The sequence below is a fragment of the Enterobacter genomosp. O genome, from assembly GCF_001022965.1.
Taxonomy (GTDB): Bacteria; Pseudomonadota; Gammaproteobacteria; order Enterobacterales; family Enterobacteriaceae; genus Enterobacter; species Enterobacter cloacae_L.
On sequence record NZ_LECZ01000026.1, the window covers coordinates 455127 to 570469 of the forward strand.

The following is a 115343-nucleotide window of genomic DNA, read 5'->3' on the forward strand; positions in this document are numbered from 1 at the left end:
CTAAAGGGACGTATATTCGCACCATTATCGATGACCTTGGAGAAAAGCTGGGCTGCGGCGCGCATGTGATTTACCTGCGCCGACTGGCGGTGAGCAAATATCCGGTCGAGCGGATGGTGACCCTGGAACAGCTGCGCGAGCTGGTTGAACAGGCGGAATCTCAGGGGGTTGCATCGGCAGATTTGCTCGATCCCCTGCTGATGCCGATGGACAGTCCGGCAGCAGACTTCCCGGTCGTTAATCTTCCTTTAACATCGTCCGTTTACTTTAAGAACGGCAACCCGGTTCGTACGGCGGAAGCGCCGCTGGAAGGGCTGGTCCGCGTCACCGAGGGTGACGAAGGCAAGTTCATCGGGATGGGCGAAATGGATGGCGAAGGGCGTGTTGCGCCGCGTCGTCTGGTCGTCGAATATCCGGTCGAAGCGTGACGGCGATAACGGCTCACCTTGCGATAAGCAGGGGAGACGAGTAGAATATCGCCGCTTAACGCCTGGTAAATTGTTTAACAATCTGCGGGGCGTACATTGGATTGCTGAATTAGAGATCGGCATCCTTACATTCTTTATACTTTGGAGTTTGAAAATGTCTCTAAGCGTTGAAGCTAAAGCTAAAATCGTTTCTGAGTTTGGTCGTGGTACTAACGACAGCGGTTCTACCGAAGTTCAGGTTGCACTGCTGACTGCACAGATTAACCACCTGCAGGGTCACTTTGCAGAGCACAAAAAAGATCACCACAGCCGTCGTGGTCTGCTGCGTATGGTTTCTCAGCGTCGTAAACTGCTCGACTACCTGAAACGTAAAGATGTTGCACGCTACACCGCGCTGATCGAGCGTCTGGGTCTGCGTCGCTAAGTCTTGCGAGTTTCAGAAAAGGGGGCCTGATGGCCCCTTTTTTCAACCAGACGGCAGCAATTCACTGGAAACTATTGTATTGTTGCTATAAATGATCTTCATTGCAGAGGTTCGCGCGGCTAATGAGAGGCTTCACCCATGGGGGTGTTGGTTGTCATTAGTCGCGAGGATGCGAAGAAGGTCGGGTTAAATCGACAGCACACCGGTGGTGTGCTGTCAAACATTTAAGAAAGGACAGAACTTTGCTGAATCCGATCGTTCGTAAATTCCAGTATGGTCAACATACCGTCACGCTGGAAACCGGTATGATGGCACGTCAGGCTACTGCTGCCGTTATGGTAAGCATGGATGACACCGCGGTATTCGTTACCGTAGTTGGCCAGAAAAAAGCTAAACCAGGTCAGGACTTCTTCCCGCTGACCGTTAACTACCAGGAGCGTACCTACGCTGCCGGTAAAATCCCGGGTGGTTTCTTCCGTCGTGAAGGCCGTCCAAGCGAAGGCGAAACCCTGATTGCGCGTCTGATTGACCGCCCGGTTCGTCCGCTGTTCCCGGAAGGCTTCGTTAACGAAGTGCAGGTTATTGCGACCGTTGTTTCCGTTAACCCACAGGTTAACCCGGACATCGTGGCGATGATCGGTGCATCCGCTGCCCTGTCACTGTCTGGTATTCCATTCAATGGCCCAATCGGTGCAGCGCGCGTTGGCTACATCAATGACCAGTATGTGCTGAACCCAACCCAGGAAGAGCTGAAAGAAAGTAAGCTGGACCTGGTTGTTGCGGGTACTGAAGCCGCTGTGCTGATGGTTGAATCCGAAGCTGAACTCCTGAGCGAAGATCAGATGCTGGGCGCAGTGGTCTTCGGCCACGATCAGCAGCAGGTTGTTATCCAGAACATCAACGACCTGGTGAAAGAAGCCGGTAAACCACGTTGGGACTGGCAGCCAGAAGCGGTAAACGACGCGCTGAACGCACGCGTTGCTGCACTGGCAGAATCTCGCCTGAGCGATGCATACCGTATCACTGACAAACAGGAGCGTTATGCTCAGGTTGACGTGATCAAGTCTGAAACTATTGCGACGCTGGTTGCTGAAGACGAAGCGCTGGATGCTAACGAGCTGAGCGAAATTCTGCACGCAATCGAGAAAAACGTTGTTCGTAGCCGCGTTCTGGCAGGCGAGCCGCGTATCGATGGCCGTGAAAAAGACATGATCCGTGGTCTGGATGTGCGTACTGGCGTACTGCCACGTACTCACGGTTCTGCACTGTTCACCCGTGGCGAAACGCAGGCGCTGGTTACTGCAACGCTGGGTACCGCGCGTGATGCACAGAACATCGACGAACTGATGGGCGAGCGTACTGACAGCTTCCTGTTCCACTATAACTTCCCTCCGTACTCCGTAGGTGAAACCGGTATGGTGGGTTCGCCTAAGCGTCGTGAAATTGGTCACGGTCGTCTGGCGAAGCGCGGCGTGCTGGCAGTGATGCCAGAAGCGGATAAATTCCCGTACACCGTTCGTGTGGTTTCTGAAATCACCGAATCCAACGGTTCTTCTTCCATGGCTTCCGTGTGTGGCGCATCTCTGGCGCTGATGGATGCAGGCGTGCCGATCAAAGCCGCTGTTGCGGGTATCGCAATGGGCCTGGTGAAAGAAGGCGACAACTATGTTGTTCTGTCTGACATTCTGGGCGACGAAGATCACCTGGGCGATATGGACTTCAAAGTGGCGGGTTCCCGCGACGGTATCTCTGCTCTGCAGATGGATATCAAAATTGAAGGTATCACCAAAGAGATCATGCAGGCTGCTCTGAACCAGGCTAAAGGTGCGCGTCTGCACATCCTGGGCGTGATGGAACAGGCGATTAACGCGCCACGCGGCGACATTTCCCAGTTCGCACCGCGTATCCACACCATCAAGATCAATCCAGACAAGATCAAAGATGTTATCGGTAAGGGCGGTTCCGTAATCCGTGCACTGACCGAAGAGACTGGCACCACTATCGAAATCGAAGATGACGGTACTGTGAAAATTGCAGCAACCGACGGCGAGAAAGCGAAATTCGCCATTCGTCGCATCGAAGAAATCACGGCAGAAATTGAAGTGGGCCGCGTCTACGCAGGTAAAGTGACCCGTATCGTTGACTTTGGCGCGTTTGTTGCCATCGGTGGCGGTAAAGAAGGTCTGGTCCACATCTCTCAGATCGCTGATAAGCGTGTTGAGAAAGTGACCGATTACCTGCAGATGGGTCAGGAAGTACCGGTTAAAGTTCTGGAAGTTGATCGCCAGGGCCGCATCCGTCTGAGCATTAAAGAAGCAACTGAGCAGTCTCAGCCAGCTGCTGCGCCAGAAGCACAGGCAGCAGAACAGCAAGGCGAGTAAGTTGCAATTTGCCCTCCGCTTTGCGGAGGGCCTATTATCAGGCAGGACGCCTTGTTAAGCCGCCGGGGGACAGGACGTTCATCCAATTGTTGTCTTCGGGAGTGGGAAATGAAGCCTTTTTTGCGCTGGTGTTTCGTTGCGACAGCTTTAACGCTGGCAGGATGCAGCAACTCTGCCTGGCGTAAGAGCGAAGTCCTCGCAGTGCCATTGCAACCGACTTTGCAGCAGGAAGTGATCCTGGCACGCATGGAACAAATACTTGCCAGTCGGGCTTTAACCGATGACGAACGCGCACAGCTTTTATATGAGCGCGGAGTGTTGTATGATAGTCTCGGTCTGAGGGCATTAGCGCGAAATGATTTTTCACAAGCGCTGGCAATCCGACCTGATATGCCTGAAGTATTCAATTACTTAGGCATTTATTTAACGCAGGCAGGCAATTTTGATGCTGCCTATGAAGCGTTTGATTCTGTACTTGAGCTTGATCCAACTTACAACTACGCGCACTTGAATCGCGGTATCGCATTGTATTACGGCGGTCGTGATAAGTTAGCGCAAGATGATCTGCTGGCGTTTTATCAAGACGATCCTAATGATCCTTTCCGTAGCCTGTGGCTTTACATCGTTGAGCAGAAGCTCGATGAGAAGCAGGCAAAAGAGGCACTGAAACAGCGCTTCGATAAATCGGACAAGGAACAGTGGGGATGGAACATTGTCGAGTTCTACCTGGGCAACATTAGCGAAGCAACGCTGATGGAACGCCTCAAGGCGGACGCAACGGATAACACCTCGCTCGCTGAGCATCTCAGTGAAACCAACTTCTATTTAGGTAAGTACTACCTAAGTCTGGGGGATATGGACAGCGCTACGGCACTGTTCAAATTAGCGGTTGCTAACAACGTACACAACTTCGTTGAGCACCGTTATGCATTGTTGGAATTATCGCTCTTGGGCCAGGAGCAAGACGACCTGGCAGAATCGGACCAGCAATAGCTGACGACATAGACATCAGCCCGTAATCTTTTGATTGCCATCATCTTAACTGGTGAGGGCGTTGTTGTTCGTCAATACACCTACTTTGAGCCGGTTCACACTTTTCAATGAAAATTGCTAATCATTTTCACGATGAGCTAAGTAGACTGGCCGCCATTAATATCGAGGCACTTGTACTACATGGCTGAATTCGAAACCACTTTTGCAGATCTGGGCCTGAAGGCTCCTATCCTTGAAGCCCTTAACGATCTGGGTTACGAAAAACCATCTCCGATCCAGGCTGAGTGTATCCCACACCTGCTTTCTGGTCGTGACGTGCTGGGCATGGCCCAGACTGGTAGCGGTAAAACTGCAGCATTCTCGCTGCCGCTGCTGAACAACATTGATCCGGACCTGCGTGCACCGCAGATCCTCGTCCTGGCTCCAACCCGTGAACTGGCTGTTCAGGTTGCAGAAGCAATGACGGAATTCTCTAAACATATGCGCGGCGTAAACGTGGTAGCCCTGTACGGCGGCCAGCGTTATGACGTGCAGTTACGCGCCCTGCGCCAGGGTCCACAGATTGTTGTCGGTACGCCGGGCCGTCTGCTGGATCACCTGAAGCGCGGTACTCTGGACCTCTCTAAACTGAGCGGCCTGGTACTGGATGAAGCAGATGAAATGCTGCGTATGGGCTTCATCGAAGACGTCGAAACCATCATGGCGCAGATCCCGGAAGGTCATCAGACCGCGCTGTTCTCTGCCACCATGCCAGAAGCGATTCGTCGTATCACCAAACGCTTCATGAAAGATCCTCAGGAAGTGCGCATTCAGTCAAGCGTAACCACTCGCCCGGACATCAGCCAGAGCTACTGGTCTGTGTACGGCATGCGCAAAAACGAAGCGCTGGTACGTTTCCTTGAAGCGGAAGATTTTGATGCGGCGATTATCTTCGTTCGTACCAAAAACGCGACCCTGGAAGTGGCTGAAGCACTGGAGCGCAGCGGTTACAACAGCGCAGCGCTGAACGGCGACATGAACCAGGCCCTGCGTGAGCAGACTCTGGAGCGTCTGAAAGACGGTCGTCTGGATATCCTGATTGCAACCGACGTGGCAGCACGTGGTCTGGACGTTGAACGTATCAGCCTGGTTGTAAACTACGACATCCCAATGGATTCTGAGTCTTACGTTCACCGTATCGGTCGTACCGGTCGTGCGGGTCGTGCTGGTCGTGCGCTGCTGTTCGTTGAGAACCGCGAGCGTCGTCTGCTGCGTAACATTGAACGCACCATGAAGCTGACCATTCCAGAAGCTGACCTGCCAAACGCAGATCTGCTGGGCAAACGCCGTCTGGAAAAATTCGCCGCGAAAGTACAGCAGCAGCTGGAAAGCAGCGATCTGGATCAGTACCGTGCGCTGCTGTCGCAGATTCAGCCTACCGCTGAAGGCGAAGAGCTGGACATGGAAACCCTGGCTGCAGCACTGCTGAAAATGGCTCAGGGCGAACGTAGCCTGATCGTGCCACCAGATGCGCCGATGCGTCCTAAGCGTGAATTCCGTGACCGTGACGATCGTTTCGAACGTCGTGGCGACCGTAATGACCGCAATGACCGTGGCCCACGTGGTGACCGTCCAGAGCGTGGCGGTGAAGATCGTCCACGTCGTGAACGCCGTGACGCGGGTGACATGGAACTGTACCGCATTGAAGTGGGCCGTGATGATGGTGTTGAAGTTCGTCACATCGTTGGCGCGATCGCTAACGAAGGCGACATCAGCAGCCGTTACATTGGTAACATCAAGCTGTTCGCTTCCCACTCTACCATCGAACTGCCAAAAGGCATGCCGGGTGAAGTACTGCAGCACTTTACGCGTACCCGCATCCTGAACAAGCCGATGAACATGCAGCTGATGGGCGATGCACAGCCACGCCCTGACCGCGGTGGTGAACGTCGTGGCGGTGGTCGCAGCTTCGGTGGCGAACGTCGTGAAGGCGGTCGTAGCGAAGGTCGCGGTGGTGAAGGTCGTCGTTTCTCCGGCGAGCGCCGCGAAAACCGTGGACCACGTCGTGAAGAAGGCACCAGCCGTCGCCGTGACGCGTAAGCCTTACGCAACTGACGTAAAGTAAAATATACAGCCCCGATACACGCTATCGGGGCTTTTTTTATTCCTTTTGTACTCTTGTACTGGTACAGTGCGTCACATTAAAATGCAGAACCGCATTATTGACTGGAGAAAAGGCTGTATGGCGACACTAACCACCACCCAAACGTCACCTTCGCTGCTTGGCGGCGTGGTGATCATCGGCGGAACCATCATTGGTGCCGGGATGTTCTCCCTGCCCGTGGTTATGTCCGGTGCGTGGTTCTTCTGGTCGCTGGCCGCGCTGGTCTTTACCTGGTTCTGCATGCTCCATTCCGGGCTGATGATCCTTGAAGCGAACCTGAACTACCGCATTGGCTCCAGCTTCGACACCATCACCAAAGATCTGTTAGGCAAAGGCTGGAACCTGGTGAATGGACTGTCCATCGCGTTTGTGCTCTATATCCTGACCTATGCGTATATCTCGGCGAGCGGCTCGATTCTGCATCACACCTTCTCGGAGATGTCGCTGAACGTTCCGGCGCGTCTGGCAGGATTGTGCTTTGCGCTGGGCGTGGCGTTTATCGTCTGGATGAGTACCAAAGCGGTAAGCCGGATGACGGCGATCGTACTGGGTGCAAAGGTTATAACCTTCTTCCTGACGTTCGGCAGCCTGCTGGGGCACGTGACGCCGGCAACGCTGTTTAACGTCGCAGAAGTGAATACCTCCTACACGCCGTATCTGCTGATGACGCTGCCGTTCTGCCTGGCGTCGTTTGGCTACCATGGTAACGTGCCGAGCCTGATGAAATACTACGGCAAGGATCCGCGTACCATTGTGAAGTGCCTGGTCTACGGTACGCTGCTGGCGCTGGGGCTGTACGTCATCTGGCTGCTTGGGACAATGGGCAACATCCCGCGCCCGGAATTTATCGGCATTGCGCAGAAGGGCGGTAATATCGATGTGCTGGTGCAGGCGCTGAGCGGCGTGTTGAACAGCCGCAGTCTGGATCTGCTGCTGGTGGTGTTCTCCAACTTTGCGGTAGCGAGCTCTTTCCTCGGGGTGACGCTGGGCCTGTTTGACTACCTGGCGGATCTGTTTGGCTTTGATGATTCTGCGATGGGGCGCTTCAAAACCGCGCTGCTGACCTTCCTGCCACCGATTGTGGGTGGCCTGCTGTGGCCGAACGGTTTCCTGTATGCCATCGGCTATGCCGGCCTGGCGGCGACCATCTGGGCGGCAATTGTGCCGGCGCTGCTGGCGCGTAAATCACGTAAACGCTTTGGCAGCCCTAAATTCCGCGTCTGGGGCGGCAAGCCGATGATTGCACTGATACTGGTGTTTGGTGTTGGTAACGCGCTGGTCCACGTGCTGTCGAGCTTCAACCTGCTGCCTGTGTATCAGTAAGTTTTTGTGCCGGATGGCGGCTACGCCTTATCCGGCCTACGCGATCCCGTAGGCCCGGTAAGCGAAGCGCCACCGGGCAATAAGGCTACCCCACCAACTCCTCTTTCACCTGCATCGCCAGCTCAAACGAGTGCAAACGCGCCTGGTGATCGAAAATCTGGCCGTTAACCATAATCTCATCGGCCTGCGTCTCGCGCAGCACCGCTTCAAGCCCGTGACGCACCTTCGCCTTATCCCCCACCAGTGACATGCTCAGCGCCTGTTGAACGCCATACTGTTCGGAGGCTGACCACAGCTGGTGCATATTCTCCACCGGCGGCGGAAGCTGGCCCGTCTCACCGCGACGCAGCTTCACAAACGCCTGCTGCATGGAGGTAAACAGGAATTCCGCATCGCGATTGCTGTCGGCGGCAATGATGTTGATACAGACCATCGCGTACGGCTTCTCCAGCCGTTCGGAGGGTTTGAAGTTCGTGCGGTAGAGATGCAGCGCCTGATGCAGCATATCCGGTGCGAAGTGTGAGGCAAACGCAAACGGCAGCCCCAGCTGTGCGGCAAGCTGCGCGCTATAAAGACTTGAGCCTAACAGCCATACCGGGATCTTCTCACCGTAACCCGGCACCGGGCGCACGTGCGGGTTAGGATCGCGCGCGTCGAACCAGTCCACCAGTTCAGCCACATCACGCGGGAAGTTGTCGATATCGCCACTCATATGGCGGCGCAGGGCGCGCATGGTTGGCTGATCGCTGCCCGGCGCACGACCAAGCCCTAAATCTATACGGCCCGGATAGAGCGTATTCAGCGTGCCAAACTGCTCGGCAATCACCAGCGGGGCGTGGTTCGGCAGCATCACGCCGCCGGAGCCCAGATGCAGGGTAGTGGTATTTGCCGCCAGATAGCCGATCAGAACCGAGGTCGCGGCGCTGGCGATGCCCACCATGTTGTGGTGCTCGGCCAGCCAGTAGCGGTGATAGCCACGCTTTTCAGCCAGACGTGCGAGATCCAGAGAGTGGGAAAAGGCCTCTCTTGCCGAGGAGCCTTGTGGGATCGGCGCCAGATCCAGCACCGAAAACGGAATGGTTTTGTCGGTCATAACAGCTCACTTTGTCGACGGTGAATCTTTAATATTGCATTAAAAAATCATAACCGTTGTTAACAAAGTGAGCCTTTTTTACGCCTGCAGCTCCAGCCCGGCGAGACGTTTCCAGTAGCCGTTGCAGTCGCTGTTAGCCTGTAGCGGCAGCGGAGAGGCACCGTTTTCATTGGCGCGGAAGGCATCAAGCATCGCGAACACGCCGGTATCCAGCGGCGACAGCCGAACCATATCCACCAGCCCGTCCATCGATGCCAGCTCATTGCCCAGGTTATAGACATAGCCGCTCATGGTCTGAATGCCGTTCAGGACAAACACCTGTTGATTCTCCTGCGACAGCATGCTGCGGCCGTTCGGGTACTTAATGCAGCAGGTTTCACACTCGTCTTTCGGGCGGTCTTCCGAGCGTGCGGTAAAGCAGCGCGCAGAGTAAGCCAGCGGCAGATGACCGTAGCTTAGCACTTCCACTTCAAACTGATTGCGAATGCCCAGCTCTTCACACTGCGTGAGCAGGTTTGCCAGCCAGTCACGGGAAAGTTCCACCGGCATGCACCAGCGCGTCATTCCCTGCTTGAGCAGCAGGCGCAGGGTCACTGCGTTATAGCAGTTCAACGCGTGGCCCGCGACAAACGGCAGCTTGCGTTCGGCGCATATGTTCACCACGCCCAGATCGCTCGCTTCCAGCAGGAACTCGCCGTTCTCAACGTAGCGTTTTAGTTCGCCCAGTTCAGAAGAAGCCTGAACCAGCGCGAGCGTCGAAAGCACCACCTGTTTGCCGCTTCCGGCGAGGGTTTTCGCCATGTCCAGCCAGTCGCCCACTTTGGTCGCCCGGCGTTTGCTGCACACCGCTTCGCCGAGGTAAATCACATCGGCGCTGCTGGTCGCTGCCTGTTGGTAAAAATCTTCCAGCGTCTCTTTTGGCCAGTAGTAGAGCACTGGCCCTAATGAATATTTCATGATTATCTCACTGCCATTTACGGTGATACGCGCCCAGCGTGGTTTGCGTGCCTTCGGACATCGACCCAAGCGTCTCCATCCACGCCGGCTGCGGGGCGTAGTTCTGCGGATCCGCCATGCAGCGGTCAATGGCCTGACGCCAGACTTTCGCTACCTGGCTCACGTAGGCCGGGCTGCGCTGGCGACCTTCGATTTTCACCGAGGCAATATTGGCCGCCAGCAGTTCCGGCAGCAGCTCCAGCGTGTTGAGGCTGGTGGGCTCTTCCAGCGCGTGGTAGCGCTCGCCGTCGACCAGATAGCGGCCTTTACACAGGGTTGGATAACCGGCGTTTTCACCGTCCTGATAGCGGTCGATCAGCACCTCATTCAGGCGAGATTCCAGCCCCTGCGGCGTTTGCTGCCAGCGGACAAAGCGGGCAGGGGAGCAGGCTCCGACGGTATTAGGCGATTCCCCGGTTAAATAAGACGAGAGATAGCAACGGCCTTCGGCCATGATGCACAGGCTGCCGAAGGCGAAAACTTCCAGCGGCACTGGCGTGACGCGCGCGAGTTGCTTAACCTGATGAATGGAGAGCACGCGCGGCAGCACCACGCGGGCCACGTCAAAGTGTTGATGATAAAAACGTACGGCCTCTTCGTTGGTGGCTGATGCCTGAACAGAGACGTGGCGCTCAATATGGGGATAGCGTTCTGCCGCATACTCAAGCATGGCGAGATCGGCCAGGATCAGCGCATCGGCACCCAGCTGTGCTGCCATATCCACCGCACGCTGCCAGCGGGCGTAGCCGTCAGGATGGGCAAAGGTGTTGATGGCGATATGCAGTTTGCGGCGGTGCTGGTGAACGAAGTTAACGGCTTCCTGAAGCTTTTTCTCCGTAAAGTTGAGGCCAGCAAAATGGCGGGCGTTGGTATCATCCTTCAGCCCGATATAGACCGCATCGGCCCCATTTTCGATGGCCGCCTTAAGCGCCGGAAGGTTTCCGGCAGGGCAGAGCAGCTCCATAATTTATCCTGATGTAGTCGATCGCAAAATTGTTAACGAGCTGGGATTTTAATTAACCCATACGCGACAATTTTTGATTTAAGGCAGCTAATGGCGTATTGATGACACCAATAATGAAGTACGCCGGAGGACGGTTTGTTGATTTACGCCGCTATGTTGTCCTTCGGATATGGCAAAATAGCAGGACTATAGATATCAGGGAGTAAAGCTCGTGCTGGATAAACTGCGTTCACGTCTCGTACAATTTGGACCATCAATGCTGAGCGTGCCGGTAAAACTGGCGCCGTTCGCGCTTAAACGCCAGGTGCTGGAGCAGGTCCTGGGCTGGCAGTTTCGTCAGGCGCTGCAGGATGGCGAGCTGGAATTCCTGGAAGGCCGCTGGTTAAGCATTGAGGTACGCGACATCGGTCTGCGCTGGTTTACCTCTGTTGAGAATGACCAGCTGATCGTACGCGAATCCGCCGACGCGGATGTGAGCTTTAGCGCCAACGCCAGCGATCTGCTGATGATCGCCGCGCGTAAGCAAGACCCGGACACGCTCTTCTTCCAGCGCCGTCTGGTAATTGAGGGCGATACGGAGCTCGGCCTGTACGTTAAGAATTTAATGGATGCCATTGAGCTGGAGCAGATGCCGAAAGCGCTGCGCGTGATGTTAATGCAAATGGCAGATTTCGTTGAGGCCGGGCTGAAAACCCCGCCGGACGGTAAACACACTTCAGTAGGTGAGCCATGCTGATTCGAGTCGAAATTGGGATTGATGCGCCGGGGATCGATGCGTTGCTGCGCCGCTCCTTTGAGAGCGATGCCGAAGCCCAACTGGTCCACGATCTTCGCGAAGACGGCCTGATTACGCTGGGGCTGGTTGCCACCGATGACGAAGGTCAGGTGGTGGGCTATGTTGCCTTCAGTCCGGTAACCGTGCAGGGTGAAGAGCTCCAGTGGGTAGGAATGGCGCCGCTGGCGGTGGATGAAAGCTATCGCGGGCAGGGCCTGGCGCGCCAGCTGGTCTATGAAGGGCTGGATTCGCTCAATGAGTTCGGTTATGCGGCCGTTGTGACGCTGGGCGATCCGGCGTTCTATGGCCGTTTAGGCTTTGAGCAGGCCGCCCATTACGATCTCCGCTGCCGCTGGCCGGGGACGGAATCCGCCTTCCAGGTGCATCGTCTGGCGGACGACGCGCTCAACGGCGTGAATGGCCTGGTAGAGTACCACGACCATTTCAATCGCTTTTAATCAGGCTCTCGCGTAGCGCCTCAAATGAGCCGTCTCCGGTCACGAGGCGCTCTTTCTGGCGCTTAGTCAGCTGCTTAATTCGGTATTCCAGCCTGAGCGCCAGCGATCTGTCGCCCACGGCGGCTGAAAATGCCAGCTGCAATTCCCCTTTTCCCCGCAGCGCCTTCGCCCCTTTCCCCGTTTGATGCTGTAAAAAACGCCGCGCCACATCGGTGGTGATCCCGGTGTAGAGAGCGTTATCAGCGGTTCGGACAAGATAGAGAAACCAGCACACGGTAAACGGATTCAGTATGTTAAGGTGAACGCACCATAGCATGAGAGAGAACGAAAATGGAAACACTGGCCGCCATTAACCGCTGGCTGGCGAAGCAGCATGTCGTCACCTGGTGCGTGTACAGCGAGGGTGAGATGTGGTGTGCAAACGCGTTTTACTACTACGATCCCGAGCGCGTCGCGTTTTACGTCATGAGCGAAGACAAAACGCGTCATGCGCAGATGACCGGCCCGCAGGCAAAGGTGGCGGGCACGGTGAATGGCCAGCCTAAAACGGTGGCGCTGATCCGCGGCGTGCAGTTTAAAGGGGAGATCCGTCGTCTGGACGGAGAAGAGAGCGACGCGCGTCGTAAGCACTACACGCGCCGCTTTCCGGTTGCCGCTGCGCTAAAAGCCCCGGTGTGGGAAATCCGCCTTGATGAGCTGAAATTTACCGACAACACCCTGGGCTTTGGCAAGAAGCTGCACTGGTTACGCGCCGAGCAGGCGTAGCGCTTCGCGGTTAAACGCCGGGAGATCGTCCGGGGTCCGGCTGGTGATCAGCTGATCTTTGTCGTTGACCACTTCCTGATCGTAAAACTCGGCCCCCGCGTTTTTCAGATCGATAACGATCGGCTTCACGGCCGTGAGCTTACGCCCGCGGACAACCTCCGCGCTGATGAGCAACTGCGGGCCGTGACAGATGGCAAAGACCGGTTTGCCGGTCGAGACAAAGTCCCGGGTAAAGGTCACAAAACGCTCGTCCCCGCGCAGGGAATCCGGCGAATGTCCGCCCGGTAACAGCAGGGCGTCAAAATCGGAGGGGCTAACGTTATCGATGGTCTCGTCGATGGTCACGCTGGCCTCGCCCTTATGGCCCTTCACCGTTTTGCCCGCTTCTTTCTCAATGGTGATGACCTCATGTCCCGCCTTGCGGAACGCCTCTGCGGGAGAGGTGAATTCTGAATCTTCAAACTCGTCGGTAATCAAGACTGCGATTTTCTTGCCCATGCTTCCTCCGTTGTTTTGGCTTCAGACTGATTTTTCTCCGCTTGTGGTAAATACTTACCTGTAACAGACTTTTAAGTGTGGTCGACCACGGCGAGTTCGCAAACGGACAATTCTGTAAAGGGGATAAGATGAGTCAGGTACTGATAACAGGCGCAACCGGGCTGGTGGGCGGGCATTTGCTGCGCCTGCTGATTCAGGATCGTCACGTGAACTACATTGCTGCCCCGACGCGGCGCCCGCTCGCGGACGTTTCCGGCGTTTTTAACCCGCACGACCCGCAGCTGACTGACGCGCTGGCGCAGGTACAGGATCCGATTGATATCGCCTTTTGCTGTCTCGGCACGACCAGGCGCGAGGCGGGCAGTAAAGAGGCGTTTGTGCATGCCGACTACACGCTGGTGGTGGATACGGCACTCACGGCCAAAAGGCTGGGGGCCAAACATTTTCTGGTGGTCAGCTCGCTCGGCGCCAGTGCCGGTTCGCCCTTTTTCTACAACAAAGTGAAGGGCAAAATGGAAGAGGCGCTGATTGCCCAGAAGTGGGAGCACCTAACGATTGTTCGCCCCTCCATGCTGCTGGGACACCGCGACGAACGGCGTTTTAACGAGTCAATTTTCGCTCCGCTGTTCCGCATCCTTCCCGGAAACTGGAAATCCGTTGAGGCGCGGGACGTGGCGCGCGCGATGCTGAAAGAGGCGCTTTCCCCTTCGAAGGAAGGGGTGAACATAATACCTTCGGCAAAACTGCGTGAAATCGCACAGGGCGAGGCGTAAACTCCCCCGGCTAATTACCTAATACTCTCCGGGGAATGCTATGACTGGTCAGTCTTCATCTCAGGCGGCAACACCTGTTCAATGGTGGAAGCCCGCACTCTTCTTTCTCGTGGTCATTATTGGCCTCTGGTATGTGAAATGGCAGCCTTACTACGGTAAAGCCTTCACGGCTGCCGAAACGCACAGCATCGGAAAATCTATTCTTGCTCAGGCTGATGCCAGCCCGCTGCAGGCGGCGTGGGATTACGCCATGGTCTACTTCCTTGCCGTCTGGAAAGCCGCCGTTTTAGGCGTCATTCTGGGGTCGCTGATTCAGGTGCTTATTCCGCGTAACTGGCTGGTGAAAACCCTCGGGCAGCCGCGCTTTCAGGGCACGCTGCTGGGGACGATTTTCTCCCTGCCGGGCATGATGTGTTCCTGCTGTGCCGCGCCTGTGGCGGCAGGGATGCGCCGCCAGCGCGTGTCGATGGGCGGCGCGCTGGCGTTCTGGATGGGCAACCCGCTGCTCAACCCGGCGACGCTGGTGTTTATGGGCTTTGTGCTGGGCTGGCATTTCGCGTTCATCCGCCTGGTGGCCGGGCTGCTAACCGTGCTGGTGGTGGCGACGCTGGTGCAAAAATGGGTGAAGGATACTGCCGCAGAACCGGCGTCAGTTGAGCTGGACGTCAGCGAGCCGCAGGGCGGTTTCTTCGCACGCTGGGGTAAGGCGCTATGGCAGCTTTTCTGGAGCACCATCCCGGTCTATATCCTGGCGGTACTGGTGCTGGGGGCGGCGCGCGTCTGGCTGTTCCCGCATGCTGATGGCGCTATCGACAACACGCTGATGTGGGTGATTGCGATGGCCGTTGCAGGCTGCCTGTTCGTTATCCCGACGGCCGCTGAAATTCCGATTGTTCAGACCATGATGCTGGCCGGCATGGGTACCGCGCCTGCGCTGGCGCTGCTTATTACCCTGCCGGCGATCAGTCTGCCGTCGCTCATTATGCTGCGTAAGTCTTTCCCGGCGAAAGCGCTGTGGCTCACCGCAGGTCTGGTGGCGTTGAGCGGGGTGATTGTGGGGAGTATTGCGTTGCTGTAAAAAAAAAGCCCGGTAGCGCTGGCGCTTACCGGGCCTGTAGTCAGGTGTGGCTTACTTGATATAAGTAAACGCGGTGGTCACGTGCTTCACGCCGCTCACACGGCTGGCGATATCGGCCGCCGCTTTCCCTTCACGTTCGGTCACCAGACCCAGCAGGAACACTTCACCGTTTTCAGTCGTCACCTTCACGTTGGAGGATTTCACCTGGTCCGAGCCCAGCAGCTGGGAACGCACTTTGGTGGTGATCCAGGTATCGGATGAGGCATCACCTAAACCAATTGGTTTGCCCTGGCGCACTTCGTTAAACACCTCTGTGGTACCTTCTACGCCCATCGCAATTTGCTTCGCACGAGAGGCGAGTTCCATATTCGGCGCCTGGCCTGCCAGCAGCACTTTGCCCTGATAAGCCGTCACGTTGATACGCGCTTCTTTCTTGATTTGTTCGTCTTTCGACAGCGCACTGTTGACGCGCAGCTCCAGCGTACCGTCATCCACCTGTGTACCCACAGTGCGCGGATCGGTTGCCGCTTTGGTGCCTACCGCGGCGGTACCCACAACGGCCGCAGCGATACATCCCTGAAGCAGTAATGCAGACATAAGGACTGCGAGGGTCGATAAAGCCTTCATAAGAACTCCTTAATCATCCTGGTGAGGGAAAAGCGTGTTATCGATCAAATCACATAAGCAGTTCACCGTGAGCATATGCATCTCCTGAATACGAGCGCTCCGGTGAGACGGAATGCGGATTTCCACATCCTGCGGCCCAAGCAGACCCGCCAGCTCGCCACCGTCATAGCCGGTTAAGGCCACGATAGTCATGTCGCGGGTAACGGCGGCTTCAACGGCTTTGACAATATCCCGGCTGTTGCCGCGCGTGGAGATTGCCAGCAGCACATCTCCGGCATGACCCAGGGCTCGCACCTGCTTTGCGTAAATTTCGTCATGCAGACGATCGTTAGCAATCGCTGTTAAGACCACATTATCGGTATTAAGTGCAATGGCAGGTAAACTCGGGCGTTCTGTTTCAAAACGATTAATCATGCTGGCAGCAAAATGCTGTGCGTTGGCGGCTGACGTGCCGTTGCCACAACAGAGGATTTTGTTGCCGTTAAGCAGGGATTGCACCAGCGTCATCGCGGCACGAGAGATAGCATCCGGAAGGGCTTCCGCCGCGGCAATCTGAGTCTGGATGCTTTCTGTGAAGCACACTTTAATTCTTTCGAGCACGTTATCCCTTTTAAATCTTAATTATGCGTCTTCGCCAAAAGCGTTTTTAAGCCATTCGATCTCATTTCCGGTGAAGGCTATCACATCGAACCGGCAATCCACAGTATCAAAACTCCCATTATGGCGGGCAAGCCACAAGTGGGCAGTCTGTAATAATTTATGTTGTTTGGCGAGCGTCACGCTGGCGGCAGCACCGCCAAAACGGGAGGACTGTCGAAAGCGGACTTCTACAAACACAATGACCTGACCGTCTTTCATGATCAGGTCAATTTCGCCGCCGCGCCCGCGGACGTTAGCGGCGATAAAGCGCAGTCCATTGCCTTCAAGCCAGCGACGCGCTTTTAACTCCCACGCGTCGCCGGTCTCTTTACGGCTTAACTGGCCGGGACGATCTGCCCCTGCTGGTATTTGAGCCATGATAACTTCCTGTTGATCACGCAGTCCTGAGTTGCGGTCAGATCGCCGGTGTTGCCGTTAAGCTCAAAGCCCGGCACCTGGCGCATCTGGGTAAAGTGGTTCGCCAGCGCCCACGCATCGACACCCATCGCATACAGACGCGCCAGAGAGTAATCGTTACGTACCGTGCTGAGCGCCTGCTGCATCAGCGCCGGATTGCTGCCCGCCAGCATAGGGATTTCACTGTACTGCAGGCCGTCCATTTCCAGACGGAAATCAGGACCCGCGGTGCCCTGCGCGCTGCGCGAGCTGGCGTAGAGCGTTGCGCCGCTCTGGCTGCCGTTACGCATCGCAATCATCGGTTTGATAAAGGCAATCTCCTGCGGTGTGGCAACGATATAGGCCGCATCCACTTTACCGCCACCGCTAATCTGCGCGTCGGTAGGTGGGGCAGGGATCGTCAGGCCGCCAATCGTCACGCCCTGCTGCTGCGGCAGGCTCGCGGTCACCGGGCTACCGTTAAGCGAGATACCCGCTCCGCCGTTTACGCCCGCGCGCAGTTCAGAGACGGAACCGAATTTCTGCTGCAGCACCACGCCGCCGCCCAGCTTCTGCCACTCATCGGCAAAGGCATTGGCCACGCGATCGCCCAGCGTGCTGCGTGGGATGAGCAGCAGCGGAGCCTGCTTACCCTGCTCGTGAATATGGCGCGCCGCATCGCGGGCCTCATCTTCAGGAGAAAGCGCGAAATAGCAAATATTGGCCCGGTTCTGAACCTGCTCAGGCTGGTTGAGCGCCAGCACGTTCAGCGTGGTGTTGCTCTTCATCAGCTCTTCCACGTTATTTTTCAGCAGCGGGCCGACAACGATGCTCGCTCCGTCCTGTTGAACCTGCGCCAGAACCTGGTCAAGCGGCTGCGAGCTGGTGTCATAGATTTTCAACTCAGCGCCCGGGTTGGCGCTGGTGGCTGCTACGGCCTGCGGCTGCGCGGCAGGTTGAGCAGGCTGCTGCTGAGTCTCCTGGGCCTGTGCGGCTGCGGCGTCAGGAGCAGGCGCTGCCTGTGTCTCAGCCGGAGCCTGCGTTGCAGGTGCTGCAGTAGCTGCAGGCGTCGTCGGGGCCGTCACCGGGTTTTGCATCGTGCCCTGCGCCGGGGTTTGCGCGGTGGTCAGGTCGCTGGTCTCCGCGGCGGAAGGGCTAACAACGTCATTCACGTTGGCCGCCTGGGCCGCCTGGGCGGGAACCGCGCTGCCCGTTACCGAGGTGGTGCCGTTTTTCGCCGCTTCAAAGCCCTGCTGAATGGTACGGCCAAACACTGCCGCCTGGCCGTTGAGCGGCAGAAGCAGGGCGATTTTGCTGGTGGACGCAGGCTTAAAGTTCTGCACGTTCACCAGCTGGGTTGGCAGCATTTTCGCGCCCGGGTTTTGCGGGTAGCGCGTCTGCCAGTCCGTAATACCGGCTTTCAACATCTTTGGATCGCTGCGGTTGTTAAACCACATCTGCTGCAGATCCAGCCAGCCCTGAAGAACGTTTTCATCCGCGTTAATGACCAGCGCCTGCGCCTGTTCCTGGGTCATAGAGGCAAGCGCTTGCCAGGTGGCATCAATATTTTTCTGCTTATCCGCGCCGCCGAGCAGTGGCTCTTGTGCGATGAGCGCCCGGAGCAGCGTCAGCGAAGGGCGCCCCTGTTCAGCGGTAATGCCCGCCTGCCAGAAGCGGGCCTGCTGATTTTTATCCAGCGCGCTCACGTCAATGTCACCGAGGGTCTTCTTCGCGGCGGCGTAATCTTTCAGTGCGACTTTCAGTTCGGCAGAGAGCAGGCTCTGTTCACGACGCTGGGTGTCGTTAAGATCTTTCGGCAACTGGTTAAACAGCTCGGCAGCCTGCTGGGTTTTACCCTCTTTCAGCAGTGCACGAATGGCGAGTAATTGCCAGTTGATCCTGGTATCATTTGAACTCTGCGACATTTGTTGCAGATAAAAGCCAGAATCAGCCTGAGCGGAACCCTGAAGATGGGCCGTGCTCTGGTCAGGTGCCTGGGTGCCACAGCCTGCAAAGATCAGGGCTGCCAGCAGAAGCGGCACGCTGCGCGTGGCTTTTTTTCGAAGAAACGTTAACGGTACCATACTGTATCCAGTGATTTTTTTTACGCAATGCTCAATATTAAATCGGCAATACGGACGAAACAATGAAACAACACGAAACGGCAGATAATTCTCAAGGCCAGCTTTATATTGTACCTACTCCTATCGGGAATTTATCTGATATTACCCAACGTGCGCTCACCGTATTGCAAGCTGTTGATTTAATTGCCGCCGAAGATACCCGACACACCGGATTACTGCTGCAGCATTTCGCGATTAACGCCCGTTTGTTCGCCCTGCACGATCACAATGAGCAACAAAAAGCCGAAACGCTGGTGGCGAAGCTGAAGGAGGGGCAGAACATTGCGCTGGTCTCCGATGCCGGTACGCCGCTGATTAACGATCCTGGCTACCATCTGGTGCGTACTTGTCGCGAAGCCGGTATCCGCGTTGTGCCGCTGCCGGGGCCGTGCGCCGCCATTGCCGCGCTGAGCGCCGCGGGTCTGCCGTCCGACCGATTCTGCTATGAAGGCTTCCTCCCGGCCAAATCCAAAGGCCGCCGCGACGTGTTAAAGGATCTGGAAGCGGAGCCGCGCACCCTGATTTTCTACGAATCCACGCATCGCCTGCTCGAGAGCCTGGAAGACATGGTCACCGTCTGGGGAGAAGGCCGCTATGTGGTGCTGGCGCGCGAGCTGACCAAAACCTGGGAGACCATTCACGGCGCACCGGTGGGCGAACTGCTGGCGTGGGTGAAGGAAGACGAAAATCGCCGCAAGGGTGAAATGGTGCTGATCGTCGAAGGGCATAAAGCGCAAGAAGACGCGCTCCCTGCCGACGCGCTGCGCACGCTGGCGCTGCTGCAGGCAGAGCTGCCGCTTAAGAAAGCGGCTGCACTGGCGGCAGAGATCCACGGTGTGAAAAAGAATGCGCTCTATAAGTATGCGCTGGAGCAGCAGGGGGAGTAATCCCCTGCGTGTTTTTTTGCCGGGTGACGGCTGCGCCTTACCCGGCCTACGGTTAGTTAACAGGCATCGCCTCAAACACCAGCGTTTCCAGCGGTTTCAGGGTAATCACCACCGCGTTTGTATACTCCTCCGGTACGCTATCGTTATTGCCGTACACCGCTTTCAAACCAAATTGCGTCGTGCCGTCTGTCGGGATCTCAAAGTCTCTTGCCAGATCCAGATAGTAGCTTTGTGGCTTATCCGACGGGTTACGCAAGCCGATAATCGCTTTGTCCTTGCTCCAGGATGCCCAGCCGTAAACCTGCAATGCCGTCGGGTCACCGCCAATCCAGTGGGTATCCACCAGCACGCTGGCGTTATCACGGGACCACTTCGCGGCCTGCGCCAGGACATCCCACTTCGCCTTGTTGAGCATTGAAGGGGTGATATACAGCTCCTGCAACTGGGTGCCGATGGCGAAGTAGCTCCAGACCTGGTCGGCAAAATCGCTGTCCGTTTGCACCTTCTCCAGACCGTAATACGCGTTCTCCGCGCTGACGATCCCGTGATACATCAGCGAGTTCAGCGGGAAAAGCGGACCTTTACGCACAATGGAGCGATACGTTTCCGCATCGCGGTAGGTCATCCACTGCTGCACCGGCGTGCCGGGGCCGTACAGGTTGATATCATCTCCCTGACGCCAAATGGAATCGGCGTAGAACAGCCAGGATGGGCTGGCGTTAGTACCGGTCGTCAGGTTAATAAACAGATTCGGATTGGCGCTGCGCATGTTATGCAGCAGAGCAATAGAGGCGTCAAAATCCGAGGCGAACGGGCTGCCCTTAATATGCGAATTGGCATTGCCCATCCCGTCGAGCTTGAACGAGGTAATGTGCTCGTTTTTGATAAGCTTAACGATCTGCTCATTAAAGTTTTTAAAGTAGTTTGGGCCTGACAGCGCCAGCTTCCCGTCTACCGTTTCGAAACCGTACTCTTTTGCATGCGAGACGCGCGTATCGCGCGGTTTGTTATATCCGCCCCACGGCGAGAGCCAGAGGCCGACGGAGCTGTGCAGGCTGTCAGCTTTCTCCCGTACCTTGCCAAAACCCTTGCTGAAAGCCGGACCAAACAGCCAGCGCCCGGTGAGGTCATCCCAGCCATCGTCAAGCAGGAACGCATCCAGCGCCACGCCGCGCCCGGTGATAAATTCCTTGTTCCATTCATCCATCCGCCCCAGCACGTCCTGCTCGGAGTACGGGGTAAAGAAGCCGATATCCATCCAGCTGTTGTAGTGTAAATAAGGCTTATACGGACGCGGACGGACGGCATCAATAAACTGGTTTACGCTACGACGCAGCTGGCTGGTCTCCGGGAAGGTACCAAAGTACGTGGTGTAGCTGACCGGGGTTGCGGGCTGAATAGGGGTTTTCAGCTCCACGTTGAGGTTGGTCGTCGCTTCATAGGCGTAAGTGTTAACGATGGGCTTATCCGGCAGAATAAAAAACGAGTCTGCGACGATCGGCGAGCTGTTAATTGCCCCGTCTACGTAAGGTGCCTGAGCCTGCTTTTTGGTCGGGAAGAAGGTGATTTTCGCCACGTCCCGGGGCTGACCAACGGCGGCTATGGTGTAGTCGATGCTGGCGTATTTGCCCTTCACCAGGTTCAGCTTCACCGTCACGTTAAATTCCGGATGGGTGAAATCAACGACAATCCCGCTGTCCTGCTTTTCGACATGCTTGATTTTAAAATCTGCGGTGTGGATTTTAGTCTCGTCCGGCAGCGTCAGAAAGAACAGCTCCTGCGGCGTGAGCGGATGGTTAGCTTTGCTGTCCTTAACGACAACCGTTGAGTTTGCATCATCAAATGACAGCGCAATATTGTCGTTATTGAGCGTGTAGTTCGCGGCCACCGCGCTATGGGAAACGCACAGGGCCAGCACAGAGAGTGCGAGGATTTTTTTCATCAGCGTAAGCTCCTTTTTAATCAGGCTTCTGCCGGAAGCAGCAATCGGTTTGCCGAGCCGCAAACGGAAATTTTGCTTCTGACCACCTCTTTCATGGCGTCCATACCGACCCGCATATAGAAGCGCGGATCGTTACCCTGTGGGTTTTCAGCAAACCAGGCTTTCACCGCGTCAGAGAAGGCGATTTTCAGCTCGGTAGCCACGTTGACTTTGCACACGCCCAGCGCGATGGTGCGGCGAACATCTTCATCCGGCACATCGCTCGCGCCATGCAGCACCAGCGGCACGGTGACCACGTCGCGGATCTCGGCCAGCCGCTGGAAGTCGATTTTCGGGCGTTTGGTATACAGGCCGTGTGCGGTACCGATGGCTACGGCGAGGCTATCGACGCCGGTCAGTTCGACAAAGCGTTTCGCTTCCTGCGGGTCGGTGAGAAACGCGCTTTCGGCGTCGACGCTCATGTCATCTTCCACGCCGCCCAGTCGGCCCAGCTCGGCCTCGACGCTACAGTCGTTGAGGTGGCAAAAATCGACCACCGACTTCACCAGCTTCACGTTTTGCTCGAACGGATAGTGGCTGCCGTCGATCATCGCGCTACGCACGCCAGCGTTGACCTTGCGACGAATATCGTCGAGGGATTCGTGGTGATCGAGATGCAGCGCCAGCGGCATGTCGTAGGTTAGCGAGTAGGCGCTGCACAGGGCGTAGATCTCTTCCAGCGCAATGTGCTTAAACGTGCCCGGCGTGCCTGCGAGGATCACCGGCGATCGCATTTCGCTACACACTTCGAGGATCGCCTGGATCGTCTCAGCGTTGTGGATGTTGAACGCCGGCACCGCGTAGCCTTTTGCCTGCGCGTCCTGCAGAAGATATTTCGTTGAGATAATGCTCATAGTGAGATCCTCTTAAGCCTGCCACGGATGAATAACAACGCCCTGCACCACGCGGTTGACCGTGCCGCTGGCAGATGGCGTATCGGGCGTATTGCCCACGCTGAGGGACTGGGACAGCGCAAAGACCTGGGCGTACATCAGGAAGCAGAACGCCTGTTCCATATCGATAAACGGGCGGGAAGGCGGCAGCAGGATGTGCGGACCCGCTTCAATAACCGGATCGTTTTCAGCGGCGATGGCGACGACGCGCAGAGCCTGGCGTTCGCGGCGCAGTTCGGCCAGCAGATCGAGATCGTACTGACGCGTATACGGATGGCTGGAGACAAACACCACTACCAGCGTTTCACTATCAACCAGTGATTTAGGCCCGTGACGAAAGCCCGTAGGGGACTCGTAGAACGCCGCCAGCTTGCCCGCCGTCAGCTCCAGCACCTTCAGCGCCGATTCACGCGCCGCGCCCTGCAGGCCACCGCTTCCCAGGTAGACGATCCTTTTCCACGGTTCGTTGCCAAAGACCCCGTGGCGGAAATCGCCGAGTGAGGTAAGGATCGCCTGGCAGCGATCGGCCACGTCGCGGAAGGTGCGGCTGCCGATCGTTTCCGGGGCGAATACCGCCAGGCAGCTCGCCATCATGGTGGTAATACTGCTGGTCATCGCGAAGCCGCGATCGTGCGTTTCGGCAGGCATCAGCAGGGCATAGGCGTTATCGCTGTCGACGGCGTTCTGATACAGGCTGCCCGCCTCGTTACAGGTGATCGACAGGTGGTAGCACTCCGGCACGAACTGATTGGCCAGCTCTACCGCAGCCACGCTTTCCGGGCTGTTACCGGAGCGGGCAAACGAAACCAGCAGCAGCGGATGTGCCGGGCTGAAGTAATCCATCGGGTTCGTGACCAGATCGGTGGTCGGTACGGCGGAGATGTTTTTCCCGGTGTGGCTCGCAAGCCATGGCGCAATGATATCGCCAATAAACGCGGACGTGCCCGCGCCGGTCAGGACGATCCGCAGATCGCGCTTGCGCAGCAGCGGCGTCAGGAAACCGTCAATCGAGGAACGCAGATTATCGATGTTGTTGAGCGAGCGGATCCAGCTGGCAGGCTGCTGGCGGATCTCTTCTTCGGTCCAGGTGCCGGTTGTGGCGGCGGGGGTGATTTGTGGCATAACTCAGTCCTTAGTCGTGTGAATTCCACATCAGACGCTGGCAAACGTGTCGCTATCTTTCGTTTCGTTTCACTTGTTAACTTAAGCAGTTAAATAAAATCTATAGAAAAGAAATCGAAAGTTCAATGAAAGAAAAGAAATAAAACGAAAAGTGTGATCGTGAAAGAAAAGGGCAAATTTAAGGAAAGGAAAAGAAAGGCCTTACGGTTTCAGGCCGTAAAGCCAAAACGAGACACAATGAAAGGGCTAAAGGGGGAGAGCCTGGCCCTGAATCCAGATCTGCTGAAGGTGTAAACCACCGTCCAGCGCAATCATATTGGCGCGTTTTCCCGGCGTTAAGGATCCGAGCTGACGATCGATGCCCAGCAGGCGGGCAGGGTGCAGCGAGGCCATATGAATAGCGTCTTCAGCGGCGACGCCCGCGTGCTCCACTATATTCCTGACTGCGGCATCCAGCGACAGCGTGCTGCCCGCCAGTCCGCCGGAGGCGGTTTTCACCACGCCGTGGTGCATCGTGACCTCTTCGCCGCAGAGCGTATAGCGCCCATCCGGCATACCTGCCGCCTGCATGGCATCGGTAATCAGCACCACCCTCTCTTTCGCACAGCAGCTGCATAAGCGCAGGGCTCCCGGGTGAACATGGTGGCCGTCGGCGATAAGCTCCAGCCACGCTCGCTTGTCCGTCAGCCCCGCGCCGACCATGCCGGGCCCTCTGTGATGCAGCCCCGTCATGCCGTTGTAGCAGTGCACCAGCCCGTCCGCGCCGGCGTCAAAGGCGGCGAGGGTTTGCTCGTAGGTGGCGGCACTGTGCCCCAGCATCACGCGTAAACCCCGCTGCTTCAGATGGCGGATCGCTCGTAACGCACCGGGTTTTTCCGGTGCCAGCGCCACCACCTTCAGCGTGTTGTGCGAAAGCGTAATTAGCTCGTCCAGCTCGGCGATATCCAGCTCCCGAAACAGCGCCGGCGGGTGCGCCCCTTTGTTCTGCGGGGTAAAGTACGGCCCTTCCAGATAGCTGCCCAGAATCTGCGCGCCGGGGCCGCCCGACCGACAGCGTCGGGCGATTCGCGTGAGGGCGCCGTGAATGAGCTCCAGCGGTGCGGTGACGGTAGTGGGCAAAAATGCCCCCACTCCTTCACGCGCTTTATGGATGGCTAAAGCGTCCAGCGCATCGGGTGCGTCATCCATCACGTCCACACCCATGCCACCATGCACGTGAATATCTATGTATGCCGGGCAGAGCTTATCGGCATCGCGGGCGTGAACGCCCGTGGGGATGGGCTCAATCGCCGCGATAACGCCGTTCTCGATACGAAGCTGGTGGTCATCCAGCCAGCCCTGTTCGGTGAGCACCCGTCGCGCGCGCAGCAGCTGGCTCATATCCCTTCCTCAGCGGGCGCTTCCTCGCGGCAGCGCCCAAGCTCGTCCACCAGGCTCGTCAGGCCGCGGTGTCCGCACTCCAGCGCCTGCAGACGAAACGCTTCGCTGGTTAATCCGTCGCGCTCCAGCACCATCTCCAGCAGGAGCTGCAGGTTGGTGCCGGTGATGACTTCGCTGCCCGGTCTTTGCATCGCGAGCGTTGAGGCCACGCGAAACGGCGTGCCGCCCAGCAAATCAGTGAGAAACACAATATCGTGCCGGGCGTCGAGTTCGCTCACCGCCTGCTCAAGCTGAGCGGTCAGCCGCGCCGTGGTGGATGTTTCTGGAAAATCGATGGCGATAAACTGCGGCTGCTCGCCGAGGATCTGCTTCATCGCCTGCTCAAGCCCGCTGGCAAAACCGCCGTGACCCGTCAAAATAATGCCTAACATCGCTACCTCTTTGCTTTTACAGGAAGTGACAGAATTTACCGACAACGCCCAGCACCACGGTGATACCAATCAGCCGCAGCGGGCTCCAGCCATGGCGCACCAGCCAGAACATGGTCAGGGTGTAGACCAGCGGCAGAAACGCGGGCATCAGCTTGTCTATAACGTCGGCCTGAAGCTTGACGACCGCATCCCCGGCTTTGATTTCGAGCGTGGTGTTGAGGCGGACATAGGTTGCCACCAGCGCGCCGATCACCGTCATCCCGACGATGGAGGCCGCATGGCCGACCTTTTTGGTGTTGGCCTTGATCAGCGGAATGGCCGCAACGCCCATCCGGTAAGCGTAGTGCGCCAGACCAAAACGCAGGCCGAGGTGCACAACGTTAAACAGTACGATAAAGACCACTGCGCCCAGAATCGATCCCTGCAGTGCCAGGCTGGCACCAATGCCGCCGCAGATGGGCAGAAGGGTAAGCCAGAACATGGCGTCACCAATGCCGCCGAGCGGTGCACCGACGGCAATTTTGGTGCTCTGGATGCTGTTCACATCCTGTTTGGAGCGCTCCATCGCCAGAATAATGCCGATAACAAAGGTCACGAGAAACGGGTGGGTATTAAAGAAACCCATATGGCCTTTCATGGCCCGCGCCAGGTCCCGCTTGTTGGTGTGGATCTTTTTCAGCGCAGGCAGCAACCCGTACAGCCAGCCGGAGGCCTGCATACGTTCATAGTTGAACGAGGCCTGCAGCAGCATTGAACGCCAGGCGACGCGGTTAATATCCTTTTTCGTCAGTTCGGCACCGATGCTTTGGTCTTCGTAGACGTTTTCGTTGACGCCGGTCAGCAGGGTCTCTTCAGTTTCAGACACGCCCGGTAACGTTGTTTGATTAGATGCCATCTTCGAATTCCTCTTTCTGGGCCGCTGGAGCCGCCGGTTCAGGTGATTTACGCATCAGGTCGATCAGCGCCATGGCCAGCGCGGCGGCCGCAATCGCCAGGACCGGAAGCTTGAGCCAGGCCGCGGCGACAAAGCCGATAATGAAGTAGGGGATGTAGACGTTTTTCATCATGATCTTCAGCAGTACGGCGAAGCCGATAGCTGGCATGATGCCGCCTGCGACGCCGAGGCCGTCAATCAGACGAGCCGGCAGAACGTCAATGGCGGTTTTCGCATGTTCCGCACCGAAATAGATGGGCAGAAACGCGCACAAGAAATAGAAGATGCCGAGCGCCAGCAGGGCCAGATAGTTAACCCGTTCAATGCCGTTGGTATCAGCATTGGCCGCCATGCGATCGCAGCGGGACATCACGCCGGACATCACCGAGAAGAGGAACGTAATCCCCATCTGTACCGCAACAGCAAACGGCACGGCGACGCCAACGGCAACTTCCGGCTTCACGCCTGTGCTAATAGCAAATGCGGTACCCACAATCGTGCCGATAATGACGTTTGGCGGTTGTGCGCCCGCGAGCGGCGCCAGGCCCATCCAGACCAGCTCTAACGTCCCGCCGGTCAAAATCCCGGTGTGCAGATCGCCAAGGATCAGGCCAACCAGCGGCCCGAGAACGACCGGGCGGTGCATGTGCGTTAACCCGTTAAACATATCCAGACCCGCGATAAAGGCGAGAAGCCCCAGCGCGAATGCCTGCAACAGACTGATTTCCATTGTGAATCCCTCAGAGCAGTTTAAAGAGATCCAAAGCAGTTTCTGTCGGAACGCCCTGAACAAAGCATTCCACCCCGGCCGTTTTCAGGCCGTTGAACGCGGCGATATCGTTCGCGTCGACGGAGACCGTTTTGGCAATTTGTTGTTTGCCACTGGCGTAGTGCATGTTTCCTACGTTGATACGGGTGATGGGCACGCCGCCCTCAACCAGCTTCAGAAAATCGGCAGGAGATTTACAGACCAGCAGGATTTTCTGACGGTCAGCGGCGCGATGAATGTTGTCGATCACTTTTTGTAATGACCAGAACCGCACGGCGATCCCTTCCGCGAGCACCATTTCCATCAGGTTCTGTTGAACAGGATCCTCAGCCACCTCATCGTTGGCGACCAGAACCAGGTTTGCCCCCGCAAACCCTACCCACTGCACGCCCACCTGACCGTGGATCAGGCGTTCATCAATGCGGCATAAGACAATGTTTGGCATAGTGCTTTCCTCTTTTTATTATGCGTTTTGCGTCGTTACGCCTTCGCAGGCGGCGTGGTATTGCTGGAGTATGTCCTGAATGTGGTCGAGGATGAGTTCCCGAGGCGTCGACTTGAGAGCGCCCTCGCGAACTTTGCTGTACTGCAGCGGCAGGTACTGGCTGATCAGCGGCAATGGAATGGGGTCGTTTGCCAGGTTGCGCACCAGCCGCGCGAAGGCTTCGTCGATCTGGCTGTCTGGCCAGTAATAACGCACGCGGTCAGAGTAGCTGTAGCCGCGCGCCAGGCGACGCGCGTTGCCGTCACCGTGGTAATGGCTTTGCCAGTACTCCGGTCGGTCGAGCATCACGTTTTCCAGCACGTGGCGCAGGCCAGAACTGGCCTTCGCTGGCAGCAGCTCCTCTTCAATGGCGGCCAGTGAGAAGAGGGCTTCGCGCAGGGCAAAGGTCAGGGCCGGACCGACTTTTAAGATGGCGAAGTGATCTTTTACCAGCTGGCGCAGCGCCTGCGGCGTCTGGTAGTCAGTGGAGTGCGCTTCAAAAACCAGCGTATCGTAGGCTTCCACCATTTCGCTCAGAGCGATGGCTTTTTCCGGCCGGTAGTCGCAGACGTGTGCGTGGTCGAACTCCACGCCGGGCTGTACCACCAGGCCGATAATGCGCGACCAGATGTCGCTTAATCCTTCCTTTTCGAACGCGTGACGATGCGCTTCAAGCGTCGCGCGCGCCGCGTCTGGTGTGGTGACCTCAAGCTCGGTGAGCGTGTCGTGCGCGCCACCGGGCACCGGAACTTCCGTGCCGATAACGTAGACCAGATCGGATTCACCAAACTGTTCCCGGCAGGTCGCTTCGGCAATTTTCGCCAGACGCGCGGCGCGTTCGGCGACGATCTCGTCGGTCAGGGGAACCGGATCGTCCTCGCAGGACATGCTGCAGTCGAGGTGGATCTTTTTGAACCCGGCCGCGACATAGCTTTTAATGAGATCGTCGGCATTGGCCATAGCTTCCCGCGAGGGCAGGTGTTGCCAGCGGTTTGGCCCTAAGTGATCGCCGCCGAGGATCAGCCGTGACGCCGGGAATCCAAGAGAGTCTGCCAGCCTGCAGACGAACCCGTAAAAGTCGGCGGGCGTCATGCCGGTGTAGCCGCCAAACTGATCGACCTGGTTAGAGGTTGCCTCAATCAGCAGCGGCGTCTGCTGCGAATGGGCGTAACGAATTGCGGCTTCAAGTACCAGCGGATGTGCGGAGCAGACGGCATAAATTCCGTTTGTCTTCCCCCGTTTATGCTGCTCCACCATTTCTGTCAGATGTTTCACTTTCCTCTCCATGTCGGATGGTAATGATACTTATCTTTCGTTTTGTTTCATTTAATCCTGCATCATGGTGATATAAAAATAAAACGAAAGATAATAGTTTTCCGATCTGTTTCACAAAAGAAACATAATGAAAGGTTTCAGCGCAGGTTAAGCGAATGTCAGGCGGGGTTTCAGGGCTTGCATTCCCCCAAAAGAAAGGCGTTAATAGGCAAAACGAAATAAAACGAAAGTGTTTTTACTAAGGAGCTCGCATGGGCAGCACCGATCCATCCGCAGAAAAGCGCATCACCGGCACCAGCGAAAGGCGAGAGCAGATCATTCAGCGGCTGCGGGCGCAGGGAAGCGTACAGGTTAACGATCTTTCTCATTTATATGGCGTATCAACGGTAACGATCCGCAACGATCTGGCATTCCTGGAAAAACAGGGCATCGCCGTGCGCGCTTACGGTGGTGCGCTCATCTGTGAGGGCAATACGCCGGGCGCTGAGCCTTCAGTGGAAGACAAAAGCTCGCTCAACACGGCGGTGAAGCGCAGCATCGCGCAGGCCGCTGCCGCGCTGGTGAAGCCCGGACACCGCATTATTCTGGACTCCGGTACCACGACGTTTGAAATTGCCCGCATGCTGCGTCAGCACACGGATGTCATTGCCATGACCAATGGGATGAACGTGGCGAATGCGCTGCTGGAGGCGGAAGGCGTTGAGCTGCTGATGACAGGCGGGCACTTGCGTCGCCAGTCGCAATCCTTCTACGGCGACCAGGCGGAGCAGTCCTTACAGAATTATCACTTCGATCTGCTGTTCCTGGGCGTTGACGCCATCGATCTCGATCGCGGCGTGAGCACGCATAACGAAGACGAGGCCCGCCTGAACCGCCGGATGTGTGAGGTTGCTGAGCGTATTATCGTCGTGACCGACTCCAGCAAGTTTGACCGCTCAAGCCTGCATAAAATCATTGATATGCAGCGGATTGACATGATTATCGTCGACGAGGGGATCCCGGCGGAGAGTCTGGACGGGTTGCGTAAAAGCGGGATCGAAGTGGTGTTGGTGAAGGGGTAGTTTCTCTCCTCACCCTAACCCTCTCCCCTATGGGGAGAGGGCAGGGTGAGGGGCAATTACGTCACCGGCGCCGGATTAAACACCGCCAGCTGGTTATGCAGCCCCCATTGATCAGAGAAGGTTTTCTTCCGCCCGCTCGCCACGTCCAGAATGAAGTGGAACAGCTTCCAGCCTACCTCTTCAATACTCTCTTCCCCGGTGGCGATGGTGCCCGCGTTGATATCCATTAAGTCATACCAGCGGTTTGCCAGCTCGGTGCGCGTCGCCATTTTAATTACCGGCACCGCCATCAGGCCGTACGGCGTACCGCGCCCGGTGGTGAAGATCTGCACCGTAATGCCGGATGCGACCTGCTGCGTGCCGCAGACGAAATCGCTGGCCGGCGTTGCCGCGTAGATCAGGCCGCGCTTCGTCGGGCGCTGGCCCGGAGAGAGCACTTCAGCAATAGCGCTCTGGCCGGATTTGGCAATAGATCCGAGAGCTTTTTCCACCACGTTTGCCAGTCCTCCCTTTTTATTCCCCGGAGAGGGGTTGGCGCTGCGGTCGGTTTTGCCCATGTCGAGATAGTTGTCGTACCAGGCCATCTCCTCAAGCAGGCGCTTGCCGACCTCTTCGTTGACGGCGCGCGGCGTAAGCAAATGGATGGCGTCACGAACTTCGGTCACTTCGGAGAACATTACCGTGGCGCCGCAGCGAACAAGCAGATCGGACGCATAGCCCACCGCCGGGTTGGCCGTCACGCCGGAGAATGCATCGCTGCCGCCGCACTGGGTGCCCACCACCAGTTCCGAGGCCGGACACGTTTCGCGCTGGCGGCGGTTGAGTTTATCCAGATGGCGCTCCGCGACCTGCAGAATATCGTCGACCATTGAACGAAAACCGACGTGGCGTTCGTCCTGCAGGCGCACAATGCTGGCCTCGTCTGCCGGGATGGCTTTGACATCTTCCGTGCCCTGCAGCAGACGCTCGGGCTGGAGCTTTTCGCAACCCAGACCGATCACCATCACCTCGCCGCCGAAGTTCGGGTTGAGGGCGATGTTGTGGATGGTCCGGATGGGCACGACCGCTGCCGGCGCGTTAATCGCCACGCCGCAGCCGTAAAGGTGGTTAAGACCGACCACGCCGTCCACGTTCGGGTATTTTGGCAGCAGATCGCGCTCGATGATTTTCACCACGTAATCCACTACGCCCGCCACGCAGTGCACGCTGGTGGTAATGCCGAGCAGGTTTTTAGTGCCGACGCTGCCATCCGCATTGCGATAGCCTTCAAAGGTATAGCCTTCCAGCGGAGGAAGCGGTTCCGGCACGCGGGTTGCCAGGGGCAGCGTATTGAGCGGCGGTGCTTTTGGCAGCTCAACCAGCGACTCCTCAATCCAGCTACCCTGCGGAATGAAGCGGACGGCATAGCCGATGACTTCGCCGTAGCGCACGATTTCGCTTTGAGCAGGAATGTCCACCAGGGCGACTTTATGTCCCTGCGGAATATGCTCAGTCAGCTCCAGCCCGTCCGGGAAGCGGGTGCCTGCTTTTAAGCCATTGTCGTTGACAATAATCGCCACGTTATCGGTGTCATGCACTTTTATATAGAACGCCGTCGGCGATGCGTGTCGAATTTCAATGTCGGCCATTGTTCACTATTCTCCAGCAAAGTGTCTGATAATAAATTCAGCCAATTTTCTAATGGTAGAAATAAATATGCGGCTTTCAGAAATAAAGCATGTCAGCAGATGGGATATGAAAATGTGATCCCGATCGCTCCCGAACCAGTAATGCCTGATTCTGTGCATTAGCGCCCAGTGCTTTGTGCATATGCTCAAAATATTATCAAAATGCACCGGAATGCTTGAGCATTAAAACAATGTGCAGTGGTGGATAGCGTCTTATACTGAATGACGATTTTATAACGCCAAACCAGCTCAGAATAATAAATATAACCCTGTCGCTGCGTCTGAATAAATAAAATGATATTGAACAAGGCTGCGGAATTAAAAAGGTAAACGCGATGAATAACGATATCTTCCCGAATAAGTTTAAAGCGGCCCTCGCGGCGCACCAGATTCAGATTGGCTGCTGGTCCGCGCTGGCCAACCCCATTAGCACGGAAGTGCTGGGTCTGGCCGGTTTCGACTGGCTGGTGCTGGACGGCGAACATGCCCCGAATGATATCAGCACCTTTATTCCGCAGCTGATGGCGCTGAAAGGCAGCCGCAGCGCACCGGTGGTCCGCGTTCCCACAAACGAGCCGGTGATCGTTAAGCGCTTGTTGGATATCGGTTTCTACAATTTCCTGATCCCGTTTGTGGAAACGGCAGAGCAGGCAGCGCTGGCCGTGGCCTCCACGCGCTATCCGCCGGAAGGGATCCGCGGCGTCTCCGTTTCACACCGCGCCAACATGTTTGGCACCGTACCGGACTACTTCGCCCAGTCCAACAGCAACATCACCATCCTGGTCCAGATCGAGAGCCAGCAGGGCGTCGATAACGTCGATGCGATTGCCGGCACCGAGGGCGTGGATGGCATCTTCGTTGGCCCAAGCGATCTGGCTGCCGCGTTCGGACACCTGGGGAATGCCGGTCATCCGGACGTACAGCGTGCCATTCAGCACATCTTTGCCCGCGCCAAAGCGCACGGTAAACCGTGCGGCATTCTGGCACCGGTTGAGGCGGATGCCCGCCGCTATCTGGAGTGGGGAGCCACGTTTGTTGCCGTCGGCAGCGATCTCGGCGTATTTCGCTCGGCCACGCAGAAATTAGCGGACGCTTTTAAAAAATAACCATCATTGAGGAAAAAACTATGACGCTGAAAGTGGGTTTTATTGGCCTGGGGATCATGGGTAAACCAATGAGTAAGAACCTCATCAAAGCAGGTTACTCACTGGTGGTATCCGATCATAATCCGCAGGCCGTGGCTGAGGTGATGGCGGCTGGCGCAGAAACGGCCACCACCGCGAAAGCCATTGCTGAGCAGTGCGATGTCATCATCACCATGCTGCCAAACTCACCGCATGTTAAAGAGGTTGCGCTGGGTGAGAACGGCATTATCGACGGTGCGAAGCCTGGCCTGGTGCTGATCGATATGAGCTCTATCGCGCCGCTCGCAAGCCGTGAAATCAGCGAGGCGTTAAAAGCGAAGGGCGTCGATATGCTGGATGCGCCGGTCAGCGGCGGTGAGCCGAAAGCGATCGACGGCACGCTGTCGGTCATGGTCGGCGGCGACAAGGCCATTTTCGACAAATACTACGATCTGATGAAAGCGATGGCGGGCTCGGTGGTGCATACCGGGGACATCGGTGCCGGTAACGTCACCAAGCTGGCAAACCAGGTGATTGTGGCGCTAAACATTGCCGCCATGTCGGAAGCGCTGACGCTGGCTACCAAAGCGGGCGTCAACCCGGACCTGGTCTATCAGGCGATTCGCGGTGGTCTGGCGGGCAGCACCGTGCTGGATGCCAAAGCGCCGATGGTCATGGACAGAAATTTCAAACCCGGCTTTCGCATCGACCTGCATATTAAAGACCTGGTCAACGCGCTGGATACCTCTCACGGCGTGGGAGCACAGCTGCCGCTAACCGCAGCGGTTATGGAGATGATGCAGGCGCTGCGCGCGGATGGCCTGGGCACGGCCGACCACAGCGCGATTGCATGCTACTACGAAAAGCTGGCGAAGGTGGAAGTCGCGCGTTAATCGCGTCTTGCCTCACGCCTGAGGGTGACAGCGGCGCGCAAACCCTCTATACTTCGCGCCGAAGCTGACCAGACAGTCGCCGCTTCGTCGTCGTCCCCTTCGGGGGAGACGGGCGGAGGGGAGGAAAGTCCGGGCTCCATAGGGCAGGGTGCCAGGTAACGCCTGGGGGGGAAACCCACGACCAGTGCAACAGAGAGCAAACCGCCGATGGCCCGCGCAAGCGGGATCAGGTAAGGGTGAAAGGGTGCGGTAAGAGCGCACCGCGCGGCTGGTAACAGTCCGTGGCACGGTAAACTCCACCCGGAGCAAGGCCAAATAGGGGTTCACAAGGTACGGCCCGTACTGAACCCGGGTAGGCTGCTTGAGCCAGTGAGCGATTGCTGGCCTAGATGAATGACTGTCCACGACAGAACCCGGCTTATCGGTCAGCTTCAACTTCTTAAAAAACCCCGCTTCGGCGGGGTTTTTGCGTTCAGGGGCTTGCAGGCCGGGTAAGCGCAGCGTCACCCGGCAATCGCCTGAGCGACATCAATTCTCATATTTGCGACATTAAGCACATTTCACTGCTTTTGTCCCTTCATCGTCTATACAGCATCTGCGTACGATCGACATCACAAAATTTCACGCTAAAAAATCATCAATCTTTAGTGTTGATAGTTTGTTATGTTCGTTACCTTAATGATCGCGAATCTTTTCTCGTTTGATATGTACATATTGAATTTAAAAACATTCGCCCTGTGAATGTGTGACGTATTCCTCTCTTTATCGGTAACCTGCCAAATTACGTCTGCAAATTTTGATAAATTAAAAGAATGTTTTAAATGAAGAGTGGCTATTTATTGCCCTTTAATTGTCTGAAATATCGTCTTTATTGATTTTTTATGAACGGTAAAATTTACCCGGGTTATCGCCATAAAATAAATTTATTACCGTGGGTTTTATTGATCAATATCAGCGTAATGACGTATTTCAATTTACTTATTTTATTGATATTAAAGGTTTTTTGTCGACTTCTGCAGTGGCTTAATTGGATGCGAAAAGGCAAATTGTGAGTAACAGCACATACCCCTTTAAACATTATTGAGTAGAATTCACCCCGTCATAGGGAAATAAGCGCAGAATATTATGAACACTATTATTCTACCGAAAACACAGCACCTCGTGGTATTTCAGGAAGTCATTAAAAGTGGCTCCATAGGTTCTGCGGCAAGACAGCTGGGCCTGACGCAGCCCGCCGTCAGCAAAATCATCAGCGATATCGAATCCTACTTTGGCGTGGAAGTGATGGTGCGCAAAAACACCGGCGTAAAACTCACTGCCGCGGGCCAGGTTCTGCTCTCATACTCCGAGTCGATCACCCGTGAGATGAAAAACATGGTGAGCGAAATCAACAGCCTGAGCTTCAGCACCGTCATGGACGTCTCCTTTGGCTATCCGTCGCTGATCGGCTTTACCTTCCTGTCCGAGATGATCAAAAAATTTAAGGAAGTGTTCCCGAAAGCACGCGTCTCGATGTATGAAGCGCAGCTGTCGTCTTTCCTGCCGGCCATTCGCGACGGTCGGCTGGATTTTGCCATCGGTACGCTGAGCGATGAAATGCTGCTGCAGGATCTGCACGTCGAGCCGCTGTTTGAGTCCGAGTTTGTGCTGGTCGCCAGCAAGTCACGAACGTGCACCGGCCCGACGACACTGGCATCGCTCACGCACGAGCAGTGGGTGATGCCGCAAACCGATATGGGCTACTACAAAGAACTTCTGACTACTCTGCAAGACAACCACATCAGCATTGAAAACATCGTCCAGACCGATTCCGTCGTCACCATTTATAACCTTGTGCTGAATGCCGATTATCTGACGGTCATTCCCCGCGACATGATTGCCCCGTTCGGTTCAGACCAGTTTATTGTCCTGCCGGTAGAAGATGAATTACCCGTGGCGCGTTATGCTGCCGTGTGGTCGAAAAATTACAGAATTAAAAAATCGGCGTCAGTATTAGTTGAGCTGGCAAAACAATATGCCTCACTCACCAGCGAAAGACGACGATGATGTATTAATCCCCTGAGAAGTATTAAACCTTTATAAAAACACCCAGAGTTTATTTTAACAATGCTCTGATACCCTGACTTTGCCCGAAAAGAATGAATTATTATAACGAGGATATTATGCACATTACCTACGATCTCCCGGTAACGATTGAAGATATTCAGGATGCCAGAAAACGGCTGGCAGGAAAGGTATATAAAACGGGTATGCCGCGCTCGAATTATCTCAGCGAACGCTGTAAGGGCGAAATATTCCTGAAATTTGAAAACATGCAGCGTACCGGTTCGTTTAAGATCCGCGGTGCGTTTAACAAATTAAGCTCGCTGACCGATGCTGAAAAACGCAAAGGCGTGGTCGCCTGCTCCGCGGGAAACCACGCGCAGGGGGTGTCTCTCTCCTGCGCCATGCTGGGCATTGACGGCAAAGTGGTGATGCCAATGGGCGCGCCGAAGTCCAAAGTGGCCGCGACCCGCGACTACTCTGCGGAGGTGGTGCTGCACGGCGAGAACTTTAACGACACCATCGCCAAAGTCAGCGAAATCGTCGAGCTGGAAGGGCGTATTTTTATTCCACCTTACGATGACGCCAAAGTGATCGCCGGGCAGGGCACCATCGGTCTGGAAATTCTTGAAGATCTATACGATGTGGATAACGTCATTGTGCCAATCGGCGGCGGCGGCTTAATTGCCGGGATCGCGACGGCGATTAAATCCATCAACCCCACCATTAATATTATCGGCGTGCAGTCAGAAAATGTTCACGGCATGGCGGCATCGTATCAGGCGGGAGAAATTATAAACCATCGCGTCACCGGTACATTAGCCGACGGTTGCGATGTCTCTCGTCCGGGTAAATTAACCTTCGAAATTGTTCGTGAATTAGTCGATGACATTGTGCTGGTCAGCGAAAACAACATTCGCGACAGCATGATTGCGCTTATTCAGCGAAATAAAGTGGTGACGGAAGGTGCCGGTGCGCTGGCCTGTGCCGCGTTATTAAGCGGCAAGCTTGACCACTATATTCAGGGTCGTAAAACCGTCTGCATTATTTCCGGCGGTAATATCGATCTCTCTCGTGTTTCCCAAATTACCGGCTTCGTTGACGCATAAAGGTGACCTATGAGCAACACAGAAAGCATTATCGTTGGCCAGACGAAAACGTCCTCCTGGCGTAAGTCTGATACCACCTGGACGCTTGGCCTGTTCGGAACCGCCATTGGCGCAGGCGTGCTGTTCTTTCCCATTCGCGCGGGCTTTGGCGGCCTGATCCCTATCCTGCTGATGCTGGTTCTCGCGTTCCCGATTGCGTTCTACTGCCACCGCGCGCTGGCGCGCCTGTGCCTGTCCGGCAGCAACGTCTCTGGCAACATTACCGAAACGGTGGAAGAGCACTTTGGCAAGACCGGTGGGGTGGTCATCACGTTCCTCTACTTCTTCGCCATTTGCCCGCTGCTGTGGATTTACGGCGTCACCATTACCAACACCTTTATGACCTTCTGGGAAAACCAGCTCCAGCTGCCCGCGCTGAACCGCGGCGTGGTGGCGCTGTTCCTGCTGCTGCTGATGGCCTTTGTTATCTGGTTTGGTAAAGACCTGATGGTGAAGGTAATGAGCTTCCTGGTGTTTCCGTTTATTGCCAGCCTGGTGCTGATTTCCCTGTCGCTGATCCCTTACTGGAACTCGGCGGTCATCGACCAGGTGAACCTGAGCGATATCGCCTTCACCGGTCATGACGGCATCCTGATCACGGTGTGGCTGGGGATCTCCATCATGGTCTTCTCCTTTAACTTCTCGCCCATCGTCTCCTCGTTTGTGGTCTCCAAGCGCGAAGAGTACGAGCCACAGTTCGGTAAAGAATTTACCGAGCAGAAATGTTCCAGAATCATCGGTCGCGCCAGCCTGCTGATGGTCGCCGTGGTGATGTTCTTCGCCTTTAGCTGCCTGTTTACGCTCTCCCCGCAGAACATGGCGGAAGCCAAAGCGCAGAATATTCCGGTGCTCTCATACCTGGCGAACCACTTTGCGTCGATGTCGGGAACCAAATCGACGTTCGCGACGGTACTGGAATACGGTGCCTCCATCATCGCGCTGGTCGCTATCTTCAAATCCTTCTTCGGTCACTATCTGGGGACGCTGGAAGGGCTGAACGGTCTAATCCTCAAGTTCGGCTATAAGGGCGATAAGAAGAAAGTGTCCGTGGGCAAACTGAACACCATCAGCATGGTGTTCATCATGGGCTCCACCTGGGTCGTTGCGTACGCCAACCCGAACATTCTTGACCTTATCGAAGCAATGGGTGCGCCGATCATCGCCTCTCTGCTGTGCCTGCTGCCGATGTATGCCATCCGCAAAGCGCCGGCCATGGCGAAATACAAAGGCAGACCGGAGAACATCTTCGTCACGATTGTGGGTCTGCTGACCATTCTGAATATCGTTTACAAACTGTTCTAACCAAAGCTCAGGAAGAGCGGAGTCACATGATGAATGAGTTTCCGGTTGTACTGGTTATTAACTGCGGTTCGTCCTCCGTTAAGTTTTCGGTGCTTGATGCCGGCAGCTGTGACGCCCTGCTGACGGGCATTGCGGACGGTATCAACACTGAAAAGGCCTTTATTTCCGTGAACGGGGGTGAGCCGGCCAGGCTGGCTCACCATGACTACGAAGGGGCGCTGGCAGCCATCGCCCTGGAGCTGGAGAAGCGTAACCTGATGAGCAGCGTGGCCTTAATTGGCCACCGCATTGCTCACGGCGGCGACCTCTTCAGCGAGTCGACCCTGATTACGGAAGAGGTCATTGAGCAGATCCGCCAGGTTTCGCCGCTGGCGCCGCTGCATAACTACGCCAACCTGAGCGGCGTGGAAGCCGCAGAGCGCCTGTTCCCGGGCGTGCAGCAGGTTGCGGTGTTCGATACCAGCTTCCACCAGACGCTGCCGCCGCAGGCGTATCTGTACGGATTGCCATACCGCTATTTTGAAGAGCTGGGCGTGCGTCGTTACGGCTTTCACGGTACCTCTCACCGCTACGTGGCCGGGCAGGCGCAGGCGCTTCTCGGGCTGTCCCCCGATGACAGCGGCCTGGTGATTGCCCATCTCGGCAACGGGGCTTCCATCTGCGCGGTGCGCAATGGCGAAAGCGTGGATACCTCCATGGGGATGACGCCCCTGGAAGGGCTGGTGATGGGCACGCGCTGCGGCGACGTGGATTTTGGCGCAATGGCGTGGATTGCCCAGCAAACCGGCCAGTCGTTTGAGGATCTGGAGCGGGTGGTCAACAAAGAGTCGGGGCTGCTTGGCATCTCCGGCATCTCTTCAGACCTGCGGGCGCTTGAGAAAGCCTGGCACGCGGGCAATGAACGGGCCCAGCTGGCGATCCAGACCTTTGTGCACCGTATTGCACGTCACATTGCCGGTCACGCGGCGTCGCTGCACCGCCTGGATGGAGTGATCTTTACCGGCGGCATCGGCGAGAACTCAACGCTTGTCCGCGCCCTGGTGGCGGAACGCCTGAAGGTGTTTGGCATTGTCCTCGACGACGCCAAAAATGCCCTGCCGGGCAGCGCGGGTGAGCGCGTCATCAGCACCGAGTCGTCCCGCGTGGCCTGCGCGGTTGTCCCTACCAACGAAGAAAAAATGATCGCGCTGGACGCCCTCCGTCTTGGGAAGGTTACCCCGGCTGCGGCTTACGCCTGATAAAGCGAGAATAAGATGAAAGTAACAATCGATACGGGCGTCGCGCCCTACAGCGACGCATGGGCCGGGTTTCGCGGTGAAGAATGGAAAGACACCGTCAACGTGCGCGATTTTATTCAGCATAACTACACCCCTTATGACGGCGACGAAGCTTTCCTCGCGCAGGCGACGCCAGCAACGACGGCGCTGTGGCAGAAGGTAATGGTCGGCATTCGCCAGGAGAATGCCACCCACGCCCCGGTGGATTTTGACACCAACATCGCCACCACCATTACTGCGCACGGGCCAGGCTATATCGACCAGGATCTGGAGACGATTGTTGGCCTGCAAACCGATAAACCGCTGAAGCGCGCCCTGCACCCGTACGGTGGGATCAACATGATCCGCAGCTCGTTCGAAGCCTACGGCCGCGAGATGGATCCGCAGTTCGAATATCTGTTTACCGATCTGCGCAAAACCCACAACCAGGGCGTTTTTGACGTGTATTCGCCGGAGATGATGCGCTGCCGTAAATCCGGCGTGCTGACCGGTTTGCCGGACGGCTACGGGCGCGGGCGCATCATCGGCGACTATCGCCGCGTGGCGCTGTACGGGATCGCTTATCTGGTGCGCGAGCGTGAACTGCAGTTTGCCGATCTGCAGGGCAGGCTGGAGCGCGGGGAAGATCTCGAGGCGACGATCCGCCTGCGTGAGGAGCTGGCGGAGCACAAACGCGCGCTGCTGCAGATCCAGCAGATGGCGGCGAACTACGGCTTTGATATCTCACGTCCGGCGATGAACGCTCAGGAAGCGGTGCAGTGGGTCTATTTTGCCTACCTTGCGGCCGTGAAATCCCAGAACGGCGGGGCGATGTCGCTGGGGCGCACGGCCTCGTTCCTCGATATCTACATTGAACGCGACATGCAGGCCGGGCGTCTGAATGAAGTTCAGGCGCAGGAGCTGATCGACCACTTCATTATGAAGATCCGCATGGTGCGCTTCCTGCGCACGCCGGAGTTCGACACGCTCTTCTCCGGCGATCCGATCTGGGCGACGGAAGTGATCGGCGGCATGGGGCTGGACGGCCGCACGCTGGTGACCAAAAACAGCTTCCGCTATCTGCACACGCTGCACACCATGGGGCCTGCGCCGGAACCGAACCTGACGATCCTCTGGTCAGAACAGCTGCCGATCGCGTTCAAGAAATACGCCGCGCAGGTATCCATCGTCACCTCGTCGCTGCAGTATGAGAATGACGACCTGATGCGTGCCGACTTCAACAGCGACGATTACGCCATTGCCTGCTGCGTCAGCCCGATGGTGATCGGCAAGCAGATGCAGTTCTTTGGCGCCCGCGCCAACCTCGCTAAAACGCTGCTGTACGCGATCAACGGCGGGGTGGACGAGAAGCTGAAGATTCAGGTCGGTCCGAAAACCGAACCGCTGCTGGATGACGTGCTGGACTACGACACCGTGATGGCGAGCCTCGATCACTTTATGGACTGGCTGGCGGTGCAGTACATCAGCGCGCTGAATCTCATTCACTACATGCACGACAAGTACAGTTATGAAGCCTCGCTGATGGCGCTGCACGACCGGGACGTCTATCGCACCATGGCCTGCGGCATTGCTGGCCTGTCGGTGGCGGCGGATTCCCTGTCCGCCATTAAATACGCCACGGTAAAACCGGTGCGCGACCACACCGGTCTGGCGGTCGACTTTGTGATAGAAGGGGACTACCCGCAGTACGGCAACAACGACGACCGCGTGGACAGCATCGCCTGCGACCTGGTGGAGCGCTTTATGAAGAAAATTCAGGCGCTGCCCACCTACCGCAACGCGGTGCCGACCCAGTCGATCCTGACCATTACCTCCAACGTGGTTTACGGCCAGAAGACCGGCAACACGCCGGATGGACGTCGCGGCGGCACGCCGTTTGCGCCAGGCGCAAACCCGATGCACGGCCGCGACAGAAAAGGGGCGGTGGCCTCGTTAACGTCGGTTGCCAAGCTGCCGTTCACGTATGCAAAAGATGGGATCTCGTACACCTTCTCCATCGTGCCGCAGGCGCTGGGCAAGGACGAGCTGGTGCGCAAAACCAACCTGGTGGGGCTGCTGGACGGGTATTTCCATCACGAAGCGGCCATCGAGGGGGGGCAGCATCTTAACGTCAACGTCATGAACCGGGAAATGCTGCTGGATGCCATTGCGCATCCCGAGAATTACCCGAACCTGACGATCCGCGTGTCAGGCTATGCGGTGCGGTTTAACGCCCTGACGCGCGAGCAGCAGCAGGATGTGATTTCAAGGACGTTTACGCATTCCATCTGATGCTAATGATGCCTCATGCCCCCTCAGCGCAGGGGGCATTTTTTTGCCCGCTAAACATACAAAATTGTTTATATAATTACTCACACATATTCATCCGCTCTTGAAAAACAATACGCCTGCTTTCCCCTATAACAGAATGTAAGGACAGTAAGATGATGAAAATGACCCGTATTGCGTTGGCCGCCGCCGCGCTGGCCCTGTGCAGTTTTACGGCGCAGGCCGCGAACGTTGAGGCTGCTCCTTCTCCATCGCAGGATCCGCTGGTTCAGCACCTGAAGCTCAGCAATGAGCAGGTGAAGAAGATTGAAGATCTGCATAAGCAGCTGGAACAAAATGTCAGCAAAATTCCGATGACGGGCGTGAAGGACGGGGCGCTTATCGACATGTTCCAGGCGGGTAAATGGGACGAAAGTACGGTGAAAAGCCAGCTTACCGCATTCAGCAAAATTGAAGAGCAGACCCGTTATTACCGCGTGAAGTATTACTTCGACGTCAGCCAGGTATTGACGCCGGAGCAGCGCAAGCAGATCAGAACCGATATGGCTAACGCGCTGGCAGAGTGATTTCGTCGTCGCGTACGGCGCTGGATGATTCTGCCGTAGCTCGATCGGTCCCCTCTCCCACAGGGAGAGGGTTAGGGTGAGGGCGTTCTCTAAACCGGTAAATCAATCAGCAGCGCGCGCAGCGGCGTATCCGCCACCAGCGTGATATTCGCTTCATCACGAATAAACGCCCCGTCGCCGCAGGTGAGCGCTTCTTTCTCTTCCGCGTGCGTCACCGCATGCACCGTGCCGTGAATCGACTGCAGGTAGGCGCGCGGCCCGTGAAGCTGGAAGCTCGCCTGTTCACCTTTCTTCAGCTCGATATGGTGCAGCCACACCTGCTGGCGCAGCTGCAGACTACCTTTGCTGCCGTCCGGGGACGCGATCAGCTGCTGCTTATCGCCCGTTAAATCTAACTTCTGTGCCAGCGGATTTTCCCGCTCGGGGCAGGCATCAAGCCACAGCTGCATACGGGTCAGCGTTTTGTCTTTGCTGAGGTTATGCTCGCTGTAGCTTATGCCAGGTTGCGTGGAAATTAACAACGCTTCGCCAGCCTTTGCCTGGACATGATTGCCCTCGCTATCGCGGTATTCTGCCTCGCCTTCCAGGATCAGGTTCAGGATATCGACTTTCGGGTACGTGCGCGGCTGGAAGGAGGCACCCGGGGCGAGCACTTCCTGATTCAGCACGCGTAGTGATGCGTAACCGAGGAGTTTAGGGTCAAAGTAGTGTCCAAAGGAAAAGGTGTAGCGGGCCTGCAGCCAACCGAAATCGGCTTGTCCGCACTGTTTAGCTGTTCTTGTCGTAATCATAAACTTGACCTCTCTTTACACTAAAACAATGGTAAAGGTATGGACGCTGCATTGTTAGCCAGATATTCTGCCCGGTATGTTCAAATTTCCTGAATGAGAACGAGATGGCTAAAGAGAGAGCATTGACGCTTGAGGCGCTTCGCGTCATGGACGCGATTGACCGGCGCGGCAGTTTTGCGGCGGCAGCTGATGAACTGGGGCGCGTTCCGTCTGCGCTGAGCTACACCATGCAAAAGCTGGAGGAAGAGCTGGACGTGGTGCTGTTTGACCGCTCCGGTCATCGAACAAAATTCACCAACGTCGGGCGGATGCTGCTGGAGCGCGGTCGCGTGCTGCTGGAAGCGGCGGATAAGCTCACGACGGACGCCGAAGCGCTGGCGCGCGGCTGGGAAACCCACCTGACGCTGGTAACTGAAGCGCTGGTGCCGACAGAAGCGCTGTTCCCGCTGGTGGACCGCCTGGCAGCCAAAGCCAACACGCAGCTGTCAATTATCACCGAGGTGCTGGCAGGCGCGTGGGAGCGTCTGGAGACGGGAAGGGCGGACATCGTCATTGCGCCGGACATGCACTTCCGTTCCTCATCGGAAATCAACTCGCGCAAGCTTTACAGCGTGATGAACGTCTACGTTGCCGCACCCAATCATCCGATTCACCAGGAGCCGGAGCCGCTCTCTGAAGTCACGCGCGTGAAGTATCGCGGCGTGGCGGTCGCGGATACCGCGCGCGAGCGTCCGGTGCTGACGGTGCAACTGCTGGATAAACAGCCTCGTCTGACAGTGACCTCACTGGAAGACAAACGGCAGGCGCTGCTGGCCGGTCTCGGCGTGGCGACGATGCCTTATCCATTTGTGGAAAAAGATATTGCGGAAGGACGGCTGCGCGTTGTCAGCCCGGAATATAGCCACGAGGTGGATATCATTATGGCGTGGCGTCGCGACAGCATGGGCGAAGCCAAATCGTGGTGCCTGCGCGAAATACCCAAACTCTTCGCCCACCACAATAAGTAGATCCGTAGGCCCGGTAAGCGCAAGCGCCACCGGGCAACGAATCAGGCGTTGAGTTTAGGATCCGGACCAAAGCGGTTTTCACCTGGAGTGCCGCTCTGACAGTTGAAGATCAGAATCACGATCCAGCCGACAATTGGGATCAACAGCAGCAGTAACCACCACGCCGAACGATCGGTATCGTGCAGCCGACGGAACAGTACCGCCCATGATGGCAGCAGGACTAACAGGCCATAGATGGTAGTCAGCACGCCTTCTCCGCCAGCCCGCTCCCAGCCAAGAATTTTATCGATAATACCCAGCACCATGATGAGGACGAAGTTCACCAGAACAAACATCCAGTACTCTTTACGGCGGGCGCGGCCACCAAATCCAATATAGTTACGCAGTACTTTTAAATACCAGTCCATTTTCCTTGCCTCATTAGTCAGTCAATCACTTGTTTTCTAAGCGATCGAGGTAAGGATAGATGGAGATTGTGAATTAAAAAAGGGCATCTATTGATGCCCTTAATATTTATCCAAATCGAACGTCGCGCCCGTGCGGTTCATCCAGATCCTGCCACGGGCCAATGGAGATAATGCCCGTTGGGTTAATGGTCTTGTGGCTGCGGAAATAGTGGGTGCGGATATGGTCGAAGTCGACCGTATCGGCAATACCCGGCATCTGGTAGATGTCACGCAGGAAGCCATACAGGTTCAGGTAGTCGCTGATGCGGTGTTTATCGCATTTAAAGTGGGTAACGTACACCGGATCAAAGCGAACCAGCGTGGTCCACAGGCGAATGTCCGCTTCCGTCAGGCGGTCACCCGTCAGGTAGCGGTGCTGGCCGAGGATCTGTTCCAGACGCGCCAGCGATTCAAACACCTTCTCGACCGCTTCGTCATACGCTTCCTGGCTGGTGGCGAAACCGGCCTTGTAGACGCCGTTGTTGACGTTGTCGTAAATCCAGCTATTCAGCTCATCAATCTTTTCGCGCAGTTCCACCGGGTAGTAATCCCCGGCGCGGGCGCCGTGCACGTCAAACGCCGTGTTGAACATGCGGATGATTTCCGCAGACTCATTGCTGACAATCGTCTGGTTTTTCTTGTCCCACAGCACCGGCACGGTAACGCGCCCGGTGTAGTGCGGATCGGCGCGCAGATAGAGCTGGTAAAGGAAATCGTGGTGGTAAAGTTCGTCGCCGGTCGCAGCAGGGAAATCACTGTCAAACGTCCAGCCGTTTTCCAGCATCAGCGGGTTTACCACCGAAACCGGAATTAAAGTTTCGAGACCTTTGAGCTTGCGAACAATCAGCGTGCGGTGTGCCCACGGGCAGGCAAGGGAAACATAAAGATGATAACGGTCTTTCTCTGCCGCGAAGCCGCCTTCGCCGCTCGGGCCAGGCGCACCGTCAGCGGTGAGCCAGTTACGGAAGGCCGAAGCTGAGCGCTTGAAGCGACCACCGGTGGATTTGGTGTCATACCAGACATCCTGCCAGACGCCGTCTACGAGTTGTCCCATTTTTTCTCCTCCTTCAGATAGCAAAAGCGAGGAGATGTCTCCTCGCTTTGTGTTCATTCAGTATAGCGTGCTTACCATTTCTTATTCAGAACGCGGTCGATGCTGTATGCGCCCGGGCCAGTGATGGCCAGCAGCAGGAAGCCACCCGCGATGGTCAGGTTTTTCATGAACATCAGAGAGTTCACGCCTTCCGCAAAGTTGCTGTGGAAGAGGAACGCTGTCAGCAGGGTGAAGCCTGCGGTGAACAGCGCGGTGGTGCGGGTCAGGAAGCCGAACAGAACCGCCAGGCCGCCGCCGAACTCAAGAAGAATGGTCAGTGGCAACAGGAACCCCGGAACGCCCATGGCTTCCATGTATTGCTGGGTACCCGCATAGCCGGTGATTTTTCCCCAACCTGCGACGATGAACAGAATTGGCATCAGAATACGCGCTACCAGTACACCAACATCTTCTAATTTTTTCATTTTACTCTCCAGGAAACCACATCAGCGGCTGAACTTTATTTGTCTGCAATTCCGGGTAGATACCGCGTCATTGCTGTCGATGGAGAGCATCATAAACGTGACGGTTGGCGATTGTTAGCAAGGAAAACTGTCAATCTAATTCAAAGATATTGAGTAAGGGGCGCGTGCGGATGCCCTCACCCCAACCCTCTCCCACTGGAGAGGGCGCAAAAACAAAAAACGGTAACCAGAGTTACCGTTTTGCTTTTATCACCGCAGCTGCTGTTGACGAATCGTGGCTTTCACCAGACGCCAGGCGCTCCAGGCACCGAAGCCACGACGCGCCCAGCGGATCAGCATATTCGGATGACGAACCGTCCAGATAGCCATCACGCTGCTGCCGACCAATGCCCAGGAACGCAGGCTCAGGACGGTATTCCAGCCACGGTCAAAGCGTCGCGTCGCATCAATCCAGTCGCGACGGCTGGCAGACAGGTCCAGCCGTTGCTGCTGGATCTCACTTAACAGATACGCTTTTCGCTTCTGACGTTCGGCTTTACCGCTCACGGCTTGTCATCCTCCAGCAGGGCGCGATCGTTAGCCAGCTCCTGGCGCGTATGGCGCAGGAACGTGGATTTACGCGCTTTGCGCAGCGTCCAGATACCGCCAATCAGCGCCGCGACCAGCAGAACGACGGTGGTGGCGATCATCGCGTTAAGACGATACTGCGGGTCGATGGCCCAGATGATTAACACCATCAGGCTCATCAAACCAAACGCGGCGAAGAGCATGGTCAGCCCGAGCATCAGCAGCATCTGGAAGAGGTTTGCTTTCTCCTCTTCCAGCTCGACCACTGCCAGCCGGACGCGCGTTTCGGCAATCCCAACCAGCGTCGTTAAAATACGCTGGCCGATGCCGAGGACGTTGTTAGCAGGCCCTTGTGCGTGACGAGGATCTTCCATATCAACGACGCGTCAGAAGGACACCCAGTACCACACCGACTGCGGCACCAATTCCTACGCCCGTCCATGGGTTATCACGCACGTATTCGTCCGCACGGGCAGCCGCTTCGCGGGTCTGTTTCGCCAGCGCATCGCCGGTTTCACCCAGACGATAGCGGCTCTCCTTAAGCGCCTGCTCCGCTTTGCTGCGCAGTTTGCTGACCTCTTCTTTCGACTTGTCAGCAGAGGAGTTCAGCACCTCTTCAAGGGTATCGGCCAGGGATTTCAGTTCAGCGCGCAGATGTTCAGACGTCGTATCTTTTGACATGATTCTCTCCTGTTGAGATTTCCGTTAACTCAATAATCGCGAGCTTCCAGCGCTTTCAGGTCGTCCTGCGCTTCTTTCAACTTCTTCTCGCGCTTGGCAATTTTTTCCGCATCCCCTTTCTCTTTCGCTTCCTGCAGGTCGCGACGGCGCTCGGCTATCTCGTCCTTCTGTTCAGCGATTTTTTTCTGGTGATCGGCACGAAGCTTGCTGTCTGAACAGTTCGCTTTCACTTCGCTCAGCGCTTTTTTAAGACCATCAACACGGTGCTGATTGTTATGCTTTTCGGCATAACCGATCTCACGCTGAATATCCTGTTCTTTCTCCTGACAGAGAGAGGTTGCGAAGGATGCTGTGCTTAAAGAAAAAAGGGCCAGAGCCAGAGTAATGCGGAATTTCATTATCGAAACCTTCCATTGTGTTACGGCGTAAGCCGTTATCCAAAATTATGCGGAGTACATTCGAGGGATGCTCCGCGTACTTAAGCATAGTAAGTAAACGGGGGATTCACCAAAGTGAGTGAAAAGATTCGGAATCGTGGTAATTATCCAAACCGATGCGACGTATCGCGAATCAATGACAGCCAGGCTGCAGGTTGGCTGACTTCTTCCTGCTGAGCAATGATATACCCGCGCGGCAGCGTACGGTCGAGCACCACTTTCGCAGCGGCACTTTGCGCACGGGAATCAAACTTGATCAGTAAAACATCGTCCTGCGGGGTGATGCTCTTAAAGCGGATCCCGTTCGCATCCAGATGATGCCAGACAGAAAAACCGTCAGGCACGCTGGCACCCTGGTTTACCGGGCGGATGGCCAGCGTCGATTCCTGATGCGAAAGCGCGCTCCAGGCCAGCAGCATGGCGCTGAGTACCACCAGTGCAACCACGGCAAAGGCGAAACGGCGCAGGGCGAGCGGTGAGATAGCCATCGTTAACCTCTGGCTCCGTATTTCTTTTTCCACAGGACAACCAGGGAGCCAATCAGGCCAAAGACCAGCAGCACAACGGGCAGCAGCATCAGGCAGGACATCAGCTGGTCCTCATATTTCATGAAGACCGGGGTTTTACCCAGCGCATAGCCCAGCGTCGTCAGAATAAGCACCCATAGCAGGCCGCTCATCCAATTGAAGAACTGGAAGCGCGCGCTGCTCAGACCGGACAGGCCGGCAATCGTAGGCAGCAGGGTACGAACAAAAGCGATAAAGCGGCCAATCAGCAGCGCGGAAAGCCCGTGCTTATGGAACAGGTGGTGCGCCCGCTGGTGATAATGCGCCGGAAGATGAGAAAGCCAGTTCTGGACGATCCGGGTATTGCCCAGCCATCGCCCCTGGATGTAGCTCACCCAGCAGCCGAGGCTTGCGGCGACGGTCAGTAACAAAATGGTATGTGGAAACGCCATCGCCCCTTTGGCACACAGCACGCCAACGAGCACCAGCAAGCTGTCACCGGGCAGGAAGGCAGCAGGCAGCAAACCGTTCTCGAGGAACAGGATCATAAACAAGACGAAATAGAGCATGCCAATCATGGAGGGGTTGGCCAGCGTTTCAAAATCCTGCGCCCAGAGGGCATGCAGTAGTTGGGTCAAAAGTTCCATTCAGTGTTCCTGGAAATCGGTTAACGTCACGCCTGTTATCCGGGACAAACAGCACGGCGACATTGTTGTGATTTCATTATGGTCGCTCGCGGACACATTGCGGTGTGGCCAACACTGTTCCCTGTTAATTGGCTGGTTAGCAAGCACTAACTTACAAAATAACGAATTGAATCCAATTGTAACAAAGCCCAACGTTCTGCGTCACAGAATTTGCAGGGGTGAGTTGATTTTGGCGTAAGCCATGGAGGGGAGCGAGGGGATTTACAAAGGCTGACACTATATATGTTTTGCTTACCCACTCAAGCCGGAGGGCGCAGCGAAGCGCCTGCCGGCAGAAAGGTCATCTATTTTGCGGCACTGGACGCCGTATCGAGATGAACAACGGGATTATCGGCAAAAAGATAGCGGTCAGCGTTAAATTCGAAGTCATCGCTGGTTTCATTGAACAGCATCTGCTTGGTGTTTTCCAGGTGCTGCCACATCGCCAGCTTAGCGGCATGCGGGTCTTTACGAATCAGCGCCTTGAGGATTTGATCGTGGTCGTCACACCAGTTGTCGACGGTACGAGAATCGATATGGTCGTGCAGTTTTTTCCAGTACGGGTTGTGAACGCGCTGAGTCCACATTTTCTCAACAATTGCCGCCAGCGCCGTGTTTTGGGTTGCCAGGGCGACCTGAACGTGGAACTGCAGATCCCACTCTGAATCGCGGAAACATTTTTCCTTGCGGGCATTCTCCTGGATTTCCATCAGCTTCATGATGTCCTGCTTGGTCACCTGCGTCGCGGCAAATTCGGCAATATTGCTTTCGATCAGCTGGCGAGCCTGGAGCAGCTCAAACGGACCATAGCTGGCGAATTCCAGACTTTCATCCGCGACGGGAGAGTGTTTCGGCAGATTAGAAATCACGTGAATGCCGGAGCCTTTGCGTACCTCAACGTAGCCTTCCACTTCCAGCATGATAATCGCTTCGCGCACGACGGTGCGGCTCACGCTTTTTTCATCCGCGATAAAGCGCTCGGCGGGAAGTTTATCACCGACAAGATAGACCCCTTGCTCGATGCGATCTTTCAGCTCGGCAGCAAGTTGTTGATATAAACGACGTGGTTCGGTGATTTCCATATGCGCTCCAGGCAGGGTACGGCAGATGATTTGTTATACCACTTTTGCGTGCCACTCTCCAGATTATGCCATTAAAAAAGCCGCCCGGAGGCGGCTTCGGTGAAACACATTTTCGCTAACTCTGCGTTGCTGGTTTTCCGAGGGACTCTTTCGCCAGCTCCTCTGCCGATTTGCTTCTTAGCACCGTCCAGATAACCACTGCCCCCAGCAGGTCGAAAATAGCCAGCACCGCGAACAGCGGGCTGAAGCCGATGGTATCCGCCAGCGCGCCGACCACCAGAGCAAACATCGTACTTGCGGTCCAGGCGGCCATCCCGGTCAGGCCGTTGGCGGTTGCCACTTCGTTACGGCCGAAGACGTCAGAGGAGAGCGTAATCAGCGCGCCGGACAGGGACTGGTGCGCAAAACCACCGATGCACAGCAGAGCGATAGCCACGTACGGGCTGGTGAACAGGCCGATCATGCCCGGGCCAATCATCAGCAGCGCACCCATAGTCACCACCATCTTACGGGAAACGATCAGGTTCACCCCAAACCAGCGCTGGAACAGCGGTGGCAGGTAGCCGCCAACGATACAGCCCAGGTCAGCAAACAGCATTGGCATCCAGGCGAACATCGCGATCTCTTTCAGGTTAAAGCCGTAGACTTTAAACATGAACAGAGGGATCCACGCGTTGAAGGTACCCCAGGCCGGTTCAGCCAGGAAACGCGGCAGGGCGATACCCCAGAACTGACGGGTACCCAGGATCTGCCAGACGGTCATTTTTTTGCCGTTGTTGGTCTGATGCTGCGCTTCCTGACCCCCAATGATGTACTCGCGTTCTTCTTCAGACAGTTTTTTCTGATCGCGCGGGTGTTTATAGAAAATCAGCCACGCCATGGCCCACGCAAAGCTCAGCACGCCAGAGATGATGAACGCCATCTGCCAGCTGTGCATCACGATAGCCCACACCACCAGCGGCGGCGCAATCATCGCCCCGATGGACGAGCCGACGTTGAAGTAACCGACCGCAATGGAACGCTCTTTTGCCGGGAACCACTCGGAGCTGGCCTTCAGGCCTGCGGGGATCATGGCGGCTTCAGCTGCACCTACCGCGCCGCGCGCCAGCGCCAGACCACCCCAGCTGCCGGCCAGCGCGGTTGCCCCGCAGAACACCGCCCAGGCGATGGCGAAGAAGGCATAACCGATTTTGGTACCGAGAATGTCCAGCACATAGCCTGCGACCGGCTGCATGATGGTATACGCCGCGGAATAGGCGGCAATGATGTAGGAGTATTGCTGCGTGGAGATATGCAGCTCTTCCATCAACGTTGGCGCTGCTGCTGCCACGGTGTTACGCGTCAGGTAGCCCAGCACGGTGCCTAACGTCACCAGCGCGATCATATACCAACGTAACCCTTTAATTTTACGCATCTAAAACCTCATCGTTATGTTATTTCCGCGCCAGAACGCGGCAACCTCTCAACCGTTTCCGGGAGCAGTTGTGTAACGGGAGGGGCGTAGCCGGGAGCATGTCCCGGAACGGCCCGAACCTTGCCATAAGTAAGCGTGCATAAGTCGGTATCCGTACCGTTAAACCCGATGTCTCTCACACCGGTAATGCATTCCGTCGGCTGAGTGTTTGCGACGGCGAAAAGATAACTTGTCATACAACTTTAAAAGGTGAGTGACATCACAAATGTATGATTCTTTGTGGGGACATTCATCGTCGCGGACAAAGCCAGTATTGGCGCGGGTTGCAGAAGGGTTTACTCCATTGAGGGTAATTTATTTGTTGACGTTTATTGATCTCACTCACGAAAAAAGCTTCGGTGGGTGGAAATTGGTGTGATAACTTTGCAGCATATGAACATACGCTTTCTGACGCTCCCGTAATGAGGAAGACGATAATGACGCCGTTTATGACCGACGATTTTCTGTTAGATACCGAATTTGCTCGCCGCCTGTACCACGACTACGCAAAAGATCAGCCGATTTTCGACTACCACTGCCATCTGCCGCCGCAGCAGGTTGCCGAAAATTACCGTTTCAAAAACCTGTATGACATCTGGCTGAAGGGTGACCACTATAAATGGCGCGCCATGCGCACCAACGGCGTCGCTGAGCGCCTTTGTACCGGCGACGCCAGCGACCGCGAAAAGTTTGACGCCTGGGCTTCCACCGTTCCGCACACCATCGGCAACCCGCTCTACCACTGGACGCACCTTGAGCTTCGCCGCCCGTTTGGTATTACCGGAACGCTGCTCTCCCCAACGACCGCCGATGAAATCTGGGAGCGCTGCAATGCGCTGCTGGCGCAGGATAACTTCTCCGCGCGCGGCATCATGAAGCAGATGAACGTGAAAATGGTGGGCACCACCGACGATCCGATTGACTCGCTGGAACACCATGCGGCGATCGCCAAAGACGGCGCGTTTGATATCAAAGTGCTGCCAAGCTGGCGTCCGGATAAAGCTTTTAATATCGAACAGGCTACGTTCAGCGATTACATGGCGAAGCTGGCGGAAGTCTCTGATACCGACATTCGTCGTTTCGCAGATCTGCAAGCCGCGCTGACCAAACGTCTGGATCACTTCGCGGCGCACGGCTGTAAAGTTTCTGACCACGCGCTGGACGTGGTGCTGTTTGCGGAATCAAACGAGGCCGAGCTGGACAGCATTCTGGCGCGTCGTCTCTCCGGCGAAAGCCTGAGTGCGCACGAAGTGGCGCAATTCAAAACGGCGGTGCTGGTGTTCCTCGGCGCGGAATATGCCCGTCGCGGATGGGTACAGCAGTACCATATCGGCGCGCTGCGCAATAACAACCAGCGCCAGTTTAAGCTGCTGGGCGCGGATGTCGGCTTCGACTCCATCAACGACCGTCCGCTGGCCGAAGAGCTGTCTAAGCTGCTGAGTAAACAGAACGAACAAAACCTGTTGCCAAAAACTATTCTCTACTGCCTGAACCCGCGCGATAACGAAGTGCTGGGCACCATGGTCGGCAACTTCCAGGGCGAAGGGATGCCGGGCAAGATGCAGTTCGGCTCCGGCTGGTGGTTCAACGATCAGAAAGACGGCATGGAACGTCAGATGACGCAGCTGGCGCAGCTTGGCCTGCTGAGCCGCTTTGTCGGCATGCTGACCGACAGCCGCAGCTTCCTGTCCTATACACGTCATGAATATTTCCGCCGCATTCTGTGCCAGATGATTGGCCGCTGGGTGCACGCAGGCGAAGCGCCAGCGGATATCCAGCTGCTGGGCGAAATGGTGAAAAACATCTGCTTTAACAATGCGCGTGACTACTTCGCCATTGAACTGAACTAGGGCCGTTTGAGGTTGATATGCAATACATCAAAATCCATTCGCTGGATAACGTGGCCGTCGCGCTGACGGATCTCTGTGAAGGCGACGTGGTGACCGTCGATAACCAGAGCGTCACCCTGCGTCAGGCGATCGTTCGCGGGCATAAGTTTGCCGTGAAGCCTCTCGCCAAAGGGGACAACGTCGTGAAGTACGGCCTGCCGATTGGGCATGCGTTAGCGGATATCGCGCCGGGTGAACATATTCATTCCCACAATACCCGCACCAATCTCAGCGATCTGGACGAGTATAGCTATCAACCTGAATCACCAGTGGAAGCGATGCAGGCGGCGGATCGTGAGGTGCAGATCTACCGTCGCGCCAGCGGCGACGTGGGGATCCGCAACGAGCTGTGGATCCTCCCGACCGTCGGCTGCGTAAACGGGATTGCGCGTCAGATCCAGACGCGCTTTCTGAAAGAGACCAACAATGCCGAAGGCACTGACGGGGTACATCTGTTCAGCCACACCTATGGCTGCTCCCAGCTCGGTGACGACCACATCAATACCCGTACTATGCTGCAAAATATGGTGCGTCACCCGAACGCGGGCGCGGTGCTGGTGATCGGCCTGGGCTGCGAGAACAATCAGGTGGACGCCTTCCGCGAGACGCTGGGCGAGTTTGACCCTGAGCGCGTGCATTTTATGGTGTGTCAGCATCAGGACGATGAGGTGGAAGCGGGCATAGAGCAACTGCATCAGCTTTATGAGGTGATGCGTCACGACAGGCGCGAGCCGGGCAAGCTGAGCGAGCTGAAGTTTGGTCTGGAATGCGGCGGGTCTGATGGCCTGTCCGGTATCACCGCCAACCCTATGCTGGGCCGCTTCTCGGACTACGTGATCGCCAACGGCGGCACGACGGTGCTGACCGAAGTGCCAGAAATGTTCGGCGCGGAGCGTATTCTGATGAGCCACTGCCGCGACGAAGAGACGTTTGAGAAGACCGTCACCATGGTGAACGACTTCAAGCAGTACTTCATCGCCCATAACCAGCCGATTTATGAGAACCCGTCTCCGGGTAACAAGGCGGGCGGCATCACCACGCTTGAGGAGAAGTCCCTCGGCTGCACCCAGAAAGCGGGCGCGAGCCAGGTGGTCGATGTTCTGCGCTACGGCGAGCGCCTGAAAACGCACGGTCTGAACCTGCTGAGCGCGCCCGGGAACGATGCGGTTGCTACCAGCGCGCTGGCCGGTGCGGGCTGCCACATGGTGCTGTTCAGCACCGGGCGCGGCACGCCGTACGGCGGTTTTGTACCGACGGTGAAAATCGCCACCAACAGCGAGCTGGCGGCGAAGAAAAAACACTGGATCGACTTTGATGCGGGCCAGCTAATACACGGCAAAGCGATGCCTGAATTGCTGACGGAGTTTGTGGACAGCATTGTGGAATTTGCTAACGGCAAGCAGACCTGCAACGAGAAGAACGACTTCCGCGAGCTGGCGATTTTTAAGAGTGGTGTGACGCTGTAATCGGTGCGGCCTGATGCCCTCACCCTGACCCTCTCCCACGGGGAGAGGGTACAAACACTAAAAACGGCAACCTCAGGGTTGCCGTTTTGCTGTTAACCTCGCAGGGCGTTCTTTGCCAGGCGCGCGTCTTCCGCCTGGCATACGGCGGCGGTGAACATCACGTCGGTGGAGGAGTTAATCGCCGTCTCGCAGGAGTCCTGCAATACGCCGATGATAAAGCCTACCGCAACCACCTGCATGGCGATCTCGTTCGGGATGCCGAACATATTACACGCCAGCGGGATCAGTAACAGAGAACCGCCCGCCACGCCGGATGCGCCACAGGCACAGAGCGCGGCAACTACGCTGAGCAGCAGCGCCGTTGGCAGGTCCACAGGAATACCCAGCGTATTGACCGCAGCCAGCGTCAGTACCGTGATGGTAATTGCCGCCCCCGCCATATTGACGGTCGCCCCCAGCGGGATAGAGACGGAATAGGTATCCCGGTCCAGATTCAGCTTTTCGCACAGCGACATATTAACCGGAATGTTCGCCGCCGAGCTGCGGGTGAAGAAGGCAGTCACACCGCTTTCGCGCAGGCACATCAGCACCAGCGGGTACGGGTTACGGCGGGTCTGCAGAAATACCAGCAGCGGGTTAATCACCAGTGCCACAACGGCCATGCAGCCAATCAGTACCAGCAGCAGTTGGGCATAGCCCCACAATGCGCCAAAACCGGTCGTTGCCAGCGTTGAGGCGACAAGGCCAAAAATACCAATCGGTGCGAAGCGGATCACCACCGTCACGATAAAGGTCACGGCGTTAGAAACGTCGGTAATCAGGTTTTTGGTGGTGTCATTGCTATGGCGCAGGGCAAAGCCCAAACCGACTGCCCATACCAGGATCCCGATGTAGTTCGCGTTAATAAGCGCGTGGATCGGGTTGGCAACAATGCTCATCAGCAGGCCGTGCATGACTTCAACGATACCCGCCGGCGGCGTAATGTCGGTTGCGCCGGTGGTCAGCTGCAGCGTGGACGGGAAGATAAAGCTCACCACCACGGCCGTCAGGGCCGCAGAGAAGGTGCCCAGCAGGTACATCCACAGAATGGGGCGGATATTGGTTTTTTGCCCTTGCTGGTGATTGGCGATAGAGGCCATCACCAGGGTCAGAACCAGCACCGGTGCGACCGCTTTCAGTGCGCCGACGAAGAGGGTACCGAGAAGGCCAGTTGCCTCTGCGGCAGGTTTTGAGATCAGTGCCAGCGCGACGCCGAGCACCAGGCCAACCAGTATTTGCTTAACGAGGCTGCCGCGCGAGAGGCGCGCAAGCATACCCGACGAGGATGTAGTCATAGGTGTTCCTTAAGTGAAATTGCGTTCCATCCCGGATGTGCTCTAAGTCACATTTATGTCCGGATGTAAGTAAATGTTTGCCTGGTCGAGTATAGGGAATGCGCGAAAGGAGGGAAGCGTAAAATGCTGGGTTTTACGTGTTGCATCATATTTTTTAACTACTGCGTTACAAAAGTGTGTTCACCCTCTCCCTGTGGGAGAGGGCCGGGGTGAGGGCATCAGCCCGCACCGAACGTTTTACTAAACCTGCTGCTTTTTATCGTGCTGGCGGTTAACCCAAGTATTGATAATCAGCGTCACGATCAGAATGCCAAACACCACGCCGAGCGAAATGGCGATCGGTATGTGGTAGAAATCGACGATCAGCATCTTGATACCGATAAACACCAGAATCACCGACAGGCCGTACTTCAGCATTGAGAAGCGCTCAGCCGCGCCTGCCAGCAGGAAATACATGGCACGCAGGCCGAGAATTGCGAACAGGTTTGAGGTCAGAACGATGAACGGGTCGGTGGTTACCGCGAAAATAGCCGGGATGCTGTCGACGGCGAAAATCACGTCGCTAAGCTCAACCAGAATCAGCACCAGCAGCAGCGGGGTGGCAAACAGCAGACCGTTTTTGCGCACGAAGAAGTGCTCGCTCTCGATCTTGTCGGTCATGCGCAGGTGTCCACGGATCCACTTAACCAGCGGACGATCGCCAATCGCGGAGCCGTCCTCTTTCGCCAGCGCCATTTTGACCCCGGTGAACAGAAGGAACGCGCCGAAGACGTACAGCAGCCACTCGAACTGGGTAATCAGCCAGCTGCCGGCGAAGATCATAATGGTACGCAGAACAATCGCGCCCAGTACGCCGTAAACCAGCACGCGGCGCTGCAGGGCAGCAGGTACGGCGAAGTAGCTGAACAGCATCAGCCAGACGAAGACGTTATCAACCGCCAGGGCTTTTTCAATCAGATAGCCGGTGAGGAAGGCGAGCGCCTGAGGATCGGCCACCGCGCGGCCTTCGGTCGAAGCCAGATACCACCAGAAGGCAGCACAGAACAGCAGGGAAAGGGTAACCCACACCAGAGACCAGGCCGCGGCCTGCTTCATGGTCATGCCGTGCGCGCCGCGGCGTCCCTGCAAAAAGAGGTCGATCGCCAGCATGATGAGCACGACAACCGCGAATCCGCCCCACAACATTGGAGTGCCGACAGAATGCATACTATTTTCCTTACACATAAAAAACAAAAACGGCCATGGTCAGAAGACGATAGCCGTTAGCTTTTTATGCATAGACCTCGCCTTCCGGCAAGGTCTCACTTACAACCACGAGGGTTGCCCGGCGACCGGATGCGGTATTGCACGCATCGTAATGACGATCCACCGGCGAAGAAGTTACTCCCCTTTGCAGGTAACAAAATATGTCAGACCATTGGTTTCGTCAATGGTCTGCGCCGTTTCATTACACAGCTTTACGCGATAGCTTCCGCGCTCACGCCGTCTGCCGGGAACACCACGCCCGTCTGACGGCGGATCTCCGTTTGCAGCTTCGCCGTGGTGCGGCTCACCGCGAGACCCGGGTGATTCACTTCGTTGTCTTCCACCAGACGGGCGAAGACCTCTACCTCATAGAGCATAGTGTTGATATGCTGAGGCTGCGTCAGCTCCTGCGCTTTACCGCCGCGCGGCACAAAGCTCACCTTCTGGCACTCGGAGATCTTCTCGATCACCAGCGACCCGGCTTCGCCCTGAATTTCGCTCGGCAGCACGGAATCGCTGACTTTGGAGTGCTGCAGCGTGACGCTGAAATCACCGTAATCCAGCACCACGAGCCCGTGCGCATCCACGCCGCTCTCCAGCAGGCTGGCGGTGGCCGTCACGCCATGCGGCTCGCCCCACAGCGCCACGGCGGAGGCCAGGCAGTAGAAACCGATATCCATAATCGAGCCGTTAGAGAAGGCCGGGTTAAAGGTATTTGGGTTCTCGCCGTCGAGATAGCGCTGATAGCGCGACGAGTACTGGCAGTAGTTGATAAAGGCTTTACGCACTTTGCCAATTTTCGGCAGCGACTGCAGCAGCAGCAGGAAATTCGGCAGGCTGGCCGTTTTGAACGCTTCGAACAGCACCACCTGGTTTTCGCGGGCAAGCGCAATGGCCGCTTCCACTTCCTCGATATTCGACGCCAGCGGCTTCTCGCAGATCACATGCTTTTTATGGCTGAGGAACAGCTTCGTTTGCGGGAAGTGCAGGGAGTTCGGGCTGGCGATGTACACCGCGTCAATGGCATCGCTTTGCGCCATTTCATCGAGCGAGGTGAACAGATGTTCAACCAGATAGTCGTTCGCGAAGCTCTGCGCCTGCTCAAGGCTGCGGGAATAGACTGCGGTAAGTTTAAGTTTGCCGGTTTCATGGGCGGCGTCGACGAACTGGCGTGTGATCCAGTTCGTACCAATGACTGCGAAACGTATCATAAACGTTTACGTACTCCGTAGCGGGGAACCTTTAGCCACTGTAGCACGTCATCATGACAATTCGCGTGCGCTATTCCGCATTACTATTTAACGATAAATGCGTAAGCCATAGCCGGGTATCAAACTCCAGCTGGTGGTACTGCGGCTCCATATGGCAGCACAGGGAGTAGAACGCTTTGTCGTGCTCTTTCTCTTTCAGGTGCGCCAGCTCATGCACCACGATCATCCGCAGAAACGCTTCCGGCGCGTTACGGAAAACCGTCGCGACGCGGATCTCGGCTTTGGCTTTCAGCTTGCCGCCCTGCACGCGGGAGATGGCGGTGTGCAGGCCGAGCGCGTTTTTCAGCACGTGGATCTTGTTGTCATACATCACCTTGTTGATCGGCGGCGCGCTCTTCAGATAACGGCTTTTCAGATCCTGCGTATACTGCCAGAGGGCCTTATCGGTCGCGAAATCGTGCGTGCCGGGATAGCGTTTTTCCAGCACCGCGCCGAGCTTCTGCTCGGCAATCAGGCTGCGAACCTGAGTAAGTAAATGCTCCGGGTAGCCCTGGAGATAAGTAAGTTGGTTCATCAAGGCCCCAAATCGACAATAAAACGGGTATACCCTTCATCCTTCACGTTGTCTCTGCGTTGGCTGCGTCTGCTCACCCCAGTCACTTACTTGTGTAAGCTCCCGGGGATTCTCAGACTTGCCGCCTTGATACAACTTGAATGATTTTGGGTATATACTCACGCACCCTTTTCAGGGATACGCCAAATTTTACCATTCAGGAGGGCCGATGAGCCACTTAGACAACGGTTTCCGTTCACTCAACCTTAAACGTTTCCCGGAAACGGACGACGTTAACCCGCTTATGGCGTGGGAAGCGGCGGATGAATATCTGCTGCAGCAGTTGGATGAGACTGAAATCCGCGGCCCGGTTTTGATCCTGAATGACGCGTTTGGCGCGCTGGGCTGCGCCCTGGCGGAGCACACGCCATACAGCATCGGCGATTCCTATCTGAGCGAGCTGGCGACGCGTGAAAATCTGCGTCACAACGACATCGAAGAGTCCAGCGTCAAGTTCCTCGACAGCACCGCGGACTACCCGCAGGCGCCGGGCGTGGTATTGATTAAGGTGCCAAAAACCATGGCGCTGCTAGAGCAGCAGCTGCGCGCGCTGCGTAAGGTTGTGACGCCTGAAACCCGCATTATCGCGGGCGCCAAAGCGCGTGATATTCACACCTCGACGCTGGAGCTGTTCGAGAAAGTCCTCGGCCCGACCACCACGACGCTGGCCTGGAAAAAAGCGCGCCTGATCAACTGTACGTTCAGCGCACCAGAGCTGGCCGACGCGCCAGAGACCCTGAGCTGGAAACTGGAAGGCACCGACTGGACCATCCACAACCACGCAAACGTCTTCTCCCGCACCGGTCTGGATATCGGCGCGCGTTTCTTCATGGAACACCTGCCGGAAAATCTGGAAGGTGAGATTGTCGATCTGGGCTGCGGTAACGGCGTGATTGGCCTGACGCTGCTGGCGAAGAACCCGGACGCCAGCGTGGTGTTCAGCGACGAGTCGCCAATGGCGGTGGCCTCCAGCCGTCTGAACGTGGAAACCAACCTGCCGGAAGCGCTGGACCGCTGCGAGTTTATGATTAACAACGCGCTGTCGGGCGTCGAGCCGTTCCGCTTCAACGCCGTGTTCTGTAACCCGCCGTTCCACCAGAAGCACGCCCTGACGGATAACGTCGCGTGGGAGATGTTCCACCACGCCCGCCGCTGCCTGAAGATCAACGGCGAGCTGTACATCGTGGCAAACCGCCACCTGGACTACTTCCACAAGCTGAAGAAGATTTTCGGTAACTGCGTCACCATTGCGACCAACAACAAGTTTGTGGTGCTGAAAGCGGTGAAGCTGGGACGTCGTCGGTAAGATTGAGTGCGGTGCGGCCTGATGCCCTCACCCCAACCCTCTCCCACAGGGAGAGGGAGCAAACCCGGCAATGCCCTAGATCGCCAGAGCTAATTTCGTCCCCTGCGCAATTGCCCGCCGCGCATCCAGCTCCATCGCCACGTCGCACCCGCCGATCAAATGCAGCGTTTTCCCCGCCTCGCGCAGCGGATCCGCCAGATCCCGCTTCGGCTCCTGCCCGGCACATAAAATGACATGATCCACGCGCAGCAGCTGCGGTTCGCCGCCGATGGTGACGTGCAGCCCCTCGTCGTCGATTTTCTGATAGCTGACCGCCGGGATCATCTTCACCCCGCGTGAGAGCAGGGTGGCGCGGTGGATCCAGCCCGTGGTTTTACCCAGCCCTTCGCCCGGCTTGCTGGCTTTACGCTGGAGCATCACGATCTGGCGCGGGCTTTTCGGCAGCTGCGGCCCTTCCGGGCGTAGCCCGCCGGACTGGTTCAGGCTGGTGTCGATCCCCCATTCCACGCAAAACTCGGCAATGTTCTGGCTGGTGGCCTCACCCGGCTGGCTTAAATACATGGCGGTATCAAAGCCGATCCCGCCGCAGCCGATAATCGCCACCTTCTCGCCAACCGGCGCTTTGTCACGCAGCACGTCGAGATAGCTCAGGACCTTTGGATGATCGATACCCTCGATCGCAGGCAGGCGCGGGGCGATCCCGCTTGCCAGAATCACCTCGTCGAACGCCAGCAGATCGTCTGCCTTCACCCGCTGGTTAAGCCGCAGATCCACGCCCGTCAGCTCGATCATCCGACGGTAGTAGCGCAGGGTTTCATAGAACTCCTCTTTGCCGGGGATCTGTTTGGCGATATTAAATTGCCCGCCGATCTCGGCGGCGGCATCAAACAGCGTCACGCTGTGCCCGCGCGAGGCGGCATTGACCGCAAACGCCAGGCCCGCCGGCCCTGCCCCCACCACCGCCAGGCGCTTTTTGTTTTGCGCCGGAACGATCGGCATTTTGGTTTCGTGGCAGGCGCGCGGGTTGACGAGACAGGAGGTGACCTTGCCGACGAAAATCTGATCCAGACAAGCCTGGTTACAGCCGATGCAGGTGTTGATCTCATCCGCGCGCCCGCTTTGCGCTTTCGACAGCAGTTCGGCATCGGCGAGGAACGGCCGCGCCATGGACACCATATCGGCATCGCCGCGCGATATCACATCGTCCGCCACCTGCGGGTCGTTAATACGGTTGGTGGTGACCAGCGGAATAGACACTTTCCCCTTCAGCCTGCGCGTCACCCAGCTGAACGCCGCGCGCGGCACCGGCGTGGCGATGGTCGGAATGCGCGCCTCGTGCCAGCCGATGCCGGTGTTGATAATGGTGGCCCCGGCGGCTTCAATCGCCTGCGCCAGCTGCACGGTTTCGTCGAACGTTCCGCCGCCTTCCACCAGGTCGAGCATCGACAGGCGGAAGACGATTATAAAGTCCGCGCCCGCACGTTCGCGCACCGCGCGCACCACCTCCACGGCAAAGCGCATGCGGCGGGCATAGTCGCCGCCCCATTCGTCGTCGCGCTGGTTGGTGCGCGCGGCGAGGAATTCGTTAATCAAATAGCCTTCGGAACCCATTATCTCGACGCCGTCATAGCCCGCCTCACGCGCCAGCGCGGCGCAGCGGGCGAAGTCGTCAATCAGTCCCAGGATCTCGTCGTGGCTGAGAGCATGCGGCTTGAAGCGGTTGATCGGTGCCTGGATGGCCGAGGGGGCAACCAGATTCGGCTGGTAGCTGTAGCGCCCGGTGTGCAGGATTTGCAGGGCGATTTTCCCGCCCTCGCGGTGGACCGCGTCGGTCACCATGCGGTGGTGCGGCAGCTGTGACGCATCGTTCAATACCGCACCGCCCTCCATGCCGACGCCGGAAGGGGCAGGGGCCACGCCGCCGGTGACTATCAGCGCCACGCCGTGGCGCGCGCGCTCGGCGTAGAAGGCCGCCAGACGCTCTGCCCCGTCCGGATGCTCCTCCAGCCCGGTGTGCATCGAGCCCATCAACACGCGGTTTTTGAGTGTGGTGAACCCCAGATCGAGGGGGGCGAATAACGACGGGTAGCGGCTCATAGTCTCTTCCAGTGTAAAATTATTGTTATGTGGTCGGATGAGTTACTAATTTAGCCAGCGGGGAGTAAAAGGGAAAAGGGGAATGCAGTGATTGTGATGGGATTCAAATAATGCCCTCACCCTAACCCTCTCCCACAGGGAGAGGGGACTTAATCTCCCTCTCCCTTAGGGAGAGGGGCGGGGTGAGGGGGATGCCCGCACTAGCCCCGGCGCCTGCCACATCGACGTCGTCAGTCCGCTGTCCACCAGCCCAAGCTGGTCGGCGTACACCGCCTGCCACTTCCGCATCATGCCGTCGTACAGCTCGCGGTGCTGCGGGTTGGGCGTGAACTCGCGGCTCCACTTCACCAGCCGCTCGCCCGTCGAGGCCATATCCGCAAACAGCCCGGCCCCGGTTCCGGCCGCGATCGCGCAGCCCAGCGCCGTTGCCTCCTTCACTTCCGGCACGCGCACCGGCAGCCCGGTGACGTCGCTTAAAATCTGGCTCCACAGGGCCCCTTTTGACCCGCCGCCCGCGAAGACCAGGCTCTCAAACGTCACGCCGGAAAAGCGCGAGATCTGCGCCAGGTTGCAGGCCGAGACGATCGCCGCATTCTCCTCCAGAGCGCGGAAAAGCGTCGCTTTGTTGCACTTCTCCGGGTCGATGGAGAGGTTAATAAACGACGGTGCGGCGTGGTACCACTGCTTAAAATGCATCGCGTCGGAGAAGATCGGCATCACCCCGTGGGAGCCTGCCGGCACGCGGCTGGCCATCTCTTCCATAAGGGAATAAGTGTCCATGCCCATGCGCTCGGCAATCAGCTTTTCCTCGGCGCAGAATGCGTCGCGGAACCAGCGCATGGTCAGCCCGGTAAAGAAGCTGATCGACTCCGCCTGCGCCATGCCGGGGATAACGTGCGGGTTCACGCGGATGTTCATGTCGGGGTCGGTGCGCACCTGCGGCAGGTTCACCACCTGCTGCCAGAAGGTGCCGCCCAGCACCGCCGTCTGCCCGGCGCGGACCACGCCCAGCCCCAGACAGCCAAGCTGCACGTCGCCGCCGCCCATCACCACCGGCGTGCCCTCGCGCAGGCCGCTCTGCTGTGCGGCTTCATGGGTAACGGCGCCCAGCACGGTGCCGGTCTCTTTCACCGGGGAGAGGATATCGGCCCGCAGCCCGGCCATGTCGAGCAGCGCCGGACGCCAGTCGCGGGAGAAGAGATCGAGCATGCCGGTGGTGCCCGCGTTGGACGGGTCGACCGCCAGCTCGCCCGAGAGCTTCGCCGCCAGCCAGTCGCTGATCATGGTGATGGTGGCGGCCTTGCGGTAAATATCCGGGCGATGGTGTGCCAGCCACAGCAGGCGCGGCATGGCGCTCAGCGCCAGCGTCTGGCCGGAAACGTCATACACTTCGGATTCAAAACGGTCGTCGTGGATCTCTTTGAGTTCGGCCACCTCGCGGCTGGCGCGGGCGTCGACGTTGGCGCAGGCCCAGATGGCCTCGCCGTTGCGGTCATACAGCACGATCCCTTCGCGCATGGAGCAGCAGGCGACGGACTGAATATCAGCCGCGCTCAGGTGCGCACGTTCCAGCGCCTGATGAATACACTGGCAGGCCAGCCGCCAGTTGGTCTCCAGGTCGAACTCCATCGACCCCGGCACGTTCTCCACGCTCAGGTGCTTCCACTCGGCCTGACCGACGGCAATCTGGTTGCCCTGTAAATCGAAAATCACGGCGCGAATGCTGCCTGTCCCTGCATCTAACGCTAAAAGGTAACTCATGAGCTTGCCTCGTGTCAGGCGCAGGGCTGCTCTTATCCGGCCAGAGCCAGCACCGCGCGGGCTGTCGTCTCTTCCGTCACCAGGCCATTGATACGGCGACCTTTCAGTGCGGCATAAATCGCATCGGCTTTCTCTTCTCCTCCGGCCACGCCAACGATGGTGGGCAGCTGCGCCAGTTCATCGAGCGTGACGCCCAGCAGTTCTTTGTGGATCTCCAGCTCCTCGACGCATTCGCCTTCTGCATTAAGGAAGTAGCCGAGAATGTCGCCGACCGCCCCTTTGCGGGCGTACATCAGCTGTTCACCTTCGCTGATATAGCCGGAGCGCAGTATCGTTGCGTCACGGCGCTGGTTCACCGAACCAATGCCGACCACAGCCACGTCGGCAGCGGTGGCGGCGAGGATCACGTCCCGCACGCTGGTTTCGCGTTTTAAGATCCCGGCCACCTCGGCGGATGACACGCGAAGCGGGGCGGGGATCATGCTCACGCTGCAGGCCGCATCCAGCTGGCCGATACCGGTCATGTAAGGCCCCACGCCGCCGGAGAGCGTTACCAGGCGGATCTGCTGCGAGCTGATAAAGCCGCTCAGGTGCTGCAGGCTGCTCATGGTGGTTTCACCAAACCCCACCGCCAACAGCTGGCCGGGCTCCAGCACGCCCATCAGCGACTGCGCGGCGCCTATGCCTAACCGCACGTTCATCGGCGGGGTATTCAGCGCCGGCATCACGCGCACCAGCTTCAGGCCAAAGCGCTGCTGGAGCTCGGTTTCCAGCGCCAGACAGCCCTCGTAGCGGGAGTTGATCTGCACCCGGATCACTCCGGACTGACGGCCCTTTTCCAGCAGGCGTGAAATCTTCAGGCGCGGCAGCCCGAGCCGCTCGCCGATTTCGTTCTGGGTTAATCCGTCGTGGTAGTAGCACCAGGCCACGCGGGCCACCAGCTCCTCTTCCGCCAGCGCCAGCCCGGCAAACCGTCCTTCTTCCGCAGTGCGTTTATCGCTCATAATTGAACTCTTATAAAAATTTAGATCATATGTTCGTGATGGCGCGGAGGGAAAGTGTGAGCCACGCGACAAAACGGATCTTTTAGATTGTTTGAAGCCTGTCTGGATCTTAATCGATAAAACTGTGATCCCTGCACGGTTGTAAATATAGTTCACCGTCTACGCTTTTGAACATTATTAAATCTAAAAATCATTTGTTCAATAGCGGAGCGATGATGACCTCACTTCTTGAAGCGCGCGATATCAGCAAGCAGTTCTCCGGCGTGCCGGTTCTAAAAGGCATTGATTTCACGCTGCTTGCGGGCCAGGTGCACGCGCTGATGGGCGGTAACGGTGCGGGAAAATCGACGCTAATGAAGATTATCGCCGGGGTGGAAACGCCGGGCAGCGGTGAACTTTCCGTCGAGGGACAGTCATATGCGCGGCTCACGCCTGCGCAGGCGCACAGGTTAGGCATTTACCTGGTGCCGCAGGAGCCGCTGCTGTTCCCCAACCTGACGGTCAGGGAAAACATTCTTTTCCGCCTGCCGCGCGAACGCGATCTGGAAAAGCGGCTGGCGGAGAAACTCCAGCAGCTGCAGTGCCCGCTTAACCTCGACGCCGCGGCCAGCACCCTGGAAGTGGCGGATCAGCAGATGGTGGAGATCCTGCGCGGATTAATGCGCAACGCCAGGATCCTGATCCTCGACGAACCCACGGCGTCGCTCACGCCGGGCGAAACCGAGCGGCTGTTCCGGCAGATCCGCGCGCTGCAGGATCTCGGCGTTGGGATTGTCTTTATCTCCCACAAGCTGCCGGAAATTCGCATGCTTTCGAGCCACGTCTCGGTGATGCGCGACGGCGCGGTGGTGCTGAGCGGCGAAACCGCGCAGTTTGACGATAGCGCCCTGATCGCCGCCATGACGCCGGTCAGTCGCGATAAAACCCTCAGCGATACGCAAAAGCTGTGGCTGGCGCTGCCGGGCAACCGCCGCACCCAGCCGCAGGATTTCCCGGTACTGCGCGTGGACGATCTCACCGGGGAGGGGTTTATCGATCTAAGCCTTGAGATCTACGCCGGGGAGATCGTCGGCCTGGCCGGGCTGGTGGGATCCGGGCGCACCGAGTTTGCCGAAACCCTTTACGGCCTGCGTCCGGCGCGCGGCGGGCGGATCTGGCTGGAAAACCAGGAGATCACCGCAGATCCGGTCAGTTCACGCCTGGACAAAGGGCTGGTCTACCTGCCGGAAGACAGACAGGTGTCCGGCCTGTTCCTCGACGCGCCGATCCGCTGGAACACCGTGGCGCTAAACGAGCCGTCTCTCTGGCAGCAGCGCAAGAGAGAGTCTGCGGTGGTGGAACGCTATCACCGGGCGCTCGGGATCAAGCTCAACCATGCGGATCAACCCGTGCGCACGCTCTCGGGTGGTAACCAGCAGAAGGTGCTGCTGGCGCGCTGTCTGGAAGCCAATCCGCTGCTGCTGATCGTCGATGAACCCACGCGCGGCGTGGACGTGGCGGCGCGCGCCGATATCTATCAGCTGCTCAAAAGCGTGGCGGCGCAGAACGTGGCGGTGCTGATGATCTCAAGCGATCTCGATGAGTTTCCGGGCCTCGCGGACCGCGTGCTGGTGATGCATCAGGGCGTACTCAGCGGTGAACTGCCGCGCCGCGCCGTCAGCCTCGACCGGATGATGGCGCTGGCGTTCGGAGGACAATCATGAAGATCTTACTCAAAAACCGCGAGCTGAGCGCCTTTCTCGCCATTCTGGCGCTGTTCGCCGTGCTGGTGGCGCTGAATCCGTCCTATCTGAGCCTGCAGACGTTGGGGATGATCTTCGCCAGCTCGCAGATCCTGATCCTGCTGGCGCTCGGCGCCGCGCTGGTAATGCTGACCCGCAATATTGACGTGTCCGTGGGCTCTACCGTCGGGCTGTCGGCGATCGCCGTCGGCGTGGCGCTGAACAGCGGCTACAGCCTGCCCGTTTCCATTCTCTTCGCGCTGTCTATTGGCGCAATGGCGGGGGCGTTCAACGGTTTTCTGGTGGTGGGGCTGCGCATTCCGGCGATTGTCGCCACCCTCGGCACGCTGGGCCTGTACCGCGGGGCGATGCTGCTCTGGACGGGCGGGAAGTGGATTGAAGGGCTGCCGCCGGGGCTAAAATCCCTCTCAGAACCGGTTGCCATCGGCATTTCGCCGCTCGGTATGGTGGTGCTGTTTTTAGCGGCCGTGGGCGCGTGGACGCTGTCGCGCACCGCGTTTGGCCGTGATTTCTATGCCGTAGGCGATAACCTCGCCGCCGCGCGCCAGCTGGGCGTAGCCGTGAACCGCACCCGCATGCTCGCCTTTACCCTCAACGGCATGCTGGCGGCCTGCGCCGGGATCGTTTTTGCCTCACAGATTGGCTTCGTGCCGAACCAGACCGGCAGCGGGCTGGAGATGAAGGCCATCGCCGCCTGCGTGCTCGGCGGCATTTCACTGCTGGGCGGTACGGGCACGCTGATCGGTGCTCTGCTGGGGGCATTCTTCCTCACCCAAATCGATACCGTGCTGGTGCTGTTCCGGCTCCCGGCCTGGTGGAACGACTTTATCGCCGGGCTGGTGCTGCTGGGCGTGCTGGTGCTTGACGGACGCCTGCGTCAGGCGCTGGCGCGTCATCAGCGGGCGCTGAAGTACGGCCGCTTCCAGCTGGGCAACAGAGGGGGAAAGCACGTCACCCCCTTTCCCAAACGTAAAAAAGAGGTGGCGTAAATGAGGCTTAACTGGGAAAGCGCGCTGCTGATTTTGCTGGTGCTGGAGATCCTGCTCTTTGGCGCCATCAACCCGCGCATGCTCGACGTCAACATGCTGCTGTTCAGCACCAGCGATTTTATCTGCATCGGCATTGTAGCGCTGCCGCTCACGCTGGTGATTATCAGCGGCGGGATCGATATTTCGCTGGGGTCGACCATCGGCCTGTGCGCTATCGCGCTGGGAGTGATGATGCAGGCGGGGTGGCCGATGGCGGTTGCCATCCCTCTGACGCTGCTGCTGGGACTGCTGTGCGGATTATTTAATGCCGCGCTTATTCACTACACCGGCATTAGCCCTCTGGTGATTACCCTCGGCACGCTCTACCTCTACGGCGGCGGCGCGCTGCTGCTCTCCGGCATGGCGGGGGCGACGGGCTACGAGGGCATCGGCGGCTTCCCGGACAGCTTCACGGCGTTCGCTAACCTCACGGTGCTGGGCATGCCGATCCCGCTGGTGCTGTTCGCGGTCATTACCCTCTTCTTCTGGCTGATTACCCATCGCGGGCGCTTTGGCCGTCATCTGTTTTTGATTGGGCAGAATCCTCGCGCGGCGCGCTATGCGGCGCTGTCGGTGAACGGTATGCCCTACGCGCTGTACGGGCTGGTGGGCGTGGCCTCGGCCATAGCCGCGCTGGTGATGGTCTCCTATTTCGGCTCCGCGCGTTCGGATCTGGGGCGCGATTTACTGATGCCAGCGCTCACTGCCGCCGTGCTCGGCGGGGCCAATATCTACGGCGGGTCAGGTTCGGTTGTTGGTACGGCGCTGGCGGCGCTGCTGGTGGGCTACCTGCAGCAGGGTTTACAGATGGTCGGCATCGCTAACCAGGTGTCGAGCGCGCTGTCAGGGGCGCTGCTGGTTGTGGTGGTGATGGGGCGTTCGCTGAGTCTGCACCGTGAGTGGGTGCGATCTCTCTTTAGAAAACTATCCGGAGCGTAAGATGAAAACAAAACTGTTCGTCCTGGCAATGGCCCTCAGCTTCGCCTCGGCGCAGGCGGCGGACCGCATTGCTTTTATCCCGAAGCTGGTCGGGGTCGGCTTTTTCACCAGCGGCGGCAACGGCGCGAAAGAGGCGGGGAAAGATCTTGGCGTGGACGTCACCTACGACGGCCCAACCGAGCCGAGCGTCTCCGGCCAGGTGCAGCTCATCAATAACTTCGTCAACCAGGGCTATAACGCCATCATCGTCTCCGCCGTGTCGCCGGACGGCCTCTGCCCGGCGCTGAAGCGCGCGATGCAGCGCGGCGTCAAAGTGCTGACCTGGGATTCCGACACCAAGCCGGAGTGCCGCAGCATCTACATCAACCAGGGGACACCGGAACAGCTGGGTGGCCTGCTGGTGGAGATGGCGGGCAAGCAGGTCACCAAACCGAATGCCAAAGTGGCGTTCTTCTACTCCAGCCCCACCGTCACCGACCAGAACCAGTGGGTGAAAGAGGCGAAGGCCAAAATCGAGAAAGACCATCCGCAGTGGCAGGTCGTCACCACGCAGTTTGGCTATAACGACGCCACCAAATCCCTGCAAACCGCCGAGGGGATCTTAAAAGCGTATCCGGATCTGGATGCCATCATCGCCCCGGACGCCAACGCGCTTCCAGCCGCCGCACAGGCGGCAGAAAACCTGAAGCGGGAAGGGGTAGCGATTGTCGGCTTCAGCACGCCGAACGTGATGCGCCCGTACGTGGAGCGCGGCACGGTAAAAGCCTTCGGCCTGTGGGATGTCGTACAGCAGGGCAAAATTGCGGTCAATGTCGCCGATCGTTTGCTGAAAAAAGGCGATCTTAACGTCGGTGACAGCGTGGACGTAAAAGACATCGGGGCGCTGAAGGTCGAGCCGAACAGCGTGCAGGGCTACCAGTATGAGGCGAAGGGCAACGGCATCGTGCTGCTGCCGGAGCGCGTGGTGTTCACCAAAGAGAACATCAACAAATACGATTTCTGACGGGGGAGCAAATGGCTGATTTAGACGACATCAAAGACGGCAAGGATTTTGGCATCGGTACGCCGCAGCAGAATGTGCCGTTCACTTTGAAGGGCTGCGGCTCGCTGGATTGGGGCATGCAGTCCAGGCTGGCGCGCATCTTCAACCCGCAAAGCAACCGCACGGTGATGCTGGCCTTTGACCACGGCTACTTCCAGGGGCCAACCACCGGGCTTGAGCGTATCGATCTCTCCATCGCGCCGCTGTTCGGCGAAACCGACGTGCTGATGTGTACGCGCGGTATTTTGCGCAGTCAGGTGCCAGCCGCCACCAATAAGCCGGTGGTGCTGCGCGCCTCCGGCGGTAACTCGATTCTGGGTGAACTCTCCAACGAGTGCGTGGCGGTGGCGATGGAGGACGCGCTGCGCCTGAACGTCTGCGCGGTCGCGGCGCAGGTCTATATCGGCAGCGAGTTTGAGCATCAGTCGATCAACAACATCATCAAGCTGGTGGACGCGGGCGCGCGCTACGGCATGCCGACGCTGGCGGTGACGGGCGTGGGGAAAGAGATGGCGCGCGACGCGCGCTATTTCTCGCTCGCCAGCCGCATCGCCGCCGAAATGGGGGCGCAATTCGTCAAAACCTACTACGTGGACGAGGGCTTTGAAAAAGTGACCGCCAGCTGCCCGGTGCCGATCGTCATCGCCGGCGGCAAAAAGCTGCCGGAGCACGAGGCCCTGGAGATGTGCTGGCGCGCAATCGACCAGGGCGCCTCCGGCGTGGACATGGGGCGCAATATCTTCCAGTCCAGCGCGCCGCTCGCCATGCTGAAGGCGGTGAAAAAAGTGGTACACGAGAACATGAGCGCCCGGGAGGCGTTCCAGTTCTGGCAGGAAGAGAAACAGGGAGAAGCACAATGAACGTGACGCTGGTTGAAATCAACATTAAGCCCGAGCGGGTGGACGAGTTTCTGGAGGTGTTTCGCGCCAACCACGAGGGGGCGATTCAGGAGCCGGGAAACCTGCGCTTTGACGTATTGCAGGACCCGCGCGTGAAAACCCGGTTCTTTATCTACGAGGCCTATAAAGACGAAGAGGCGGTGCTGGCGCACAAGAAAACCCCGCACTATCTGGCGTGCGTGGATAAGCTTGAAGAATTAATGTCGGAGCCGCGCAAAAAGCGCAGCTTTGTGGGGTTGTTGCCGGAGTAACGGCCATGCCCGGTGGCGCTGCGCTTACCGGGCCTACGGGATGTGGAATAGTGCAGTAGGCCGGGTAAGCGTTAGCGCCACCCGGCGTTGTTCAGGACAGCTCCAACAGCTGAACCTGAGCAGTGGCTCCCGGCATCAGCCGCTGCAGGTTATCCACCAACTCCGCACCCGCTTCTTCCAGCGCCGCAAGCGGCATCGACGGCAGGCTTTCAAGAATAAACCACATGTTTTGCGCCTGGCTGTCCAGACGCGTCCGTATCCCCTGGCGCCAGTTCCAGCGGCGGCAGGTGACGCCGAGATCGTCGCGCCAGATAACCTCGCCCGGTTCCGGATGTTCCACCACCGGCTGTCCCTCTTTGAAGGTATCAAACGGCTCGCTGCCGTCGGCCAGCGTCAGACGCGGCGCGCCTGAATAAGCCGCGAGATTTTCTCCGCCAACCGGAATGGCGTAGCGAATGCTCGCCGCGTTATAAATATCCACTACCGGGTCCAGCGGCGGCAGCGATCCGTCTTTCAGCACCCGCTTACGCAGGGCCGATGCCGAGCAGGGCGTGCGTTTCGGTTTCGCCCCGAAGGCTTTAAACACCTCATCCCAGCCTGAAAGGTGTGCATCAGCCCAGGGAACATCATCATTAAGCATCTGCTGGCAGGCCTGCGCCAGCGCGGCAGCCGCCACCTCCGGGTGGGTAATCGGCGCAGCTTCAACCAGAATGCTCAGCGCCCGAAAGCCAGGAGCAATCCCGGCAAGACGCGAGTCTATTGACGGCGTAACGAGAGACATAAATAATCCTGTATTGACTGTTTTATACCATGGTAGTGACCAATGACTGATAAAGTCAATATAATGACTACGCAGGGCGCCGACGTTGCCCAGGTAAGCCTGGCCGTGGCGAACCGCATCCGCAACTGGCGGAAAGAGAAAAAACTGTCGCTGGATGAGCTGTCCCGCCGCGCCAGCGTCAGCAAAGGCATGCTGGTGGAGATCGAAAAGGGCGCAGCCAACCCCAGTATCGCCATTTTGTGTAAGCTGGCCGCCGCGCTCGGTATCTCAGTGGCGGATATCGTTAACGTCTCCAGCGAGCCGCAGGTGCACGTTATCGAAGAAGCCGCGATTCCGGTGCTGTGGCAGGGCGCACGGGGCGGTTACGCCAGGCTTCTGGCGGGCACCGCGGGTCCGGATATGATTGAGCTATGGCAGTGGGAGATGCGGCCGGGAGAGCGCTTTGCCTCTTCGGGGCATCCGGCGGGAACCTTTGAGCTGCTGCACGTGAACGAAGGTATGTTAACCCTGACGGTGGACGAGACGGTAACGCAGGTGGCTGCCGGGGCGTCGGCGGTGGCGAAAACGGAAGCCGCGCACGGCTATGCCAATGAAGGCGATACTGTACTTCGCTTCACCATGACGGTGGCGGAGTTCCACCGATAAAAAGCAGCCCGGTGGCGCTACGCTTACCGGGCCTGCATATGCAGTATTTGGTTGGTCGGGTAAGCGTAGCGCCACCCGGCGTTGATTACGCCTCTTCCACGCTCACGCGCAGCGCCGCCAGCGCTTTGCGCGCCGCTTTCAGCACCTGCTCACACTGTTCAATGGTCAGCGTCAGCGGCGGTTCAATGCGGATGGTTTTCGAGTTGTTCAGCGTGCCGGCGACCAGCACCCGCTGGCGAAACATCTCGCTCGCGAAGCTGTAGCCGATTTCGTTATCAACAAACTCAATGGCCATCAGCATCCCTTTGCCGCGCGCCTCCTGAACCAGATCCGGATATTCACGCCCCAGCTGGCGGAAGCCATCCAGCAGCATGTCGCCTTTCTGCTCGGCCTGCGCAGGCAGGTTTTGCTCCAGCAGCACGTTGATGGTCGCCAGCGCCGCCGCACAGGCCAGCGGGTTGCCGCCAAAGGTGGTGGTATGCAGGAACGGGTTGTCGAACAGCACCGAGAAGACCTCTTCTGTCGCAACCGTCGCACCAATCGGCATAACGCCGCCGCCCAGCGCTTTCGCCAGGCATAAAATGTCCGGCTGAACGTTCTCGTGCTCGCAGGCAAACATCTTGCCGGTGCGCCCCATCCCGGTCTGGACTTCGTCGAGGATCAGCAGCGCGCCAAACTCATCGCACAATTGACGCACGGCAGGCAGATAGCCCTGCGGGGGGAGGATCACGCCGCCTTCTCCCTGGATAGGCTCCAGGATCACCGCGGCCACGTCATCGCCGGTTTTACGGCATTCAGTCAGCACGGTGCGCATGGCGTTAATGTCGCCGAACGGCACGTGGCGGAAGCCCGGCAGCAGCGGCATAAACGGTTTGCGGAAGGTGGATTTGGCGGTAGCGGACAGTGCGCCCAGGGACTTACCGTGGAACGCGCCGCTGGTGGCGATAAAGGTGAATTTCCCGCGCGGCGACTGGTACGCTTTGGCGAGCTTAATCGCCGCTTCGACCGATTCCGTGCCGCTGTTGCTAAAGAAGCTGTATTTCAGCTTGCCGGGCGTTAAGGCCGCCAGCGTTTTCGCGAGCATGGCGCGAAGCGGGTCGAGCAGCTCCTGGCTATGGAGAGGTTGTTTCGCAAGTTGATTCTGTACGGCGGAAACCACAACTGGATTACGGTGCCCCACGTTGAAAATGCCAAAACCACCCAGGCAATCGATAAACTCCTGTCCCTGGGTGTCGACAAGCGTGTTAAGACTCCCCGCTTGCCACTCTACGGCTCCGTAATCCCCGCCGGCGGTAACAGATTTGCGATACTCCAGAAAACCAGGATTTACATGCTCTTTAAAGTAATCGATGACCTCTCGGTTAAGTTGTTTCATCTCCTCATGATCGAGCGTTCGCTTCTCAATGAGATTCAGTGCGTGCGCGGTACAGGCAAGAGCCGAGGCGCTGGAAGGTAACCTGTTCAAAATGTGCTCCCGGGGATCGCGTATCACATGATACTGAGTTAAGTATTGCAGGGATTACGCCACTTCAGATGCCTTAACGAAAATCGGGATAAACGCCAGGTTAAAATAATGTTGCGCAATATTTAATCATGCCGATACAACCGAAACGGGATTTAGCGGGACACGGCAGAGCGCATCAAGAAGGGATGAAAGGGGCGGCTGCACTAAAGCAGTGCGCGTGCTGCGACTTTAGCGAGCATTAACTAATCCTACTTTGTGGGTAATTTCTTACCGAAAGTATTTGAAATCAATGAATTATAAAATCGTACAAAAAGTATGGTTTAAGTCAAATCTGCGATCTTCATCATGTTTAACAACTAAAGATAAATTGTTTACCGCCGAAATAACAATGACCCACAAAATTAACATTCAAATAACCTGCAAGGGATGCCCACGATGTCCTCTCCAACCTATGTCACCCAGAATGAATATCCTCTGGACGATGACACCACCTTAATGTCTACCACAGACGTCCACAGCTACATTACCCACGCCAACGACACTTTTGTACAGGTGAGCGGCTACCAGCTCGATGAGCTGACGGGCCAGCCGCACAATATGGTGCGCCACCCTGATATGCCAAAAGCCGCGTTTGCCGATATGTGGTACACGCTGCAGCAGGGCGAGCCCTGGAGCGGGATCGTCAAAAACCGGCGTAAAAACGGTGACCACTACTGGGTGCGTGCTAACGCGGTGCCGATGGTGCGCCGCGGGCAGGTGACGGGCTATATGTCGATCCGCACGAAGGCCACAGCGGAAGAGATTGCCGCCGTGGAGCCGCTCTACCGGGCGCTGAATGACGGGCGCTGTAAAAAACGTATTCATAAAGGGCTGGTGGTGGGAAAGGGCTGGCTGGGTAAACTGCCGGCCATGCCGCTGCGCTGGCGCGTGCGCGGCGTGATGGCAGCGCTCTTTGCCCTGCTCGCCGCCTCGCTGGTCGCGACCAACGCTGGCTGGACGCCGCTCGCCGCTGCCGCGGTGGTGATGCTGCTGGGGACGCTGCTGTTTGAGCAACAGATTGTCCGACCTGTAGAGAATGTGGCGCGACAGGCGCTGAAGGTCGCAACCGGCGAGCGCAACAGCGTGCAGCATCTGAACCGCAGCGACGAACTGGGGCTGACGCTGCGCGCGGTAGGGCAGCTGGGCCTGATGTGCCGCTGGTTGATCAATGACGTGTCGAGCCAGGTGGTGAGCGTCCGCGACGGCAGCGACAGGCTGGCGCAGGGCAATGAAGATCTCAACGATCGTACGCGTCAAACCGTGGCCAACGTGCAGCAGACCGTCGCGACAATGAACCAGATGGCCGCTTCCGTTCAGAGTAACTCTGAAACCGCCGCCGAGGTGGATAAACTCTCGGTCGCCGCCAGCGGCGCGGCGACGAAAGGGGGCAACGCGATGCAGACCGTCGTCAAGACCATGGATGACATCGCCGACAGCACGCAGCGAATTGGCTCGATTACGTCCCTGATCAACGATATCGCTTTCCAGACCAATATTCTGGCGCTGAATGCGGCAGTTGAGGCGGCAAGGGCAGGCGAGCAGGGGAAAGGCTTTGCCGTGGTCGCGGGCGAAGTTCGCCACCTCGCCAGCCGCAGCGCCAGCGCAGCGAATGATATTCGTAAATTGATTGATGCCAGCGCCAGCAAGGTGCAGTCCGGCTCTGAGCAGGTGCACGCCGCAGGCCGAACGATGGATGATATTGTCGAGCAGGTGAAAAACGTGACGCAGCTGATCGCCCAGATCAGCCACGCGACGTCCGAGCAGGCAACCGGGCTGTCAGAGTTAACCCGCGCGGTGGCCGAGCTCGACAGCATCACGCAGAAAAACGCCGACCTGGTCGAGGAGAGCGCGCACATTTCTGCCATGGTGAAACACCGCGCCGGACGTCTCAAGGATGCTGTAACCGTGCTCCATTAAGCCGCGATGTTCCAGAAAAGCCGTTTATACCGTAAGGCATAATCGGCTTTTCTACTCTATAGATGTGACTATTAATGTGGTTTGTTGTTAACTTAATATTAAATAACTAAAAAAAGTACCTCAGTTATTTATTCCCGCCTAAGTCAATTCTTCAGAATGCTATTTCGAAAATGCCCCGTCAGGTGGTCTGGTAACGATCGATGGAGCAATATTAATAGTCTCTACCTATCCATTGTGAGGGTTATGAAATAAAAAAACGATCAAAGTCATAAAGTTAGCGAATTCGTTACCGATAACAGCGATCGTCTGAGAAATAATCACATCGATGGAGAAAATATGTTCCTACATGACGTAAAGATCGGCACGAAATTATTTCTGGCGTTTGGGTTCTTTATTGTCCTGATGGCGATCAGCGCAAGCTTGTCTTTGCTGAGTCTGAACCGGGCAAATAATGGGATGCAGTCCATTATTACCAGTGACTATCCAACCACGGTAAAAGCGAACCAGTTAATCGATAACTTCCAGGAATTTATTAGCACTCAACAGCTGATGCTGCTGGACGAACAGGGCACTTACACCGGGCAATCTCAACAGCACCTGAAAGAGATCAGCGAGCACATCACGGTGATCCTGGGCGAGCTGAACAACGTGCTGAGGGATCAACAATCTCAGCAGGTGCTGGCGGAAATCCGCAGCGTGCGCCAGCAGTATCTGGACTCACGCTACCGCATTTTGCAGGCGGTGCAGAACAACAATCGTGCGGGCGCCATTCAGGAGATGATGACCACGACCCTCGCCGTGCAGCAGGCTTACAAAGCGAAGGTGAAGGAGCTGATCGCCATTCAAAACAGCGAGATGCAGAGCGCAGGCGCGCAGGTGGAAGGGGATTTCAGGTCTAACCGCCTGCTGCTGATCCTGGTCACCCTCTTTAGCGTCGCGGTCGGCAGCCTGATTGGCTGGTTCATCGTGCGTTCTATCACCCGCCCGCTCGGCGAGGCGGTGCATTTTGCAAAAGCGATTTCAGAGGGCGACCTGACCGGCAGCATCACGCCGCACGGCAAAGACGAAACGGGTCTGCTGCTGCATGCGCTGATGGAGATGAAGACGCGTCTGCTGGACATTGTGCAGCAGGTGCAAACCGGCTCGGAGAATATCTCCAGTGCAGCCGCGCAGATTGTCGCCGGGAACCAGGATCTGGCCGCGCGCACGGAAGAGCAGGCAAGCTCCGTTGAACAGACCGCCGCCTCAATGGAGCAGATCACCGCGACGGTGAAAAACACGGCCTCGCACACCGGGGAAGCGACCAACCTCTCGGCAGATGCCGCCACGGTGGTCAAAAACAACGGCGAGATGATGAAGCAGGTGACCAGCAAAATGCGCCTGATTAACGAGACTTCGAACCGAATGTCCGACATTATCGACCTGATCGACGCCATTGCTTTCCAGACCAACATTCTGGCGCTGAACGCGGCGGTGGAAGCGGCGCGCGCCGGGGAGCACGGTCGCGGCTTTGCGGTGGTAGCCGGTGAGGTGCGTCAGCTTGCCCAGAAGAGCGCGTCGTCGGCCAGCGAAATCCGCGAGCTGATTGAAAGCTCAACCAGCCAGACCCAGGACGGGATGAACCTGGTCGAGAAAGCGAGCGCGCTGATCAACGGGATGGTGGGCAACGTGGAGGAGATGGATGTGATCCTGCGAGAGATCCGCCAGGCCAGCCACGAGCAGACGGAGGGGATCTCCCAGATCAACAGCGCGATTGGCCTGATTGATGCCACCACCCAGCAAAACTCCGCGCTGGTGGAAGAGTCCGTGGCGGCGGCGGCCTCGCTTAACGAACAGGCGATGCACCTGAAAGAGCTGGTACGCGTCTTCCGCGTGAGCGAGCACGCGCCGGCTTAATCCAGTTGGGAGATCTCCAGCGCCGCGCGGTCAATCACCCCGACGATTTGCCTGAGCTGCGCGTCGCTGAGCTCTCCCTGATTCACCTTCAGGTCTAACACCGCTTTGAAGTTATCCAGCGCCCGCTTCATCTGCGGGTTTTTGCGCAGCTGAAAGCCGACGGAACGCGCTTTGATACGCGCCCGTATGTGCTCAAGCTGCTCCTGGTTTTCATCCAGCCACTGCTGGCCCGCAGCGGTAATCGTAATTCGCTTACGCCCGCTATCTTCTTCCGTAATAGCGATAAACGACTGATCCTGAAGATAATCCAGGGTCGGATAGATCACCCCAGGACTGGGGGTGTAATTCCCCTGCGTCAGGTTCTCTATCTCTTTGATCAGCTCATAGCCGTGGCTCGCGCTGCGGGTCAGGATGTCGAGAATCACCAGCCGCAGGTCGCCGTGGCCAAAAAAGCGCGGTCGGCGCCCGCCGCCGTCGTGTTCGTGTCGCATAATATGCCCTTCAATTTGATATATCTAAACTATATCTAAGATATATTCAGATGCAATCTAAAAGATCTTGCATTTTTTCTTATTAGTAATCATTATCATTTGAAAATTGATTTAGATATATCGTATTCACCAGAGAAGGGGCTAAAAATGGCATCTACCCGTTACCCACAGCGCGTTCGTAATGACCTGCGTTTTCGCGAGCTGACGGTGCTTCGCGTTGAGCGCGCCAGCGCGGGTTTCCAGCGCATTGTTTTAGGCGGCGAGGCGCTGGAGGGCTTTAGCTCCCGCGGTTTCGACGACCATACCAAAGTCTTTTTCCCGGCGCCCGGGGCAACGTTTTTGCCGCCGGTGGTTACCGATGAAGGCATCGACTGGGGCGACGGCGTGCGTCCGCAGGCGCGCGACTATACGCCGCTGTACGATGAGGCCCGTCATGAGCTGGTGCTCGATTTCTTCGTTCATGACGGCGGCATTGCCAGCCGCTGGGCGGTTGAGGCGAAAGTGGGCGACAGGCTGACCATCGGCGGCCCGCGCGGTTCGCTGGTTGTGCCGGAAGATTACGCCTGGCAGCTGTACGTGTGCGATGAATCCGGCATGCCCGCGCTGCGCCGACGCTTAGAGGGCATTGCTAAACTGCCGGTTCGCCCGGAGGTTCATGCGGTAGTGACGGTTGGAGACGAAGCTTATAAAGAGTATCTGGCGCACCTGAGCGCGTTCGACATCACCTGGGTGGTGGGCCACAGCGAGCAGGTGGTTGCAGACCATCTGGCGGCGCTGAGCGTTCCGGCGGAGGACTATTTCATCTGGCTGACCGGCGAAGGGAAGGTGGTGAAAACGCTGAGCCGTCAGTTTGAAACCGACGCGATTGACCCCCAGCTGGTGCGTGCTAGCGCATACTGGCACGCCAAGTAGTCACGCGGCGGAATCCAGCTGCGCTTCGTTCACCTGATGTTCGAGCGAGGCGCGGACCTCGTGCAGCGCTTTCTCCTGCTGAGCGAAGTACGCTTCCATATTGCTCAGCGACGAAACCAGAAGCCACGATTCCTCTTTCTCCAGCTCCGCCAGCTCGTTCACTAAAATGTCGATCTGCTCGCGCACCTGCGCCATTTTTTTGCGGATACGTTCCAGATCGTTCAGCCTGTCGCTGGCCATCAGCGGCTCGAAGCCCTGCTGCAGTCGGGCAACCAGAGAGCGAATGGATTTAACGTCGCCGCGCTGCTTCGCCTGGTTGAGCTGCACCATCATCGCGTTGGCTTCTTCTTTCAGGTCGTCCGCCACCAGGTCAGGGTGGCAGAGCTTGCTCGCCTGCCGCCAGAGACGCTTCAGCTCGTTCCGATCTTCTTCCGAGAGATCTTTGCCCTTGCGCAGCCGCACTTCGGCATCGTGATGCTGCTCGCGATACTTCTCGTACTCTTCGTTGGCCTCGTCGCGCGCCTGGCGCGCGGGCTCCTCTTCGCGCGTTAAGCCGCTCTCCAGCTCCAGCGCCTCGGCCAGCAGGTTGGCAATCAGATCGCTTTGCTGCGCCAGATGCTTGCGCGCTTCGGCGGCCTGTATGGAATCCGCAGGCAGATCGCGCCAGCGCTGGGTGAGCGTCGCCAGCACCTCAACCGCCTGCGCCATGTAGCGTTGGCAGCGGCGATAATCTTCCTCGCGACGACGCGCCTCCGCCTGCTGACGCCGCAGGTTCAGCTCCGCCAGGGTTTTACGCAGGGCGAGGATCTGCTGCATCAGGGGACCCAGGCGGGAGAAATAGAGATCGTTGAACTCGTCAAGCTGCTGCACCCGCGCGTTGCGGCGGTCTATCAGATCGCGCAGGCGCTCTTCCAGCGCCTTCAGCTCCAGCTTGCTGGCAGCCACCTGCGGGTCGCGCCACGGGGTAACCGCGCGCTGGCCCTGCAGCCAGGCAACGATGGCCGCCATCGCCGCGGTGTAGTTCTTCTCCTCAAGCGCCACGACGATTGCCTGTAGCTCATCGTCAAACGCTTCATTTTTCAGGCGTGTCAGCTGGCTGTGGATGATGTCGTCATCTTCCAGCTCAATGGCATTTTTAATGATTTCTAGCCGTTTGATCGGTGTGCTCATGATGCCTTTCGCTTTGGCGCTTAAGTATTTGAGTTAAGGATAGTTGTGGTCAACGCTACAGGAAATAATACACACGGATGATGATCGGCGCGATGGGGGATTTCTTTAATATTGCTTCAGATTTATCCCTGCAAAATTCTGAAAATGCGCCAGAAATATCCTTATTTTCTTTATTGATATTTACACTATTTACTTTTTGAAATAAGTTGCTCGTTTTTTAACAGTCAAGTTTGAAAGCGGACTTTGAGCGGAGAGTAAATAGTGTTAGGGAAAACATCAGCACGCACGCTGCTGACAGCCATCGTGTTACTGGTGCCAGGCATCGTACTCGCCGCCCCGTTGTCGCCGGCCGACCGCAATACCATTCAGCAGCAACAGCAGCAGCTGCTGGATGAAAACCAGCGCCAGCGTGAAGAGCTGGAGCGCAGCGTGGTGTTACCGCGTCCCGTTCAGCCCGACAGTACCGCGACGCCACAAGGCCCCTGTTTTGCTATCTCGCGCATCGAACTGACGGGGGCCAGCCTTCTGTCTCCGTCAGCTAAAGAACGGCTGGTTGCGCCGTGGCTGAATCAGTGCCTTGATATTGCCCGTTTAAATACCCTTACTAACGCCGTGTCTGACTGGTACATCAGCCGGGGCTATATCACCAGCCGTGCGTTTTTGACCGAACAGGATCTCTCCGGTGGTGTTCTCCAGCTCGCGGTTCTGGAAGGTAAGCTCCAGCAAATACGACTTGAAGGCGTTCCGGCGCGTACCCTGAACATGACCTTCCCCGGGCTCGAAGGAAAAATTCTGAACCTGCGCGATATCGAACAGGGGATGGAGCAGCTCAATCGCGTGCGCCAGACGCCGGTTGAAATAGAAATCTTGCCCGGCGACAGGCAGGGCTACTCGATCGTTAATCTGACGGCTACGCCAGAATTCCCGCTCGGCGGAACAGTGAGTTTCGATAACAGCGGACAAAAGAGCACCGGAACCGGACAGCTCAATGGCGCTGTGTACGGCAATAACCTGCTGGGTCTGGCGGATAAGTGGTTTGTCAGCGGCGGGCGCAGCAGCGATTTTTCGAATAGCCATGATGCGCAGAATTTTGCCGCCGGGGTCAGCGTACCTTACGGCTACGGCTTGCTGGACTACAGCTACAGCTGGAGCAATTACCTCAGCACCATCGACAATAACGGTTATCTCTGGCGTTCGACGGGGGATACCGAGACGCACCGCCTGACGGGCTCCTGGGTGCTGTTCCGCAATGGCGATATCAAAACCGGCGTGTCGGCGGGCCTCACGCACCGCATCAACCATAACTATCTCGACGATGTTCTGCTGGCCACCAGCAGCCGCAAGCTCTCCAGTTTCTCACTGGGCCTTAACCACACGCAAAAAATCGCCTCCGGCGTGGCGACCCTGAACCCGACCTTTACTCAGGGGGTACCGTGGTTTGGCGCAGAAGATGATACCGACAAACATGGCGATGTGCCGAAAGCAGAGTTTCGCAAATGGAGCGTAAACGGCAGCTTTCAGCGCCCCGTTGCGGACAGGCTGTGGTGGCTGACCAGCGTCTACTTTCAGTGGTCGCCGGACCGGCTGTACGGCAGCGAGCGGCTGACGCTGGGCGGCGAAGCCTCCGTGCGCGGCTTTAAGGAGCAGTACATCTCCGGCGATAACGGCGGCTACTGGCGAAATGAGCTGAATTATTCGCTCTTTACGCTGCCGTGGGTGGGGGATGTCGGCCTGCTGGCGGCAATCGATGGCGGCTGGCTGAAGAAGGACGGTTTCGACCGTTACGCCTCCGGCACGCTGTGGGGCGCCGCGCTTGGTCTTACGACGGCTCATCGTAACTACTCAAGCCAGTTTACCGTTGGCACACCGATGGCGTATCCGGACTGGCTGGGGCCGGACCACCTCACGATTTATTACCGCGTATCAGTGGCTTTCTAAGGGACAGGGATGATGAAACAGGATCAGGTTCGTTTTTCGCAGCGCGCGCTGAGCGCGTTACTGAGCGTGCTGCTGGCGACGCAGCCGCTGCTGCCCGTGATGGCTGCAACCCTCACCCCGTCCGGCAATACGCAGATGGACAAGGCGGCCAACGGCGTGCCGGTGGTGAACATCGCCACGCCGAATCAATCCGGTATTTCCCATAACAAGTACAACGATTACAACGTCGGGAAAGAGGGGCTGATCCTCAATAACGCGACCGGGCAGCTCAACCAGACCCAGCTGGGCGGAATTATTCAGAACAACCCCAACCTGAAGGCCGGGCAGGAAGCCAAAGGCATCATCAACGAAGTCACCGGGACTAATCGCTCGAATTTGCAGGGCTATACCGAAGTGGCGGGCAAGGCGGCTAACGTCATTGTGGCGAACCCCTACGGCATCACCTGTAACGGCTGCGGGTTTATCAATACGCCGAATGTGACGCTCACGACGGGTAAACCGGTGCTCGATGCCAGCGGTAAGCTGCAGTCGCTTGACGTGACCAAAGGCGCCGTCACCATCGAGGGCGAGGGGCTGAATGGTAGCCAAAGCGATGCGGTGTCGATCATTTCCCGCGCGACCGAGATCAATGCGCAACTGCATGCGAAAGATTTACGTCTGGTAACCGGGGCGAACCGGGTCGCGGCGGACGGTAGCGTCAGCGCGTTAAAAGGTGAAGGCGAAGCCCCGAAGGTGGCGGTAGACACCGGCGCGCTGGGTGGCATGTACGCCAACCGCATTCGTCTGGTCTCCAGTGAGGCGGGTGTGGGCGTAAACCTGGGCAACCTTAACGCGCGTCAGGGGGATATTGCGCTTGACGTCAGCGGTAAGCTTTCGGTCAACAATAGTCTTGCCAACGGTGCGTTAACAGCGAAAGGACAGAGCGTCACGCTTACAGGTGACCATAAGGCGAACGGCAACATCACCGTGTCCGGGCAGGGGGCGCTGGCCTTGAACGGCGCTCAGGTCTCGGCGGGGCAGAATCTTCAGTTGTCCACCACTGGCCTGCTCACACAGAGTGGTGGTTCGCTGACCTCGTCAGGCGACACCTTGTTGACCGCAAAAAATCTCACGCAAAGCGCGGACGCACAGGCTGGCGCCGGACAAAATCTTACCGTCAGTACCGCCGGAAGCGCAGCGCTTAAAGGTAAAAACGTGGCGGGACAGGATGCCACCGTTAAGGCGCAGACACTGGAGACCGGAGCGCAGCTGACGGCATCTCGTAATGTCTCGCTGGAAGCATCACAGGGGGCCACGTTGAACGGCTCCGTGGCGACGGGCCAGCAACTGACAGTGAAAGGTGGTGCTCTGACGCAGAACGGCAACCTCAGCGGTGCAGATATTGCCCTCAGTGGTCAGACGCTGACGCAGAACGGGGGCAAAACGAACGCCAGCGGCAGTATTTCACTCACCACCACCGGTAACACCACGCTGAACGGCAGCACGATTGCCGGGACATCTCTTGCCGTTAACACCGGCAGTCTGACCAGCAACGGCACGCTGGCCACCGGAACGGATGCCACGGTGAATACCGGCACATTCGGCAATACCGGCACCGTCCAGGGCAACAGCCTGAAGGTCACCGCCTCTGACCTGACCAGTACTGGCAGCCTTAAGAGTAATACCACGCTGGATATCAGCGCCCGCAACGCGATCCTGAAAGGCGACACTGGCGCAAAAGGCAGAGCCATCGTCACCGCCTCCGGTAAGCTGGATAACAGCGGCGCACTCATCAGCGACGACACGCTGACGCTCAGTGCCGCACAACTGAGCAACAGCGGCACGATTTCCGGCGAAAAAGGGCTCACTGCCACGACCGGTACGCTCACCACCACGGCAGGCTCAGTTATCCACAGCGGCGGTAACCTCGCTCTGAACGCGCAGGACGCCACGCTTGCCGGGGAAACCAGCGCAGGCGGCGTGGTGACTTTTACAGGCAACAGACTGAAGACCACGACGACGGCACAGACGCAGGGTAATAGCGTCAGCGTGGACGTGCTGAGTGCGCAGCTTGACGGCACGCAGACCGCATCCGGCAGTATGACCCTGACGACCCGCGACAGCCTGACGCATGGCGGTAAAACATCCGCCACGCTGCTGAGAGCGAACGCGCAGGAGCTGATTAATAGCGGCGTACTGACCGCGGGCGCTCTGAGCCTGAATGCACCTCAGGTTGTGAATAGCGGCCTGATTCAGGGGGAGAAAACATTATCCCTGGTCGCGACATTGCTGGATAACCGCAGTAACGGGATGATTTACACGCCTTCCGCGCTTTCTCTTTCATTGCAGGACCTGAAAAACGCCGGGATTATCACCAGCGACGCAGAGTTGTCGTTATCCGGAACGCAACTGACTAACAGCGGCGAGCTGAGCGGCAGTTCGCTTGACCTGAATTACGGCACTCTGAATAACTCCGCAGGCGGTCTTTTACTGGCGCAGGGTGATAACCTTATGACGGTGCAGACGCTGGCAAATGCAGGAACCGTGGCGGGGGAGCACCTGACGCTTAACACCGGTGAACTTTTCAGCAGCGGGTTGCTGCAGGGAGATACTTCACTGTCACTGACGGCCGGTATGCTGAATTTACTTGCCGGTTCGCGCACGCTGACCAACGGGGCGTTGTCGCTTTCCGGCACCACTTTCACGACTAAAGGCCAGCTTCAGGGGCAGAATGTCAGCCTGAATGCCCGTGACTGGCAGAACAGTGGCAGCCTGCTGGCCACCGGCAACCTCAGCGCGACGCTGTCCGGTCAACTAACCAGCATTGGCGATATCATGAGCCAGGGCGGCACCACACTGAAGGCCACCGAAACGGATAATCAGGGGAAACTGCTTGCTGTCGGTGACCTCAGTCTGTCGGGGAATACATTAAGCAACAGCGGGACCGTGCAGGGGGGAACCCTGACCATAAACGAAGATACAATCACTAATAACGGTACGCTGACCGGGATTGCAGCGCTGCGGCTGGCTTCCCGAGTGGATATGGCCGCGCCGTTACTGACGCTTGTGAACAACAGCTGCGGGGCGTTACTCACCACCGGCGACTTGACGGTTACCGCAGGTAGCATCAGTAACGCCGGGCAGTGGCAGGGTAAACAGGTACTGATTAATGCGGACACCCTTAAAAACAGCGGCGCGCTTCAGGCGGCGGATGCCCTGACTGCCACGCTGACCGGTAATGTGAACAGCACCTCTGGTGGCAAAATCACGTCGAACGGTGCCATGGCGCTCTCCGCACTGGCCCTGAACAACAGCGGACAGTGGATAGCGAAAAACCTGACGCTGGAGGCGAACACGCTGTCAAACAGCGGAGAGGTTACCGGAGTTGAGAGGCTGTCGCTTACGCTAAGCCAGCGTCTGGATAACCTGTCAGACGGCAAACTGCTCAGCGCCGGTGTACTGGCGCTTAACTCGGACAATGTCGTAAACGCCGGGCACGTTCAGGGAAGCAGCACCACCCTCACCACGGGGCTGCTTGTTAACAGCGGGCGGCTTCAGGGCGATTCACTGGTAGTGAACGTTTCCGGGGAGCTGAACAATACCGGCAGCGGCGTCCTGCTGAGTCAGAATACCCTCGGTGTTACAGCGGATACACTTAAAAATCAGGGGATACTCCAGGGCAGTGGCGAGACCTCGGTCACGGGGACGACCCGTGTACAGAATGACGGGAGTCTTCTCTCGGGCAGTAAGCTCACGCTGACCACACCTGAACTGTCGGTCAGCAGTACCGGCCTGGTACAGGGAGTCACGTTGCTTCTCAGTGCGGTAACGGCGGTAAACAGCGGGCGCATCATTGCCACAGGCAACGCTGAACTGCGTGGAGCCACCCTTAACAACAGCGGTACGCTTCAGGGCGCAGACCTGCTTGTTGGCTATAAAAACCTTTCCAGCAGGGGAATGGTGCTCGGGACTTCATCGCTTACGGTGAAAGGCGATACAGTCACCAACCTGCCAAGCGGGAAACTGTTCAGCGCCGGTAACCTTCAGCTCGACAGTCAGACGTTTGACAGTGAAGGTCAGCTCGTGTCCCTGGGGGATGTCACACTGAGCCTTATCGGTTCCCTTACCCACAGCGGTACGCTGGCGGCGGCCAGAACCCTCACCGTTACGTCTCAAAATGCCATCATCAATAACAGTGTGATGCAGGGTAATACCCTTTCTCTCAGTGCAGGGGGCGCGTTCACAAACAACGGGACGCTCACTACCGGTGACGGCAGGGGGACCTTCAGTGCGAACAGCATTCTGCTGAATGCATCAGGCTCGCTTCAGGCGGGCGGTGATGTGCAGCTCACATCCCGTGGCGATATTACAGTGAACGGCTTCGCGGGTACGGCAGGCAGCCTGACGATCGCTGCCGCAGGAACCCTGCTTAATACTGCGCTGATTTATGCGGCAAAGGATATGTGGCTGCTGGCCGATCGCCTCCATAATCGGCATGGCGATATCCTGGCGGGCAGTAATCTGGTGATGCAGAAAAATGCTGCCGGTGCCGCCAGTACGGAAATTATCAACAGCTCCGGAAGTGTGGAGACGCAGAACGGCGATCTGCTCATCAGAACGGCACATCTGCTGAACGAGCGGGAGGGCAATAACGCTGCAACAGAAACGATTGATAACGATCTATCGGGTATTAAACCGCTTCAGGATAGCAGCGAGCTCAGCATGGGTTTTTTGCACACCAGTTCATCGGATTTCAATGGTTCTGTCTTACTGGTGCCGGTGGAGCTGCTTGAACAGGGCAGCTACGGTCTCTGGAGTTATAAGGCCAGTGGTCTGGTTGTCTGTGATGAAAATGGCAATAACTGCGGGGCCCGTGACTATATCCAGTACATTTACGGCGCTAACGCAACCGGTCAGATTTTTAAGGTAATAAAATCGCAGACTAAAGTGTCAGCGACTGCGGGCGGTACGCCTGCCCGTCTCTTTTCAGGCCGGGATATGCTCATCCAGGCGGACACCCTGGATAATGTGGCCGGTAACATTATCACTAACCGGAATATGACGCTCTCCGGCAATACGCTGAATAACCAGAGCCAGGTCACAGGAGTGTACACCGACTATTACACCTACCAGGAATATGGTTCTCATTTTTATACCTATTACCCGTCAGAGGGGATTGCCACCGGACCTGCTGATGTCATGCCGGATATCCCGGGGAGGTATACTTCAAAACCCAAACCGTATATTCCCGTAAAATTGATCGGGCATGAGACGTCCCAGACACAGGAAACCATCAGTCGTGGAGTGATCCAGGCAGGTGGCAGCATCGATGCCACTTTCACAGGCGGCGTCGATAACAGCGCGCTCACGGCGAACGCCGGACAGGTCAGCAATAATCTCAGCCCCCCGGTGCTGAACACGCTGAGCCGACAGTCTGTCAGTGATGCCGAACAGGTACAGCCACTTACCCGTGGTGATACGGTGTCTGTAGATTCTCCGCAGTGGCGTGATGCGCTCGCAGATGCACTGCAGGGTATTGCAGGTGGTTCATCATTGTCCGCTCAGAATGGCAGCGGCGGCAATACCAGCCTGTATCCCCTGCCGTCGGGAAATAATGGTTACTTTGCTCCTTCGACCGACCCTGACAGCCCTTATCTGATAACGGTGAACCCGAAGCTGGACGGGCTCGGACAGCTGGATCAGCGTCTCTTTGGGGATCTGTATTCCATGCTGGGGGTGAAACCGGGTCAGGCGCCCCAGGAAACCAGGGCCGCCTATACCGATAAGACGCAGTTCCTGGGGTCGTCCTATTTCCTGGACCGTCTGGGGCTGAAGCCGGAGAAGGACTACCGTTTCCTGGGCGATGCCGCGTTTGATACACGTTATGTAAGCAATGCGGTTCTGAACATAACGGGATCGCGTTATATCAATGGCGTGGGGTCCGACCTGGAGCAAATGCAGTATCTGATGGACAGCGCTGCCGCTCAGCAAAAAGCCCTGGGGCTGCAGTTTGGCGTGGCGCTGACCGCCGAACAGGTAAGCCATCTGACCGGCAGCATCCTGTGGTGGGAATCTGCCACCATCAACGGTCAGACCGTCATGATCCCTAAAGTGTATCTGTCGCCGGAAGACGTGACAGTCCAAAGCGGCAGCATTATCAGTGCCGGAAATGTGCAGCTTAAAGGCGGTAAGGTCACCAACGGTGGCAGCACTCTCACGGCGCAGAACGCCCTGTCTGTCGATGCCAGCAGTCTCAGTAATCTCGATGCCGGATTAATCAGCGCAGGTGGCAGCCTGAACCTGAAAGCCGCCGGTGATATTAATAACATCAGCTCTGCCATCAGCGGTAAAGCCGTTTCGCTTGAGAGCATCAGCGGCAGCATTAACAATATCACGCGCGCGGGGCAGGCAACGCTCATCGCACGCGGGCAGTCCGGCAGTGTCAACATCGCTGACACCCTGACGGGGTCTGAGGCATCCATCCGCGCTACAGACTCGCTGCGTATGACTGCCGCGAATGATATTACTCTCAGAGGGGCTTCCGTATTTTCCGGTGGTGACCTACTGATGCATGCGGAAAATAACATTGCCGTCACGGAAAATCAGATTAATTCGGCCTATATCACGTCGGGTTTTGGTGCGAAGCGGGATACCGGTCAGTCTTCTGCCGGTGCGCAGGGCAGCGTCATCACGGCAGGCGGAAATCTTGTCCAGGTGGCGGGTAACAATCTGACCGTGACGGCCTCTTCGGTCTCTGCAGGAGAAAACGCCCTTCTCTCTGCCGGAAATGATCTCAGTCTGAATGCGGCTGCAACACATCAGACACAGAGTGACCGGACCCGTGAAACACACACCACCGGCGCTGTCGTTTCCACGGTGACCGCCGGGGATAATCTCACTCTGTCTTCCGGACGGGATATCTCCAGTGAGGCGGCGAATATCGCGGCTGAAAACAATATCATCCTGCAGGCGGGGCGTGATGTGAGCCTGCTGGCAGAGGCCAGCACCGAAGGCAACAGCGATATCTCCAAAAATAAAAAGGAGATTAACGAGTCCGTCCGCCAGCAGGGCACAGAGATTGCAAGCGGCGGTCACACCACTATCGTCGCCGGACGTGATGTGACTGCACAGGCCTCATCGGTGACCGCACAGGGCGATATCGGCGTGGCGGCAGGGCGCGACGTGAACCTGACGACCGCAACGGAGAGCGATTACCGCTACCGGGAGAAAACCAAAACCAGCAGCGGCTTCCTGAGTAAAAAGACCACCCACACCATCGAGGAAGACAGCGCGACGCGGGAGAAAGGCTCGCTGCTGAGCGGCGACAACGTGACGGTGTCGGCAGGGAACAACCTGCTGGTTAACGGTTCGGCGGTCGCCGGAGACGGCGACGTGGCCCTGTCCGCAGGCAATAACGTGGACATCGTGGCGGCGACCAACACCGACACCTCATGGCGCTTCAAGGAGACCAAAAAGTCCGGCCTGATGGGCACGGGCGGCATCGGCTTCACCATCGGCAGCAGCAAAACCACTCACGACCTTCGCGAGCAGGGCACGACCCAGAGCGAGAGCTTCAGCACCGTCGGATCAACGGGCGGTAACGTCAGCATTACGGCAGGCAAACAGGCGCATATCGGCGGGGCGGATATCATCGCGCAGAAGGATATCAGCCTCACCGGTGACAGCGTGGTGGTTGAGCCGGGGCATGACAAACGCACCCGCGATGAAAAATTTGAGCAGAAGAGCAGCGGGCTGACGGTGGCGCTGTCCGGGGCGGCGGGGAGCGCGGTGAACAATGCGGTCACCACGGCACGCGACGCGAAAGGCGAGAGCGATGACCGCCTTGCGGCGCTGAAAGCCACCAAAGCGGCACTGTCAGGCGTACAGGCCTCGCAGGGCGCGGAAATGGCGCAGATTAACGGCGATCCCAACAGCGGTATAGGCGTAAGCGTTTCGCTCTCCTCGCAGAAATCGAAATCCGAGCAGCACATGCAGAGTGACACGGTTGCGGGCAGTACGCTGAATGCGGGGAATAATCTGTCCATCACCGCGACCGGGAAAGGGAAAGGCGATAACAGCGGCGACATTCTTATCGGTGGCAGCCAGTTAAAGGCGGGCGGCGACACCGCGTTTGTCGCAGCGAACGACATTGTGCTGGGCGGTGCGGCCAGCACGCAGCAGACGACAGGAAAGAACAGCAGCAGCGGTGGCGGCGCAGGCGTCAGCATTGGCGGTGGCAAGAGCGGTTACGGCATCGGCGTGTTTGCGAACGTGAATGCTTCGAAAGGCAGTGAAAAGGGCGACGGTACGGCGTGGACGGAAACAACGCTCGACAGCGGCAGGACGGTCTCCATGACCAGCGGTCGGGACGCCATTCTGAACGGCGCGCAGGTGAGTGGCGATAAAATCGTTGCGGATATCGGACGTGACCTGTGGATGAGCAGCCAGCAGGACAGCAGCGATTATAAATCGACGCAGAACAGCGCGGCGGCAGGCGGCAGCTTCTCTTTCGGCAGCATGACGGGATCCGGCTACATCAGCGCCAGCCAGGACAAAATGAAGAGCACGTATGACTCGGTGCAGGAGCAGACAGGGCTCTTCGCGGGTGAAGGCGGCTTTGATGTGACGGTGGGACGCCACACGCAGCTTGACGGTGCGGTGATTGCCTCGACGGCGACGGCGGACAAAAACAGTCTCGATACGGGAACGCTGGGCTTCCGGGATATCCACAACGAGGCGGATTATAAGGTCAGCCACAGCGGTATCAGCCTCAGCGGCGGCGGTGACTTTGGCGGTGATGCATTCAAGGGCAACCTGCCGGGCGGTGTTGTATCGGTAGCGGGCAGCAGCGGTCATGCGGAAGGCACGACGCAGGCGGCAGTGGGCGAGGGTAACATCACCATCCGTGATACCGCGAACCAGCAGCAGGATGTGTCCAGCCTGAGTAGGGACACGGAACACGCAAACGACAGCATCAGCCCGATATTTGACAAGGAGAAGGAGCAGCGGCGGCTTGCGCAGGTGAGTGCCATCAGCGATATCGGCGGACAGGTGGCAGACATCGCCAGAACGCAGGGCGAGCTGAATGCGCTGAAGGAAGCGCGTAAGACGCATCCTGACCTGACGGTTGAGCAACTGAAAGAGACGCAGACGTACCGGGACGAACAGGCGAAGTTTGGTACGGGCAGCACCATTCAGCGTGGCATTCAGGCGGCAACGGCGGCGCTTCAGGGGCTGGCGGGCGGAGATATCGCCGGCGCGCTGGCGGGGGCGTCGGCGCCGGAACTGGCAAATTATATCGGCCACGGTATGGGCATCGACGACAACGCGGCGGCGAAAGCCATTGCTCACGCCATACTGGGTGGTACGGTTGCAGCGTTGCAGGGCAACAGTGCGGCGGCGGGTGCTGCGGGCGCGGCCACGGGGGAGCTTGCGGCGAACGCGATAATGGCGTCGCTGTATCCGGGCAAAGCGGTGAGTGACCTGAGCGAGGAGCAGAAGCAGACGGTCAGCACGCTGGCGACGATATCGGCGGGGATGGCCGGAGGAATAGCGGGAGACAGCACGGCTTCAGCGGCTGCGGGGGCACAGGGTGGGAAGAATGCGGTTGAGAATAACTATCTGAGCAGTAAGCAGATAGACGCTTGGTCCGCTGAAATGAAGTCCTGTCAGGCCAGGGGCGGCGACTGTGGCAGCGTCATAAAGAAATACGAGGAATTGAGTACCGCCCAACAGCAGCAGTTGATCAGTGACTGTGCCGCCAGTCCGGCGACTTGTCAGCAGAAATATGGTGATGTGTTGGCCGACAGCATGGCGGTGAAACATGCGCTTGATAAAGCACTGGGTCAGGATATTCCGGCTAAGATGGCTTATGATCTTACTGCAACATGGATGCATCAGATCCAGGCCGATGGGGTTATTTCAACCAACAAAGTGTCGGAAGCTCTTCAGAAAGAATATGGACTGGATGCGATCCAGGCTGATATTGTAGCGAGTGTAGCGGCGGCAGCTTTCGGAGGAATTAGTAAATATCAGCCGAATAAAGGCGCGATTGGAAATATGGGCGAATTTTTCAAGCAACCCGGCTTTGGTAGCCAAATGAAAGATAATGCTCAGAAAACTAGTCAGATATTTCAGGGGCAGAGTGTTTATCAAGCCAAGAAACCTGTTGGGGATTATATCGCTAAAGGCGATAAGTACTATCTTGATGGGCTACATAAAGATCATATCGAAGTTTTTGATAGTAAAGGGAAAGTTAAAGCCGTCCTAAATATTGATGGTTCGTTTAATGATGCAAAAACTAAGGCAGCTAAAGCCGAAGGTCGGAGATTGCCAAAATGATTGATATCAGTAAGTTAGATAAATTTAAAGATGCCTATTTAGAGCTGCTAAAGCATGAGGCAGGGGAAGATCTCGATGAGGATGATCTTTATTTGGCAGAGGATTATTCAATAGTTGAAAACTTTCAAAAGAATATGAAAAACCTTAACTTAACAATCGAGCTGTTTTTTACTGCAAAAGAAAATAAAGATGAATTAGCAATGCAGGCGGCATTATTGCGTATTTCAACTTTTTTATCTGGAATGGCTGGGGTTTTTGAACAAACGAGAGAAGACATTGATCGTTATGTCAAAATTCCCCACATAGCCGATTTTCCAGAGAATTATAAAATACCAGAGCATTATAATTATCCTATTAAGTAAGACAGATCCCGGCCATAGAGCCGGGATCATTTATCCGCCGCCAGTCTTACACACAAGGCCCGTTCCTGTACTTAATTATTGGTAGACCGCCGGTTTTGTTAAGAGCCCCGGAAACCATCCTGCTACAGGTGTCACTGGTACACATAGTGATACACATGTATCACCAGAGCAGATGCTATGCCGTCAAAAAGGTAAGAGCAATATGATTACTGATGCTGAGCTTCATGAATTTGAACAATCCATATTTATCGGGATAACGGTAGGGGTGGGATCTTTAGTTTTGCTGTTTTCATCAGGCGCTAGAGTAATGGTCCAGTGCCCATTTCAGTGTGGGGAAAAAGAGCATTTACTCACAGGGCATGGTGAGGACTTATCGACTAGTAATTTTTTATTCCCCTTGCTTAACCAGTTAGTCAGAAGATGTTCTGTTCTGGACGGTGAAATACTGAGCATATCCTTTGATAACGAAAGATATATACACATTTTTCCTGAAAATAACGGGTTTGAGTCTTACGTTATTACGACCAGGCACGGGGATTACCCCGTAGTTACTTACTGATAGAGATCCCGCCTCTTGCGCCGGGATCTTTCCCTCGACGCTTACTAAAGCGGTCGGGACGCCAGCCTGAACAGTGCGCAGGTGAGTGGCGATAAAATCGTTGCGGATATCGGACGCGGCCTGTGGATGAGCAGCCAGCATGACAGCAATGATTTTAAATCGACGCAGAACAGAACAGAACAGAACAGAACAGAACAGAACAGAACAGAACAGAACAGCACGGTGGCAGCTTCTCTTTCGGCAGCATGACGAGGTCCGGCTACATCAGTGACAGCCAGGACAAAACTGCCGGGCGGCGTGGTTTTGGCTGCGGGCAGCAGCGGCAGAAAAAGATTCTCCAAACTGAAGACTTAAGGGGTAATACAAAGGGATTATCAGTATTACTGAAAAAAGTAGTAATAGCGGTTCTGAGCACCTGCTCGGAATCCTTGTGGGATGAGGGCATTCTGGTGCCTTCTAAACTTAGGATAAAATTTATTAAGGATATTTAAATATGTCAAAAAAAATAATATTAAGTATTGCTGTAGTGTCAATGCTACTAACCTCATGCTCTGCATTCAACGGCGGTAGTGAACTTTTGTCTGACAAGAAAAACAGTGATTCTTTTATTAATTCAAAAGTAATAGACGGAGAAACAAAAGTCTCTTCTTTGTCCAGTATTATTGGGAAAAAAGATGAATCCCGGTCTGCATTAAAGAAAACATTCCCTGATGGTAAGCTTTCGGTTGCTTCATATACAGGATTTTTGAACGGCATGACCGGCACTTACGCACATAGAGTTCTTTCAGTTGTCTATGGTCCTGATAATGTTGTCATTAATCATGGTATCTTTGTAAAAGATTTGCACAATGCGAATAAATATAATCTTGATTATATCAGCGCTCGTAATTTAGCGTTTACAGAATTAGAAAAAGGTAGTGATAAAACGAAAGTTATTAATTTATTAGGTAATCCTGATGGCATGACCTTCACAGATGAGGGTGACCTTCTGCTTATCTATTCTAAAACAGATATTTCAAGAGATGCCTCATCTTATATTCCAGTGGTGAACATGATAAGCGGGACAGAGTCTGGCGTATCAGAAAGGCTATATATAGAGATGAGTAAAGATGAGAAAGTAAAAAACGTTATTTCAGCTACTGTGAAAATTGTTCAGGGAAGAGGTATAGGCAATGCAGATAGTTATATTGAAAAATACGAAAACATTAAAAGTAAGTTCTAACTGGTGTGTCAATATCAAGACGCAATCATAGGCGCTAATAGAGAATGGAGATTTAATCTTTCTTCATGAATTGAAATTCCTTGTAGCCCAGTGAAGTATTGGCTGGGCTATAAGGCATCAGCCCGAAGTTGGACAAGGAGAAGAAGTTGACGCGTCAGCGATATCGGCGAGCAGACGGCAAATATCCCCAGAAAGCAGGCTATAAAATTCCTAAAGTTTGTAATTTGCCAGCAACATCACTTTATCTTTCTTTATCCTGCTCTTGCTTATTTATCTTCCATGTTAAAATTCCGAAAAAATAACATTGTTAAAGGATAAACGATGAGAATGAGGCTTTTCCTGTTTTGCGAAGATACAGGTTTCAGTAAAAAGGATTCTCCTTTGTGGGCAGACGTCTACGATGCGCTTCATAAGCTCAGAACTCATACTGGAAGCATAAATATTGAAGATGTTGATAATCAAAAAACGCTCAGCATAAATTCAGATGGTATGCATTTCTTGCTCTCCTTAATTGAGTGTAAGGACGATGAAAGAAAGATAAACAGTATCCAAAAAGCCTGTTTTTCAATGGGGGTGAGCCCTGTTTTGCCTATTTCCTGGAGTCGCTCTCGTGACGTGACAAGTGATTTCGATTTTGTCACTGAGGTGTCCAGAACTTTTTTCATAACGGGGCAGGTTTAGTTTTTTTGCATAGAATACTACCTGGATATATCAGGTTTTTTAAGCCTTCGCGTATTTCTTTAAGTCATTATGAATAATGCACAGTATGTGGTTGTCATGTATTAGTTGAGACTGTAATGCTTCATTATCCCACCATTCACCATCCTCAAAATGCTGACGGGCCGGACATTAAAGGCCATTCCCCTGTGCTCAGGGTGCTCGGAAATGGAAACGGTTCAAACCGATGGGGCAATTGTCATGCTGCGTTTCCCACAACCGATAACTAATTGAAATCACTGTAAAGAGACCAAAAATCAAGACCAATCCCTACGTAAAATTACCTGGTAAAACGCGTATTCATCCGAATAGTTTGCCCCTTCGGGACTGCTTATGCTTCGTCTCACTGACTTTTTCCTGCCAACGGCGGACGACTGTTCGACGTGCGGAATATTTTTTCAACGGAGTAGAGATGAATATGAAAGCTATTTTAGCCGCCCTGCCGATCGCAATGATTCCGGCCACTGTTCTGGCAGCAAATACCGAGGAAGGGTATTACGGTTCGGCAAAATATCTGCAGGTTGAACAGCGTGCGAAAGAGATGGATACCAGCGCGCGCCCGGGTGTCGGGCAGTTTGTGGGTGGTAAAGAGAAGGAGCACTTTGGCGGCGCGGCGATTGCAGCGGGCTACCAGTTTGGTAACGGCTGGCGTACCGAGGGTGAATATACCTTTAAGCAGAAGGCCGAATATACCAGCGGCTCCAGCACATTCGCTAATAGCTATAACCACCTGAAAACAGAAACTGAGCGCCTGATGGTCAATGTTTATCGTGACTATGAGCTGGGTTATGGCGTTTCCCTGTACGGGACGGCAGGCCTCGGCGTAAGCAAGATTAAAGCCGGCGGCTGGCAGGGTAACTCGGGCCGTGAATATGCCTCGACCACGCAAAACAACCTGACCTACGCCTTAGGAGCCGGTGTGAGTTACACGCCAGTTGAACGCCTGTATGTCGATCTGGGCTACCGTTATGTTGATATGGGCAAGATCGAAAGCGGATATAACAACTTCACTAACGCGCGTGGTTTAAAAGACGAACAAATGAAAGCACACATCGTCTCTAATGAATTTACCCTTGGCATGCGTTATGTCTTTTAACCTGTTGTAAGCGTCACTGCCTTAAAAACAGGGCCAACGCCGCAGGAATGCGGGGTTGGCTTTTTTTATTGCGAGCATACGGTTTTGATTACCCGCACGCCATCAGCTCACCTCGCTGTAAATCCCCACCACGCGACCCACCGTTTTGATCTCGTCGATACCGCATTCAAAGGGAACCTTGCCCCCCGCCACGTGGAGCTTTTTACCCGGCAGCAGCGTTAAGTCGCGGATGCTGGTGGTGCCTTCAATCTCAACCAGCCACAGACCGTCGGTTAACGACGCCTCTTTTTCGATAAAGTGCAGCTTGCCCTCCGCCCGGACGGCGATGCCGCGCGCCAGCGGTTTGCTAAAGACAGCAGAATCGATACTCAAAGTAGTATTTTCTTCAAGTCTCCCATCACTTAGGGTGAATGCGGAAACCGAAACGGGATCGCCCGGCGCGGGGTTACCTTCAAACTGCGCGCCCTGTCCGGTCATAAGCCAGCGAAGGCTGGCACCGGTGTCCAGCGCGCACTGAACCGCAAAGTCGTAAGAGATGGTACCGCGCGCGTAGCGGTTCTGAAGCGAGCTGGCGGCGATGTTGAAGTGCCGGGCCAGCTGGATTTTCTGCGTGAAACCATATACCTGACAGATTCTATCGAGTAACTCTTCATTATTCACTTGAGAATCCAAAATCAAAATATGTTCCTTTGAGTGTTTACTAATACTCATTTGGGTATTAATATCATTACAAATTCGGGCAATCAGCGGCAGACGTTGGCAAACAGAGGCTAATGATTGCAGACAGTATCAAAATGGGAATCATGCAGCATGGCTTCTGAAATCGCAATCCTCAAACGGCGGAAAAAGCCGTGCTGTGCCCGTTATCAGCGCATTAGCGTGCGTGAATTTACGCGAGGGGAGACATGGCGATAGAAGCTGCCCGTGCAAGGGTTCCACTTAGCGTGGGGGCTCGTCTTAGCGGGCTTAACCACGTCGCTGAACTGCGCGCCCGATACGGGAGCGATACCGGAAAAGAGCTGGCGCGGTTTATGGCCGAGCTGCGCGATAAGCGCGATCCCTGTTTTGAGGAGAACTGTAGGGCGCTGGCCGCCATCTTTTTCCTGGCGAGATTGCCCGTCGCCCGCCACGAGTGCGATATCAGCGAGCTGACGACCGAGGAGAAAAGGGCGCTGATTACCGCCATGAACCATTTTCGTGCTGTTGTGAGTCTATTTCCTGAACGGCTGACCATGCCGGTGTAACCCAACCAAAAAACGAATGGCGTAAACCCGCCGGGCATTCTATTGCCTGAAATTAAGGAGAACGCGTGATGCGAAACAGTGAAAACCGCTCTTATTCACTCGGAAGTGAAGAACTGAAACACCTGCTGAGGGAGGCAAAAACAGAGGAACGATGCGCGCGAGCCCGCGCGGTCTCCCTGCGCCTGGAGGCACTGGCGAGCCATATCTTCAAAACCGGCATGAGCGGGGAAGACGTTGCCGAACTGCTGTGCCTCGAGGCGGCCCGCTACGAGCGCGAATCACAGGAGCTGCACTGATGGCCGATTTTATCGATCTTGCGCAGGCGCGCGAGCAGGAAGACAGAGAGCGGCACATAAATCACGCCCGCAGACGGCCCGCATCGCCTTCGCGTTTCCTCTGCGAGGACTGCGAGGCCCCGATACCTGAGGCGCGCCGCATGGCGGTGCCCGGCGTGGCCCTGTGCGTCACCTGCCAGGAGATCGCGGAGATGAAAAATAAACACGTCCGGGGAGGATGAGTTGGCTACGTCATTTGCTTATCCGTGGAACGCTCCGCGGTCGGCCATTGCCAGCCCCTACCTTACTCATGCCCAACTGCAGCGCCGCGATCGCCTTTTCGCGGCGCTGCAGCAGGCAAGAATTGCCCTCTCACAGCAGCCTGACAGCGTGCGTTTTGACGTCTGGCGCACGGTCGACGCCCTCGAACAGCGTCGGGGCAGCCCGCAGGCCAATGCCTTTTTGATCCGCTTCTGCAACAGGATGCTGCCCCGCCTGCGGCAGGTCTCTGAACGCTATGCCTCCGCGGGCCTGCACAGCGCGGTTTCCCGGGCCGTGTTTGACGGCCATTTCGACACCCGGCTTCTGCAATACCTTGCCTCGCGCATGGTCGAGCTGGTTGCCCGCTATAACCGACTTCCGGATATGTCCCGCGCGGATATCGACCTGCTGGCCGCCGATATCGCCAGCTTTATTCGCGGCGAGCTGGCGAATATTAACGATGCTGACATGGGTGAATACCAGACGCTGTTCGTCTGGTATCAGCGCGCCGGGCTGATCGCCCGTCAGTTCAACGTGTCGCCTCCGCACTGGGAGCGGGTGTCGAAGACGTTTTTTAACAAAGATGATGTTGCCGCGGCGGTGATCCGCCTGTTTTCCGAGGCGTGGTGGCGCGGGCGCCTGCGTCGGATCGCGGCTGCCTGGCGCGAGCATTTGCAGATTGCCCTCGGCAACGTCAGCAAAAAGAGAACGGCGTATGCGAGCAAGCGCTGCGTGACCGAGTGGCGCGAGCAGAAGCGCCGCACCCGCGAATTTCTCAAGGGCATGGAGCTGGAAGATGAAGAGGGCAACCGCATCAGCCTGATTGAAAAATACGATACCTCGGTGGCCAACCCGGCGATACGTCGCTGTGAACTGATGACCCGCATTCGCGGGTTTGAAAATATCTGCCAGGCGCTGGGCTATGTGGGCGAGTTCTATACCTTAACCGCCCCCGCGCGGTATCACGCGACCGTGAGGTCGGGCTACCCCAACGCGAAGTGGAACGGGGCCAGCCCGGCGGAGACGCAAAGCTACTTCACCCGGCTGTGGGCTCGCATCCGCGCAAAGCTGCACCGGGAGGGGCGCCGTATTTTTGGTATCCGCGTTGCGGAACCCCATCACGACGGTACGCCCCACTGGCACATGCTGATGTTTATGCGGCCGGAAGAGGTCGAATGTGTTCGCCGGATTATAGGGGACTACGCCCGGGAGGAGGATGCCGCCGAGCTTCAGAGCGAAAGCGCCAGACAGGCTCGCTTTCACGCGGACGCGATCGATCCGCAGAAAGGCAGCGCTACCGGCTATATCGCCAAATACATCTCGAAGAATATCGACGGCTATGCGCTGGATGGTGAAACCGATAATGAAAGCGGCGGGCTGCTGAAGGAGACGGCGTCCGCCGTGTCGGCCTGGGCGGGGCGCTGGCATATTCGCCAGTTTCAGTTTATCGGCGGGGCGCCGGTAACGGTCTACCGCGAGCTGCGACGTCTGGCGGATACCGAGGCCGCGCGCGGTCTGAGCGTCGAGTTTGCCGCCGTCCATGACGCTGCCGACGCCGGGGACTGGGCGGGTTACGTCACCGCGCAGGGCGGGCCGTTTGTGCGTCGCGATGATTTACAGGTGCGCACGCTGTATGCCCCGTGCGCCGGGTTTAACCAGTACGGCGAGGAGACCGTCCGCATCCGCGGCGTGTACGATTCCGCCGTCGGCGCGGGCAGCCCGATTTTAACCCGACTCACCCAGTGGAAAATTGTACCGAAGCGGGCTGTGGACGATAAGGCTGCGCCTCCTCGGAGTTCTGTCAATAACTGTACGGTGAGCGATCTCTCTCAACCCTTTAACCGGCGTGCGAGGCGGGCGTTAACCGAGCGCATCAAACGCATCCGGCCCGGCGCAGCGGCGCCCTTTGTCTACGAGCGGGATCCGCAGAACGGGGTTCCGGAGAGGGTGATTGACGAGATCCGGCTTGCCACCGGAATCGCCATCAGCCGGGGAGAGGCCCTGCATCTTATGGCGGGCGGCGTCAGCCGCTTTAACGACAAATGGTGCAGAGGCGCAGCTGATGGATCGCTCTTTCCGGCGGCGCGTTCTTATCAGGAAAAGGCGCGAAAAATCCTTGAACGTATTGGGCATTTAACGGAACTGCTTACCCAGCGGATACGCTAATCTCCATCGATATCATGTACATACCGCGAGGGGTTCTGATTTTTCGCTTCACTCTTTTTATGAATACGTGCTACTGTATGTTTATACAGTATCTCGTGGTGGAGGTTGTGTGGACAGAGAGTTGAACGAGCAGGTCATGATTGAACGAGTCGAGATGATTGCGCGACTCACGACAGAAGGAACGTGTCAGGAAAGAGATCGTGAAATTGCCCTGAATTTGATTGCTGAGATTGCGCGGGGAAATTTAATCAAGAACAACGCGTTTACCGTTGTTTTCTCGGCATCGCCTGTTCCGGAACGCATTAAAAAAGAGGGTAACGTTCGGGTGAACATTACCCTCGATAAAGAACGGCAGATTGGTCATGCCGTCGTCGAGGCCTTCCAGTGCGAACTGACCCGCAGAATACAGTCCCTATTTCCGTCATCCCGGGTAAACGTGAAGTTAGGCTCAGTGACGGGAGTCGAGCTCCAGGGGCTTGAAAGAGAGGCCGATCGCGAGGCGCTGGACGCTATTCTCCGGGAAGTCTGGGAAGACGAGAGCTGGCGCTAGCCCCGGCTCATTACCCGACCCCACGCCCTCATTCAGATTTTGCGCTTCCGTTGAACCACGCGTCGCTGCTCGCGGACGGTCTGTTGTGTCCGCGTTTGCCCATCTCTCAGCGATAGCGAAAAGCTCGCCGGCCCGGGAAACTCTACAGTACCTGGAAACCGGATGTTGGGAGCGTCTGATGAAAATCTATGCAATGCAGGGGGACACGCTTGATGCCGTTTGCGCTCGCTTTTATGGGCGCACGGCAGGCGTCGTTGAAGCCGTTCTGAAGGCCAATTCTGGCCTCGCGGAGTTAGGCGTTATCTTGCCTCACGGCACGCCGGTAGAGATGCCGGAGGTGGATAGCGCCCCCACAAAAGAATCCGTAAACCTATGGGACTGAGCCTGGAGAAGATCACCACGTTTATCGCCTACTGGCTGGCCGTGGCGCTGGCCTGGTTCGGGGCGATGTCTCCTGAAAAAGTCGCGCTGTACGTGGGGAGCCTTTGCGCCATTTTTACCGCGCTGACGAATTACTGGTTTAAGCGAAAAACCTGGCGCTATCTCCAGTCTCTGGGCCTCGATAAGAAGAGCATTCGTGAACTCAATCATTAAGCGTTGCAGCGTCGCCGGCGTGCTGGCCCTGGCGGTGCTGATGCCTGACTTTCGGCTATTGAAAACGTCCCCGGAAGGGCTGGCGTTGATTGCCGATCTCGAAGGATGTCGCCTCTCGCCTTACCGGTGCAGCGCCGGGGTCTGGACGTCAGGCATTGGCCACACGGCAAACGTCGTGCCGACGCGGGACATTACCGAGCGCGAGGCTGCGGTAAACCTGGTCGCTGACGTGCTCAACGTTGAGCGACGGCTGGCGGCGTGCGCGCCGGTGGAGATGCCGCCTCGGGTCTACGACGCGCTGGTGAGCTTTACCTTTAATGTCGGCACGGGCGCCGCCTGCCGTTCGACTCTGGTGTCGTTTATTAAGCGTAAACAGTGGTCTCAGGCATGCGGCGAGCTTACCCGCTGGGTGTACGTCAACGGCGTCAAAAATGCCGGGCTGGAAAACCGCCGCGTTCGCGAGAAGGCCTGGTGCACGAAGGGGCTGCCGTGAGGGCCCTCGTGCTGATGCTGGCCGGGCTGCTGGCTATCACGCTATGGCTTCGTCATGACAACCAGACCCTGTCCCGCTCCTTAGCCGCCGCTAACCGGGTCGCCAGCGAGCAAAAAAACGCTCTCGCCGCGCTTAATCAACAGCTTTCCCTGGCACAGCGGATGGCCAGATCCAACGAAAACGCCCAGGTGAGACTCCGTGAGGCGTTGCTCGCTGCCGGTGAGGAGCAGGCGAAACGGGAAGCGACTATCGGGAGATTACTCAATGAAAATGAAGCGTTACGCCGCTGGTATAGCGCTCAGCTGCCTGATGCTGTCCGCAGGCTGCACACCCGCACCGCCTGTGCCTCCGCAGCACATTGTTTACAACGCCTGCCCGAAGGTGAGCCGCTGCCCGATGCCGGGAAGCGAACCCGCCACTAACGGCGATCTCAGCGCAGATATTCGCAGGCTTGAGTATGCCCTTATCGCCTGCGCGCTGCAGGTGGAAACCATTAAAGACTGTCAGGATAAACTCGATGCACAAACTCAAGAGCCTGCGTCAGGCATTAATTGACGCGATCCCCCAGCTGAATGCTCACCCGGAGCGCCTGCAGATGTCGGTCGGCAGCGGCAATATTGACGCCCGCCTGGCCACCTCGCTCTCCTTTGAAAAGCGCTATGCGCTGAACGCGAAGGTCAGCGGTTTCGCCGGCGACAGCGAGGGTTTTTTCGTCCCGGTGCTGGCCTGGCTTCGGGAAAACCAGCCGGACATGTTTACCCTCGATGAAGGACACAAAAATGGATACACCTTCGCGATCGTCCTGAACGATGACGATACGACGGACATTAGCATCAGCGTGCAGGTGACCGAGCGTATTCTCGTGTCCCAGGAACAGGGCGCTCTGCACGCGACGTACTCCCCCGAACCGCCGCTGCCGGAGCCCGTCACGCGTCCGAAAGAGTTGTACATTAACGGCGAGCTCGTCAGCCGGTGGGAGGACTAACTTCCCCGCGCTGAAAGCCTGATGTCTGGGCAGCTTGTTGTTTCATCCCGCATAAAACCCCGTGTCGTTGCTGCCGTTCGCCCTGAACGGCATTCTCTTCTCATGAATACATTAACTTCCATGAACGGCATCGCTCGCGCGATCCGCAATCTGATTCGTATCGGTGTTGTGACCGATGTTGACCTCAACAGAGGGCTTTGTCGCGTCCAGACCGGCGGGATGAAAACCACCTGGCTGAACTGGCTAACCTGCCGCGCGGGACGTTCGCGCGTGTGGTGGGCCCCTTCCGAGGGAGAGCAGGTGCTGCTGCTGGCCATCGGCGGGGAGCTTGATACCGCCTTCGTGCTGCCCGGCATTTTCTCGGACGACCATCCGGCGCCGTCCGAGTCGCCTGACGCGTTCCACGTCTCGTTTCCGGACGGCGCGGTCATCGAGTACGAGCCCGGGCGCGGGGCGCTGACGGTTTCAGGCATTAAAACGGCCGACGTTACCGCCTCTGAATCGCTGACCGCCACCGTGCCGGAGGTGCGGGTGACGTCAACGTCACGCATCACGCTGGATACGCCAGAAGTGGTGTGCACTAACAAGTTAATTACCGCCTCTCTTGAAGTACAGAAGGGCGGTGTGATGGCCGGAAATATCGAGCATTCCGGCGGCAAATTCACCTCCAACGGGGTGCAGGTGGACAACCATGCGCACGGCGGTGTGCAAAGCGGCGGAAGCTGGACTAAGGGGACACAATGACGGTGCGTTACAGGGGAATGAACAGGCAGACCGGGCTTAGCATTTCAGAGGCTGACCACATCCGGCAAAGCGTGCGCGACATTCTGGTCACGCCGATTGGCTCGCGGGTCATGCGCCGGGATTACGGCTCGCTGCTGGCGGCGATGATCGACAGGCCGCAGAGTCCGGCGCTGCGCCTGCAAATCATGGCCGCCTGTTATTCCGCCATCCAGAAATGGGAGCCGCGGATAAGCCTGACGGCCATCACCTTCGAGCGTTCGGAGAACGACGGGACGTTGTATGTCGATATCACCGGCACGCGCCCGACCTCCGGACAATCCTTTTCTATCACCATTTCACTGAGTTAAACGCTATGGCTATTGTTGATCTGAGCCAGCTCGCCGCGCCTGATGTCGTGGAGGAGGTGGATTATGAAACGCTGTTGGCAGAACGAAAGGCCACCTTTGTCTCGCTCTATCCGGAAGAGGAGCGAGAGGCGATTGCACGGACGCTGACGCTGGAGTCGGAGCCGATTGTGAAGCTCCTGCAGGAGAACGCCTACCGGGAAGTTATCTGGCGCCAGCGCGTTAACGAGGCCGCGCGTGCGGTCATGTTGGCCTATGCCGCAGGCAGCGATCTGGACCAGATTGGGGCAAACGCTAATCTTGAGCGTCTGGTTATTACCCCTGCCGACGACACCACCTTCCCGCCCACGCCGGCCGTGATGGAGTCCGATACCGATTTTCGTCTGCGCATCCAGCAGGCGCCGGAAGGGCTGAGCGTGGCCGGTTCAACAGGGGCGTATCAGTTCCATGGCCGCAGCGCAGATGGCCGGGTAGCGGATATTTCTGTGATCAGCCCACAGCCGGCGAACGTCACGGTCTCCGTACTCTCCCGGGAGAATAACGGCGTGGCGTCTGAGGAACTGCTCGCTGTTGTTCGCAATGCGCTGAACGATGAGGACGTCAGGCCCGTCGCCGACCGCGTGACCGTCCAGTCGGCCAGGATTGTCGACTACAGCATTGCCGCCTCGCTATTTCTCTTCCCCGGTCCTGAAAGTGAACCCGTGCTTAGCGCGGCAAGGGCCCGGCTACAGGCCTACATCACGGCCCAGCATAGGCTAGGGCGCGATATCCGCAAATCAGCCATTTACGCCGCACTTCACGTGGAAGGGGTGCAGCGGGTAGAGCTGACCGCACCCGCGGCGGACATCGTACTTGATGAAACTCAGGCCTCATGGTGCAGCAACTACAGCGTAACCGTGGGGGGAAACGATGAGTAATACCCGCCTTTTACCGGTTGGCTCATCGGCGCTTGAGGTCGCCGCAGCGCGCGCCTGTGCGGACATCGAAAATACGCCTGTTCCGCTGCGCCAACTCTGGAATGCGGATACCTGCCCGGCGAATCTGCTGCCCTGGCTGGCGTGGGCATTTTCGGTTGACCGCTGGGATGAGAACTGGCCGGAGGCCACCAAGCGGGAGGTGATCCGCGCCGCGTGGTTTATTCATGCCCACAAGGGAACGATTGGCGCCGTGCGTCGCGTGGTGGAGCCGCTTGGCTATCTGATTAACGTTACCGAGTGGTGGCAAACCAACGATCCGCCCGGCACCTTCCGCCTTGATATCGGCGTGTTAGACACGGGCATCACCGAGGAAATGTATTACGAAATGGAGAGGCTTATCGCCGATGCGAAGCCTGCCAGCCGCCACCTTATTGGCCTGAATATCATCCAGGACATACCGGGTTATCTCTATACCGGCGCCCTGAGCTATGACGGCGACATCATCACGGTTTATCCCGGATAAGTGAGAGCACAATGACAGTGAAATATAAAACGGTTATCACCAAAGCCGGTGCCGAAAAACTGGCTGCAGCAACCGTCCCGAACGGTAAGAAAGTCAATTTTACGGCGATGGCGGTCGGCGACGGTGGCGGTGTGTTGCCAACGCCAAACGCAAACCAGACGAAACTCATCAATGAAGTCTGGCGCCATGCGCTAAATAAAATCAGCCAGGACAAAAAGAATAAAAACTATGTCGTGGCGGAGCTACTGATCCCTCCTGAGGTTGGCGGTTTCTGGATGCGCGAGATGGGGCTGTATGACGATACCGGGACGCTGATTGCGGTCGGGAATATGGCTGAAAGTTATAAACCCACGCTGGTGGAGGGCTCGGGTCGCGCGCAGACATTGCGAATGGTCATCATGGTAAGCGATATCGCATCCGTCGAGCTGACCATCGACACCTCAACGGTGATGGCGACGCAGGATTATGTTGACGAGAAGCTGACGGAGCATGAACAGTCGCGCCGCCATCCGGACGCGACTCTGGCTGCGAAGGGCTTTACGCAGCTCAGCAGCGCCATTGACAGTGCTTCCGAGGTGCTCGCTGCAACGCCTAAAGCGGTAAAAGCAGCGTACGATCTGGCTAACGGGAAATACACGTCAGCGGACGCAACGACGGCGCGAAAGGGCATCGTTCAGCTCAGTAGCGCTACTGACAGCGTGTCTGAGGTGCTGGCGGCGACGCCGAAGGCGGTTAAAACGGCGTACGATCTGGCAAATGCCAAGTACACCGCGGTGGATGCCACTACGGCGCGCAAGGGGCTTGTTCAGCTCAGCAGTGCGATCGACAGCGTGTCCGAGGTGCTGGCAGCGACGCCGAAGGCGGTGAAGGTAGCGTATGATCTGGCTAATGGGAAGTATACGGCTGCGGATGCAACAACGACGCAAAAGGGCATCGTTCAGCTCAGTAACGCGACTGACAGTACGTCCGAGACACTTGCCGCAACGTCGAGAGCGGTTAAGGCCGCGAATGATAATGCCAGCGGGCGCGTGCCGTCAGGGCGAAAGATTAATGGTTATGCGCTAACAAATGATTTCAATATTACTGCCCAGGACATTTTTAACGGTCAAGCTGTAGGAATTGGCAATGCTGCTGACTTAAATGCTTACACGACACCAGGGCTGTATTACCAGCCAGCAAATGCGCAGGCCGCAACAGGGAAAAATTACCCTGAGGCAAATGCCGGTTCGCTGGAAGTCTATAAGCATGCTGGTTTCACGCAGATTTACCGGATTTATAACAGCTCTCGCACATACATTCGCACGCTTTACAGTGGAGTGTGGTCAGCCTGGACTAGGCAGTATGATGAGGCCAATAAACCAACTGCTGTGGATGTTAGTGCGATCCCCCTGGCGGGCAGCACCGCAGTAAGTGGGGTAGTAAGAAATTCAGCTGAATTTCAAAGCATTTCGGCAAATAGCTATCGTATGGTTTATGGCAACTACGGTGCATTTTGGCGTCAGGATGGCAGCAATTTGTATCTCATGCTGACTAATAGCGGCGACCAGTACGGCAGTTATAACAGCCTTCGTCCTTTAGCTGTTAGCTTGTCTTCTGGTGATGTCACCATGGGTAAGCTGAATTTAACAAATTTTCAGTATTTCGATGCTCGTTATTATACCAAAGCGCAATCGGATGCAGCCTACATGGCGAAAACGGGCGCATATACCAAAGCAGAGAGCGACGGACGATTTCAGCCTAAAGGGAGTTATACCCCTGCAGGCCAGGCCTATACCAAAGCAGAATCAGATGCCCGATACGGCGTTGGGAAAACGACGACGGGTAATAACAACGCCTACTACACACACGGCAATGGAGCTGTTTTCATGCAGGCGGTAAGAGGGATTTCTATTGGTAATAACACCGCCGTCACCGTGACTCTGCCTACGTCATTCCCTAATGGCATTTTGGGGACGGGGGTCAGCTATTACGGTTCTGGAGGCAATAACTCGGACTCGTTTTATCTTTGCACTCCGGTTGGAAAAAATCAGGTGAAAATTGAAACCCATAACTGCACTGGAACATTTTCGTTAATTGTCTCGGGTTATTGATATGAATAAATATTTTAGTAATACAGAGAGTAGTTTTTACCTTGAGGAAACTGTTCAGGTGTACGAAGAACAAGGTATTTCTGTTCCCTCAGATCTGATGAAAATAACCGACTCAGAATATGAATCATTTATGGTGTCACCAGATAGAAAGACGCCACGATTCAATATCAATCGTAATTGCATGGAGTGGGTCGACATAGCTCCGCCCTCAAAAGAAGAGGCTATTCAACATGCCGATTCATTGAAAGCACAATTGATGTCTGTTGCTACTCAGGCCATCTTACCGTTACAGGATGCTGTTGATTTAGAGATGGCTACTGATAAAGAGACGATTTTACTGACAGAGTGGAAAAAGTACCGTGTACGTCTAAACCGTATTGACGTCAATGCAGCACCAGATATTGAATGGCCTGAATCACCGTTAAGCGAATAAATAAACTTCAACTTATAGTGCACCCTAATGGCTGGACATCCCGTTATTGAGGTGCACTTTTCTATAACAAAGAAAATACTCCCTCAAAAAATTCTTATACCAGTAACTCTGGAACAACCATTGCTGTTTAATTAGACAATAAAATTATCATCAGCGATCAAAGCTCCGGGTGAATCAATTCAACTGCTCATTGTATGTTGTGCTGTCCTACCGCCAACGGCATTACGTTTCATACCTCCTCCGCCCAAGAGAAAATAGCCTCACCACTAAACGAAGGAGTTAACCGGATGGGCGACTATCACCACGGCGTGGAAGTCATCGAAATCAACGATGGCACGCGCACCATTTCCACCGTCTCGACGGCAATCATCGGCATGGTCTGTACGGCCAGCGATGCTGACGACAAGACATTTCCGTTAAACGAGCCTGTGCTCATTACCAACGTGCAAAACGCGATTGCGAAAGCCGGCAAGGCGGGGACGCTGTCCGCTTCTCTGCAGGCGATCGCTGACCAGTGCAAACCGGTTGTCGTGGTTGTGCGCGTTGCCGAAGGTATCGACGACCCGGAAGATCCGGAAGCGGCACAGAAAGGGACTATCTCTAACATCATCGGTACCACCGACGAAAACGGCAAATACACCGGCCTGAAGGCGCTTCTGACCGCGAAAACGGTAACCGGCGTGAAGCCGCGCATTCTCGGCGTGCCGGGGCTGGACTCTCAGGAAGTGGCAACCGCGCTGGCAGCGACGTGCCAGAGCCTGCGCGCGTTCGGCTACGTCAGCGCATGGGGCTGTAAAACGATTCCTGAGGCAATCAACTACCGCAAAAACTTCAGCCAGCGCGAACTGATGGTTATCCATCCTGATTTTCTGGCATGGGATACCACCACGAACGCAACGACAACGGCCTGGGCTACCGCCCGTGCGCTTGGCCTGCGCGCCAAAATCGACCAGACCATGGGCTGGCATAAAACCCTGTCAAACGTTGGCGTCAACGGCGTCACGGGCGTAAGCGCCTCCGTCTCCTGGGATCTTCAGGAGCAGGCCACCGATGCGAACCTGCTTAACCAGGCTGGCGTCACTACGCTGATTCGCAACGATGGCTTCAAATTCTGGGGTAACCGCACCTGCTCAGACGACCCGTTATTCGTCTTTGAAAACTACACCCGTACCGCACAGGTGCTGGCCGATACCATGGCAGAAGCGCATGCGTGGGCGATGGATAAACCTATCACCCCAACGCTTATCCGCGACATCGTTTCCGGTATTAACGCCAAGTTCCGCGAGCTGAAAACCAACGGCTATATCGTCGACGGCACCTGCTGGTATGACCCTGAATCGAACGATGCATCCACCCTGAAAGCGGGGAAACTGTATATCGATTACGACTACACCCCTGTCCCGCCGCTGGAAAACCTGACCCTGCGCCAGCGCATCACCGATACCTATCTGGCAGACCTGTCAGATTCGGTTAATAGCTAAGGAGCTGAAGCATGGCGTTACCACGCAAACTTAAATACCTGAATATGTTCAACGATGGCCTGAGCTATATGGGCGTTGTTGAGTCTGTCACCTTACCGAAACTCACCCGCAAGCTGGAGAAGTATCGCGGCGGCGGTATGCCTGGCTCGGTCTCTATCGACCTCGGCCTCGACGATGATGCCCTGGCGCTGGAGTGGACCATTGGTGGTCTGCCGGACGTGGCGCTGTGGGCGCAGTATGCCTCTCCGGGCGCGGACAGCGTGCCTCTGCGCTTTACCGGCTCCTTCCAGCGTGACGACACGGGCGAAATCTCCGCCGTCGAGATCGTCATGCGCGGCCGTCACAAAGAGTTTGATGGCGGTGAAAACAAGCAGGGCGAGAGCGGCACCACCAAGATGTCCACCGAGTGCGCTTACTACCAGCTGACCATCGATGGCAAAGAGATTGTCGAAATCGACATCATCAACATGGTGCTGAAAGTCGACGGCGTCGATCGTCTGGCGGAACACCGTAAGGCGATTGGCCTGTAACCCTTTAACCGGCCGGGACTGCCGGCCGGTAAGTTAACTTTCTGAAGAGTAACGAAATGGACAATATCAACGAGACTGCCATGAACGAAAGTGAAAACCCACATATCGTCACGCTGGATAGCCCCGTTCTGCGCGGCGAGCAAAAAATCGAAAAGGTGACCGTCGCCAAACCCAATGCGGGAACCCTGCGCGGGGTGTCGCTGGCGTCGCTGGCGCAATCTGACGTCGATGCGCTGATCAAGGTGCTGCCGCGAATGACCTCACCGGCGCTGACCGAGCATGAGGTTGCGCGCCTGGATGCCTGCGATCTGCTCTCTTTTGCAGGTAAGGTGATCGGTTTTTTGTCACCGGCTTCGGCTCGCTGAAATTTCCCGAAAAACTGTCGGTCGACGATCTAATGGCGGATATCGCGGTGATCTTTCACTGGCCGCCGTCAGAGCTGTACTCCCTGAGCGTGACCGAACTCCTCTTATGGCGCGAAAAAGCGCTGCAGCGAAGCGGAAACCACCATGAGTAATAATGTCAGACTTGAGGAGCTGCTTAAGGCAGTCGACCGGGCAACCCGACCGCTTAACGCTCTCCATAACGCCAGCCTCACTCTCGCGAGCGATATCCGCAGTACGCAGACGGCGCTGGGGGCGCTCGATGAGCAGGCGGGGCGTATTGACGGCTTCAGGAAAGCAAATATCCAGCTCACCGTGACGGAGCAGTCGCTTACCCGGGCGAAACAGCAGGCAGCGGCGCTGGCGGTGCAGTTTAAGAACACGCAAAACCCCACCCAGGCCCAGGCAGATGCGCTGTCCGCAGCCCGAAAATCGGCAGCCGACCTTAAGCTTGAGTACAACAGCCTGCGCTACTCGGTACAGCGCCAGCGCACCGAACTCGCCCAGGCGGGAATAAACACGCGCACGCTCTCGTCGGATGAGCGTCGTTTACGCACCCACATCAGCGACAAAACGCAGCAGCTTAACCGACAGCGGGAGGCGCTGGCCCGCGTCAACCAGCAGCAGGAGCGGCTGAGTACCGTTCAGAATCGCTATGAGTCAGGCAAACGCGTTGCCGCGCGGGTGCATCAGCTGGCTAATGCGGGCGTGGGCATGGCCAAAGCGGGCTTTGACCAGACGTCCCGGTTTATGGCCCCCGGCATCAGTTTTGAAAAGCAGATGTCGGCTATTCAGGCAAATCTTGGCCTGGAGAAGGGCGACGCCCGGCTTGAGGCCATTCGCCAGCAGGCGCGGGAGGTTAGCGTCAGCGCCGGCGTACCTGCGGATACGGTCGTTCGGGCTCAGAACGAGCTGGCCCGTTCTGGCTATGACGTCGAAGGGCTGCTTGCGGCCACCGCGCCAGCGGTCAACCTCAGCCTGGCGGGGAACGTCGACGCGGCTAAGGCGGCCGATACGATCGCCAGCACGCAGGCCGCGTATCGCCTGGCGAATACGGATGCGGGGCGCATCGCAGACGTGCTTACGCGCGGTTTTACCTCTTCAAATACCACCCTCGCTGAGATGGAGGCCGCCGTCACCTCCGCCGCACCGGCTGCGGATGCTTCCGGTATGGGGCTTGAAGAGACCACCGCGCTGCTTGGCGTTCTGGCGGAAAAAGGGATGAAAGGTGCGGCCGCCGGGGACGCGCTCAGCGCGATGCTGCGCCATGTTCAGACTCCGGATGCCATAAAAGCCGCGGGGGTGCTGGCTTCCGCTGCGGGTGATGGATCGCTTGATGAAAAACGCCAGCAGCTGCAGGGAGCAAAGGGCAGTTCCGCGCTCGCGGCTTCCGTTCAGACCGATAATCTTGACGGCGACATCAGCCGGTTCCAGGCCGCGCTGAACGGGTTAAAGATTGATGTATTTGATAAATCAGATAGCGCTTTGCGCAACCTGACCACGACCGCGACGGGGTGGGTCGGCACGCTTTCGCTTTGGGTAAACGCTAACCCTGAGCTGACGCAAACCCTGGTTAGCGTGATTATCGGCGCACAGGCATTTGCCGGCGTACTGGGCACCTTAGGGATGGTCGTCGCGCCGGTGTTGTCTGGCCTGAATCTGGTCATAACCGCCGCAGGGATGCTGGGTACGGTATTCAGCGTGGTGGGTGGCGCCATCATGACGGTGCTTGGGGCCCTTAGCTGGCCGGTTATTGCTCTCGGCGCGGCGATTGCCGCCGGTGCTTTGCTGATTTTTAAATACTGGGAGCCCATCAGCGCCTTCTTTGGCGGAGTGATTGAGGGGCTTTCTGCGGCCTTCGCGCCGCTGGGCGAGCTGTTCGCTCCGCTGTTACAGGCCTTTGGTTTCATTTCAGAAAAACTGGGCGGGATCTGGCAGTGGTTCACCGATCTGATTGCGCCGATTAAGGCAACGCAGGAAACGCTCGACAGCTGCAAAAATGTCGGCGTGGCGTTCGGTCAGGCGCTGGGCGATGCGCTAATGGCGCCGCTTAATCTCTTTAACAGCCTGAGCGGCAAGGCCAGCTGGCTGCTGGAGAAACTCGGCGTCATAAAAAAAGAGTCGGGCAATATCGACTCGGCTGTGCCGAAAGAAGGTACATCCTCTGCTGACGCCGGAAGTGCCTGGGACCTGGAGCCACCTGTTTATAGCGGCTTCATGGGATACCAGCCGACGGCTGCCGCGGGAGGACGTTCTTACGTCGATCAGAGTAAAAGCGAATACAACATTACACTGCAGGGGAGCACGACTTCCGGAATGGATCTGACTCGTCAAATCCGGGAGGCAATAGAGAGCAGTGAACAGGATAAAGCGAGACGGCAGCAATCCAGCTTTTTTTATGGTTGAGGAGAGAGAAAATGTTAATGGTGCTGGGTCTGTTTGTCTTTGAACGACGAACCTTACCGTATCAGTCAATGCAATTTTCAAAGGACTACCGCTGGGTGTCCAACGATCGCATCGGAAAACCCAAAGCCTGGCAGTATCTTGGCGAAGGTGAGACTTCTCATTTGCTCACAGGGACGCTTTATCCGGAAATCACCGGCGGGCGACTCTCCCTGAAGGCGATCGAGCTGATGGCGAATGAAGGGCGGGCGTGGCCGTTGATAGACGGCACCGGCATCATTCACGGCATGTTTGTCATTGAGAAAGTCACGCATACGCACACGGATTTTTACAGCGATGGTGCCGCCCGAAAAATTGAGTTTACCCTGTCGCTAAAACGCGTGGACGAATCGCTGATAACGATGTTTGGCGACCTGAGAACGCAGGCCTCAGAGCTGGTGGAAAGCGCACGTAATAGCATTGGAGGGCTGGCGGGATGATCGCTGAAATGAATATCCGGGCGGGTGGCAAAATGGCCCCTGATTTTATGCTTAAGCTTGACGATCGTGATATCACGCAAAATTTCAGCCATCGTCTTATCAGTTTGACCATGACCGACAAGCGCGGGCTGGAGGCCGATCAGCTGGATATTCAACTGGATGATTCCGACGGGCTGTTAGACCTGCCTGCCCGGGGGGCAACGCTCTCCTTATGGCTGGGATGGGAGGGAACCCCGCTCGAGCCGAAAGGGAACTTTACGATCGATACCATTGAGTTTCGGGGCGCGCCGGACACGCTGACCATTCGGGGATGCAGCGCGGATTTTCGCGGAAAGCTAAACGTCCGGCGCGAACAGTCGTGGCATGACACGACGATCGGCGCGATCGTGAATACCATTGCTCAGCGTAACCGGCTGACCGCCAGCGTCGCGGCGGATCTTTCATCCATTGCTATTTCGCATATCGATCAGTCTCAGGAGACAGACGCGGCGTTTCTCACCCGCCTGGCCGAACGCAACGGTGCCTTTGTTTCAATTAAAGCCGGCAAGGTTATTTTTATGAAGGCGGGCCAGGCCGTTACAGCTGGCGGCATATCGATTCCCTTGATGGTGATTGAACGTGGGGATGGCGATAAGCACCTTTTTTCCGTCGCGGACCGTGAAAATTACTCCGGCGTGACGGCGAAATGGCTGCAAACGCGCGACCCAAAACAGCAAAATCCTCAATTGAGCATTAATCGTTTACCTGAGGGGCCGTCGACAGAGGGGCTGCAGCACCCGGATGCCGCCGCGCCGATTGCGGGAGCAGGGGGCAGGGAGCAGAAGCCGCAAGAGATGCTGGTGGGATCGGTGGAAAACGTATTTGAGCTCACCACGGTGTATGCCTCTGAGGAGCAGGCGCTGAGGGCTGCGGAGGCGAAGTGGCGCGCGCTTCAGCGCGGTACCGTGAATTTTTCTATCCAGCTGGCGCTGGGACGGGCCGATCTGTTCCCCGAGACGCCGGTGCTGGTAAACGGCTTTAAACGCGTCATTGACGAGCAGGCGTGGATCATCAGCGAGGTGGTTCATACCCTCAGCGGGAGTGGATATACCACGAAGCTGAACCTTGAGCGTAACGTCACCGACGAAAAATTTGCTGTCGACAGTGAGTAATTCATTTGCCATTACGTTCTTTTTGAGTATTATTGATTCACAAATTGTGAATTTAACGGAGGGGTACATGTTTCATTGTCCTAAGTGCAAGCATTCAGCGCATGCGCGTACCAGTCGCTACCTAAGTGAAAATACCAAAGAGCGGTATCACCAGTGCACCAATGTAGACTGCAGCTGTACGTTCGTGACGATGGAGTCCGTGGAGCGTCTGATTGCGACCCCTGGCGACGCCGGGAAAGCCCGAACGGCTTCGCTACCAGCTGTTTAAAAACCAATAAAAAAAGCCACTCAATGAGTGGCTTATTTATTTGATTCTAAAGCTAAAATTTGGTGGCCCCTGCTGGACTTGAACCAGCGACCAAGCGATTATGAGTCGCCTGCTCT

At 56.8% G+C, this 115343-nt stretch carries 111 protein-coding genes, 1 tRNA gene and 1 other RNA gene (2 of these 113 cut by a window edge); 69 read left to right on the plus strand and 44 right to left on the minus strand.

The genetic code is table 11. The features are described 5' to 3' along the window. The 7 genes from truB to mtr form a co-directional block, all read left to right on the plus strand. Positions 1-428, plus strand: the end of a protein-coding gene (truB, locus tag ABR39_RS15975) for a tRNA pseudouridine(55) synthase TruB (RefSeq protein WP_047347715.1). The gene continues 523 nt to the left of window position 1, outside the view; the window shows 428 of its 951 coding nt (coding positions 524-951); its start codon lies beyond the left edge, outside the window; the stop codon is at positions 426-428. Positions 429-582: 154 nt separating this feature from the next. Beyond that, positions 583-852 carry a 30S ribosomal protein S15 gene (gene rpsO, locus ABR39_RS15980; protein WP_003861789.1) on the plus strand — a complete coding sequence of 90 codons (270 nt, stop codon included), beginning with the start codon at positions 583-585 and terminating at the stop codon, positions 850-852. A 242-nt stretch (positions 853-1094) separates the two neighbouring features. Beyond that, positions 1095-3233 carry a polyribonucleotide nucleotidyltransferase gene (gene pnp / locus ABR39_RS15985; RefSeq protein ID WP_047347716.1) on the plus strand — a complete coding sequence of 713 codons (2139 nt, stop codon included), beginning with the start codon at positions 1095-1097 and terminating at the stop codon, positions 3231-3233. 108 nt (positions 3234-3341) lie between these two features. Continuing rightward, a complete protein-coding gene (gene nlpI, locus ABR39_RS15990; protein ID WP_017693920.1) occupies positions 3342-4226 on the plus strand; it encodes a lipoprotein NlpI in 885 nt (294 codons plus the stop codon). A 107-nt stretch (positions 4227-4333) separates the two neighbouring features. Continuing rightward, positions 4334-4414 (plus strand): protein YrbN, encoded by an 81-nt coding sequence (yrbN, locus tag ABR39_RS25690; RefSeq protein ID WP_097397692.1) that lies wholly within the window; start codon positions 4334-4336, stop codon positions 4412-4414. After that, positions 4407-6305: a DEAD/DEAH family ATP-dependent RNA helicase gene (locus tag ABR39_RS15995; RefSeq protein ID WP_047347717.1), complete on the plus strand. Its 1899-nt coding sequence runs from the start codon at positions 4407-4409 to the stop codon at positions 6303-6305. The genes yrbN and ABR39_RS15995 overlap by 8 nt, the downstream gene beginning before the upstream one ends. A 142-nt stretch (positions 6306-6447) precedes the next feature. Next, positions 6448-7692 (plus strand): tryptophan permease, encoded by a 1245-nt coding sequence (gene mtr, locus ABR39_RS16000; protein ID WP_028014544.1) that lies wholly within the window; start codon positions 6448-6450, stop codon positions 7690-7692. A gap of 85 nt (positions 7693-7777) precedes the next feature. Here mtr and ABR39_RS16005 read toward each other — a convergent pair whose 3' ends face one another. The 3 genes from ABR39_RS16005 to ubiU all read right to left on the minus strand — a co-directional run bounded on the left by ABR39_RS16005 (position 7778) and on the right by ubiU (position 10745). Next, positions 7778-8785 (minus strand): luciferase-like monooxygenase, encoded by a 1008-nt coding sequence (locus ABR39_RS16005; RefSeq protein WP_047347718.1) that lies wholly within the window; start codon positions 8783-8785, stop codon positions 7778-7780. 78 nt (positions 8786-8863) lie between these two features. After that, positions 8864-9742 (minus strand): U32 family peptidase, encoded by an 879-nt coding sequence (locus ABR39_RS16010; RefSeq protein WP_047347719.1) that lies wholly within the window; start codon positions 9740-9742, stop codon positions 8864-8866. A gap of 7 nt (positions 9743-9749) precedes the next feature. Beyond that, positions 9750-10745 (minus strand): ubiquinone anaerobic biosynthesis protein UbiU, encoded by a 996-nt coding sequence (gene ubiU / locus ABR39_RS16015; protein WP_028017054.1) that lies wholly within the window; start codon positions 10743-10745, stop codon positions 9750-9752. 211 nt (positions 10746-10956) lie between these two features. Between ubiU and ubiT the strand changes: the two genes are divergently transcribed. Together ubiT and ABR39_RS16025 are read left to right on the plus strand one after the other, a co-directional pair. Continuing rightward, positions 10957-11481: a ubiquinone anaerobic biosynthesis accessory factor UbiT gene (ubiT, locus tag ABR39_RS16020; RefSeq protein WP_047347720.1), complete on the plus strand. Its 525-nt coding sequence runs from the start codon at positions 10957-10959 to the stop codon at positions 11479-11481. Next, on the plus strand, positions 11475-11978 hold the full coding sequence (locus ABR39_RS16025) for a GNAT family N-acetyltransferase (protein WP_047347721.1): 504 nt from the start codon (positions 11475-11477) through the stop codon (positions 11976-11978). The genes ubiT and ABR39_RS16025 overlap by 7 nt, the downstream gene beginning before the upstream one ends. Here the strand turns inward: ABR39_RS16025 and ABR39_RS16030 are convergent. Next, positions 11965-12294 (minus strand): GIY-YIG nuclease family protein, encoded by a 330-nt coding sequence (locus ABR39_RS16030; protein ID WP_023309323.1) that lies wholly within the window; start codon positions 12292-12294, stop codon positions 11965-11967. The genes ABR39_RS16025 and ABR39_RS16030 overlap by 14 nt on opposite strands. A 14-nt stretch (positions 12295-12308) precedes the next feature. Between ABR39_RS16030 and ABR39_RS16035 the strand changes: the two genes are divergently transcribed. Continuing rightward, positions 12309-12743: a YhbP family protein gene (locus tag ABR39_RS16035; protein WP_047347722.1), complete on the plus strand. Its 435-nt coding sequence runs from the start codon at positions 12309-12311 to the stop codon at positions 12741-12743. On the opposite strand, the gene ABR39_RS16040 is transcribed toward ABR39_RS16035, so the two are convergent. Continuing rightward, on the minus strand, positions 12723-13241 hold the full coding sequence (locus ABR39_RS16040; protein ID WP_008501486.1) for a type 1 glutamine amidotransferase domain-containing protein: 519 nt from the start codon (positions 13239-13241) through the stop codon (positions 12723-12725). The two genes, ABR39_RS16035 and ABR39_RS16040, sit on opposite strands and share 21 nt — an antisense overlap. Positions 13242-13369: 128 nt before the next feature. On the opposite strand from ABR39_RS16040, the gene ABR39_RS16045 reads away from it, so the two are divergent. Both ABR39_RS16045 and ABR39_RS16050 read left to right on the plus strand, forming a co-directional pair. After that, a complete protein-coding gene (locus ABR39_RS16045) occupies positions 13370-14014 on the plus strand; it encodes an NAD(P)H-binding protein (RefSeq protein WP_047347723.1) in 645 nt (214 codons plus the stop codon). A 40-nt stretch (positions 14015-14054) separates the two neighbouring features. Beyond that, positions 14055-15092: a permease gene (locus ABR39_RS16050; RefSeq protein WP_047347724.1), complete on the plus strand. Its 1038-nt coding sequence runs from the start codon at positions 14055-14057 to the stop codon at positions 15090-15092. A 51-nt stretch (positions 15093-15143) separates the two neighbouring features. Here ABR39_RS16050 and dolP read toward each other — a convergent pair whose 3' ends face one another. Genes dolP through ABR39_RS16070 form a run of 4 tightly spaced genes read right to left on the minus strand, consistent with a single transcriptional unit; the run spans position 15144 to position 18838 of the window. Then, positions 15144-15719 (minus strand): division/outer membrane stress-associated lipid-binding lipoprotein, encoded by a 576-nt coding sequence (gene dolP, locus ABR39_RS16055; RefSeq protein ID WP_008501489.1) that lies wholly within the window; start codon positions 15717-15719, stop codon positions 15144-15146. Positions 15720-15728: 9 nt separating this feature from the next. Beyond that, positions 15729-16319, minus strand: coding sequence for a DnaA initiator-associating protein DiaA (diaA, locus tag ABR39_RS25695; protein ID WP_003861754.1), 591 nt, complete (start codon positions 16317-16319; stop codon positions 15729-15731). A 21-nt stretch (positions 16320-16340) separates the two neighbouring features. After that, positions 16341-16736 carry a YraN family protein gene (locus ABR39_RS25700; RefSeq protein ID WP_047347725.1) on the minus strand — a complete coding sequence of 132 codons (396 nt, stop codon included), beginning with the start codon at positions 16734-16736 and terminating at the stop codon, positions 16341-16343. Beyond that, positions 16694-18838 (minus strand): penicillin-binding protein activator, encoded by a 2145-nt coding sequence (locus ABR39_RS16070; protein WP_047347726.1) that lies wholly within the window; start codon positions 18836-18838, stop codon positions 16694-16696. Before ABR39_RS16070 ends, ABR39_RS25700 begins: the two co-directional genes overlap by 43 nt. Positions 18839-18900: 62 nt before the next feature. On the opposite strand from ABR39_RS16070, the gene rsmI reads away from it, so the two are divergent. Beyond that, positions 18901-19764, plus strand: coding sequence for a 16S rRNA (cytidine(1402)-2'-O)-methyltransferase (rsmI, locus tag ABR39_RS16075; protein WP_000809144.1), 864 nt, complete (start codon positions 18901-18903; stop codon positions 19762-19764). Between the two features lie 52 nt (positions 19765-19816). Here the strand turns inward: rsmI and ABR39_RS16080 are convergent, their stop codons facing one another. The 9 genes from ABR39_RS16080 to kbaZ all read right to left on the minus strand — a co-directional run bounded on the left by ABR39_RS16080 (position 19817) and on the right by kbaZ (position 29045). Further along, positions 19817-21706 carry an enterotoxin gene (locus ABR39_RS16080; protein WP_047347727.1) on the minus strand — a complete coding sequence of 630 codons (1890 nt, stop codon included), beginning with the start codon at positions 21704-21706 and terminating at the stop codon, positions 19817-19819. Between the two features lie 20 nt (positions 21707-21726). Beyond that, positions 21727-22599, minus strand: coding sequence for a tagatose-bisphosphate aldolase subunit KbaY (gene kbaY / locus ABR39_RS16085; RefSeq protein WP_047347728.1), 873 nt, complete (start codon positions 22597-22599; stop codon positions 21727-21729). A 12-nt stretch (positions 22600-22611) separates the two neighbouring features. After that, positions 22612-23760 carry an SIS domain-containing protein gene (locus ABR39_RS16090; protein WP_047347729.1) on the minus strand — a complete coding sequence of 383 codons (1149 nt, stop codon included), beginning with the start codon at positions 23758-23760 and terminating at the stop codon, positions 22612-22614. A 246-nt stretch (positions 23761-24006) separates the two neighbouring features. Next, complete coding sequence (nagA, locus tag ABR39_RS16095) at positions 24007-25140, minus strand: N-acetylglucosamine-6-phosphate deacetylase (protein WP_047347730.1); 1134 nt, start codon at positions 25138-25140, stop codon at positions 24007-24009. After that, the gene (gene agaF / locus ABR39_RS16100; protein ID WP_047347731.1) at positions 25137-25571 is read right to left on the minus strand and encodes a PTS galactosamine/N-acetylgalactosamine transporter subunit IIA; all 435 of its coding nucleotides are present in this window, start codon (positions 25569-25571) and stop codon (positions 25137-25139) included. Before agaF ends, nagA begins: the two co-directional genes overlap by 4 nt. Before the next feature lie 16 nt (positions 25572-25587). Further along, positions 25588-26466 (minus strand): PTS N-acetylgalactosamine transporter subunit IID, encoded by an 879-nt coding sequence (gene agaE, locus ABR39_RS16105; protein WP_047347732.1) that lies wholly within the window; start codon positions 26464-26466, stop codon positions 25588-25590. Then, a complete protein-coding gene (gene agaW, locus ABR39_RS16110) occupies positions 26456-27235 on the minus strand; it encodes a PTS N-acetylgalactosamine transporter subunit IIC (protein WP_047347733.1) in 780 nt (259 codons plus the stop codon). Before agaW ends, agaE begins: the two co-directional genes overlap by 11 nt. A 10-nt stretch (positions 27236-27245) precedes the next feature. Next, positions 27246-27719: a PTS N-acetylgalactosamine transporter subunit IIB gene (gene agaV / locus ABR39_RS16115; RefSeq protein ID WP_047347734.1), complete on the minus strand. Its 474-nt coding sequence runs from the start codon at positions 27717-27719 to the stop codon at positions 27246-27248. Positions 27720-27737: 18 nt separating this feature from the next. After that, a complete protein-coding gene (gene kbaZ / locus ABR39_RS16120) occupies positions 27738-29045 on the minus strand; it encodes a tagatose-bisphosphate aldolase subunit KbaZ (RefSeq protein ID WP_047347735.1) in 1308 nt (435 codons plus the stop codon). Between the two features lie 239 nt (positions 29046-29284). Here kbaZ and ABR39_RS16125 point away from each other — a divergent pair, with 239 nt between their 5' ends. Further along, entirely contained in the window at positions 29285-30094 is an 810-nt protein-coding gene (locus tag ABR39_RS16125; protein ID WP_047347736.1) for a DeoR family transcriptional regulator, read from the plus strand. Between the two features lie 56 nt (positions 30095-30150). On the opposite strand, the gene garD is transcribed toward ABR39_RS16125, so the two are convergent. Further along, a complete protein-coding gene (gene garD / locus ABR39_RS16130; protein WP_047347737.1) occupies positions 30151-31722 on the minus strand; it encodes a galactarate dehydratase in 1572 nt (523 codons plus the stop codon). A 374-nt stretch (positions 31723-32096) separates the two neighbouring features. Here garD and garL point away from each other — a divergent pair, with 374 nt between their 5' ends. From garL to ABR39_RS16170, 9 genes are all read left to right on the plus strand, one after another. Next, positions 32097-32867: a 2-dehydro-3-deoxyglucarate aldolase gene (gene garL / locus ABR39_RS16135; protein ID WP_047347738.1), complete on the plus strand. Its 771-nt coding sequence runs from the start codon at positions 32097-32099 to the stop codon at positions 32865-32867. A gap of 20 nt (positions 32868-32887) precedes the next feature. Then, on the plus strand, positions 32888-33778 hold the full coding sequence (gene garR / locus ABR39_RS16140) for a 2-hydroxy-3-oxopropionate reductase (RefSeq protein WP_047347739.1): 891 nt from the start codon (positions 32888-32890) through the stop codon (positions 33776-33778). A gap of 60 nt (positions 33779-33838) precedes the next feature. After that, positions 33839-34215: RNase P RNA component class A (gene rnpB / locus ABR39_RS24360), an RNA gene on the plus strand. Positions 34216-34903: 688 nt separating this feature from the next. Further along, a complete protein-coding gene (gene tdcA, locus ABR39_RS16145; RefSeq protein WP_047347740.1) occupies positions 34904-35824 on the plus strand; it encodes a transcriptional regulator TdcA in 921 nt (306 codons plus the stop codon). A 116-nt stretch (positions 35825-35940) separates the two neighbouring features. After that, the gene (gene tdcB, locus ABR39_RS16150) at positions 35941-36930 is read left to right on the plus strand and encodes a bifunctional threonine ammonia-lyase/L-serine ammonia-lyase TdcB (RefSeq protein ID WP_047348176.1); all 990 of its coding nucleotides are present in this window, start codon (positions 35941-35943) and stop codon (positions 36928-36930) included. Between the two features lie 9 nt (positions 36931-36939). Next, a complete protein-coding gene (gene tdcC, locus ABR39_RS16155) occupies positions 36940-38271 on the plus strand; it encodes a threonine/serine transporter TdcC (RefSeq protein ID WP_047347741.1) in 1332 nt (443 codons plus the stop codon). 29 nt (positions 38272-38300) lie between these two features. Further along, a complete protein-coding gene (tdcD, locus tag ABR39_RS16160; protein ID WP_047348177.1) occupies positions 38301-39509 on the plus strand; it encodes a propionate kinase in 1209 nt (402 codons plus the stop codon). Positions 39510-39524: 15 nt separating this feature from the next. Further along, positions 39525-41819, plus strand: coding sequence for a formate C-acetyltransferase (gene pflB / locus ABR39_RS16165; protein WP_047347742.1), 2295 nt, complete (start codon positions 39525-39527; stop codon positions 41817-41819). A gap of 152 nt (positions 41820-41971) precedes the next feature. Then, a complete protein-coding gene (locus tag ABR39_RS16170; protein ID WP_047347743.1) occupies positions 41972-42382 on the plus strand; it encodes a Spy/CpxP family protein refolding chaperone in 411 nt (136 codons plus the stop codon). 89 nt (positions 42383-42471) lie between these two features. On the opposite strand, the gene ABR39_RS16175 is transcribed toward ABR39_RS16170, so the two are convergent. Next, on the minus strand, positions 42472-43173 hold the full coding sequence (locus tag ABR39_RS16175) for a pirin family protein (RefSeq protein WP_047347744.1): 702 nt from the start codon (positions 43171-43173) through the stop codon (positions 42472-42474). Between the two features lie 104 nt (positions 43174-43277). Here ABR39_RS16175 and ABR39_RS16180 point away from each other — a divergent pair, with 104 nt between their 5' ends. Next, positions 43278-44180 (plus strand): LysR family transcriptional regulator, encoded by a 903-nt coding sequence (locus tag ABR39_RS16180; RefSeq protein WP_023333543.1) that lies wholly within the window; start codon positions 43278-43280, stop codon positions 44178-44180. 41 nt (positions 44181-44221) lie between these two features. On the opposite strand, the gene ABR39_RS16185 is transcribed toward ABR39_RS16180, so the two are convergent. The 11 genes from ABR39_RS16185 to ABR39_RS16235 form a co-directional block, all read right to left on the minus strand. Continuing rightward, entirely contained in the window at positions 44222-44587 is a 366-nt protein-coding gene (locus ABR39_RS16185; RefSeq protein ID WP_047347745.1) for a DUF805 domain-containing protein, read from the minus strand. Between the two features lie 106 nt (positions 44588-44693). Then, complete coding sequence (locus ABR39_RS16190) at positions 44694-45680, minus strand: glutathione S-transferase family protein (RefSeq protein ID WP_047347746.1); 987 nt, start codon at positions 45678-45680, stop codon at positions 44694-44696. A gap of 71 nt (positions 45681-45751) precedes the next feature. After that, positions 45752-46144, minus strand: a complete 393-nt coding sequence (locus ABR39_RS16195) for a DoxX family protein (protein WP_042716298.1) — start codon at positions 46142-46144, stop codon at positions 45752-45754. 249 nt (positions 46145-46393) lie between these two features. Continuing rightward, entirely contained in the window at positions 46394-46690 is a 297-nt protein-coding gene (locus ABR39_RS16200; protein WP_047347747.1) for a YqjK-like family protein, read from the minus strand. Then, positions 46687-47085, minus strand: a complete 399-nt coding sequence (locus ABR39_RS16205; protein ID WP_014885329.1) for a phage holin family protein — start codon at positions 47083-47085, stop codon at positions 46687-46689. Before ABR39_RS16205 ends, ABR39_RS16200 begins: the two co-directional genes overlap by 4 nt. Position 47086: 1 nt before the next feature. Continuing rightward, a complete protein-coding gene (locus tag ABR39_RS16210; RefSeq protein ID WP_008503141.1) occupies positions 47087-47392 on the minus strand; it encodes a DUF883 family protein in 306 nt (101 codons plus the stop codon). 29 nt (positions 47393-47421) lie between these two features. Continuing rightward, positions 47422-47790: a DUF1090 domain-containing protein gene (locus ABR39_RS16215; protein ID WP_047347748.1), complete on the minus strand. Its 369-nt coding sequence runs from the start codon at positions 47788-47790 to the stop codon at positions 47422-47424. Between the two features lie 143 nt (positions 47791-47933). Beyond that, the gene (gene mzrA / locus ABR39_RS16220) at positions 47934-48317 is read right to left on the minus strand and encodes an EnvZ/OmpR regulon moderator MzrA (RefSeq protein ID WP_047347749.1); all 384 of its coding nucleotides are present in this window, start codon (positions 48315-48317) and stop codon (positions 47934-47936) included. 2 nt (positions 48318-48319) lie between these two features. After that, positions 48320-48982, minus strand: coding sequence for a DedA family general envelope maintenance protein YqjA (gene yqjA, locus ABR39_RS16225; protein ID WP_023309289.1), 663 nt, complete (start codon positions 48980-48982; stop codon positions 48320-48322). A 344-nt stretch (positions 48983-49326) separates the two neighbouring features. Further along, positions 49327-50103, minus strand: coding sequence for a transcriptional regulator ExuR (gene exuR, locus ABR39_RS16230; RefSeq protein ID WP_023309288.1), 777 nt, complete (start codon positions 50101-50103; stop codon positions 49327-49329). Positions 50104-50218: 115 nt separating this feature from the next. After that, entirely contained in the window at positions 50219-51517 is a 1299-nt protein-coding gene (locus ABR39_RS16235) for an MFS transporter (protein ID WP_047347750.1), read from the minus strand. A gap of 476 nt (positions 51518-51993) precedes the next feature. Between ABR39_RS16235 and uxaC the strand changes: the two genes are divergently transcribed. Then, positions 51994-53406: a glucuronate isomerase gene (gene uxaC / locus ABR39_RS16240; RefSeq protein WP_047347751.1), complete on the plus strand. Its 1413-nt coding sequence runs from the start codon at positions 51994-51996 to the stop codon at positions 53404-53406. Between the two features lie 17 nt (positions 53407-53423). Further along, a complete protein-coding gene (locus ABR39_RS16245) occupies positions 53424-54911 on the plus strand; it encodes a UxaA family hydrolase (RefSeq protein WP_047347752.1) in 1488 nt (495 codons plus the stop codon). Between the two features lie 92 nt (positions 54912-55003). Here the strand turns inward: ABR39_RS16245 and sstT are convergent, their stop codons facing one another. The 4 genes from sstT to ABR39_RS16265 form a co-directional block, all read right to left on the minus strand. Continuing rightward, a complete protein-coding gene (gene sstT, locus ABR39_RS16250; RefSeq protein WP_047347753.1) occupies positions 55004-56245 on the minus strand; it encodes a serine/threonine transporter SstT in 1242 nt (413 codons plus the stop codon). A gap of 240 nt (positions 56246-56485) precedes the next feature. Next, entirely contained in the window at positions 56486-57451 is a 966-nt protein-coding gene (locus ABR39_RS16255; protein ID WP_047347754.1) for a TerC family protein, read from the minus strand. Positions 57452-57702: 251 nt separating this feature from the next. Further along, positions 57703-58701, minus strand: coding sequence for a Gfo/Idh/MocA family protein (locus tag ABR39_RS16260; RefSeq protein WP_047347755.1), 999 nt, complete (start codon positions 58699-58701; stop codon positions 57703-57705). Positions 58702-58771: 70 nt separating this feature from the next. Next, complete coding sequence (locus ABR39_RS16265; protein ID WP_047347756.1) at positions 58772-59275, minus strand: YgjP-like metallopeptidase domain-containing protein; 504 nt, start codon at positions 59273-59275, stop codon at positions 58772-58774. A gap of 208 nt (positions 59276-59483) precedes the next feature. Between ABR39_RS16265 and rlmG the strand changes: the two genes are divergently transcribed. Continuing rightward, on the plus strand, positions 59484-60620 hold the full coding sequence (rlmG, locus tag ABR39_RS16270) for a 23S rRNA (guanine(1835)-N(2))-methyltransferase RlmG (RefSeq protein ID WP_047347757.1): 1137 nt from the start codon (positions 59484-59486) through the stop codon (positions 60618-60620). A 75-nt stretch (positions 60621-60695) separates the two neighbouring features. Here rlmG and ABR39_RS16275 read toward each other — a convergent pair whose 3' ends face one another. The 3 genes from ABR39_RS16275 to lsrR form a co-directional block, all read right to left on the minus strand. Continuing rightward, a complete protein-coding gene (locus tag ABR39_RS16275) occupies positions 60696-62717 on the minus strand; it encodes an NADPH-dependent 2,4-dienoyl-CoA reductase (protein WP_047347758.1) in 2022 nt (673 codons plus the stop codon). Positions 62718-62882: 165 nt separating this feature from the next. Then, complete coding sequence (gene lsrK, locus ABR39_RS16280) at positions 62883-64478, minus strand: autoinducer-2 kinase (protein ID WP_047347759.1); 1596 nt, start codon at positions 64476-64478, stop codon at positions 62883-62885. A gap of 32 nt (positions 64479-64510) precedes the next feature. After that, positions 64511-65482: a transcriptional regulator LsrR gene (gene lsrR, locus ABR39_RS16285; RefSeq protein WP_047347760.1), complete on the minus strand. Its 972-nt coding sequence runs from the start codon at positions 65480-65482 to the stop codon at positions 64511-64513. A 215-nt stretch (positions 65483-65697) separates the two neighbouring features. On the opposite strand from lsrR, the gene lsrA reads away from it, so the two are divergent. Genes lsrA through lsrG form a run of 6 tightly spaced genes read left to right on the plus strand, consistent with a single transcriptional unit; the run spans position 65698 to position 71383 of the window. Next, positions 65698-67185, plus strand: a complete 1488-nt coding sequence (gene lsrA / locus ABR39_RS16290) for an autoinducer 2 ABC transporter ATP-binding protein LsrA (RefSeq protein ID WP_047347761.1) — start codon at positions 65698-65700, stop codon at positions 67183-67185. Beyond that, a complete protein-coding gene (gene lsrC / locus ABR39_RS16295) occupies positions 67182-68213 on the plus strand; it encodes an autoinducer 2 ABC transporter permease LsrC (protein ID WP_047347762.1) in 1032 nt (343 codons plus the stop codon). Before lsrA ends, lsrC begins: the two co-directional genes overlap by 4 nt. Further along, positions 68214-69191: an autoinducer 2 ABC transporter permease LsrD gene (gene lsrD / locus ABR39_RS16300; RefSeq protein WP_047347763.1), complete on the plus strand. Its 978-nt coding sequence runs from the start codon at positions 68214-68216 to the stop codon at positions 69189-69191. Position 69192: 1 nt separating this feature from the next. Continuing rightward, complete coding sequence (gene lsrB / locus ABR39_RS16305; RefSeq protein WP_047347764.1) at positions 69193-70194, plus strand: autoinducer 2 ABC transporter substrate-binding protein LsrB; 1002 nt, start codon at positions 69193-69195, stop codon at positions 70192-70194. 11 nt (positions 70195-70205) lie between these two features. Beyond that, the gene (gene lsrF, locus ABR39_RS16310; RefSeq protein WP_047347765.1) at positions 70206-71093 is read left to right on the plus strand and encodes a 3-hydroxy-5-phosphonooxypentane-2,4-dione thiolase; all 888 of its coding nucleotides are present in this window, start codon (positions 70206-70208) and stop codon (positions 71091-71093) included. Then, positions 71090-71383 (plus strand): (4S)-4-hydroxy-5-phosphonooxypentane-2,3-dione isomerase, encoded by a 294-nt coding sequence (gene lsrG, locus ABR39_RS16315; RefSeq protein WP_013098845.1) that lies wholly within the window; start codon positions 71090-71092, stop codon positions 71381-71383. Before lsrF ends, lsrG begins: the two co-directional genes overlap by 4 nt. 91 nt (positions 71384-71474) lie before the next feature. Here lsrG and ABR39_RS16320 read toward each other — a convergent pair whose 3' ends face one another. Further along, positions 71475-72164 (minus strand): B3/B4 domain-containing protein, encoded by a 690-nt coding sequence (locus ABR39_RS16320; protein ID WP_047347766.1) that lies wholly within the window; start codon positions 72162-72164, stop codon positions 71475-71477. 42 nt (positions 72165-72206) lie between these two features. On the opposite strand from ABR39_RS16320, the gene ABR39_RS16325 reads away from it, so the two are divergent. Beyond that, on the plus strand, positions 72207-72809 hold the full coding sequence (locus tag ABR39_RS16325) for a helix-turn-helix domain-containing protein (protein WP_047347767.1): 603 nt from the start codon (positions 72207-72209) through the stop codon (positions 72807-72809). A gap of 85 nt (positions 72810-72894) precedes the next feature. On the opposite strand, the gene ygjG is transcribed toward ABR39_RS16325, so the two are convergent. Then, positions 72895-74274 (minus strand): putrescine aminotransferase, encoded by a 1380-nt coding sequence (gene ygjG / locus ABR39_RS16330; protein WP_048339053.1) that lies wholly within the window; start codon positions 74272-74274, stop codon positions 72895-72897. A gap of 435 nt (positions 74275-74709) precedes the next feature. Here ygjG and ABR39_RS16335 point away from each other — a divergent pair, with 435 nt between their 5' ends. Both ABR39_RS16335 and ABR39_RS16340 read left to right on the plus strand, forming a co-directional pair. Further along, positions 74710-76230 carry a methyl-accepting chemotaxis protein gene (locus ABR39_RS16335; protein ID WP_047347769.1) on the plus strand — a complete coding sequence of 507 codons (1521 nt, stop codon included), beginning with the start codon at positions 74710-74712 and terminating at the stop codon, positions 76228-76230. A gap of 336 nt (positions 76231-76566) precedes the next feature. Further along, positions 76567-78126: a methyl-accepting chemotaxis protein gene (locus tag ABR39_RS16340; RefSeq protein ID WP_047347770.1), complete on the plus strand. Its 1560-nt coding sequence runs from the start codon at positions 76567-76569 to the stop codon at positions 78124-78126. Here the strand turns inward: ABR39_RS16340 and ABR39_RS16345 are convergent. Beyond that, positions 78123-78617, minus strand: coding sequence for a PadR family transcriptional regulator (locus tag ABR39_RS16345; protein ID WP_047347771.1), 495 nt, complete (start codon positions 78615-78617; stop codon positions 78123-78125). The genes ABR39_RS16340 and ABR39_RS16345 overlap by 4 nt on opposite strands. Positions 78618-78764: 147 nt before the next feature. Here ABR39_RS16345 and ABR39_RS16350 point away from each other — a divergent pair, with 147 nt between their 5' ends. Further along, positions 78765-79529, plus strand: a complete 765-nt coding sequence (locus tag ABR39_RS16350; protein WP_047347772.1) for a siderophore-interacting protein — start codon at positions 78765-78767, stop codon at positions 79527-79529. Here ABR39_RS16350 and ABR39_RS16355 read toward each other — a convergent pair whose 3' ends face one another. Further along, positions 79530-80699, minus strand: a complete 1170-nt coding sequence (locus ABR39_RS16355; RefSeq protein ID WP_047347773.1) for a DNA repair protein — start codon at positions 80697-80699, stop codon at positions 79530-79532. Positions 80700-80960: 261 nt separating this feature from the next. Here ABR39_RS16355 and ABR39_RS16360 point away from each other — a divergent pair, with 261 nt between their 5' ends. The 7 genes from ABR39_RS16360 to ABR39_RS16395 all read left to right on the plus strand — a co-directional run bounded on the left by ABR39_RS16360 (position 80961) and on the right by ABR39_RS16395 (position 96913). Then, the gene (locus tag ABR39_RS16360) at positions 80961-82637 is read left to right on the plus strand and encodes a ShlB/FhaC/HecB family hemolysin secretion/activation protein (RefSeq protein WP_047347774.1); all 1677 of its coding nucleotides are present in this window, start codon (positions 80961-80963) and stop codon (positions 82635-82637) included. 12 nt (positions 82638-82649) lie between these two features. Then, a complete protein-coding gene (locus ABR39_RS16365; protein WP_082132657.1) occupies positions 82650-92957 on the plus strand; it encodes a hemagglutinin repeat-containing protein in 10308 nt (3435 codons plus the stop codon). Then, positions 92954-93319: a hypothetical protein gene (locus tag ABR39_RS16370; protein WP_047347775.1), complete on the plus strand. Its 366-nt coding sequence runs from the start codon at positions 92954-92956 to the stop codon at positions 93317-93319. Before ABR39_RS16365 ends, ABR39_RS16370 begins: the two co-directional genes overlap by 4 nt. Before the next feature lie 640 nt (positions 93320-93959). Continuing rightward, positions 93960-94127 carry a hypothetical protein gene (locus tag ABR39_RS26385; RefSeq protein WP_165587285.1) on the plus strand — a complete coding sequence of 56 codons (168 nt, stop codon included), beginning with the start codon at positions 93960-93962 and terminating at the stop codon, positions 94125-94127. 244 nt (positions 94128-94371) lie between these two features. Further along, positions 94372-95100, plus strand: coding sequence for a hypothetical protein (locus ABR39_RS16385; RefSeq protein WP_047347778.1), 729 nt, complete (start codon positions 94372-94374; stop codon positions 95098-95100). Positions 95101-95421: 321 nt separating this feature from the next. Continuing rightward, the gene (locus ABR39_RS16390) at positions 95422-95781 is read left to right on the plus strand and encodes a DUF6911 family protein (protein ID WP_047347779.1); all 360 of its coding nucleotides are present in this window, start codon (positions 95422-95424) and stop codon (positions 95779-95781) included. A 448-nt stretch (positions 95782-96229) separates the two neighbouring features. Further along, entirely contained in the window at positions 96230-96913 is a 684-nt protein-coding gene (locus ABR39_RS16395) for an outer membrane protein (protein ID WP_047347780.1), read from the plus strand. A gap of 102 nt (positions 96914-97015) precedes the next feature. Here ABR39_RS16395 and ABR39_RS16400 read toward each other — a convergent pair whose 3' ends face one another. Next, positions 97016-97591 (minus strand): phage repressor protein CI, encoded by a 576-nt coding sequence (locus tag ABR39_RS16400; RefSeq protein ID WP_047347781.1) that lies wholly within the window; start codon positions 97589-97591, stop codon positions 97016-97018. 227 nt (positions 97592-97818) lie between these two features. Between ABR39_RS16400 and ABR39_RS16405 the strand changes: the two genes are divergently transcribed. The 25 genes from ABR39_RS16405 to ABR39_RS24195 all read left to right on the plus strand — a co-directional run bounded on the left by ABR39_RS16405 (position 97819) and on the right by ABR39_RS24195 (position 115227). Continuing rightward, on the plus strand, positions 97819-98157 hold the full coding sequence (locus ABR39_RS16405) for a DUF5347 domain-containing protein (RefSeq protein WP_047347782.1): 339 nt from the start codon (positions 97819-97821) through the stop codon (positions 98155-98157). A gap of 68 nt (positions 98158-98225) precedes the next feature. Continuing rightward, entirely contained in the window at positions 98226-98453 is a 228-nt protein-coding gene (locus tag ABR39_RS16410) for a DUF2732 family protein (RefSeq protein WP_047347783.1), read from the plus strand. Then, complete coding sequence (locus ABR39_RS16415) at positions 98453-98674, plus strand: TraR/DksA family transcriptional regulator (RefSeq protein ID WP_047347784.1); 222 nt, start codon at positions 98453-98455, stop codon at positions 98672-98674. The genes ABR39_RS16410 and ABR39_RS16415 overlap by 1 nt, the downstream gene beginning before the upstream one ends. 1 nt (position 98675) lies before the next feature. Further along, the gene (locus ABR39_RS16420; protein WP_047347785.1) at positions 98676-100859 is read left to right on the plus strand and encodes a replication endonuclease; all 2184 of its coding nucleotides are present in this window, start codon (positions 98676-98678) and stop codon (positions 100857-100859) included. A gap of 109 nt (positions 100860-100968) precedes the next feature. Continuing rightward, a complete protein-coding gene (locus ABR39_RS16425) occupies positions 100969-101409 on the plus strand; it encodes a DinI-like family protein (protein WP_047347786.1) in 441 nt (146 codons plus the stop codon). A 178-nt stretch (positions 101410-101587) separates the two neighbouring features. Beyond that, the gene (locus tag ABR39_RS16430) at positions 101588-101791 is read left to right on the plus strand and encodes a tail protein X (RefSeq protein WP_042715252.1); all 204 of its coding nucleotides are present in this window, start codon (positions 101588-101590) and stop codon (positions 101789-101791) included. Beyond that, positions 101782-102003, plus strand: coding sequence for an HP1 family phage holin (locus ABR39_RS16435; RefSeq protein WP_029741404.1), 222 nt, complete (start codon positions 101782-101784; stop codon positions 102001-102003). The genes ABR39_RS16430 and ABR39_RS16435 overlap by 10 nt, the downstream gene beginning before the upstream one ends. After that, the gene (locus ABR39_RS16440; protein ID WP_047347787.1) at positions 101987-102496 is read left to right on the plus strand and encodes a lysozyme; all 510 of its coding nucleotides are present in this window, start codon (positions 101987-101989) and stop codon (positions 102494-102496) included. Before ABR39_RS16435 ends, ABR39_RS16440 begins: the two co-directional genes overlap by 17 nt. Before the next feature lie 14 nt (positions 102497-102510). Further along, positions 102511-102918 (plus strand): Rz-like lysis system protein LysB, encoded by a 408-nt coding sequence (gene lysB / locus ABR39_RS16445; protein ID WP_430748978.1) that lies wholly within the window; start codon positions 102511-102513, stop codon positions 102916-102918. Further along, positions 102806-103051, plus strand: coding sequence for an Rz1-like lysis system protein LysC (gene lysC, locus ABR39_RS26230; RefSeq protein WP_231103413.1), 246 nt, complete (start codon positions 102806-102808; stop codon positions 103049-103051). Before lysB ends, lysC begins: the two co-directional genes overlap by 113 nt. Next, entirely contained in the window at positions 103014-103481 is a 468-nt protein-coding gene (locus ABR39_RS16450) for a phage tail protein (protein ID WP_047347789.1), read from the plus strand. The genes lysC and ABR39_RS16450 overlap by 38 nt, the downstream gene beginning before the upstream one ends. Before the next feature lie 102 nt (positions 103482-103583). Continuing rightward, positions 103584-104225 carry a phage baseplate assembly protein V gene (locus ABR39_RS16455; protein ID WP_047347790.1) on the plus strand — a complete coding sequence of 214 codons (642 nt, stop codon included), beginning with the start codon at positions 103584-103586 and terminating at the stop codon, positions 104223-104225. Further along, positions 104222-104572 carry a GPW/gp25 family protein gene (locus ABR39_RS16460; RefSeq protein ID WP_047347791.1) on the plus strand — a complete coding sequence of 117 codons (351 nt, stop codon included), beginning with the start codon at positions 104222-104224 and terminating at the stop codon, positions 104570-104572. The genes ABR39_RS16455 and ABR39_RS16460 overlap by 4 nt, the downstream gene beginning before the upstream one ends. Before the next feature lie 5 nt (positions 104573-104577). Next, the gene (locus tag ABR39_RS16465; RefSeq protein ID WP_047347792.1) at positions 104578-105486 is read left to right on the plus strand and encodes a baseplate assembly protein; all 909 of its coding nucleotides are present in this window, start codon (positions 104578-104580) and stop codon (positions 105484-105486) included. Next, entirely contained in the window at positions 105479-106009 is a 531-nt protein-coding gene (locus ABR39_RS16470; RefSeq protein ID WP_047347793.1) for a phage tail protein I, read from the plus strand. Before ABR39_RS16465 ends, ABR39_RS16470 begins: the two co-directional genes overlap by 8 nt. Before the next feature lie 11 nt (positions 106010-106020). After that, entirely contained in the window at positions 106021-108099 is a 2079-nt protein-coding gene (locus ABR39_RS16475) for a tail fiber protein (protein WP_047347794.1), read from the plus strand. A gap of 1 nt (position 108100) precedes the next feature. Beyond that, entirely contained in the window at positions 108101-108532 is a 432-nt protein-coding gene (locus ABR39_RS16480; RefSeq protein WP_047347795.1) for a tail fiber assembly protein, read from the plus strand. A 287-nt stretch (positions 108533-108819) separates the two neighbouring features. Then, a complete protein-coding gene (locus ABR39_RS16485) occupies positions 108820-110013 on the plus strand; it encodes a phage tail sheath protein (protein ID WP_047347796.1) in 1194 nt (397 codons plus the stop codon). Positions 110014-110024: 11 nt separating this feature from the next. Continuing rightward, complete coding sequence (locus ABR39_RS16490; protein ID WP_047347797.1) at positions 110025-110543, plus strand: phage major tail tube protein; 519 nt, start codon at positions 110025-110027, stop codon at positions 110541-110543. Between the two features lie 56 nt (positions 110544-110599). Next, on the plus strand, positions 110600-110908 hold the full coding sequence (locus ABR39_RS16495) for a phage tail assembly protein (RefSeq protein WP_047347798.1): 309 nt from the start codon (positions 110600-110602) through the stop codon (positions 110906-110908). A 32-nt stretch (positions 110909-110940) separates the two neighbouring features. Then, positions 110941-111060 carry a GpE family phage tail protein gene (locus ABR39_RS16500; protein WP_023616176.1) on the plus strand — a complete coding sequence of 40 codons (120 nt, stop codon included), beginning with the start codon at positions 110941-110943 and terminating at the stop codon, positions 111058-111060. Continuing rightward, entirely contained in the window at positions 111053-113332 is a 2280-nt protein-coding gene (locus ABR39_RS16505) for a phage tail tape measure protein (RefSeq protein ID WP_047347799.1), read from the plus strand. Before ABR39_RS16500 ends, ABR39_RS16505 begins: the two co-directional genes overlap by 8 nt. A gap of 11 nt (positions 113333-113343) precedes the next feature. Continuing rightward, entirely contained in the window at positions 113344-113808 is a 465-nt protein-coding gene (locus ABR39_RS16510; protein ID WP_047347800.1) for a phage tail protein, read from the plus strand. Then, entirely contained in the window at positions 113805-114959 is a 1155-nt protein-coding gene (locus tag ABR39_RS16515; protein ID WP_047347801.1) for a phage late control D family protein, read from the plus strand. The genes ABR39_RS16510 and ABR39_RS16515 overlap by 4 nt, the downstream gene beginning before the upstream one ends. 67 nt (positions 114960-115026) lie before the next feature. Further along, positions 115027-115227: an ogr/Delta-like zinc finger family protein gene (locus tag ABR39_RS24195; RefSeq protein ID WP_048339054.1), complete on the plus strand. Its 201-nt coding sequence runs from the start codon at positions 115027-115029 to the stop codon at positions 115225-115227. 60 nt (positions 115228-115287) lie between these two features. Here ABR39_RS24195 and ABR39_RS16520 read toward each other — a convergent pair. After that, positions 115288-115343 (minus strand) — tRNA-Ile (locus ABR39_RS16520); it runs 20 nt beyond the window's last position.

Excerpts from the sequence above, each read along its gene's own strand:
- rpsO (WP_003861789.1), top strand. The coding sequence starts at position 583 with ATGTCTCTAAGCGTTGAAGCTAAAGCTAAAATCGTTTCTGAGTTTGGT.
- nlpI (WP_017693920.1), top strand. The coding sequence starts at position 3,342 with ATGAAGCCTTTTTTGCGCTGGTGTTTCGTTGCGACAGCTTTAACGCTG.
- yrbN (WP_097397692.1), top strand. The coding sequence starts at position 4,334 with ATGAAAATTGCTAATCATTTTCACGATGAGCTAAGTAGACTGGCCGCC.
- ABR39_RS15995 (WP_047347717.1), top strand. The coding sequence starts at position 4,407 with ATGGCTGAATTCGAAACCACTTTTGCAGATCTGGGCCTGAAGGCTCCT.
- mtr (WP_028014544.1), top strand. The coding sequence starts at position 6,448 with ATGGCGACACTAACCACCACCCAAACGTCACCTTCGCTGCTTGGCGGC.
- ABR39_RS16005 (WP_047347718.1), bottom strand. The coding sequence starts at position 8,785 with ATGACCGACAAAACCATTCCGTTTTCGGTGCTGGATCTGGCGCCGATC.
- ABR39_RS16010 (WP_047347719.1), bottom strand. The coding sequence starts at position 9,742 with ATGAAATATTCATTAGGGCCAGTGCTCTACTACTGGCCAAAAGAGACG.
- ubiU (WP_028017054.1), bottom strand. The coding sequence starts at position 10,745 with ATGGAGCTGCTCTGCCCTGCCGGAAACCTTCCGGCGCTTAAGGCGGCC.
- ABR39_RS16025 (WP_047347721.1), top strand. The coding sequence starts at position 11,475 with ATGCTGATTCGAGTCGAAATTGGGATTGATGCGCCGGGGATCGATGCG.
- ABR39_RS16030 (WP_023309323.1), bottom strand. The coding sequence starts at position 12,294 with ATGCTATGGTGCGTTCACCTTAACATACTGAATCCGTTTACCGTGTGC.
- ABR39_RS16035 (WP_047347722.1), top strand. The coding sequence starts at position 12,309 with ATGGAAACACTGGCCGCCATTAACCGCTGGCTGGCGAAGCAGCATGTC.
- ABR39_RS16040 (WP_008501486.1), bottom strand. The coding sequence starts at position 13,241 with ATGGGCAAGAAAATCGCAGTCTTGATTACCGACGAGTTTGAAGATTCA.
- ABR39_RS16045 (WP_047347723.1), top strand. The coding sequence starts at position 13,370 with ATGAGTCAGGTACTGATAACAGGCGCAACCGGGCTGGTGGGCGGGCAT.
- ABR39_RS16050 (WP_047347724.1), top strand. The coding sequence starts at position 14,055 with ATGACTGGTCAGTCTTCATCTCAGGCGGCAACACCTGTTCAATGGTGG.
- dolP (WP_008501489.1), bottom strand. The coding sequence starts at position 15,719 with ATGAAGGCTTTATCGACCCTCGCAGTCCTTATGTCTGCATTACTGCTT.
- ABR39_RS25700 (WP_047347725.1), bottom strand. The coding sequence starts at position 16,736 with ATGGCTCAAATACCAGCAGGGGCAGATCGTCCCGGCCAGTTAAGCCGT.
- ABR39_RS16070 (WP_047347726.1), bottom strand. The coding sequence starts at position 18,838 with ATGGTACCGTTAACGTTTCTTCGAAAAAAAGCCACGCGCAGCGTGCCG.
- rsmI (WP_000809144.1), top strand. The coding sequence starts at position 18,901 with ATGAAACAACACGAAACGGCAGATAATTCTCAAGGCCAGCTTTATATT.
- ABR39_RS16080 (WP_047347727.1), bottom strand. The coding sequence starts at position 21,706 with ATGAAAAAAATCCTCGCACTCTCTGTGCTGGCCCTGTGCGTTTCCCAT.
- kbaY (WP_047347728.1), bottom strand. The coding sequence starts at position 22,599 with ATGAGCATTATCTCAACGAAATATCTTCTGCAGGACGCGCAGGCAAAA.
- ABR39_RS16090 (WP_047347729.1), bottom strand. The coding sequence starts at position 23,760 with ATGCCACAAATCACCCCCGCCGCCACAACCGGCACCTGGACCGAAGAA.
- nagA (WP_047347730.1), bottom strand. The coding sequence starts at position 25,140 with ATGAGCCAGCTGCTGCGCGCGCGACGGGTGCTCACCGAACAGGGCTGG.
- agaF (WP_047347731.1), bottom strand. The coding sequence starts at position 25,571 with ATGTTAGGCATTATTTTGACGGGTCACGGCGGTTTTGCCAGCGGGCTT.
- agaE (WP_047347732.1), bottom strand. The coding sequence starts at position 26,466 with ATGGCATCTAATCAAACAACGTTACCGGGCGTGTCTGAAACTGAAGAG.
- agaW (WP_047347733.1), bottom strand. The coding sequence starts at position 27,235 with ATGGAAATCAGTCTGTTGCAGGCATTCGCGCTGGGGCTTCTCGCCTTT.
- agaV (WP_047347734.1), bottom strand. The coding sequence starts at position 27,719 with ATGCCAAACATTGTCTTATGCCGCATTGATGAACGCCTGATCCACGGT.
- kbaZ (WP_047347735.1), bottom strand. The coding sequence starts at position 29,045 with ATGGAGAGGAAAGTGAAACATCTGACAGAAATGGTGGAGCAGCATAAA.
- ABR39_RS16125 (WP_047347736.1), top strand. The coding sequence starts at position 29,285 with ATGGGCAGCACCGATCCATCCGCAGAAAAGCGCATCACCGGCACCAGC.
- garD (WP_047347737.1), bottom strand. The coding sequence starts at position 31,722 with ATGGCCGACATTGAAATTCGACACGCATCGCCGACGGCGTTCTATATA.
- garL (WP_047347738.1), top strand. The coding sequence starts at position 32,097 with ATGAATAACGATATCTTCCCGAATAAGTTTAAAGCGGCCCTCGCGGCG.
- garR (WP_047347739.1), top strand. The coding sequence starts at position 32,888 with ATGACGCTGAAAGTGGGTTTTATTGGCCTGGGGATCATGGGTAAACCA.
- tdcA (WP_047347740.1), top strand. The coding sequence starts at position 34,904 with ATGAACACTATTATTCTACCGAAAACACAGCACCTCGTGGTATTTCAG.
- tdcB (WP_047348176.1), top strand. The coding sequence starts at position 35,941 with ATGCACATTACCTACGATCTCCCGGTAACGATTGAAGATATTCAGGAT.
- tdcC (WP_047347741.1), top strand. The coding sequence starts at position 36,940 with ATGAGCAACACAGAAAGCATTATCGTTGGCCAGACGAAAACGTCCTCC.
- tdcD (WP_047348177.1), top strand. The coding sequence starts at position 38,301 with ATGAATGAGTTTCCGGTTGTACTGGTTATTAACTGCGGTTCGTCCTCC.
- pflB (WP_047347742.1), top strand. The coding sequence starts at position 39,525 with ATGAAAGTAACAATCGATACGGGCGTCGCGCCCTACAGCGACGCATGG.
- ABR39_RS16170 (WP_047347743.1), top strand. The coding sequence starts at position 41,972 with ATGATGAAAATGACCCGTATTGCGTTGGCCGCCGCCGCGCTGGCCCTG.
- ABR39_RS16175 (WP_047347744.1), bottom strand. The coding sequence starts at position 43,173 with ATGATTACGACAAGAACAGCTAAACAGTGCGGACAAGCCGATTTCGGT.
- ABR39_RS16180 (WP_023333543.1), top strand. The coding sequence starts at position 43,278 with ATGGCTAAAGAGAGAGCATTGACGCTTGAGGCGCTTCGCGTCATGGAC.
- ABR39_RS16185 (WP_047347745.1), bottom strand. The coding sequence starts at position 44,587 with ATGGACTGGTATTTAAAAGTACTGCGTAACTATATTGGATTTGGTGGC.
- ABR39_RS16190 (WP_047347746.1), bottom strand. The coding sequence starts at position 45,680 with ATGGGACAACTCGTAGACGGCGTCTGGCAGGATGTCTGGTATGACACC.
- ABR39_RS16195 (WP_042716298.1), bottom strand. The coding sequence starts at position 46,144 with ATGAAAAAATTAGAAGATGTTGGTGTACTGGTAGCGCGTATTCTGATG.
- ABR39_RS16205 (WP_014885329.1), bottom strand. The coding sequence starts at position 47,085 with ATGGAAGATCCTCGTCACGCACAAGGGCCTGCTAACAACGTCCTCGGC.
- ABR39_RS16210 (WP_008503141.1), bottom strand. The coding sequence starts at position 47,392 with ATGTCAAAAGATACGACGTCTGAACATCTGCGCGCTGAACTGAAATCC.
- ABR39_RS16215 (WP_047347748.1), bottom strand. The coding sequence starts at position 47,790 with ATGAAATTCCGCATTACTCTGGCTCTGGCCCTTTTTTCTTTAAGCACA.
- mzrA (WP_047347749.1), bottom strand. The coding sequence starts at position 48,317 with ATGGCTATCTCACCGCTCGCCCTGCGCCGTTTCGCCTTTGCCGTGGTT.
- yqjA (WP_023309289.1), bottom strand. The coding sequence starts at position 48,982 with ATGGAACTTTTGACCCAACTACTGCATGCCCTCTGGGCGCAGGATTTT.
- exuR (WP_023309288.1), bottom strand. The coding sequence starts at position 50,103 with ATGGAAATCACCGAACCACGTCGTTTATATCAACAACTTGCTGCCGAG.
- ABR39_RS16235 (WP_047347750.1), bottom strand. The coding sequence starts at position 51,517 with ATGCGTAAAATTAAAGGGTTACGTTGGTATATGATCGCGCTGGTGACG.
- uxaC (WP_047347751.1), top strand. The coding sequence starts at position 51,994 with ATGACGCCGTTTATGACCGACGATTTTCTGTTAGATACCGAATTTGCT.
- ABR39_RS16245 (WP_047347752.1), top strand. The coding sequence starts at position 53,424 with ATGCAATACATCAAAATCCATTCGCTGGATAACGTGGCCGTCGCGCTG.
- sstT (WP_047347753.1), bottom strand. The coding sequence starts at position 56,245 with ATGACTACATCCTCGTCGGGTATGCTTGCGCGCCTCTCGCGCGGCAGC.
- ABR39_RS16255 (WP_047347754.1), bottom strand. The coding sequence starts at position 57,451 with ATGCATTCTGTCGGCACTCCAATGTTGTGGGGCGGATTCGCGGTTGTC.
- ABR39_RS16260 (WP_047347755.1), bottom strand. The coding sequence starts at position 58,701 with ATGATACGTTTCGCAGTCATTGGTACGAACTGGATCACACGCCAGTTC.
- ABR39_RS16265 (WP_047347756.1), bottom strand. The coding sequence starts at position 59,275 with ATGAACCAACTTACTTATCTCCAGGGCTACCCGGAGCATTTACTTACT.
- rlmG (WP_047347757.1), top strand. The coding sequence starts at position 59,484 with ATGAGCCACTTAGACAACGGTTTCCGTTCACTCAACCTTAAACGTTTC.
- ABR39_RS16275 (WP_047347758.1), bottom strand. The coding sequence starts at position 62,717 with ATGAGCCGCTACCCGTCGTTATTCGCCCCCCTCGATCTGGGGTTCACC.
- lsrK (WP_047347759.1), bottom strand. The coding sequence starts at position 64,478 with ATGAGTTACCTTTTAGCGTTAGATGCAGGGACAGGCAGCATTCGCGCC.
- lsrR (WP_047347760.1), bottom strand. The coding sequence starts at position 65,482 with ATGAGCGATAAACGCACTGCGGAAGAAGGACGGTTTGCCGGGCTGGCG.
- lsrA (WP_047347761.1), top strand. The coding sequence starts at position 65,698 with ATGACCTCACTTCTTGAAGCGCGCGATATCAGCAAGCAGTTCTCCGGC.
- lsrC (WP_047347762.1), top strand. The coding sequence starts at position 67,182 with ATGAAGATCTTACTCAAAAACCGCGAGCTGAGCGCCTTTCTCGCCATT.
- lsrD (WP_047347763.1), top strand. The coding sequence starts at position 68,214 with ATGAGGCTTAACTGGGAAAGCGCGCTGCTGATTTTGCTGGTGCTGGAG.
- lsrB (WP_047347764.1), top strand. The coding sequence starts at position 69,193 with ATGAAAACAAAACTGTTCGTCCTGGCAATGGCCCTCAGCTTCGCCTCG.
- lsrF (WP_047347765.1), top strand. The coding sequence starts at position 70,206 with ATGGCTGATTTAGACGACATCAAAGACGGCAAGGATTTTGGCATCGGT.
- lsrG (WP_013098845.1), top strand. The coding sequence starts at position 71,090 with ATGAACGTGACGCTGGTTGAAATCAACATTAAGCCCGAGCGGGTGGAC.
- ABR39_RS16320 (WP_047347766.1), bottom strand. The coding sequence starts at position 72,164 with ATGTCTCTCGTTACGCCGTCAATAGACTCGCGTCTTGCCGGGATTGCT.
- ABR39_RS16325 (WP_047347767.1), top strand. The coding sequence starts at position 72,207 with ATGACTGATAAAGTCAATATAATGACTACGCAGGGCGCCGACGTTGCC.
- ABR39_RS16335 (WP_047347769.1), top strand. The coding sequence starts at position 74,710 with ATGTCCTCTCCAACCTATGTCACCCAGAATGAATATCCTCTGGACGAT.
- ABR39_RS16340 (WP_047347770.1), top strand. The coding sequence starts at position 76,567 with ATGTTCCTACATGACGTAAAGATCGGCACGAAATTATTTCTGGCGTTT.
- ABR39_RS16345 (WP_047347771.1), bottom strand. The coding sequence starts at position 78,617 with ATGCGACACGAACACGACGGCGGCGGGCGCCGACCGCGCTTTTTTGGC.
- ABR39_RS16350 (WP_047347772.1), top strand. The coding sequence starts at position 78,765 with ATGGCATCTACCCGTTACCCACAGCGCGTTCGTAATGACCTGCGTTTT.
- ABR39_RS16355 (WP_047347773.1), bottom strand. The coding sequence starts at position 80,699 with ATGAGCACACCGATCAAACGGCTAGAAATCATTAAAAATGCCATTGAG.
- ABR39_RS16365 (WP_082132657.1), top strand. The coding sequence starts at position 82,650 with ATGAAACAGGATCAGGTTCGTTTTTCGCAGCGCGCGCTGAGCGCGTTA.
- ABR39_RS16370 (WP_047347775.1), top strand. The coding sequence starts at position 92,954 with ATGATTGATATCAGTAAGTTAGATAAATTTAAAGATGCCTATTTAGAG.
- ABR39_RS16385 (WP_047347778.1), top strand. The coding sequence starts at position 94,372 with ATGTCAAAAAAAATAATATTAAGTATTGCTGTAGTGTCAATGCTACTA.
- ABR39_RS16390 (WP_047347779.1), top strand. The coding sequence starts at position 95,422 with ATGAGAATGAGGCTTTTCCTGTTTTGCGAAGATACAGGTTTCAGTAAA.
- ABR39_RS16395 (WP_047347780.1), top strand. The coding sequence starts at position 96,230 with ATGAATATGAAAGCTATTTTAGCCGCCCTGCCGATCGCAATGATTCCG.
- ABR39_RS16405 (WP_047347782.1), top strand. The coding sequence starts at position 97,819 with ATGGCGATAGAAGCTGCCCGTGCAAGGGTTCCACTTAGCGTGGGGGCT.
- ABR39_RS16410 (WP_047347783.1), top strand. The coding sequence starts at position 98,226 with ATGCGAAACAGTGAAAACCGCTCTTATTCACTCGGAAGTGAAGAACTG.
- ABR39_RS16415 (WP_047347784.1), top strand. The coding sequence starts at position 98,453 with ATGGCCGATTTTATCGATCTTGCGCAGGCGCGCGAGCAGGAAGACAGA.
- ABR39_RS16430 (WP_042715252.1), top strand. The coding sequence starts at position 101,588 with ATGAAAATCTATGCAATGCAGGGGGACACGCTTGATGCCGTTTGCGCT.
- ABR39_RS16435 (WP_029741404.1), top strand. The coding sequence starts at position 101,782 with ATGGGACTGAGCCTGGAGAAGATCACCACGTTTATCGCCTACTGGCTG.
- lysB (WP_430748978.1), top strand. The coding sequence starts at position 102,511 with ATGCTGGCCGGGCTGCTGGCTATCACGCTATGGCTTCGTCATGACAAC.
- lysC (WP_231103413.1), top strand. The coding sequence starts at position 102,806 with ATGCTGTCCGCAGGCTGCACACCCGCACCGCCTGTGCCTCCGCAGCAC.
- ABR39_RS16450 (WP_047347789.1), top strand. The coding sequence starts at position 103,014 with ATGCACAAACTCAAGAGCCTGCGTCAGGCATTAATTGACGCGATCCCC.
- ABR39_RS16455 (WP_047347790.1), top strand. The coding sequence starts at position 103,584 with ATGAATACATTAACTTCCATGAACGGCATCGCTCGCGCGATCCGCAAT.
- ABR39_RS16460 (WP_047347791.1), top strand. The coding sequence starts at position 104,222 with ATGACGGTGCGTTACAGGGGAATGAACAGGCAGACCGGGCTTAGCATT.
- ABR39_RS16465 (WP_047347792.1), top strand. The coding sequence starts at position 104,578 with ATGGCTATTGTTGATCTGAGCCAGCTCGCCGCGCCTGATGTCGTGGAG.
- ABR39_RS16470 (WP_047347793.1), top strand. The coding sequence starts at position 105,479 with ATGAGTAATACCCGCCTTTTACCGGTTGGCTCATCGGCGCTTGAGGTC.
- ABR39_RS16475 (WP_047347794.1), top strand. The coding sequence starts at position 106,021 with ATGACAGTGAAATATAAAACGGTTATCACCAAAGCCGGTGCCGAAAAA.
- ABR39_RS16480 (WP_047347795.1), top strand. The coding sequence starts at position 108,101 with ATGAATAAATATTTTAGTAATACAGAGAGTAGTTTTTACCTTGAGGAA.
- ABR39_RS16485 (WP_047347796.1), top strand. The coding sequence starts at position 108,820 with ATGGGCGACTATCACCACGGCGTGGAAGTCATCGAAATCAACGATGGC.
- ABR39_RS16490 (WP_047347797.1), top strand. The coding sequence starts at position 110,025 with ATGGCGTTACCACGCAAACTTAAATACCTGAATATGTTCAACGATGGC.
- ABR39_RS16495 (WP_047347798.1), top strand. The coding sequence starts at position 110,600 with ATGGACAATATCAACGAGACTGCCATGAACGAAAGTGAAAACCCACAT.
- ABR39_RS16500 (WP_023616176.1), top strand. The coding sequence starts at position 110,941 with ATGGCGGATATCGCGGTGATCTTTCACTGGCCGCCGTCAGAGCTGTAC.
- ABR39_RS16505 (WP_047347799.1), top strand. The coding sequence starts at position 111,053 with ATGAGTAATAATGTCAGACTTGAGGAGCTGCTTAAGGCAGTCGACCGG.
- ABR39_RS16510 (WP_047347800.1), top strand. The coding sequence starts at position 113,344 with ATGTTAATGGTGCTGGGTCTGTTTGTCTTTGAACGACGAACCTTACCG.
- ABR39_RS16515 (WP_047347801.1), top strand. The coding sequence starts at position 113,805 with ATGATCGCTGAAATGAATATCCGGGCGGGTGGCAAAATGGCCCCTGAT.
- ABR39_RS24195 (WP_048339054.1), top strand. The coding sequence starts at position 115,027 with ATGTTTCATTGTCCTAAGTGCAAGCATTCAGCGCATGCGCGTACCAGT.